109 protein-coding genes, 1 tRNA gene and 3 pseudogenes (1 of these 113 cut by a window edge) are annotated in these 112,633 nt (G+C 70.5%); 68 read left to right on the top strand and 45 right to left on the bottom strand.

Going from position 1 to position 112,633, the window contains the following annotated elements; genetic code table 11:
• Positions 1-389: 389 nt before the first annotated feature.
• Positions 390-1,688: a D-inositol-3-phosphate glycosyltransferase gene (mshA, locus tag QSK31_RS13325; protein ID WP_285683940.1), complete on the top strand. Its 1,299-nt coding sequence runs from the start codon at positions 390-392 to the stop codon at positions 1,686-1,688.
• Positions 1,682-2,173: a YbjN domain-containing protein gene (locus tag QSK31_RS13330; protein WP_285683941.1), complete on the top strand. Its 492-nt coding sequence runs from the start codon at positions 1,682-1,684 to the stop codon at positions 2,171-2,173. The genes mshA and QSK31_RS13330 overlap by 7 nt, the downstream gene beginning before the upstream one ends.
• Here QSK31_RS13330 and QSK31_RS13335 read toward each other — a convergent pair.
• Together QSK31_RS13335 and QSK31_RS13340 are read right to left on the bottom strand one after the other, a co-directional pair.
• Positions 2,170-3,681, bottom strand: a complete 1,512-nt coding sequence (locus QSK31_RS13335; protein WP_285683942.1) for a chemotaxis protein CheW — start codon at positions 3,679-3,681, stop codon at positions 2,170-2,172. The two genes, QSK31_RS13330 and QSK31_RS13335, sit on opposite strands and share 4 nt — an antisense overlap.
• Complete coding sequence (locus QSK31_RS13340; RefSeq protein WP_285683944.1) at positions 3,681-6,473, bottom strand: methyl-accepting chemotaxis protein; 2,793 nt, start codon at positions 6,471-6,473, stop codon at positions 3,681-3,683. The genes QSK31_RS13335 and QSK31_RS13340 overlap by 1 nt, the downstream gene beginning before the upstream one ends.
• 500 nt (positions 6,474-6,973) lie before the next feature.
• On the opposite strand from QSK31_RS13340, the gene QSK31_RS13345 reads away from it, so the two are divergent.
• Complete coding sequence (locus tag QSK31_RS13345; RefSeq protein ID WP_502872943.1) at positions 6,974-7,729, top strand: phosphoglyceromutase; 756 nt, start codon at positions 6,974-6,976, stop codon at positions 7,727-7,729.
• A gap of 52 nt (positions 7,730-7,781) precedes the next feature.
• On the opposite strand, the gene phoU is transcribed toward QSK31_RS13345, so the two are convergent.
• Positions 7,782-8,435, bottom strand: coding sequence for a phosphate signaling complex protein PhoU (phoU, locus tag QSK31_RS13350; RefSeq protein ID WP_285683946.1), 654 nt, complete (start codon positions 8,433-8,435; stop codon positions 7,782-7,784).
• A 176-nt stretch (positions 8,436-8,611) separates the two neighbouring features.
• On the opposite strand from phoU, the gene QSK31_RS13355 reads away from it, so the two are divergent.
• On the top strand, positions 8,612-9,904 hold the full coding sequence (locus QSK31_RS13355; protein ID WP_285683947.1) for a sensor histidine kinase: 1,293 nt from the start codon (positions 8,612-8,614) through the stop codon (positions 9,902-9,904).
• Between the two features lie 29 nt (positions 9,905-9,933).
• The gene (locus QSK31_RS13360; RefSeq protein WP_285683950.1) at positions 9,934-10,617 is read left to right on the top strand and encodes a response regulator; all 684 of its coding nucleotides are present in this window, start codon (positions 9,934-9,936) and stop codon (positions 10,615-10,617) included.
• A 12-nt stretch (positions 10,618-10,629) separates the two neighbouring features.
• Here the strand turns inward: QSK31_RS13360 and QSK31_RS13365 are convergent, their stop codons facing one another.
• Entirely contained in the window at positions 10,630-11,496 is an 867-nt protein-coding gene (locus tag QSK31_RS13365) for a DUF3109 family protein (RefSeq protein WP_285683951.1), read from the bottom strand.
• A 109-nt stretch (positions 11,497-11,605) separates the two neighbouring features.
• Between QSK31_RS13365 and QSK31_RS13370 the strand changes: the two genes are divergently transcribed.
• Positions 11,606-12,421, top strand: a complete 816-nt coding sequence (locus tag QSK31_RS13370; protein ID WP_285683952.1) for a sugar phosphate isomerase/epimerase family protein — start codon at positions 11,606-11,608, stop codon at positions 12,419-12,421.
• Positions 12,422-12,594: 173 nt separating this feature from the next.
• Here the strand turns inward: QSK31_RS13370 and QSK31_RS13375 are convergent, their stop codons facing one another.
• Positions 12,595-13,131, bottom strand: a complete 537-nt coding sequence (locus QSK31_RS13375) for a CGNR zinc finger domain-containing protein (RefSeq protein ID WP_285683953.1) — start codon at positions 13,129-13,131, stop codon at positions 12,595-12,597.
• Between the two features lie 54 nt (positions 13,132-13,185).
• Between QSK31_RS13375 and QSK31_RS13380 the strand changes: the two genes are divergently transcribed.
• From QSK31_RS13380 to QSK31_RS13400, 5 genes are all read left to right on the top strand, one after another.
• Positions 13,186-14,106, top strand: coding sequence for a proline dehydrogenase family protein (locus tag QSK31_RS13380; protein ID WP_285683955.1), 921 nt, complete (start codon positions 13,186-13,188; stop codon positions 14,104-14,106).
• A gap of 199 nt (positions 14,107-14,305) precedes the next feature.
• Entirely contained in the window at positions 14,306-14,515 is a 210-nt protein-coding gene (locus QSK31_RS13385; RefSeq protein WP_285683957.1) for a helix-turn-helix domain-containing protein, read from the top strand.
• An 82-nt stretch (positions 14,516-14,597) separates the two neighbouring features.
• Positions 14,598-14,795: a 30S ribosomal protein bS22 gene (locus QSK31_RS49210; protein ID WP_502872944.1), complete on the top strand. Its 198-nt coding sequence runs from the start codon at positions 14,598-14,600 to the stop codon at positions 14,793-14,795.
• A 78-nt stretch (positions 14,796-14,873) separates the two neighbouring features.
• Entirely contained in the window at positions 14,874-15,950 is a 1,077-nt protein-coding gene (locus tag QSK31_RS13395) for an NAD-dependent epimerase/dehydratase family protein (RefSeq protein WP_285683958.1), read from the top strand.
• A gap of 2 nt (positions 15,951-15,952) precedes the next feature.
• Positions 15,953-16,978, top strand: a complete 1,026-nt coding sequence (locus tag QSK31_RS13400) for a lysophospholipid acyltransferase family protein (protein WP_285683959.1) — start codon at positions 15,953-15,955, stop codon at positions 16,976-16,978.
• A 383-nt stretch (positions 16,979-17,361) separates the two neighbouring features.
• On the opposite strand, the pseudogene QSK31_RS13405 reads toward QSK31_RS13400, so the two are convergent.
• Both QSK31_RS13405 and QSK31_RS13410 read right to left on the bottom strand, forming a co-directional pair.
• Positions 17,362-18,243 (bottom strand): annotated as a pseudogene (locus QSK31_RS13405) (DUF5667 domain-containing protein); the annotation flags it as partial.
• A gap of 166 nt (positions 18,244-18,409) precedes the next feature.
• Positions 18,410-19,369 carry an ECF subfamily RNA polymerase sigma factor, BldN family gene (locus tag QSK31_RS13410; protein ID WP_502872945.1) on the bottom strand — a complete coding sequence of 320 codons (960 nt, stop codon included), beginning with the start codon at positions 19,367-19,369 and terminating at the stop codon, positions 18,410-18,412.
• A 342-nt stretch (positions 19,370-19,711) separates the two neighbouring features.
• Between QSK31_RS13410 and QSK31_RS13415 the strand changes: the two genes are divergently transcribed.
• From QSK31_RS13415 to hemB, 8 genes are all read left to right on the top strand, one after another.
• Complete coding sequence (locus QSK31_RS13415; protein ID WP_285683962.1) at positions 19,712-21,202, top strand: AMP-binding protein; 1,491 nt, start codon at positions 19,712-19,714, stop codon at positions 21,200-21,202.
• Positions 21,199-21,450, top strand: coding sequence for a glutaredoxin family protein (locus QSK31_RS13420; protein WP_285683964.1), 252 nt, complete (start codon positions 21,199-21,201; stop codon positions 21,448-21,450). The genes QSK31_RS13415 and QSK31_RS13420 overlap by 4 nt, the downstream gene beginning before the upstream one ends.
• A gap of 3 nt (positions 21,451-21,453) precedes the next feature.
• On the top strand, positions 21,454-22,101 hold the full coding sequence (locus tag QSK31_RS13425) for an HAD family hydrolase (protein WP_285683966.1): 648 nt from the start codon (positions 21,454-21,456) through the stop codon (positions 22,099-22,101).
• Between the two features lie 240 nt (positions 22,102-22,341).
• Entirely contained in the window at positions 22,342-23,079 is a 738-nt protein-coding gene (locus QSK31_RS13430; RefSeq protein WP_285683967.1) for a redox-sensing transcriptional repressor Rex, read from the top strand.
• Positions 23,076-24,365 carry a glutamyl-tRNA reductase gene (locus tag QSK31_RS13435; RefSeq protein WP_285683969.1) on the top strand — a complete coding sequence of 430 codons (1,290 nt, stop codon included), beginning with the start codon at positions 23,076-23,078 and terminating at the stop codon, positions 24,363-24,365. The genes QSK31_RS13430 and QSK31_RS13435 overlap by 4 nt, the downstream gene beginning before the upstream one ends.
• Entirely contained in the window at positions 24,362-25,291 is a 930-nt protein-coding gene (gene hemC / locus QSK31_RS13440) for a hydroxymethylbilane synthase (protein ID WP_285683971.1), read from the top strand. The genes QSK31_RS13435 and hemC overlap by 4 nt, the downstream gene beginning before the upstream one ends.
• Positions 25,292-25,376: 85 nt before the next feature.
• Complete coding sequence (locus QSK31_RS13445) at positions 25,377-26,963, top strand: bifunctional uroporphyrinogen-III C-methyltransferase/uroporphyrinogen-III synthase (protein WP_285683972.1); 1,587 nt, start codon at positions 25,377-25,379, stop codon at positions 26,961-26,963.
• Positions 26,964-26,982: 19 nt separating this feature from the next.
• Positions 26,983-27,972, top strand: coding sequence for a porphobilinogen synthase (hemB, locus tag QSK31_RS13450; RefSeq protein WP_285683974.1), 990 nt, complete (start codon positions 26,983-26,985; stop codon positions 27,970-27,972).
• Here the strand turns inward: hemB and QSK31_RS13455 are convergent.
• The 4 genes from QSK31_RS13455 to QSK31_RS13470 all read right to left on the bottom strand — a co-directional run bounded on the left by QSK31_RS13455 (position 27,966) and on the right by QSK31_RS13470 (position 32,633).
• A complete protein-coding gene (locus QSK31_RS13455; protein WP_285683976.1) occupies positions 27,966-30,029 on the bottom strand; it encodes a tetratricopeptide repeat protein in 2,064 nt (687 codons plus the stop codon). The genes hemB and QSK31_RS13455 overlap by 7 nt on opposite strands.
• A complete protein-coding gene (locus QSK31_RS13460) occupies positions 30,026-30,379 on the bottom strand; it encodes a hypothetical protein (RefSeq protein WP_285683978.1) in 354 nt (117 codons plus the stop codon). Before QSK31_RS13460 ends, QSK31_RS13455 begins: the two co-directional genes overlap by 4 nt.
• Positions 30,380-30,384: 5 nt before the next feature.
• Positions 30,385-31,341 (bottom strand): GNAT family N-acetyltransferase, encoded by a 957-nt coding sequence (locus tag QSK31_RS13465; RefSeq protein ID WP_502872946.1) that lies wholly within the window; start codon positions 31,339-31,341, stop codon positions 30,385-30,387.
• A gap of 134 nt (positions 31,342-31,475) precedes the next feature.
• The gene (locus QSK31_RS13470; protein ID WP_285683980.1) at positions 31,476-32,633 is read right to left on the bottom strand and encodes a lysozyme family protein; all 1,158 of its coding nucleotides are present in this window, start codon (positions 32,631-32,633) and stop codon (positions 31,476-31,478) included.
• A gap of 417 nt (positions 32,634-33,050) precedes the next feature.
• On the opposite strand from QSK31_RS13470, the gene QSK31_RS13475 reads away from it, so the two are divergent.
• Positions 33,051-33,266 (top strand): FmdB family zinc ribbon protein, encoded by a 216-nt coding sequence (locus tag QSK31_RS13475; protein WP_285683983.1) that lies wholly within the window; start codon positions 33,051-33,053, stop codon positions 33,264-33,266.
• A gap of 890 nt (positions 33,267-34,156) precedes the next feature.
• A complete protein-coding gene (locus QSK31_RS13480) occupies positions 34,157-36,970 on the top strand; it encodes an adenylate/guanylate cyclase domain-containing protein (protein ID WP_502872947.1) in 2,814 nt (937 codons plus the stop codon).
• A gap of 31 nt (positions 36,971-37,001) precedes the next feature.
• On the opposite strand, the gene QSK31_RS13485 is transcribed toward QSK31_RS13480, so the two are convergent.
• Positions 37,002-37,508, bottom strand: coding sequence for a phospholipase (locus QSK31_RS13485; RefSeq protein ID WP_285683985.1), 507 nt, complete (start codon positions 37,506-37,508; stop codon positions 37,002-37,004).
• 214 nt (positions 37,509-37,722) lie between these two features.
• Here QSK31_RS13485 and QSK31_RS13490 point away from each other — a divergent pair, with 214 nt between their 5' ends.
• A complete protein-coding gene (locus tag QSK31_RS13490; protein WP_285683987.1) occupies positions 37,723-38,739 on the top strand; it encodes a potassium channel family protein in 1,017 nt (338 codons plus the stop codon).
• A 3-nt stretch (positions 38,740-38,742) separates the two neighbouring features.
• Here QSK31_RS13490 and QSK31_RS13495 read toward each other — a convergent pair whose 3' ends face one another.
• Together QSK31_RS13495 and QSK31_RS13500 are read right to left on the bottom strand one after the other, a co-directional pair.
• Positions 38,743-39,774 (bottom strand): 2-oxoacid:ferredoxin oxidoreductase subunit beta, encoded by a 1,032-nt coding sequence (locus QSK31_RS13495; protein ID WP_285683988.1) that lies wholly within the window; start codon positions 39,772-39,774, stop codon positions 38,743-38,745.
• Positions 39,767-41,638: a 2-oxoacid:acceptor oxidoreductase subunit alpha gene (locus tag QSK31_RS13500; RefSeq protein ID WP_502872948.1), complete on the bottom strand. Its 1,872-nt coding sequence runs from the start codon at positions 41,636-41,638 to the stop codon at positions 39,767-39,769. Before QSK31_RS13500 ends, QSK31_RS13495 begins: the two co-directional genes overlap by 8 nt.
• A 159-nt stretch (positions 41,639-41,797) precedes the next feature.
• Between QSK31_RS13500 and ndhC the strand changes: the two genes are divergently transcribed.
• The 5 genes from ndhC to QSK31_RS13525 all read left to right on the top strand — a co-directional run bounded on the left by ndhC (position 41,798) and on the right by QSK31_RS13525 (position 44,423).
• The gene (ndhC, locus tag QSK31_RS13505) at positions 41,798-42,175 is read left to right on the top strand and encodes an NADH-quinone oxidoreductase subunit A (RefSeq protein ID WP_285683989.1); all 378 of its coding nucleotides are present in this window, start codon (positions 41,798-41,800) and stop codon (positions 42,173-42,175) included.
• Positions 42,176-42,269: 94 nt separating this feature from the next.
• Positions 42,270-42,782 carry a DivIVA domain-containing protein gene (locus QSK31_RS13510; protein WP_285683991.1) on the top strand — a complete coding sequence of 171 codons (513 nt, stop codon included), beginning with the start codon at positions 42,270-42,272 and terminating at the stop codon, positions 42,780-42,782.
• Between the two features lie 29 nt (positions 42,783-42,811).
• The gene (locus QSK31_RS13515) at positions 42,812-43,252 is read left to right on the top strand and encodes an SRPBCC family protein (protein ID WP_285684455.1); all 441 of its coding nucleotides are present in this window, start codon (positions 42,812-42,814) and stop codon (positions 43,250-43,252) included.
• Between the two features lie 46 nt (positions 43,253-43,298).
• Positions 43,299-43,880 carry a DNA-3-methyladenine glycosylase I gene (locus tag QSK31_RS13520; RefSeq protein WP_285683993.1) on the top strand — a complete coding sequence of 194 codons (582 nt, stop codon included), beginning with the start codon at positions 43,299-43,301 and terminating at the stop codon, positions 43,878-43,880.
• Between the two features lie 24 nt (positions 43,881-43,904).
• Positions 43,905-44,423 (top strand): hypothetical protein, encoded by a 519-nt coding sequence (locus QSK31_RS13525; RefSeq protein WP_285684457.1) that lies wholly within the window; start codon positions 43,905-43,907, stop codon positions 44,421-44,423.
• Between the two features lie 72 nt (positions 44,424-44,495).
• Here the strand turns inward: QSK31_RS13525 and QSK31_RS13530 are convergent, their stop codons facing one another.
• The 3 genes from QSK31_RS13530 to QSK31_RS13540 form a co-directional block, all read right to left on the bottom strand.
• Positions 44,496-45,308 (bottom strand): S1 family peptidase, encoded by an 813-nt coding sequence (locus tag QSK31_RS13530; protein ID WP_285683994.1) that lies wholly within the window; start codon positions 45,306-45,308, stop codon positions 44,496-44,498.
• A gap of 79 nt (positions 45,309-45,387) precedes the next feature.
• Positions 45,388-46,176, bottom strand: a complete 789-nt coding sequence (locus QSK31_RS13535) for an enoyl-CoA hydratase-related protein (RefSeq protein WP_285684459.1) — start codon at positions 46,174-46,176, stop codon at positions 45,388-45,390.
• A gap of 41 nt (positions 46,177-46,217) precedes the next feature.
• On the bottom strand, positions 46,218-47,030 hold the full coding sequence (locus tag QSK31_RS13540; protein WP_285683995.1) for a PaaX family transcriptional regulator: 813 nt from the start codon (positions 47,028-47,030) through the stop codon (positions 46,218-46,220).
• A 259-nt stretch (positions 47,031-47,289) separates the two neighbouring features.
• Here QSK31_RS13540 and QSK31_RS13545 point away from each other — a divergent pair, with 259 nt between their 5' ends.
• Together QSK31_RS13545 and QSK31_RS13550 are read left to right on the top strand one after the other, a co-directional pair.
• Entirely contained in the window at positions 47,290-47,457 is a 168-nt protein-coding gene (locus QSK31_RS13545) for a DUF3117 domain-containing protein (RefSeq protein ID WP_285683996.1), read from the top strand.
• Between the two features lie 69 nt (positions 47,458-47,526).
• Positions 47,527-48,945 (top strand): leucyl aminopeptidase family protein, encoded by a 1,419-nt coding sequence (locus QSK31_RS13550; protein ID WP_285683997.1) that lies wholly within the window; start codon positions 47,527-47,529, stop codon positions 48,943-48,945.
• Here QSK31_RS13550 and QSK31_RS13555 read toward each other — a convergent pair.
• Complete coding sequence (locus tag QSK31_RS13555) at positions 48,922-49,545, bottom strand: O-methyltransferase (RefSeq protein ID WP_285683998.1); 624 nt, start codon at positions 49,543-49,545, stop codon at positions 48,922-48,924. The genes QSK31_RS13550 and QSK31_RS13555 overlap by 24 nt on opposite strands.
• 203 nt (positions 49,546-49,748) lie before the next feature.
• Here QSK31_RS13555 and QSK31_RS13560 point away from each other — a divergent pair, with 203 nt between their 5' ends.
• Both QSK31_RS13560 and QSK31_RS13565 read left to right on the top strand, forming a co-directional pair.
• The gene (locus QSK31_RS13560) at positions 49,749-50,966 is read left to right on the top strand and encodes a S1C family serine protease (protein ID WP_285684000.1); all 1,218 of its coding nucleotides are present in this window, start codon (positions 49,749-49,751) and stop codon (positions 50,964-50,966) included.
• Positions 50,967-51,023: 57 nt separating this feature from the next.
• Positions 51,024-51,416: a twin-arginine translocase TatA/TatE family subunit gene (locus tag QSK31_RS13565; protein ID WP_285684001.1), complete on the top strand. Its 393-nt coding sequence runs from the start codon at positions 51,024-51,026 to the stop codon at positions 51,414-51,416.
• On the opposite strand, the gene QSK31_RS13570 is transcribed toward QSK31_RS13565, so the two are convergent.
• The 5 genes from QSK31_RS13570 to QSK31_RS13590 all read right to left on the bottom strand — a co-directional run bounded on the left by QSK31_RS13570 (position 51,409) and on the right by QSK31_RS13590 (position 55,940).
• On the bottom strand, positions 51,409-52,554 hold the full coding sequence (locus QSK31_RS13570) for an Mrp/NBP35 family ATP-binding protein (RefSeq protein ID WP_285684002.1): 1,146 nt from the start codon (positions 52,552-52,554) through the stop codon (positions 51,409-51,411). The two genes, QSK31_RS13565 and QSK31_RS13570, sit on opposite strands and share 8 nt — an antisense overlap.
• Positions 52,555-52,585: 31 nt before the next feature.
• Positions 52,586-53,131, bottom strand: coding sequence for a DUF1003 domain-containing protein (locus tag QSK31_RS13575; RefSeq protein WP_285684005.1), 546 nt, complete (start codon positions 53,129-53,131; stop codon positions 52,586-52,588).
• A complete protein-coding gene (locus QSK31_RS13580) occupies positions 53,128-54,408 on the bottom strand; it encodes a magnesium transporter MgtE N-terminal domain-containing protein (protein ID WP_285684008.1) in 1,281 nt (426 codons plus the stop codon). The genes QSK31_RS13575 and QSK31_RS13580 overlap by 4 nt, the downstream gene beginning before the upstream one ends.
• Positions 54,409-54,571: 163 nt before the next feature.
• Complete coding sequence (locus tag QSK31_RS13585) at positions 54,572-55,129, bottom strand: hypothetical protein (RefSeq protein ID WP_502872949.1); 558 nt, start codon at positions 55,127-55,129, stop codon at positions 54,572-54,574.
• 91 nt (positions 55,130-55,220) lie between these two features.
• Complete coding sequence (locus QSK31_RS13590) at positions 55,221-55,940, bottom strand: HAD family hydrolase (protein WP_352244417.1); 720 nt, start codon at positions 55,938-55,940, stop codon at positions 55,221-55,223.
• Between the two features lie 101 nt (positions 55,941-56,041).
• Between QSK31_RS13590 and QSK31_RS13595 the strand changes: the two genes are divergently transcribed.
• On the top strand, positions 56,042-56,986 hold the full coding sequence (locus tag QSK31_RS13595) for a DMT family transporter (RefSeq protein ID WP_285684011.1): 945 nt from the start codon (positions 56,042-56,044) through the stop codon (positions 56,984-56,986).
• 225 nt (positions 56,987-57,211) lie between these two features.
• On the opposite strand, the gene QSK31_RS13600 is transcribed toward QSK31_RS13595, so the two are convergent.
• Positions 57,212-57,706, bottom strand: a complete 495-nt coding sequence (locus QSK31_RS13600; RefSeq protein ID WP_285684013.1) for a DUF4190 domain-containing protein — start codon at positions 57,704-57,706, stop codon at positions 57,212-57,214.
• 234 nt (positions 57,707-57,940) lie between these two features.
• Between QSK31_RS13600 and QSK31_RS13605 the strand changes: the two genes are divergently transcribed.
• Positions 57,941-58,744: an SDR family NAD(P)-dependent oxidoreductase gene (locus QSK31_RS13605; protein ID WP_285684461.1), complete on the top strand. Its 804-nt coding sequence runs from the start codon at positions 57,941-57,943 to the stop codon at positions 58,742-58,744.
• A gap of 302 nt (positions 58,745-59,046) precedes the next feature.
• Here QSK31_RS13605 and QSK31_RS13610 read toward each other — a convergent pair whose 3' ends face one another.
• The 4 genes from QSK31_RS13610 to trxA all read right to left on the bottom strand — a co-directional run bounded on the left by QSK31_RS13610 (position 59,047) and on the right by trxA (position 62,465).
• On the bottom strand, positions 59,047-59,496 hold the full coding sequence (locus QSK31_RS13610) for a DUF4190 domain-containing protein (RefSeq protein ID WP_285684014.1): 450 nt from the start codon (positions 59,494-59,496) through the stop codon (positions 59,047-59,049).
• A gap of 98 nt (positions 59,497-59,594) precedes the next feature.
• Positions 59,595-60,002, bottom strand: a complete 408-nt coding sequence (locus QSK31_RS13615) for a CoA-binding protein (RefSeq protein WP_285684017.1) — start codon at positions 60,000-60,002, stop codon at positions 59,595-59,597.
• A gap of 75 nt (positions 60,003-60,077) precedes the next feature.
• Positions 60,078-61,991 (bottom strand): intein-containing Rv2578c family radical SAM protein, encoded by a 1,914-nt coding sequence (locus QSK31_RS13620; RefSeq protein ID WP_285684019.1) that lies wholly within the window; start codon positions 61,989-61,991, stop codon positions 60,078-60,080.
• A gap of 111 nt (positions 61,992-62,102) precedes the next feature.
• Positions 62,103-62,465 (bottom strand): thioredoxin, encoded by a 363-nt coding sequence (trxA, locus tag QSK31_RS13625; RefSeq protein WP_285684020.1) that lies wholly within the window; start codon positions 62,463-62,465, stop codon positions 62,103-62,105.
• A gap of 413 nt (positions 62,466-62,878) precedes the next feature.
• Between trxA and QSK31_RS13630 the strand changes: the two genes are divergently transcribed.
• From QSK31_RS13630 to QSK31_RS13645, 4 genes are all read left to right on the top strand, one after another.
• Positions 62,879-63,508 carry a TrmH family RNA methyltransferase gene (locus QSK31_RS13630; RefSeq protein WP_285684021.1) on the top strand — a complete coding sequence of 210 codons (630 nt, stop codon included), beginning with the start codon at positions 62,879-62,881 and terminating at the stop codon, positions 63,506-63,508.
• Between the two features lie 82 nt (positions 63,509-63,590).
• Positions 63,591-64,256 carry a DUF6758 family protein gene (locus QSK31_RS13635; RefSeq protein WP_352244418.1) on the top strand — a complete coding sequence of 222 codons (666 nt, stop codon included), beginning with the start codon at positions 63,591-63,593 and terminating at the stop codon, positions 64,254-64,256.
• Positions 64,257-64,383: 127 nt separating this feature from the next.
• Entirely contained in the window at positions 64,384-64,542 is a 159-nt protein-coding gene (locus QSK31_RS13640; protein ID WP_189078560.1) for a hypothetical protein, read from the top strand.
• A 9-nt stretch (positions 64,543-64,551) separates the two neighbouring features.
• On the top strand, positions 64,552-65,391 hold the full coding sequence (locus QSK31_RS13645; RefSeq protein WP_285684023.1) for a PH domain-containing protein: 840 nt from the start codon (positions 64,552-64,554) through the stop codon (positions 65,389-65,391).
• A 163-nt stretch (positions 65,392-65,554) separates the two neighbouring features.
• Here the strand turns inward: QSK31_RS13645 and QSK31_RS13650 are convergent, their stop codons facing one another.
• Genes QSK31_RS13650 through QSK31_RS13660 form a run of 3 tightly spaced genes read right to left on the bottom strand, consistent with a single transcriptional unit; the run spans position 65,555 to position 67,141 of the window.
• Entirely contained in the window at positions 65,555-66,610 is a 1,056-nt protein-coding gene (locus QSK31_RS13650; RefSeq protein ID WP_285684025.1) for a LuxR C-terminal-related transcriptional regulator, read from the bottom strand.
• Positions 66,611-66,617: 7 nt separating this feature from the next.
• Positions 66,618-66,908, bottom strand: a complete 291-nt coding sequence (locus QSK31_RS13655) for a hypothetical protein (RefSeq protein WP_285684028.1) — start codon at positions 66,906-66,908, stop codon at positions 66,618-66,620.
• Positions 66,908-67,141 (bottom strand): helix-turn-helix domain-containing protein, encoded by a 234-nt coding sequence (locus QSK31_RS13660; protein ID WP_285684030.1) that lies wholly within the window; start codon positions 67,139-67,141, stop codon positions 66,908-66,910. Before QSK31_RS13660 ends, QSK31_RS13655 begins: the two co-directional genes overlap by 1 nt.
• Before the next feature lie 298 nt (positions 67,142-67,439).
• On the opposite strand from QSK31_RS13660, the gene QSK31_RS13665 reads away from it, so the two are divergent.
• From QSK31_RS13665 to QSK31_RS13675, 3 genes are all read left to right on the top strand, one after another.
• The gene (locus QSK31_RS13665; protein ID WP_285684032.1) at positions 67,440-68,294 is read left to right on the top strand and encodes a PHP domain-containing protein; all 855 of its coding nucleotides are present in this window, start codon (positions 67,440-67,442) and stop codon (positions 68,292-68,294) included.
• 4 nt (positions 68,295-68,298) lie between these two features.
• A complete protein-coding gene (locus QSK31_RS13670; RefSeq protein ID WP_285684034.1) occupies positions 68,299-68,916 on the top strand; it encodes a MarC family protein in 618 nt (205 codons plus the stop codon).
• Between the two features lie 69 nt (positions 68,917-68,985).
• Positions 68,986-69,801, top strand: a complete 816-nt coding sequence (locus tag QSK31_RS13675) for a RecB family exonuclease (RefSeq protein WP_285684464.1) — start codon at positions 68,986-68,988, stop codon at positions 69,799-69,801.
• Between the two features lie 322 nt (positions 69,802-70,123).
• Here the strand turns inward: QSK31_RS13675 and QSK31_RS13680 are convergent, their stop codons facing one another.
• The 4 genes from QSK31_RS13680 to QSK31_RS13695 form a co-directional block, all read right to left on the bottom strand.
• Positions 70,124-71,338, bottom strand: coding sequence for an exonuclease domain-containing protein (locus QSK31_RS13680; RefSeq protein ID WP_285684036.1), 1,215 nt, complete (start codon positions 71,336-71,338; stop codon positions 70,124-70,126).
• A gap of 13 nt (positions 71,339-71,351) precedes the next feature.
• Entirely contained in the window at positions 71,352-72,047 is a 696-nt protein-coding gene (locus tag QSK31_RS13685) for a DUF6218 family protein (RefSeq protein ID WP_285684037.1), read from the bottom strand.
• A gap of 348 nt (positions 72,048-72,395) precedes the next feature.
• Positions 72,396-73,250, bottom strand: coding sequence for an oxygenase MpaB family protein (locus QSK31_RS13690; RefSeq protein WP_285684038.1), 855 nt, complete (start codon positions 73,248-73,250; stop codon positions 72,396-72,398).
• A gap of 29 nt (positions 73,251-73,279) precedes the next feature.
• A complete protein-coding gene (locus QSK31_RS13695; protein WP_285684040.1) occupies positions 73,280-73,702 on the bottom strand; it encodes a Fur family transcriptional regulator in 423 nt (140 codons plus the stop codon).
• Between the two features lie 180 nt (positions 73,703-73,882).
• Between QSK31_RS13695 and QSK31_RS13700 the strand changes: the two genes are divergently transcribed.
• Positions 73,883-74,356, top strand: coding sequence for a DUF2231 domain-containing protein (locus QSK31_RS13700; protein ID WP_285684042.1), 474 nt, complete (start codon positions 73,883-73,885; stop codon positions 74,354-74,356).
• Between the two features lie 139 nt (positions 74,357-74,495).
• Here the strand turns inward: QSK31_RS13700 and QSK31_RS13705 are convergent, their stop codons facing one another.
• Entirely contained in the window at positions 74,496-74,813 is a 318-nt protein-coding gene (locus tag QSK31_RS13705) for a translation initiation factor 2 (RefSeq protein ID WP_285684043.1), read from the bottom strand.
• A gap of 63 nt (positions 74,814-74,876) precedes the next feature.
• On the opposite strand from QSK31_RS13705, the gene QSK31_RS13710 reads away from it, so the two are divergent.
• Positions 74,877-75,056: a hypothetical protein gene (locus tag QSK31_RS13710; protein ID WP_285684044.1), complete on the top strand. Its 180-nt coding sequence runs from the start codon at positions 74,877-74,879 to the stop codon at positions 75,054-75,056.
• Here QSK31_RS13710 and QSK31_RS13715 read toward each other — a convergent pair.
• Both QSK31_RS13715 and QSK31_RS13720 read right to left on the bottom strand, forming a co-directional pair.
• Positions 75,053-75,379 (bottom strand): FmdB family zinc ribbon protein, encoded by a 327-nt coding sequence (locus QSK31_RS13715; RefSeq protein ID WP_285684045.1) that lies wholly within the window; start codon positions 75,377-75,379, stop codon positions 75,053-75,055. The genes QSK31_RS13710 and QSK31_RS13715 overlap by 4 nt on opposite strands.
• Before the next feature lie 65 nt (positions 75,380-75,444).
• Positions 75,445-76,050 carry a 5-formyltetrahydrofolate cyclo-ligase gene (locus tag QSK31_RS13720; RefSeq protein WP_285684046.1) on the bottom strand — a complete coding sequence of 202 codons (606 nt, stop codon included), beginning with the start codon at positions 76,048-76,050 and terminating at the stop codon, positions 75,445-75,447.
• 39 nt (positions 76,051-76,089) lie between these two features.
• On the opposite strand from QSK31_RS13720, the gene QSK31_RS13725 reads away from it, so the two are divergent.
• The 8 genes and pseudogenes from QSK31_RS13725 to QSK31_RS13760 all read left to right on the top strand — a co-directional run.
• Entirely contained in the window at positions 76,090-78,126 is a 2,037-nt protein-coding gene (locus QSK31_RS13725; protein ID WP_502872950.1) for a diguanylate cyclase, read from the top strand.
• A 51-nt stretch (positions 78,127-78,177) separates the two neighbouring features.
• The gene (locus tag QSK31_RS13730; protein ID WP_285684048.1) at positions 78,178-79,083 is read left to right on the top strand and encodes a UTP--glucose-1-phosphate uridylyltransferase; all 906 of its coding nucleotides are present in this window, start codon (positions 78,178-78,180) and stop codon (positions 79,081-79,083) included.
• Entirely contained in the window at positions 79,080-80,390 is a 1,311-nt protein-coding gene (locus QSK31_RS13735) for a molybdopterin molybdotransferase MoeA (RefSeq protein WP_285684049.1), read from the top strand. Before QSK31_RS13730 ends, QSK31_RS13735 begins: the two co-directional genes overlap by 4 nt.
• Positions 80,391-81,029: a GNAT family N-acetyltransferase gene (locus QSK31_RS13740; RefSeq protein WP_285684050.1), complete on the top strand. Its 639-nt coding sequence runs from the start codon at positions 80,391-80,393 to the stop codon at positions 81,027-81,029. It abuts the gene before it with no gap.
• A gap of 105 nt (positions 81,030-81,134) precedes the next feature.
• On the top strand, positions 81,135-81,857 hold the full coding sequence (gene sepX / locus QSK31_RS13745) for a divisome protein SepX/GlpR (protein ID WP_285684051.1): 723 nt from the start codon (positions 81,135-81,137) through the stop codon (positions 81,855-81,857).
• Positions 81,858-81,932: 75 nt separating this feature from the next.
• A tRNA-Ala gene (locus QSK31_RS13750) sits at positions 81,933-82,006 on the top strand.
• 292 nt (positions 82,007-82,298) lie between these two features.
• Positions 82,299-82,988 (top strand): tyrosine-type recombinase/integrase, encoded by a 690-nt coding sequence (locus tag QSK31_RS13755; RefSeq protein ID WP_285684053.1) that lies wholly within the window; start codon positions 82,299-82,301, stop codon positions 82,986-82,988.
• Between the two features lie 70 nt (positions 82,989-83,058).
• Positions 83,059-83,268, top strand: a pseudogene (locus QSK31_RS13760) (IS5/IS1182 family transposase); the annotation flags it as partial.
• A 32-nt stretch (positions 83,269-83,300) separates the two neighbouring features.
• On the opposite strand, the gene QSK31_RS13765 reads toward QSK31_RS13760, so the two are convergent.
• On the bottom strand, positions 83,301-83,522 hold the full coding sequence (locus QSK31_RS13765) for a recombinase family protein (RefSeq protein WP_285684055.1): 222 nt from the start codon (positions 83,520-83,522) through the stop codon (positions 83,301-83,303).
• Positions 83,523-83,667: 145 nt separating this feature from the next.
• On the opposite strand from QSK31_RS13765, the gene QSK31_RS13770 reads away from it, so the two are divergent.
• Positions 83,668-85,077: an FAD-dependent oxidoreductase gene (locus QSK31_RS13770; RefSeq protein ID WP_285684057.1), complete on the top strand. Its 1,410-nt coding sequence runs from the start codon at positions 83,668-83,670 to the stop codon at positions 85,075-85,077.
• A gap of 215 nt (positions 85,078-85,292) precedes the next feature.
• Here QSK31_RS13770 and QSK31_RS13775 read toward each other — a convergent pair whose 3' ends face one another.
• Entirely contained in the window at positions 85,293-85,820 is a 528-nt protein-coding gene (locus QSK31_RS13775) for an MFS transporter (RefSeq protein WP_285684488.1), read from the bottom strand.
• On the opposite strand from QSK31_RS13775, the pseudogene QSK31_RS13780 reads away from it, so the two are divergent.
• The 9 genes and pseudogenes from QSK31_RS13780 to QSK31_RS13820 form a co-directional block, all read left to right on the top strand.
• A pseudogene (locus QSK31_RS13780) lies at positions 85,719-85,940 on the top strand (ArsR/SmtB family transcription factor); the annotation flags it as partial. The gene QSK31_RS13775 and the pseudogene QSK31_RS13780 overlap by 102 nt on opposite strands.
• A gap of 88 nt (positions 85,941-86,028) precedes the next feature.
• Entirely contained in the window at positions 86,029-86,712 is a 684-nt protein-coding gene (locus QSK31_RS13785) for an arsenate reductase/protein-tyrosine-phosphatase family protein (protein ID WP_285684059.1), read from the top strand.
• Positions 86,709-87,365 carry an arsenate reductase ArsC gene (locus QSK31_RS13790; protein ID WP_352244420.1) on the top strand — a complete coding sequence of 219 codons (657 nt, stop codon included), beginning with the start codon at positions 86,709-86,711 and terminating at the stop codon, positions 87,363-87,365. The genes QSK31_RS13785 and QSK31_RS13790 overlap by 4 nt, the downstream gene beginning before the upstream one ends.
• 42 nt (positions 87,366-87,407) lie before the next feature.
• Positions 87,408-88,160: an aquaporin gene (locus tag QSK31_RS13795; RefSeq protein ID WP_285684061.1), complete on the top strand. Its 753-nt coding sequence runs from the start codon at positions 87,408-87,410 to the stop codon at positions 88,158-88,160.
• A gap of 121 nt (positions 88,161-88,281) precedes the next feature.
• Positions 88,282-88,689, top strand: a complete 408-nt coding sequence (locus tag QSK31_RS13800; RefSeq protein ID WP_285684063.1) for an arsenate reductase ArsC — start codon at positions 88,282-88,284, stop codon at positions 88,687-88,689.
• 150 nt (positions 88,690-88,839) lie between these two features.
• On the top strand, positions 88,840-89,859 hold the full coding sequence (locus tag QSK31_RS13805) for an FAD-dependent oxidoreductase (RefSeq protein WP_285684467.1): 1,020 nt from the start codon (positions 88,840-88,842) through the stop codon (positions 89,857-89,859).
• A gap of 656 nt (positions 89,860-90,515) precedes the next feature.
• Positions 90,516-92,150 (top strand): heparinase II/III domain-containing protein, encoded by a 1,635-nt coding sequence (locus tag QSK31_RS13810; RefSeq protein ID WP_285684064.1) that lies wholly within the window; start codon positions 90,516-90,518, stop codon positions 92,148-92,150.
• Between the two features lie 220 nt (positions 92,151-92,370).
• Complete coding sequence (locus QSK31_RS13815; RefSeq protein WP_285684066.1) at positions 92,371-93,966, top strand: heparinase II/III domain-containing protein; 1,596 nt, start codon at positions 92,371-92,373, stop codon at positions 93,964-93,966.
• Positions 93,967-94,207: 241 nt separating this feature from the next.
• Positions 94,208-95,797 carry a Maf family protein gene (locus QSK31_RS13820; protein ID WP_285684068.1) on the top strand — a complete coding sequence of 530 codons (1,590 nt, stop codon included), beginning with the start codon at positions 94,208-94,210 and terminating at the stop codon, positions 95,795-95,797.
• Here QSK31_RS13820 and metG read toward each other — a convergent pair.
• Positions 95,794-97,590 (bottom strand): methionine--tRNA ligase, encoded by a 1,797-nt coding sequence (metG, locus tag QSK31_RS13825; protein ID WP_285684070.1) that lies wholly within the window; start codon positions 97,588-97,590, stop codon positions 95,794-95,796. The genes QSK31_RS13820 and metG overlap by 4 nt on opposite strands.
• Positions 97,591-97,747: 157 nt before the next feature.
• Between metG and QSK31_RS13830 the strand changes: the two genes are divergently transcribed.
• Positions 97,748-99,058 carry a hypothetical protein gene (locus QSK31_RS13830; protein WP_285684072.1) on the top strand — a complete coding sequence of 437 codons (1,311 nt, stop codon included), beginning with the start codon at positions 97,748-97,750 and terminating at the stop codon, positions 99,056-99,058.
• Here QSK31_RS13830 and rsmI read toward each other — a convergent pair.
• The gene (gene rsmI, locus QSK31_RS13835; RefSeq protein WP_502872951.1) at positions 99,052-99,903 is read right to left on the bottom strand and encodes a 16S rRNA (cytidine(1402)-2'-O)-methyltransferase; all 852 of its coding nucleotides are present in this window, start codon (positions 99,901-99,903) and stop codon (positions 99,052-99,054) included. The genes QSK31_RS13830 and rsmI overlap by 7 nt on opposite strands.
• Before the next feature lie 74 nt (positions 99,904-99,977).
• Between rsmI and QSK31_RS13840 the strand changes: the two genes are divergently transcribed.
• The 3 genes from QSK31_RS13840 to QSK31_RS13850 all read left to right on the top strand — a co-directional run bounded on the left by QSK31_RS13840 (position 99,978) and on the right by QSK31_RS13850 (position 105,798).
• Positions 99,978-101,549 (top strand): dolichyl-phosphate-mannose--protein mannosyltransferase, encoded by a 1,572-nt coding sequence (locus QSK31_RS13840; RefSeq protein WP_502872952.1) that lies wholly within the window; start codon positions 99,978-99,980, stop codon positions 101,547-101,549.
• A 1,028-nt stretch (positions 101,550-102,577) separates the two neighbouring features.
• On the top strand, positions 102,578-103,429 hold the full coding sequence (locus tag QSK31_RS13845) for a hypothetical protein (RefSeq protein WP_285684075.1): 852 nt from the start codon (positions 102,578-102,580) through the stop codon (positions 103,427-103,429).
• Between the two features lie 53 nt (positions 103,430-103,482).
• On the top strand, positions 103,483-105,798 hold the full coding sequence (locus tag QSK31_RS13850) for a bifunctional polysaccharide deacetylase/glycosyltransferase family 2 protein (RefSeq protein WP_285684470.1): 2,316 nt from the start codon (positions 103,483-103,485) through the stop codon (positions 105,796-105,798).
• Positions 105,799-105,854: 56 nt separating this feature from the next.
• On the opposite strand, the gene QSK31_RS13855 is transcribed toward QSK31_RS13850, so the two are convergent.
• Both QSK31_RS13855 and QSK31_RS13860 read right to left on the bottom strand, forming a co-directional pair.
• Positions 105,855-107,090: a GAF domain-containing sensor histidine kinase gene (locus QSK31_RS13855; protein ID WP_285684077.1), complete on the bottom strand. Its 1,236-nt coding sequence runs from the start codon at positions 107,088-107,090 to the stop codon at positions 105,855-105,857.
• 49 nt (positions 107,091-107,139) lie between these two features.
• Entirely contained in the window at positions 107,140-108,186 is a 1,047-nt protein-coding gene (locus tag QSK31_RS13860; protein ID WP_285684078.1) for a hypothetical protein, read from the bottom strand.
• A gap of 96 nt (positions 108,187-108,282) precedes the next feature.
• Between QSK31_RS13860 and QSK31_RS13865 the strand changes: the two genes are divergently transcribed.
• On the top strand, positions 108,283-109,140 hold the full coding sequence (locus QSK31_RS13865; protein WP_285684079.1) for a TatD family hydrolase: 858 nt from the start codon (positions 108,283-108,285) through the stop codon (positions 109,138-109,140).
• Positions 109,141-109,260: 120 nt separating this feature from the next.
• Here QSK31_RS13865 and QSK31_RS13870 read toward each other — a convergent pair whose 3' ends face one another.
• Positions 109,261-109,683, bottom strand: coding sequence for a hypothetical protein (locus QSK31_RS13870; protein WP_285684080.1), 423 nt, complete (start codon positions 109,681-109,683; stop codon positions 109,261-109,263).
• 39 nt (positions 109,684-109,722) lie between these two features.
• Between QSK31_RS13870 and rsmA the strand changes: the two genes are divergently transcribed.
• The 3 genes in view from rsmA to QSK31_RS13885 are tightly spaced (at most 40 nt apart) and all read left to right on the top strand, a layout consistent with a single transcriptional unit that may run on beyond the window.
• The gene (rsmA, locus tag QSK31_RS13875; RefSeq protein WP_285684081.1) at positions 109,723-110,607 is read left to right on the top strand and encodes a 16S rRNA (adenine(1518)-N(6)/adenine(1519)-N(6))-dimethyltransferase RsmA; all 885 of its coding nucleotides are present in this window, start codon (positions 109,723-109,725) and stop codon (positions 110,605-110,607) included.
• A gap of 40 nt (positions 110,608-110,647) precedes the next feature.
• Positions 110,648-111,589 carry a 4-(cytidine 5'-diphospho)-2-C-methyl-D-erythritol kinase gene (locus tag QSK31_RS13880; protein ID WP_285684082.1) on the top strand — a complete coding sequence of 314 codons (942 nt, stop codon included), beginning with the start codon at positions 110,648-110,650 and terminating at the stop codon, positions 111,587-111,589.
• A gap of 8 nt (positions 111,590-111,597) precedes the next feature.
• Positions 111,598-112,633, top strand: the 5' portion of a protein-coding gene (locus QSK31_RS13885) for an ABC-F family ATP-binding cassette domain-containing protein (RefSeq protein ID WP_285684083.1). The gene runs 761 nt beyond the window's last position; only the first 1,036 of its 1,797 coding nucleotides appear in the window; its start codon is at positions 111,598-111,600; the stop codon falls past the right edge of the window.

Below are 112,633 nucleotides of genomic sequence, written 5' to 3' on the forward strand. Positions count from 1 at the left end.
TATGCCCTCTTGGCCCTCGCCCTGCGGCGGAGTGGGTTGGCGGCGGCGTGTGCCGCTCGGTGCAATCGGTCATGACGGAGCCTCCCTTTGTCATGCCCTCTTGGCCCTCGCCCTGCGGCGGAGTGGGTTGGCGGCGGCGTGTGCCGCTCGGTGCAATCGGTCATGACGGAGCCTCCCTTTGTCATGCCCTCTTGGCCCTCGCCCTGCGGCGGAGTGGGTCACCGCCGGCGTGTGCCGCTCGGTGCAATCGGTCATGACGTCGGTCACCCTCGCCCGGCCGCCGTTTGGGTTCAGCGTCAGCCGGTGGGGAAGATGATTCTCGGCGCTGGAAGATGAACGACTCTGTATTGGTTGTCCGTAACGATTGCCCCCCATCGAGAGGACTTGACGTGGCTGAGCCGCTGGCCGCCTTGAGCTGGCCGACCCCCCGGCGCATCGCCACACTCTCCGTACACACCTCCCCGCTGGAGCAGCCGGGCACCGGTGACGCCGGTGGGATGAACGTGTACATCGTCGAAACCGCGAAACGGCTCGCCCGCCTCGGCGTCGAGGTCGAGGTGTTCACCCGCGCCACGTCGTCCGAGCTGCCGCCGGTGGTGGAGATGGCGCCCGGTGTGACCGTCCGGCATGTCACCGCCGGCCCGTTCGAGGGCCTCTCGAAGGAAGAGTTGCCGTCCCAGCTGTGCGCGTTCACCAACGGTGTGCTGCGCGCCGAGGCGGCACATCCGCCGGGCCACTACGACCTGATCCACTCCCACTACTGGCTGTCCGGCCAGGTGGGCTGGCTGGCCCGGGAGCGCTGGGGCGTGCCGCACGTGCACACCGCGCACACCCTGGCCAAGGTCAAGAACAGGATGATCGCGGCCGGTGACCGCCCGGAACCGAAGGCGCGGGTGATCGGCGAGGAGCAGGTGGTCGCCGAGTCCGACGCCCTGGTGGCGAACACCCGGTTCGAGGCACAGGACCTGGTCGCCTGCTACGACGCCGACCCGGCGCGGGTTTCCGTGGTGCAGCCCGGCGTCGACCTGGGCCGGTTCCGCCCGGGTCCGGCCGACCGCGCCCGGTTCGGCCTGCCGCCGACCGGTCATGTGGTCTCGTTCGTCGGCCGCATCCAGCCGCTCAAAGGGCCCGGCGTGCTGATCCGGGCCCTTGCCGAGCTGCGCGCCCGTGACCCGGGGCTGCCGATCACGGTGGTGATCTGCGGCGGACCCAGCGGCAGCGGCCTGGACCGGCCCGCCTCGCTGATCGAGCTGGCCGCGTCCCTGGGTGTGTCCGACGCGGTGACCTTCCTCCCGCCGCAGACCGGCGACGCGCTGGCCGCCCTCTACCGCACCTCCGACCTGGTCGCGGTGCCCTCGCACAACGAGTCGTTCGGGCTGGTCGCGCTGGAGGCGCAGGCCTGCGGCACGCCGGTCGTCGCGGCCGCGGTCGGTGGCCTGGTCACCGCGGTGCGCGACGGGATCAGCGGGGTGCTGGTCGACGGGCACGACCCGGAGGACTGGGCCCGTGTGCTGGGCCGGTTGCTGGTCGCTCCCGGCTTCCGGGCCGAGCTGTCCGCCGGGGCCGTCGCGCACGCCACCTGCTTCTCCTGGGACCGGACGGCCGAGGAGCTGCTTCGCGTTTACCGTGAGGCGGTGACCGCGCACCGGGCGCTGATCGCGGCACGCGTGGAGGCGTACGCATGGTGACGGGGTTGATCGAAAAGGTCTGTGCCGACCGCGAGCTGGAGTGCGAGGCGACCGGCGAGAACCGCTGGGTCGTCACGCTGCCGGGCACGCACAAGCTCAAGACCATGTGCAACCTCATCGTCGGTGAGCACGCGCTGCGCATCGAGGCGTTCGTCATGCGCCGGCCCGACGAGAACCGCGAGGAGCTGTGGGCCTGGCTGCTGCGGCGCAACGCCCGGATGTACGGCGTGAGCTTCTCCATCGACGGCGTCGGCGACGTCTACCTGACCGGCCGGGTGTCGCTGGCGTCGCTGGACGAGGACGAGCTGGACCGGCTGTTCGGCGCGGTGCTCACCTACGCCGACGAGTCCTTCGACCCGATGCTGGAGATCGGGTTCGGCGAGTCCATCCGGCGCGAGTGGGCCTGGCGGGTCAAGCGCGGCGAGTCGCTGGCCAACCTGCAGGCCTTCGCCCACCTCTTCGACAAACCCCAGGACGTGTCCTAGGCCGCCAGCTCCGCGGCGACCAGACTCTTGAGATCCACGTACGGCAGCAGCCGGCCCTGACCCTCGGTGCCGATCTTCACCAGCTGGCCGCGCTGGAGCATCGCGCCCGGGTCGCCGGGCTGCGCGGGGCCGACCTCCTCCCAGACGGATTCCTCGATCGCGTGCAGGGCGGGCACCACGAAGCCGACCAGGTCCCCGCCCGGCGTGTCCACCAGCAGCACCCGCGCGGTGCCGGTGTCCACCGGTTCGGCCACGCCGAGCAGCATGCCGAGGGCGAGCAGCGGCACCGACAGCCGGCGGTGGGTGAAGACGCCGAGCAGTTCGCTGCCGCTGTCCAGGCCGATCGCGTGCTCCGGGTACGGCACGATCTCGGTGATCTGCTCCAGCGGCGTGGCCGCCTCCTTGCCGACGTGGTAAGTCAGGAACTTCCGGACCCTCGCCACGATCCGCCGCCCGTCCTTGGTCTCCCGGGTGGCCTCGCCCTCGTCGGCGGGGGCCCCGATCTCCTCGTCGGCCAGGGCGGTGTCGCCGCCGTCCAGCGGCAGGCCGAGGCCCGCGAGCGTGTCCAGTTCGGCGTCCGCGCGCATCACCGCGCCGTTCAGCAGCAGGTGCTGGCGGCCGTCCTCGAGCCGCAGGATGCCGTCCAGGAAGCCGTCCTTGCGCATGCCCACCGGCGGCAGCGGCAGCACGTCGTCGATCGGGACCGCGGCGATGTCCGAGATGTCCGAGACGATGAGCACCACCAGGCCGCGCTCGGTGGCCAGCACAAGCCCACGCATGATGCCGTCGTCCGGCAGCGAGCCCAGTCCCAGCAGGGCGAGCGGGTCGACCGCGGGCACCGCCCGGCCGTGCAGGTGCACCACGCCGCGGCAGGTGGTCCCGTCCAGCGGTGACGGATGCAGGGTGAGCTGGGGGATCACCGAGTGCACGTGGGTCACGTCCATGCTCAGCCCCACCGGCCCGCACTGCAGGAGCAGCACGGTACGCCGGGACGCGTCGATCACCCCGCTCCCGATCGGTGGCCGCAACCCGACGTCCTGGACCACCGGGATGCCCGGGCGGGCGGCGATCGCGGCGGCGTTCAGCAGCGACACCACGGCGCCGTCCTCGGGCCGTTCGAACGTGTGCGAGAACAGCGCCGCGGCATCCCCGGCGACGTGCGTCTCGAGCAGCGCCTCGGCGGTGACCTTGGCGACGCCTTCGATCTCGTCGGCGAGCAGCCCGAAGACCTGGCCCTCCCGGGCGACGATGACGATCACCCGGCCGGCGGCGTCGCTGTCGTGCGCGCCGAACCCGGCGAGCCGGCACAGGTCCAGCACCGGGATCACCACGTGCCGCAGGTTCACCGCCCCGAGCAGGCCGTCGGCCGCGGCGGGCAGCGCGCTGAACCGCGGCGGCCGCATGATCACCTCACGCAGTTCGTCCAGCGGCAGCGCCACCCGGACGTCGCCGGCGTGGAACACCCCGTACAGGGCGTCCGTGCTGCCGGCCGTCGCGATCGTGGTCATCACTCAGCCGCACCACTGCCGAGCAGCTCACGGATGTGGTCCGAGACGGCCCGGGACGCGGACTGCTGCAGCGAGGTCGAGTCGGCGATCCGCTTGATCGACTCGCTGGTCGAGCCGACGCTCTTCAGGATCATCCCGAACGCCTCCTGCGCCCGGTGCGACACCTGCGAGCCCTGGCCCACCCGGGCGGCCGACTCGTGGATCAGTGTGGTGATCTCCCGGGCCGCGTCCGACGAGCGTTCGGCCAGCTTGCGCACCTCGCCCGCCACCACGGAGAAGCCGACGCCGTGCTCGCCGGCCCGGGCCGCCTCGATCGAGGCGTTGAAGGCCAGCAGGTTGGTCTGCCCGGCGATCTCGCCGATCACGTTGACGATCGCGGCGATCTGGTCCGAGGACCGCTCGATCAGGTCGATGGCCTCGATCGCGTTGCGTAGCTCCTCGTAGCCCTCCTGGGCGTTCTGCTGTGTCTCGCCGGCCAGCGTGCTGGCCTGCTGCGCGCTCACCGTGATCTCGTCGATCGAGCCGGTCAGCGCGGTGATCGACTGGCTCATCTCCTTGGTCTTCGCGTTGATCCGCCGTTCCATGCCCACCTGGTCGGTGATGTCGTGGGCGTACTTGACGACCTTGAACGGCTCGCCCCTGGTGTTGAAGATCGGGTTGTACGTGGCCTGGATCCACACGTCCCGCCCGAATTTGCCGATCCGGTGGAACCGCCCCGCGAGGTACTCGCCCTTGCGCAGCCGCAGCCAGAAGTCGCGGTACTCGGGCGAGGTCACGTAGTCGCCGGAGCAGAGCATCGAGTGGTGCTGGCCGACGAGTTCCCGGGCCGAGTAGCCGAGGGTGCGCTGGAAGTTCTCGTTGGCCATCAGGATGTTGCCCTCGAGGTCGAACTCGATGACCGCCTGGGCCCGGTTGATCGCCAGGTCCTTGCCGTGGAACTCGGCGTTGCGCAGCTTGGCCTCGGTGACGTCGACCGCGTACTTGACCACCTTGTACGGCATGCCGTCCAGGTCGAAGATCGGGTTGTAGGTGGCCTGCAGCCAGATCTCCCGCTCGCCCTTGGCCAGCCGCTTGTACTCGCCGGCGTCGAACTCGCCGCGGCCCAGCTTCTCCCAGAACGCGGTGTACTCGGCGCTGTTCGCCATCTCCGGGTCGACGAACATCCGGTGGTGCTGGCCGCGGATCTCCGGCAGCGAGTAGCCCATCGTGTCGACGAAGTTCTGGTTGGCGTCCAGGATCCGGCCGGCCAGGTCGAACTCGACGACCGCCTGGGCCCGGCCGATCGCCGACACCTTGCCCTCGTACTCGGCGTTGCGCAGCTTGCCCTCGGTGATCTCGGTGGCGTACTCGACGACCTTGAACGGCCGGCCCTCCAGGTCGAAGATCGGGTTGTACGAGGCCAGCAGCCAGATGTCCCGGCCGCCCTTGGCGACCCGCCGGTACTCGCCGGCCTCGTACTCGCCGCGGCTCAGCCGCTGCCAGAACGCCGCGTACTCCTGGCCCTTGGCGTGCTCGGCGTCCACGAAGATGCGGTGGTGCTGCCCGCGGACCTCGTCCATCGTGTAGCCCATGGTGGTCAGGAAGTTCTCGTTCGCGTCCTGGATGTGGCCGGCCAGGTCGAACTCGACGACCGCCTGGGACCGGTCGATCGCGGCGACCTTCCCGACGTACTCGGCATTCTTGATCTTGTTGTCGGTGATCTCGGTGGCGTACTTGACGACCTTGAACGGGCGCCCGTCCAGATCGAAGATCGGGTTGTAGGTGGCCTGCAGCCAGATCTCCCGCCCGCCCTTGGCCAGCCGCTTGTACTCGCCGCCCTCGAACTCGCCCCGGGACAGCGCCTGCCAGAAGTTCTTGTACGCCGCCCCGCGCGCCTCCTGCTCCTCCACGAAGAGCCGGTGGTGCTGACCGCGGATCTCGTCGAGGGTGTAGCCCATCGTGTTCAGGAAGTTCTGGTTGGCGTCCAGGATCAGCCCGTTCAGGTCGAACTCGATGACCGCCTGCGCCCGGCTGATCGCCGTGACCTTGCCCTCGTACTCGGCGTTGCGCAGCTTCGTCTCGGTGACGTCCAGCGCGTACTTCACGATCTTGTACGGCTTGTCGTCCAGGTTGAAGATCGGGTTGTAGGTGGCCCGGATCCACACCTCCCGGCCGCCTCGCCCGACCCGCTTGAACTCGCCGCTCTCCACCTCGCCGTTGCGCAGCCGCTCCCAGAACTGGGCGTACTCGGTGCTTTCGGCGTACCGCTCCTCGCACAGGATCCCGTGGTGCTCGCCGACCAGATCGCCGAGCCCGTACCCGGTGAGTTCCAGGAAGTTCTCGTTGGCGCTGAGGATGATGCCGTCCAGGTCGAACTCGATCACCGCCTGGGCGCGGTCGATGGCCGTGACCTTGCCCTTCAGCTCGGTGACCTGCCGGCGGTCCTCGGTGATGTCGTACGCGGAGACCAGCACCAGGTTGCGGTCCGACTCCACCGGGCCGCAGTTGATCCGCAGCCAGCGGTGCCGCTCGGTGCTGTCGACCACCGACGTGACCTGCTCGAGGTATTCACCGGACCGGGCCGCGTCGAGCAGCCGGTCCACCGCGGTGGCCGACGTGTGCCACAGATCGGCCAGCATCCGGCCCTGGATCTCCGACTCGGGCTGTCCGATCAGATCGCAGAACCGGTCGTTCGCCGACACCAGCCCCCCGGTCCGGCCGCTGACCGTAGCGACGAGGCGCTCGTGCAGCAGCAGCTCCAGAGCGGCACGATGCAACTGCCGATCCTCGTCGAAGGGGGTTGGCTGAGACATCAGGGGCTCCGGTGGCTTGTAGCGGTACTCCCCAACCCGTTCGGCAACCGGATGGAAACCCTGAGCGCAGCCCTTTCGCCGTGCTTCCGTTTTCAGGGTTCTGGTGACCGCTTCCTGCCCGCTTCGGTCCGCTCACCGGATTCGCGTCGAGCGGGGGAGGGCGGCTCGGCCGTCCGGTGACCTCGGTCGAATCGGCCGTTCGGCCAGCTGTGACGGTTCAGACAGATGGCAGACAGCCAACTAGCTTGCCCCCTGTTGCGCCGTCCAACTAGCGTAGTCAATGAACACCGGACCGTCAGTTCGGGGAACGGGTCGACCGCTTGCGGTCACCGCGGTTCGGTGTTGGGGACGGGTGGCATCAGCCGTTGGGGGACGGCGCGACCCGAGACCGGCGGTTAGTGCGGGCGACGCCTATGGGGATGGGCGTCGTCCGCCGCCGCCGGCGATTTTTTTTGCCCGGTCCTGGCCCCGTGGACGGCTGTTCACCACGGCGCGGCAGTATGAGACCCATGACTGGGACCTTGGTGCTGCTGCGGCACGGTGAAAGCGAATGGAATGCCAAGAACCTCTTCACCGGGTGGGTCGACGTCGACCTGACCGCCAAGGGTGAGGACGAGGCTCGGCGCGGTGGCGTGCTCATCAAGGAGAGCGGCCTCGAGCTTGACGTGGTGCACACCAGCCTGCTGCGCCGCGCGATCCGGACCTCCGAGATCGGGCTGCACGCGGCCGACCGGCACTGGATCCCGGTGAAGCGGTCCTGGCGCCTCAACGAGCGGCACTACGGCGCACTGCAGGGCAAGGACAAGAAGCAGACCCTTCAGGAGTACGGCGAGGAGCAGTTCATGCTCTGGCGCCGGTCGTACGACACGCCGCCGCCCGCGATCGACATCGACGACGAGTACTCGCAGTACGCCGACCCCCGGTACGCCGCGCTGCCGCCGGAGCTCAAGCCGCGCACCGAGTGCCTGAAGGACGTGCTGGAGCGGGCGCTGCCGTACTGGTACGACCAGATCGTGCCGGATCTGCGCGTCGGCAAGACGGTGCTGGTGGCCGCGCACGGCAACTCGCTGCGGGCCATCGTCAAGCACCTCGACCAGATCTCCGACGAGGCGATCGCGAAGCTGAACATCCCGACCGGGATCCCGCTGCGCTACGACCTGGACGCCGACCTGCGCCCGGTCACCGCCGGCGGTCAGTACCTGGACCCGGCCGCCGCCGCCGAGGCCGCCGCCGCGGTCGCCAGCCAGGGCCGCTGAACCAGAAACGGAGGGGACGCCCCCGTGGCGTCCCCTCCGTTCTCCCCTCCGGTTACTGCTGTTCGGTGATCGGCTCGCCGGTCACCAGGAAAGCCAGCTGCTCGCCGATGTTGACGGCGTGGTCCGCGTACCGCTCGTAGAAACGGCCCAGCAGCGCGCCGTCGATCGCGGTCTCCGCGCCGTACGGCCAGTCGTCGTGGAGCAGGATCTTGAACAGCTCCCGCTCCAGGTCGTCCATCGCGTCGTCGTCCTTCTCCAACTCCTCGGCGGCGCCGGCCTCGGGGCTCGCGAGCAGGCCGGTGATCTTCTCCGCCATCAGGTCGGCCCGCTCGGCCATGCCCTGGAAGACGCCACGCAGCTCGGCCGGAACGGCCGGTGACGGGTGACGGCGCTGTGCGGTCTTCGCCACATGCTCGGCGAGGTCGCCCATCCGCTCCAGGTCGGCGGAGATGTGCAGCGCCGTGATCACGGTCCGCAGGTCGACGGCGACCGGCGCCTGGCGGGCGATGGTGTCGGCCACCTTGGTCTCGACCTGGGCGTAGAGCGCGTCCACCTCGGCGTCGCGCTCCATCACCGCACGGGCGGCTTCGATATCGGCGGTGAGCAGGGCCTTCGTAGCCTTCTTCATCGCGGCGCGCACAGCCTCGGCCATGGTCACCAGCAGCCGGCTGACCTCGGCCAGGTCGGCCCGGAATTCCTCGCGCATCGTCACGTCCTGTTGTCGGTCGGGGCTGTCGTCCAGGCCACGCTAGGTGCGCGGGACGGCAAGCATATGAACGGTGATGAACGACGCCGGGCGCACCGGTGAACTTTCCCCGACGCGCGCCCGGTATGTCCCATTGTGCTATCGGCCCAGGTAAACAATGACCCTACGATCGCAGCGTGGACTGGGTGTCAGGCGTCGGCCTCCTCCTTGCCACCCTCGCTCTCGGCGTGGGGGCGGGGCTGGTCATCGCCCGCAGACGGACATCCGCCCCCGACGTCAAGCCCCCATCGGTGGGAACGGGTAAGAAGGGACGCGCCATCGAACCGGACGGAGAGTCCCCCGGCGGCAAACACGGGCTCAAGGGTCTCGGCCGCAAGAGCCTCGACTCCCTGCGGGTCGGCGTGGTCGTGCTCGACGCCGACGACGAACCGGTCCTGGTCAACCCCGCCGCCCGGGCCATGGGCCTGCTGCGGTCCGGCGGTGCGCCGGGCACGATCGCGGCACATCCCATTCTGCGTACGCTGGCCGGGCAGGTCCGGCGCACCGGCGTGCGCCGCGAGGTCGAGCTGGATCTGCCCCGTGGCCGCGCGGGTGGCCCGCAGGCGCCGCTCGGCCTGCACCTGCGCGCGGTGGCCCTGAACTCCTCGCACGTCGCGGTCGAGGCCGCCGACGTGACCGAGTCGCACCGGCTGGCCCGGGTCCGGCGCGACTTCGTGGCCAACGTCAGCCACGAGCTCAAGACGCCGATCGGCGCGCTCCAGCTGCTCGCCGAGGCGTTACTGGACGCCACCGACATGCCGGAGCCCAAGCCGGACGACATCGAGAACGAGGACCTGATCGCCGCCCGGCGCTTCGCCGAGCGCATCCACCACGAGTCCGCGCGGATGGGCCGGCTGGTCAACGAGCTGCTGGAACTCACCCGGCTGCAGGGCGCCGAGCCGCTGCCCACCCCCGAACCGGTCCCGATGGACTGGGTGATCGCCGAGGTCATCGATCGCACGCGCACCACGTCCAGCGCCAAGAAGATCGAGGTGGTGTACGCGGGACCGCGCGGCGCCGTGGTCTTCGGCAGCGACAGCCAGGTCGCCACCGCGGTCACCAACCTGGTGGAGAACGCCATCGCCTACTCCGGCGAAGACACCACCGTCTCGCTCACGGTTCGTCAGGACGACGACTGGATCGAGATCGATGTGGCGGACCAGGGGATCGGCATCGCGCCGCACGACCTGGACCGCATCTTCGAACGGTTCTACCGCGCCGACCAGGCGCGCTCCCGGGCCACCGGCGGCACCGGGCTCGGCCTGGCCATCGTCAAGCACATCGCCACCAACCATGGTGGCCGGGTGGATGTCTCCAGCACACTGGGTGGTGGCTCGACGTTCACGCTGCGCCTACCGGCGCGACCCCCGGAAGCCCCGTCGCCGTTACCGCCGGCGACTGAGATCGATCCTGGCGCGGAAGAGCGCTAGCTTTCCCGCGCGAACGGAAGGGAACCACATTGGCCCGCGTGCTCGTGGTCGAGGACGAGGAATCGTTCTCCGACGCCTTGTCGTACATGCTGCGCAAGGAGGGGTTCGAGGTTTCGGTCGCACCGACCGGCACCTCGGCGCTCACCCAGTTCGACCGGACCGGCGCCGACATCGTCCTGCTCGACCTGATGCTGCCCGAGATGTCCGGCACCGAGGTCTGCCGTCAGCTCCGGCAGCGCTCCGCCGTACCCATCATCATGGTCACCGCCCGGGACAGTGAGATCGACAAGGTCGTCGGTCTCGAGATCGGTGCGGACGACTACGTCACCAAGCCGTACTCCCCGCGTGAGCTGGTCGCCCGGATAAGGGCGGTGCTGCGCCGCCAGGGCACCGAGTCCGCCGAGGTGACCACGCCGACGCTGGCCGCCGGCCCGGTCCGGATGGACGTCGAGCGGCACGTCGTGACCGTGGACGGCTCGTCGGTGCAGCTTCCGCTCAAGGAGTTCGAGCTGCTCGAGCTGCTGCTGCGCAACGCCGGCCGGGTGCTCACCCGCGGCCAGCTGATCGACCGGGTCTGGGGCGCCGACTACGTGGGCGACACCAAGACCCTGGACGTGCACGTCAAGCGGCTGCGTTCCAAGGTGGAGCCGGAGCCCAGCGCGCCGCGCTACATCGTCACCGTCCGGGGGCTCGGCTACAAGTTCGAGCCCTGACCGGTCCAGGACCTAGAGGATCTTGTCCTTCTTACTGGTGCCGACCGGCGTGATCGGCAGCCGGGCCCTGGCCTTCACGGTGGCCGGGTGCTCGGCGACCAGCCCGGCCGCCAGCCGCGCGTCGCACAGCTCGGCCAGGCGGTTGTAGGCACCCTCGCCGATCAACGCGATCAGCTCCGGGGCGTACGACTTGAACATCGGCTCCGCGCCGACGTGCGCGTCCGGTGACGACGTGCACCACCAGTCCAGGTCGTGGCCGCCGGCGCCCCAGCCGCGGCGGTCGAACTCGGCGAGCGTGGACTGCAGCACCTTGGTCCCGTCCGGGCGCTCCACCCAGTTCTGCTCGCGGCGCACCGGCAGCTGCCAGCAGACATCCGGCTTGTAGGTGAGCGGGTGCACGCCGTCGCGCAGAGCCTGGGCGTGCAGCGCGCAGCCACCACCGCCGGAGAAGTCGGCGTCGTTGAGGAAGACGCAGGGGCCGTCGACCGACTGGGTGGCGGTCCGCCGGGCCGGCTTGCTGCCGTCGACGGTGTCCATCTCGGTGTAGTTCTTGAAGCCCTTGCGGTAGTGCTGCCAGTACTCCGGGGTGAGCCGTGCGGCCGCCGCCTTCGTCCGGTTCTCGTCGTCGGCGTCGGTGAAGAACGCGCCGTGTGAACAGCAGCCGTCCTGGGCGCGGCCGGCGACGATGCCGTGGCAGGCCGACCCGAAGACACAGGTCCAGCGAGACAGCAACCAGGTCAGGTCGGCGCGGACCGAGTGCTGATCGTCGGCCGGGTCGGGGAACTCGATCCACTCGCGGGCGTAGTCGAGGTCGACCTCGTCGGCCCGCGCTGCGGCGGTGGGGTCCAGGGTGATCTGGACGGGAGAACGGCGGCTCACCTGCGACAGCGTACGCGTGCGGGTGATGAGCACCCGGACGCCGCCCGGTTTGGTCTTTATATCCAGGCACGCGTCGAGCCCTCGCGCACGGCGGGTCTACCCTGGAAGGGTGAGTTCCCGCGTCCCTGTCCTCCTGTCCAGCTCGTCGGTCTTCCCCGAGCCGACCGCGGCCGCCTTCGAGATGGCTGCCACGGTGGGCTTCGACGCCCTCGAGGTGATGGTGTGGACCGACGCCGTCAGCCAGGACGCCGACGCCCTGCGCGTCCTCTCCCGGCACTACGACATCCCGGTCCGCTCGGTGCACGCGCCCTGCCTGCTGGTCACCCAGCGGGTGTGGAGCCCCGACCCGTGGGAGCGGCTGAACCGCGCCGCCCAGCTCGCCGAGTCCCTCGAGGCCCCGACCGTCGTCGTGCACCCGCCGTTCAGCTGGCAGCGCGACTATGCGCGGAACTTCGCGCCCGGCGTGGCCAAGATGCAGGCCAAGCACCCCGACATCACGTTCGCGATCGAGAACATGTTCCCGGTGAAGATGGCCGGGCGCTGGTTCACGCCGTACACGCCGGGGTGGGATCCGACGACCACCGGCTTCGACGCGTACACGCTGGACATCTCGCACTGCTCGGCCGCGCGCGTCGACTCGCTGGAGATGCTCGGCAAGATGGGCTCCGCGATGCGCCACCTGCACCTGGGCGACGGCACCGGCGAGGGCCGCGACGAGCATCTCGTGCCCGGGCGAGGCAACCAGCCGTGCGCGCAGGTGCTGCGGTCGCTGGCCGAGGGCGGGTTCACCGGTTCGGTCGCGCTCGAGGTGAACACCCGCAAGGTGTCCAGCCGGGCCGAGCGCGAGGTCGACCTGCGGGAGTCGCTGGAGTTCGCCCGGCGGCACCTGGCGCCGGCGCAGAACCCCGCACACCTCCCCGCCTGACCCTTACGCCGGCGCCCGCCTTACTCGACCCGCGGTTGAGATCGGCGCGCCACGCGCGTTGTAGATCGGCGCGCCATTGCGGTGCCCGTCTCGCTCCTGGGCTCCGCTTACGCCGGCTCGTCTCGCGGTGGGGCTCGGCTCGCGGTGGGGCTCGGCTCGCGGTGGGGCTCGGCTTACGCCGGGGTGAGGCTGGCGGCGCGTTTGCGGGCGCGGTGGGCTGCCACGTGCGAGCGGGTCGCGCAGCGCTCGGAGCAGAACCGGCGGCAGTTGTTCGACGACGTGTCCAGGTAGACGTTGCCGCAGCGCTCGTCGGCGCAGATGCCGAAGCGGGCGCTGCCGTACTCGCACAGCCAGACCGACAGACCCCAGACGGCGCCGGCGAGATATTCCGCACTCACCGACGCGCCGCGGCTGGTCACGTGCATGTGCCAGTCGGAGGCGTCGTGGCCGGAGATGCGCGGCTGGACCGGGAAGGCGGCGAGCAGGGCGTTGAGCTCGTTCACCGCCTCGCCGTCGCGGCCGGACGTGCCGTGCTGGAAGACCTCACGCAGGCGTTTCTGCGCGCGCCGGAAGATGGCGACGTCCTTCTCGGCCGCCTCGTCGCGCATCCACTGGTGCTCGTCGCCGAACATGGCACGCAACCCGCCCAGGTCGTCCAGGCGTGCGTTGACCAGATCAACGGCGGTCCTGGCGTACGCGTCGAAGTCCACCCGACAAAGGTAGCTGCCCCTGCCCAGGACAGCACCGGGCGATACTCTCTGGCCATGCTCCGATCCGTCTTTCTCGCCGCCGCCGGATCGTCCCGGTTGGAGCGGCTGGTCGAGTCCGCGCCCGTCAGCAAGGGCATCGTGCGACGGTTCGTCGCGGGCAGCGAGGTGCGTGACGCACTGAGCACCACCCGGGGGCTGGCCGACGACGGGCTGGCGATCTCCCTGGACTACCTGGGTGAGGACACGCTGACCGCCGAGCAGGCGACGGCGACCAAGGATCAGTACCTCACCCTGCTCGGTCAGTTGCGCGAGGCTGGGCTGACGCCGGCCGCCGAGGTCAGCGTGAAGCTGTCCGCGCTGGGGCAGAAGGTCGACGACCGGATGGCGTACGACCATGCCAGCCAGATCTGTGCCGCGGCGCAGGAGGCGGGCACGACCGTGACCCTCGACATGGAGGACCACACCACCACGGATTCGACCCTGGAGATCCTGGCCGAGCTGCGCAAGGACTTCCCGGCGACCGGGGCGGTGCTGCAGGCGTACCTGCGCCGGACCGAGGGAGACTGCCGCGAGCTCGCCACCGCCGGGTCTCGGGTGCGGCTGTGCAAGGGCGCCTACGCGGAACCGGAGTCGGTCGCCTACCAGTCGACGCTGGACGTGGACAAGTCGTACGTCCGCTGCCTGAACATCCTGATGTCGGGTGAGGGCTACCCGATGGTGGCGACGCACGACCCGCGGCTGATCGCGATCGCCGAGGACCGGGCCCGCTGGTTCGACCGGTCACCGGACGAGTACGAGTTCCAGATGCTCTACGGCTGCCGCCCCGAGGAGCAGGCTCGGCTGGCCGGCGCCGGGCACACCGTCCGCGTCTACGTCCCCTACGGCGACCAGTGGTACGGCTACCTGATGCGCCGTCTCGCCGAGCGTCCGGCGAACCTGGCCTTCTTCGGCCGGGCGCTTACCTCGCGTAAGTAATCATTCCGGGCGAAAAGGGCACACTCTCCGGCGTTGCGTCTTGACTTTCTGAAGCAATTTCACGGAACGCATCGCGTTGGTCACAGAAGCATCGATACCGTACTGATGACACGCGCGTTTGAGCGCTGCGGCACCGGCCTCCACAGGCCTCGCCCGAGCCGCGGTGACCGACGCCTGCGAGAGGATCGGTGCGAGGGAGATGACGGGTCCAGCCCAGTCTGAAGGACTGTCCGAAGTGCGGTTCCTGACCGTGGCCGAGGTGGCCGCGCTCATGCGGGTCTCCAAGATGACGGTCTACCGGCTGGTTCACGGGGGCGACCTGACCGCCGTACGCGTCGGTCGATCGTTCCGTGTTCCGGAGCACGCAGTGCATGAGTACCTCCGCGGAGCGTTCAGCCAGACGGCCTGATCACAGGTCAGACGGGGGCCGTGTTGGTCCCGCTGCTGCGGGGCCGCTACGCTGGAGCGGTTGGTTCCCGGGTGAGATGCGCGTGAGCGCCCCGGCCCGGGACACCGTCCAGTCAGCGCCATTCGGCATGCCACTCGGCGCCGATCCGGCGATTACATGGTTTCGAGAGGCTTTTCGTATGGGCTCCGTGGTCAAGAAGCGCCGCAAGCGTATGGCGAAGAAGAAGCACCGTAAGCTGCTGCGCAAGACCCGCGTCCAGCGTCGCCGTCTCGGCAAGTAGGTGAATGGCCGGACGCTCGTCCGGTCATGCCCTTCTTGCCTGCCCCACCGCCGTCTGATCTGAGAGAGGGCGCCCGTGGTGACGTCTGTTTCCAAGCCCCCACGGGTGGTCGTCGTCACCGGGGTCAGCCGTTTTCTGGGTGCCCGGGTGGCGTCGCGTCTCGCCGCCCACCCGGGCGTCGAACGCGTCATCGGCCTTGATCCGCGTGACCCGCCGACAGCCTTTTCCGGGCTGCTCGGCGACGTCGAGCTGGTCAAGGCCGACGCGCGTGCCGCCTCCGGAGCGATCGCCGACCTGGGCGCCGAGGCGGTGGTCCACCTCTCCGTCGCCAGTGCGCCCGACCCCGACAGCGGGGGTCGCGCGGCGATGAAAGAGCAGAACGTCATCGGCACGATGCAGCTGCTCGCCGCCGCACAGGCTGCGCCGCAGCTGCGCAAACTGGTGGTGCGCTCCTCCACGGCCGCGTACGGCGCCTCTTTCAAGGACCCGGCCGTCTTCACCGAGGAGACCGAGCCCCGTGCCGTGCCGCGCGGCTCGTTCGCCCGGGACATCCTCGACATCGAGGGCTACGTGCGTGGGTTCCGCCGCCGTCGCCCCGAGGTCGGCGCCACCGTGCTCCGCTTCGCACCGTTCATCAGCGCGTCCGCCGAGACCACGCTGACCCGCTACTTCGCCCAGCCGGTGGTGCCCACCGTGTGGGGCCGCGATGCCCGGCTGCAGTTCGTGCACGTGGACGACGCGCTGGAGATCCTGCACCGCGCGGTGGTCGAGGACCATCCGGGCACCTTCAACGTGGCCGGGGCCGGTGTCCTGGTGCTCTCGCAGGCGGTGCGCCGGGCCGGCCGGATCTCGATCGCGTTGCCCGAGGGCGCCTTGTCGTCGCTGGCGTCGGTGGCGCGCAACGTCGGCATCGGGCAGATCGGCCTGGACCAGATCGACTGGTTCGTGCACGGCCGGGTGGTGGACACCAGCCGGCTGACCGCGGAGTTCGGCTTCACGCCGCGGACCACGGCCGAGGCCTTCGAGGACTTCATCGCCGGGCACGCGAACGGCGCGTCGCTGACCGCCGGCCGCCTGGACGCCGCCGAGAGGGCCATCCTCGAAGGTATTCGCGCCGTCCGCGCATCGGCCGCAGCCGCTGGGGGAAGTGACTAGTCGTGAGCCAGGAGGAATACCGCCGCGCGACATTGCCGGGGCATGTCGACTTTGAGCTGCCGGCTGAAGAAGCCGTGCCGCGGAAGATCAACGGCAATCACCCCCTCAATGGGCGTACGCCGCGGACTCCGCAGCCTGAGGAGCCGGAGACCGAGCAGCCGGAAACCGAGCAGCCGGCGGATGTCGTCGACATCTGGGATCAGCGGGTCGCCAAGGGGCTCGCGTTCCTGCGCCGGCGGCTGACCGGGGCGTACGAAGTGGATGATTTCGGCTTCGACCCGGACCTCGCCGACTCGGTGTTCCTGCCGATGCTCAAGCGGCTCTACAAGGACTGGTTCCGCACCGAGGTGCTGGGCATCGAGCACGTCCCGGCCACCGGCGGCGGTCTCCTGGTCGGTAACCACTCGGGCGTGCTCGCGCTGGACGCGGTGATGCTCTCGGTTGCCCTGCGCGACCAGCACCCGGAGGAACGACACCTCCGGCTGCTCGGCGCCGATCTGGTCTTCCGGGTGCCGGTGATGTCCGAGCTGGCCCGCAAGGTCGGCGCCACGGTGGCCTGCAATCCGGACGCCGAGCGGCTGATGCGCAACGACGAGCTGGTCGGCGTCTTCCCGGAGGGCTTCAAGGGCACCGGCAAGCTGTACGCCGACCGGTACAAGCTGCAGCGTTTCGGCCGGGGCGGTTTCGTGTCGGCGGCGCTGCGGACCGGCACGCCGATCATCCCGGTGGGCATCGTCGGCGCCGAGGAGATCTACCCGATGATCGCCGACCTGAAGCCGCTGGCCCGGTTGCTCGGCGTCCCGTACTTCCCGGTCACGCCGTTCTTCCCGGCGCTCGGCCCGCTCGGCCTGGTGCCGCTGCCGAGCAAGTGGATGATCCAGTTCTGCCCGCCGATCCCGACCGCGCATCTCACCGAGTACGCGGACGACCCGATGGTGGTCTACAACCTGGCCGACCAGGTCCGCGAGACGATCCAGGCCACCCTGCACGACCTGCTGGCGAAAAGGCCGGACCCGTTCGGACTGTGAAGTCGTAGCATGAAGGCGAGGGGCGGGCCCGGTAACACCCGGCACCGCCCCTCGCCATGTTCATGCCTGTCCTAGCTGCCGAGGATTCCACCCAGCAGCCCGCCGAGCAGGCCCTTGTCCTCTTCGGAACCGGTCGTCGGCGTCTCGTCCGGCGTCGGTTCCTCGCCGGGCGTCTCGTCGGCCGGCGCGATCTTCGTCCGGTTGTCGCCCTGCTTGTCCGCTGGGGCGGTGCCGGCCGGGGCGGTGGCCGGGTCCGTTGCCGGGTCGGTCTTCTCCGGACGCGCCTCGCCGGCCGGCTGCTCGTCGTCGGCACCGGACGTGCTGGGCTTGGTGCCCGGCTTCTGTCCGTGGCTCGGCGAGTCACCGTTGCTTCCGGAGGAGTCCTTGCCGGCCATGCAGCCGCGCAGGCGCGGCCCCAGCGAGTCGACGCCGGCCGGGTTGACCGCGCCGCAGGAAAGTCCGGCGCGCAACTCCTCGGCGCGGGCCTGCACGTCGTCCAGCAGGGACAGCGAGGTGTTCGCGCGTTCCCTGTCGGCCGACGCCAGCTTGCCCATCAGTGGCGCGAACGTACGGCGCTGACCGGCGACGAAAGTGTCGATCCGGGCCAGCGGCGACTTGTCGGTACGCGCCACGGCCGCCTCGGTGAGCAGCTTGACGCCCTGCCGGGTGTCGGCGTCCATGTCGTTCAGGACCCCGGAGAACCCGGTGGTGCCGCCGGGCAGCGCTGCCGCCTCGGCCAGCCGGGTACGCGCGAAGTCCAGCGACAGCTGACCGCGCGTCACGTCCGAGCCGGCCATCGCCAGCTGTGCCCGTTCGGTCTGGCGCTTGACCCCGTACAGCGCGTCGCCGGGTGCGGCGTTCTCGCTGGCCGCGGAGATCCCGGAGACGGCCATGGCACCGGCGGCGACGCCGATCACGATGGCGCCGCGGGCACGGATCCGGCGCCCGGTGAGGCTCAGGCCACGTCGCGGCTCAGCCGCGTGGCCTCCGGCCGGTTCGGTACCGGTCGGCACCGCGGTGTGACCGATCCCGTCCCGCTCGGCCGTGGCCACGAGCATCGCTCGTAGCCCGGTGCGGAACTCGTTGCCCACCCGTGCTCCCGGGCGGACCGCGGAGAGGGTGGTACCGATGGCGACGAGCTCGGCGAGCTCCTCGTCGGCCGGACCACGGGAGTGGTGCCGACGGCCGCCGCCGGTCTCGTCGAGAAGTTCCGCGAAGCGCTCGGCGCGCCGCCGGTCGAGGAAGTCGAACCTCACCACGGGCACCTCCCTTCGCTCGTGTCTGATCCACCGATCGCGTGACCGACGGATGCGACCGCGGGTCGCACCGGGACAAACGGTCGGGGGAGGTTTAGGGTTACGGCCATCGACGCTCGGTGAAGTGTCGGCTCCGCCACGTGAGAGAGCCCGCGTGCGTGAGGCACGCGCGCCTTCACCACTGGAATCCTTCGGGCAGGAGCCGGGCCAGTGCCCGCACCGCCCGGTACTGCAGCGCCTTGATCGCGCCCTCGTTCTTGCCCATGGTCTGTGCCGTCTCGGCCACCGAGAACCCCTGCAGGAAACGCAGCACGATGCACTCCTGCTGTTCCGGGTTCAGTTGTTTGACCGCGGTGAGCAGGGCGACGTTGGTGATGTGGTCGACCACGGCCGACTCCGGGCTGCCCTCCGGGCCGCGGTCCTCGCGGTCGGCGTCGAGCACGTCGCCAGTGGTCACCTCGAGCCGGTACCGGCCCGACTTGAAGTGGTCGGCGACCAGGTTGCGAGCGATGGTGACCAGCCAGGCGCCGAGGTCGCGGCCCTGCCAGGTGAAGCTGCCGATCCGTTTGAGCGCCCGCAGGAAGGTGTCCGAGGTCAGGTCCTCGGCGAGCTGGCGGTTGCCGACCCGGAAGTAGACGAAGCGGAACACCGTGTCGACGTACCGGTCGTAGATCAGGCCGAAGGCCTCGGACTCGCCGGCCTGGGCGCGCTCGACCAGCCCCCACACCTCGGCGGCCGCGTCGGACGGGTCCGGCCGGGCCGGGTACTTGGGTGGCTCCGACTCGGTCGGCGGGCCGGTGGTGCTCTGAGTCGGCACGACCACCTGGGTGACGTCGCCGTCCAGCGGCCGGGTCTCACCGTCCAGGCTGCGCTGGCCGGGCCCGGGCTGGGCGGGCATCGCCGGGCGGCCGGGCACGGCGACGCGACCACCGCCGACCGGCTTGATGTTGCCGGTGGGTGGCGTGTGCCGGCTGGGCGACTCGTTGATGTGCGGCCGGTTACGGGTCCGCTTGGGTCCGTCGCCTCGGATGGCGTGGACGACGAACGTCTCCACCGAATCCGCCAGCCGGGTCAGCCCCGAGTTGAGCGTGAAGCGTGCCGAGTTGCAGGGGTCGCCGGCATACACATCACTCACTGCGCCTCCGTCCCGCCAGAGCGGCATTCGAGCTGAATCCGTGCTACGTGTGGCACAGCGGGCCTCCTCGGGGTGAGGGATGGTCACTCACAACAAAAGGGGTGGGGCGGACCCGACGTTGCCGGGCCGTCCTCACCCACGGGTGTGGAGTCCGTTGGACAGGGAGTGTCACGGACTCCGGACACACGGAGTCGCACACCGTGTGCGCTGCGCGAAATCACCATGAAGTGGCGCAGACAAGACAACAGGAACTTCTGCCACGATGTAGGACCCACTCCGTACGGAGACGGACAAGTTGTCCGTCGTCCTCCGACCGGGGGTGATGTGCCACACTCGCTGGTCGTGGAGAACAGAGCACGCGACGTCGTCCGCGAGGCCGCCCGGCGCCGCCCCGACGGGATCGCGCTGATCGCCGGGACAACCTCGCTGACCTGGGCTGATGTGGACACACGGGTGGACCGGGCAGCCCGCCGGCTGGCGGCGATGGTCGATGCGCCGGGCGCCCGGGCGGGCATCGTGCTCGGCACGTCCGTCGACTTCGCGGTCACCTACTTCGCCGTGTTGCGTGCCGGGCTCGTCGCCGTGCCGCTCAACCCCGGATACACATCTGACGAGCTGAACTACGCACTGTCCGACGCGGGCGTGTCGCTGGTGGTCACGGACAGGCCGCTTGACGGCGTGTCGTGCGTGTCGCCCGACTTCGGGGAGGGCCCGGAGAGCGACCCACCGGAGGTGGCCGGCGACCAGCTGGCCGTCCTGCTCTACACGTCCGGTACCAGCGGGCGGCCCAAGGGCGCGATGCTCAGCCACGCCGCACTCGCCGCCAACCACGAGCAGCTGGACCGGATCGAGCCGGCCGTCGTGGGCCCGGCCGATGTGGTGCTGCTGACGGTGCCGTTCTTTCACGCGTACGGGCTGAACACCGGTCTGGGCAGCGTCGCCCATCACGCGGCCACCGGCGTTCTGCTGGACAGGTTCGACCCGGCCGAGTCGCTCCGCGTGATCGCCGAGCGCGGCGTGACCGTGACGGTCGGAGTGCCGAGTATGTACGCCGCGTGGTCGCGTACCGAATCTGCCGGATCGTCCCTCACCGCCGTGCGCACCGCGGTCTGTGGCGCCGCGCCGCTCGACCCGGACGTCGCGGCCAGGTTCACCGCCGCCACCGGCAAGACCGTGATCATCGGGTACGGGCTGACCGAGACCGCCCCGGTGCTGACCACCACCGCGGTGAGCGACCGTGGCAAGGCCGGGTCGATCGGGCGCCCGCTGCCCGGCGTGGAACTGCGGCTGCGGACCGCGAACGGTGAGGTGCTCTGGGCGGACGGCACCGCCACCCCGGCCGAGGACCTGGCCGAACTGGACCTCTCGGTCGAGGACTCGGCCGGCTCCGACCCCGCCGAGATCGTGGTGCGCGGCGCCAACCTGTTCGGCGGTTACTGGCCGGACGGGCGGGACGGGCCGGACACCGACGGGTGGTGGGGGACCGGCGACATCGCGTACGCGGACGAGGACGGCGACCTGCACCTGGTCGACCGGATCGGCGAGCTGATCCTGGTGAACGGCTTCAACGTCTACCCGGCGGAGATCGAACGGGTGCTGGACGCCCATCCGGGCGTGGCCGAGGCGGCGGTGGTCGCGGTGGAGCACGCGGAGACCGGGCAGGCGCCGCACGCGTACGTGGTGCCGGCTCTCGACCCGGCACCCACCGTGGCCGAACTGCAGGTCTTCTGCGCGGCGCAGCTCGCGCGCTTCAAGCTCCCGGCCGCGATCGAGATCGTCTCGTCCCTGCCCCACTCGGCGCTGGGCAAGGTTCGGAAGCGGGAGCTCAGGTGACCAACCGCGTGACGCTGATCAGCCGGGACGGGTGCCACCTGTGCGAGGTGGCCGAGCAGGCACTGGACCGGATCGTGCCCGGCGCCTGGGACCGGGTGGACGTCGATTCGTCGCTGGACCTGGAGCGGGACTACGGCGACCGGGTGCCGGTGGTGCTGCTGGACGGCAAGGAGCACGGGTACTGGCGGGTCGAGGAAGAACGGCTGCGTCGCGATATTGCGAAGCCGCCCGGAGCGCCTCGGCTGTAGGTTGTGCGCGTGGCGCGTACGCATCTGGTCTGGGATTGGAACGGCACTCTGCTCGACGATTTCGCGCTGGTGGTCACGGCGACCAACCACGCGTTCGCGGCGGTCGGGGCTCGCGATGTCACTCCGGATGAGCATCGCCGCCGGTTCCGCCGTCCGGTCGCCGAGTTCTACGCCGAGATCCTCGAGCGGGCGGTCGACGAGGACGAGTTCGGCAAGCTGGACCGGATCTTCCACGACGCGTACCGGCTCGGGCTGACCACGATGGCGCTGGCGGCCGACGCCAAGGAGGCGCTGACCAGCTGGCCGGGCAGTCAGTCGCTGCTGTCCATGTGGTTCCACGCCGAGCTCGTCCCGACTCTCGAGACGTACGGCCTGGCCGGTCACTTCACCCGGGTGGACGGGCTGCGCACCGAGGTCGGCGGCGACCTGAAGGCCGGGCACCTGGCCGCTCACCTGCGTGAGATGGATGTCACCGGGGCGCAGACCGTGCTGATCGGCGACTCCCTGGACGACGCGGCCGCGGCTTCGTCGAACGGGGCCGCGGTCGTCCTCTATACCGGCGGATTCACCGATGCCACCCGCCTGCGCACCGCCGGGTGCCCGGTCGCGGACACGCTGGTCGAGGCGGTCGAGATCGCGCGGACGCTCTGATACCGGTCGTCGGCAACGTGACGCGATTGGTCTGAAGGCGGTTGGACCGGTAATACTCGGATGAGCTCGCCATTAGCACGGCGAGTGGATCTTCGTCCAGACCTCCTATCAAGATCGCGATTTGTGCACGCCTTCACAAGCGCCTACTCTGTGGCACTGATGAGCCCCGGTATCACAGCCGGACCTTGCCGTCCACGGTGGGCTCTCTGCAGGCCGGCCATCTCGTCGTCACGGAGTCAGATGAGCGAGCAGCGACACGGAACCACGCACGGCGCCCCCGGCGCGGTCCCCGCCTTTCCGGATCTTCCCGAGGCGACGATCGCCCGGCTGCCGGAATACCTGCGTGCGCTGCACAACCTCGAGGACGGCGCCGAGACCATCTCCAGCGAGGGTCTGGCCGCCGCCGCCGGGGTCAACTCGGCGAAACTTCGCAAGGACCTCTCTCACCTGGGTTCGTACGGCACCCGAGGCGTCGGCTACGACGTGGCGCTGCTGACCGCCCAGATCGAGTACATCCTCGGCCTCGATCAGCGCCGGGCCGTCTGCCTGGTCGGCGTCGGCAACCTCGGCCACGCGCTGGCCGGCTACGACGGCTTCGCCGGCCGCGGCTTCCGCATCGTCGCGCTCTTCGACGCCGCCCCGGGTCGTGTCGGCGAGGTGATAAACGGACTGCTCGTCCGGCACATCGACGAACTTCCTCAGGTCGCCGCCGAGGAGTCGATCGCGATCGGCGTGATCGCCACCCCGGCCTCCGCCGCGCAGGCAGTCGCCGACGATCTGGTCTCCGCGGGGGTGACCAGCATCCTGAACTTCGCGCCGTGCGTGCTGTCGGTGCCCTCCGGGGTCGACGTCCGCAAGGTCGACCTCGCCATCGAGCTGCAGATCCTCTCCTTCCACGAGCACCGCAAGGCGTCGCTGACCGCGCTGCCCGGCGGCCGGGTGAACGGCGCGGTCGGCACCGAGGCGGTGGGCTCGTGAACCTGCTCTGTGTCGGCACCTCCTACCGCACCGCCGACGTCGCCACCCTGGAACGGCTCACGTTCACCCCGGCGCAGCTGACCGAGGTGCTCGCTCACCTGGTCAAGCAGCCCTATGTCGGCGAGGCCGTGGTCGTTTCCACCTGCAACCGGGTCGAGGTGTACGCGGCGGTCAGCGGATTCCACGGCGGCCTGGGCGACATCTGCACCGTGCTCGCCGAGCACTCCGGCATCGGTGCCAGCGAGCTCGCCGCCCACCTCTACGTGCACTACGACGAGGCGGCCGTCCGGCACGCGTTCCGGGTCGCGGCCGGTCTCGACTCGATGGTCGTCGGCGAGGCGCAGATCCTCGGGCAGCTCCGCGACTCGTACCACGTGGCCACCGAGGCGGACACCGCCGGCCGGCTCCTGCACGAGCTGATGCAGCAGACCCTCCGGGTCGGCAAGCGGGCGCACGCCGAGACCGGCATCGACAAGGCCGGGCAGAGTGTGGTCACCGCCGCTCTCGACGTGGCCGCCCAGCAGATCGGCGACCTGACCGGCCGGCCCGCCCTGGTGATCGGCGCCGGCGCGATGGGCGCGCTCTCGGTCGCCACACTGACCAGGGCCGGCGTCGGGCCGCTGCGGATCACCAACCGCGGCGCCGAGCGGGCCGCACGCCTCGCCGAGGCCTACGGCGCGACCGCGATCCCGTACGCCGAGCTGGACGCCGCGCTCGCCGAGGCCGAGATCGTCATCAGTGCCACCGCGTCATCGTCGCCGGTGCTCGACCGGGCCATGCTCGCCGCCGCCGCGCCGCTGGTCGTGCTCGACCTGGCCGTGCCGCGTGACGTCGCCCCCGACGTGACCGGTATCGACGGCGTCACCGTGATCGACATCGAGGGACTGGCCGCCGGCCGGCGTGCCCTGCCCGCGGCCGCCGAGACCGCCGCCGTGGAGCAGATCGTCGTCGCCGAGGTCGAGCACTTCCTGGCCTGGCTGCGCGGCACCGAGATCGCCCCGACGGTCGCCGCACTGCGCACCCGGGCCGACGACGTGGTCACCGCCGAGCTGCGCAAGCTGACCTCGCGACGGCCGGAATTCACCGAGGAGCAACGCGCCGACGTTTCCCGTACGCTGCACCGGGTCGTCCAGCAGCTGTTGCATTCGCCGACCGTCCGGGTCCGGCAACTGGCCGCCGAACCGGGCGGCGATCAGTACGCCGCCCTGCTGCGCGAGCTGTTCGACCTGGACGTTCCCATGGCCACACAGGCAGACGCCGTACCGGAGATCGGGGGTAACGCATGAGGACGCCACTGCGTCTGGGCACCCGCGGCTCCGCGCTGGCCCTGGCACAGTCCCGGATGGTCGCGGACGCGGTCACCGCGAGCACCGGTCACCCGGTCGAGTTGGTGCGCATCGCCACCGCGGGGGACAAGTCGGCGGCGCCGGTCGCCGAGCTGGGCGTCGGGGTCTTCGTGTCCGCACTGCGGGACGCGCTGATCGCCGACGAGATCGACTTCGCCGTGCACTCGTACAAGGACCTGCCCACCGCCGGGCACCCGAGCCTGCACATCGCCGCAGTTCCGGAGCGTGCCGACCCCCGTGACGTGCTGATCGCCCGGGACGGGCTGACCCTCACCGAGCTGCCCGCGGGCTCGGAGATCGGGACGGGCGCGGTGCGCCGAATCGCGCAACTGCACGCTTTGGGCCTACAGTTGCGGATCACTCCGATCCGGGGCAACGTCGACAGCCGGATCGCTCGGGTGCTCGGCCCCTCGGCCGACCTCGACGCGGTCGTCCTGGCCCGGGCCGGAGTGCAGCGCCTCGGCCGCACGGCCGAGGTCACCGAGACGCTGGACCCGATGCTCATGCTGCCCGCCCCGGCCCAGGGCGCGCTGGCGGTGGAGTGCCGGACCGGCGACGCGGACCTGATCGAGCTGCTGGCCGCACTCGATCACGCACCGTCCCGCGCCGCCGTCGTGGCGGAGCGGGCGATGCTCGCCACGCTGGAGGCCGGGTGTTCCGCCCCGGTCGCCGCATACGCCGAACTCGCCGAGGGCGAGGACGGCGACGAGATCTACCTGCGCGGTGCCGTGATCAGCCCGGACGGGGGCCGAGACGTCCGGTTGTCGCGCACTGGAACGCCCGCCGACGCTGCGGAGATCGGCAAGGCGCTCGCCGCCGATCTTCTCGACAATGGCGCCGACACCCTGATGGGGAGCACAGCATGAGCGACTGCACCGAGCGGCACCCAGTCGCACCAAACGACGGCCTCGTGCGCGAGGGCCAGGAGCGCATGCTCAAGGAAGGCACAGCATGACCACCCGCACCGCCCGTAAGCCCGCCGGACGCATCGCGTTCGTCGGCGCCGGACCCGGCGACCCGGAGCTGTTGACGCGCCGGGCGCACGACGCACTGGTCGAGGCCGACCAGGTGGTCTATGACAGTGGCGTCCCCGATTCGCTGCTCGCCGCGATCAAGGCCCAGGCCAAGGCGGACGCGCAGTTCAGCCCGGCCGAGGGCGCGTCCGGTGACGTGGCCAAGGTGTTGATCTCCGCGGCCCGCTCCGGGCTGTCCGCGGTGCACCTCGTGTCCGGCGACCCGTTCGGACACGACTCGGTGGTGCGCGAGGTGCAGGCGGTCGCGCGTACGGCCGTGCACTTCGAGGTCGTCCCGGGCATCGGCCAGGCCGAGGGTGTCGCCACCTACGCCGGTGTGCCGCTGCCGGGCGTACGCATCGCGGCCGACGTCGACGACGTGGCCGCGCTCGACTTCGAGGGCCTGGCCAACGCCACCCGCAAGGGTTCCTTCGCGGTCGCCGTCGACGCCGGTGACCTGGCCGCGGTCCGCGACGGCCTGCTCGCCGCGGGCATCGAGCCCGGCACCGCGGTCGCCGTGACCGGCGACGGCACCGGCGAGACGCAGTACACCACGACGTCCACCGTGGACAGCTTCGTGGCCGCGGCGCTCGGTTTCACCGGCCGGGTGGTGCTCACCGTCGGCAGCGAGGTCGCGCAGCGCGACAAGCTGAGCTGGTGGGAGAACCGCCCGCTGTACGGCTGGAAGGTGCTGGTGCCGCGCACCAAGGAGCAGGCGGGCGCGATGAGCGCGCGGCTGCGGGCGTACGGCGCCATCCCGTGCGAGGTGCCGACCATCGCGGTCGAGCCGCCGCGCACCCCCGCCCAGATGGAGCGCGCGGTCAAGGGCCTGGTCGACGGCCGGTACGCCTGGGTCGTCTTCACCTCGGTGAACGCGGTCCGCGCGGTGTGGGAGAAGTTCGCCGAGCACGGCTTGGACGCCCGCCACTTCGGTGGCGTGAAGATCGCCTGCATCGGCGAGGCGACGGCCGAGGCGGTCCGCGCGTTCGGCATCCAGCCCGAGCTCGTGCCGGGCGGCGACCAGTCCAGCGAGGGTCTGCTGGCCGAGTTCTCGCCGCACGACGAGATCCTCGACCCGGTCGGCCGGGTGCTTCTGCCGCGCGCCGACATCGCCACCGAGACGCTGGCCGCCGGCCTCATCGAGCGTGGCTGGGAGGTGGACGACGTGACCGCGTACCGCACGGTCCGCGCCGCGCCGCCGCCCGCCGATATCCGTGACGCCATCAAGTCCGGTGGCTTCGACGCGGTGCTCTTCACCAGCTCGTCGACGGTCCGCAACCTGGTCGGCATCGCCGGCAAGCCGCACGCCCGCACGGTCGTCGCGGTGATCGGCCCGAAGACGGCCGAGACCGCCACCGAGTTCGGCCTCCGGGTCGACGTGCAGCCGCAGCACGCGTCGGTGCCCGACCTGGTCGAGGCGCTGGCCGAGTACGCGATCGAGCTTCGCGAGAAGCTCGCCGCCATGCCCGCCAAGCAGCGGCGTGGATCGAAGGTGCAGGGGCCGACGGCTCTCCGCTTCCGCTAGTCCCGTTAGGGGTTCCGCCATGTCCTACCCGGACATCCGCCCGCGTCGCCTGCGCCGCAGCGCCGCGATCCGTCGCCTCGTCGAGGAGACGCGGGTGGCGCCGGCCGAGCTGGTGCTGCCGCTGTTCGTCAAGGAGGGCCTCACCGAGCCGAAGGCGATCTCGTCGATGCCCGGCTCGGTGCAGCACTCGCGGGAGAGCCTGCGCAAGGCGGCCCACGACGCGGTCAGCGCCGGGGTGGGCGGCCTGATGATCTACGGCGTGCCCGCCGACGGGAACAAGGACGAGACCGGCAGCGGCGGCCTGGACCCCGACGGCATCCTCAACGTGGCGATCCGCGACGTGATCGCCGAGGTGGGCGACAGCACGGTCGTGATGAGCGATCTGTGCCTGGACGAGTTCACCTCGCACGGCCACTGCGGCGTGCTGGCCGACGACGGCTCTGTCGACAACGACGCGACCCTGGCGCTGTACGCCGAGATGGGCGTCGCGCAGGCCACGGCCGGCGCCCACATGCTCGGCGCCTCCGGCATGATGGACGGCCAGGTCGGCGCCGCCCGCAAGGCGCTCGACGCGGCGGGCTTCAAGGACACCGCCATTCTCGCGTACGCGGCGAAGTACGCCGGCGCCTTCTACGGCCCGTTCCGCGAGGCCGTGGAGAGCAGCCTGCAGGGCGACCGCCGCCAGTACCAGCAGGACCCCGGCAACGCCCGCGAGGCCCTGCGCGAGGTCGACCTGGACATCGCCGAGGGCGCCGACATCGTGATGGTCAAGCCCGCGATGCCCTACCTGGACATCATCACCCGCATCCGCGACCGGGTCGACGTTCCCGTCGCGGCCTACCAGGTGAGCGGCGAGTACGCGATGGTCGAGGCCGCCGCCGCCAACGGCTGGATCGATCGCGAACGGGTGATCCTGGAGTCCCTGACCTCCATCAAACGGGCGGGCGCCCAGATCATCCTCACCTACTGGGCCACCGAGGCCGCCCAGTTCCTCCGCGACCGCTACTGACCCTGGCGCAGCTCGTCGATCCAGCCGCGGGTGACCTCGGCCAGATCCTGCTCGCCGGTCTCCGCGAACGCCTCGGCCGCCGCGGCCCAGTAGTCGTGCGCCTCTCCCGCCCGGCCCGCCCGCACCAGCGCGGTGCCCACGTCGCACAGCGCCACGGCCTCGCGGTGCCGGTCGGCGAACGCGCGGAAGACGTCCCGGGCGCGGAGGTGCGCGGCCAGTGCCTCGTCGACCCGTCCCGCCTCGCGAAACGTGATACCGAGAGCGTTCCACGCCTGCGCCTCGCCGTGTTCGTCGCCGAGTTGGCGGAAGACGTCGCGGGCGCGTTCGTGCGCGGTGATCGACTCGTCGATGCGGCCGAGTTCGCGGAGCGCCCCACCCAGGTTGTTGGAGGCGTGGCCGCCGGTGGGGTGCCCCCCGGTCGCCGACCGGAACTTCTCGTCGGCCTCGGTCAGCGCGACGACCGCTTCTTCGGTCCGGCCCACCGCGCGCAGACCGCCGCCCAGGTTGCTGAGGGAGTTGGCCTCCCTGATGACGTCGCCGGTCTCGCGGAAGGCCGCGCGAGCCCGGCTCAGCATCGCGATCGACTCGTCGAGCCGGCGAACTCGCATCAGAGCGAGGCCGAGCAGGTTCCAGGCGACGCCCTTCTCGTGAAGGTCGTCCCGCCGTTCGCCGAGGTCGCGCGCGATCATGGCGGTGGCGATCGCGTCGGCGTTGTGCCGTCGTACGTCCAGGAAACGTCCCAGTGCCAGCGCGAGCTCCCAGCTGATCTCCGGCAGCCGCTGGTGGTGCGCCGTGACGCACACGCTGACCAGGTTCCTGTGCTCCGCGTCGAGCCACGCGAGGGCGGCATCCCGCTCCGGGAACTCCTCGGTCTCGGGCGATTCGCCCTCCCGCCACAGATATCTGGTCGCCGCCTGGGTGCGGCTCACGTAAAACCGGTAAAGGCGTTCGCGAGCCTCGGGTCCGTCCGGCGACGGAAGGGTGGCGGCGTAGAGGCGGACCAGGTCGTGCATGCGCCACCGACCGGCTACCGGCTCCTCGATCAGGTGCGCCCGGTGCAGGTCGGCCAGCACGTCCTCGCCGACGCCGGCCAGCACGGACGCGGCCGCGGTGGCGATGTCCGGGCCGGGATTGAGCGGCAGCAGCCGGAAGAGGCGTGCCTGATCCTCGGCCAGCTGACGGTAGGACAGGTCGAACGTCGCCCGGACGGCACTCTGCTGACGTGCCAGCGCGTCCAGGCGTACGTCATCCGCCCGGAGCTGCCCGGCCAACTCGTCCGGTGTCAGGCGAGGGCGATCCGCCAGCAGCGCGGCCACGATCCGAAGAGCCAAAGGGAGACCCGCGCACACCTCGGCGAGACTGTCCGCCGGCTCCGACAACCGAGGGTCCGCCGGGCCGCGGCGACCGGCGATCACCTCGCGGATCAGCGCGACGGCCGCGGCGACGTCCAACGTGTCCAGATCGTGCAGGCGGGCGTCGAGGTCCAGGGTGTGCCGCGACGTGATCAGGACCGGCACCCTGGCGTCCGTGGGCAGCAGTGGCCGGACCTGACCCTCGTCGGCCACGTTGTCGATGATCAGCAACAGGCGGCGGTCGTCGCGGACATAGGCGTCCAGCACGCTGCGCCACAACCGTGACCGGTCCTGCTCGGACGCCGGGATGTGCTCCCCCGGCACGCCGACCGCCTGCAACCAGCCGAGAAGGGCATCGCCGGCGGACAGCCGGCGCTCGGGGTCGTAGCCGAACATGTCCACGAACAGCACGCCACCCGAGAACCAGCGCAGCGCCCGATCGGCGACGTGCAGCACCAGCTCCGTCTTGCCGACGCCGCCCATCCCGGCTACCGCCGAGACCAGCAGCGCCCCCGCCTCGCGACCGGGCCGCAGAGCGCTCAACAGCAGCTCCACCTGCTCGTCCCGGCCGGTGAAGACCGTGGTCGGCGGTGGCAACCCGGTAAGCGCCGGGCGTACCTCGGCGGGCAGAACCACCCGCACGTCCCGGCCCATCACGACGGAGCTGAAGAAGACGCCGTCGGTGATCTGGTTGGACGTCGTCACTGGTCCTTCTCATGGACGTCGCGGCCCATGATCACCGGGCCGTGGAAGCGGCCGTTCCCGATCGCGTTGCGCACGTCGCCGGACTGCGGATCGGCCGGGTTGACGTCGCGGGCCATGGTCACCGACTCGTCGAACTCGCCCCTGGAGACGCGGTTGCTGACGTTGCCCGAGGCACGCCGGCCCTTGACCAGGCTGACGACGGCGATGGCCAGGCCGGCGGCGTTGAGGAAGAGACCCAGCACGCCGGCCCACCGGTCGGCATCCTCCAGGCCCACGCGCGCCAGGAGATACACCCCGCCGCCGACGGCCACGAGACCCAGGACGACGCCGCCGGCCCACCAGCTACGCATCGGTCCTACTCGGCGGGGGCGAGCTTCTGGACCAGATCGGCGACGTCGGTGCTGTACTCGAACCAGTCGCGGTCGGACTGGAAACCCAGCTCCGCGTTGACCTTGAGCATCGACTCGTTGTGCTGGGCGTTCCAGGTCTGCACCTCGAGCAGGCCGGGCTCGGCGGCGCGGAGCTCGAAGAGCATCCTGGCCTTGATGGCGCGGTCGATGCCGTAGCCGCGGTGGTCGCGGGCGACGATCGTGTCGTACTGGTCGGCGCGCTCGGGGTGCTGGGCCGGAACCACCACCTCGGTCAGGCCGGCCACCGCGCCGGAGGCCTCGTGGACAGCCAGCACGATGTACGGCTTCAGGCCGCGCCGATGCAGGGTGACCAGGCTGTCCTTGAGCCGCTGCGGGTCGGAGCTGCGCGGCTGCGTCTCCGGATCGTTGTCGTCGGCCTCGAGCTTCGCCTGGGCGTACGCCTCGATCACGTCGTCGGGCGGGCCGCCCGGGTGGTACTCGACCCGGTAGCCCTCGCTGATCCCGTTCGCCATCTTGCCGAGCGTGTCCCAGTCCACCTTGGACAGGTGCAGGACACTGCGCGTCTCGACGTACTCCTTCTCGAAGCCCATCGACTCGTAGAACGCGATCGCGGGAGTGTTGCCGATGGCCTCCACCCCGATCGAGGAGAAGCCCTCCAGGTACGCCCGGCGCACGGCGACCGCCACCAGCTCGCGGCCCAGCCCCCGGCGGCGCAGACGCGGATGCACCAGCACCTCGAGGACGCCGATGTTGCCCAGGAGCAGCAGGTTGACGTGCGCGAAGATGCGGCTCTCGCCCTCGGCGAGACGGTCGTCCTCGGCCACCCAGCTGATCCGGCGCTCGCCCGGCATCGTCTCGGCCAGGTACTCCCTGACCTGCGCCTCACGCCACGGGGGATCATCCGGCAGGTCCTCGGCCAGGACCGCGTTCACCGTCTCCACGAGCGATTGGATCTCACCATCCGCTGCCGCTCGCGGATCCCATTCACGCACCCTCACTCGTACAGCTTGCCGGGTGCGGGCACGTACGGGAAGTGCCGGGGAGGCATTCGTGCCTATCTGCTCACGCTCAGTTGTCAAACGCGACTGCGCTGACCATACTCATTCGCCGCGTCGAAGACCTTCTGTGCGTAGGGGCGCACCGCGTTGTACGTGAGGATCGCGTCCCACCAGGCGTCCGCCTTGGACAGGTCCCGCCCGCCCTTACACAGGTAGAGGGCCGCCGCGAGCGACGCGTCGTCGATGTCGTTGGGGTCGGAGGCGCCGCTGTTGTCCGCGTCCACCTGCATCTCCTGCCAGGTGGCCGGGACGAACTGCAGCGGACCGACCGCCCTGTCGAACGTGCTGTCGCCGTCGAGGCCGCCCTTGTCGGTGTCCGCGATCAGCTGCCGGCCGCCCTTGCCGTCCAGCGGCAGCCCGTAGATCGGCGGCTGCACAGACCCGTCCGCGTTCAGCACGGCGCCGTTCGCGCTGCCGTGCGACGACTCGACCTCAGCGATCGCCGCGAGGGTGGTCCAGCTCAGATGACAGTTCGGGGCGGTACGCGCGGCGACCAGCTCGGCGTACCCGTAGGCCTGCACGGCCACGACCGGGATGCCGACCCGGGTGCCGACGCCCTGCGCCCAGCCCTGCAGCGCGTCCGCCGGCCGGGTCGCGCCGACCGGAGGCGCCAGCGGATTGTTGAAGGCGCCGCCGCTGGGGTCGACCGGCGGCAGCACGGCCCCGCCGGTGGGCGCGACCGGGTCGGCGGCTGCCTGGTCCAGCGGGAAACCCGGGCTGCGGCTGGGCGCGACGCCGCTCTCCAAGGCTTTGGGTACGAGGTAAGCACCAGCGGCGCCGGCCGCCCCGATCAGCAGAGCGGCCGCCACGGCCGGGATCAGCAGCCGCCCCGAAGGCTTCCGCGCCCAGGCCGACGTGGTCCGCGTCGCCGACCGGGCCGCCTTGATCGGGTTGGCCCGCCGCAGCACCCGGGTGACCCGTTTCCCGGAAGCGGCGCCCGTGGTGACGACCACAGGCTTGTCGAGATCAACATCGACCCCGTCCTTCTTACCGCCGTCACCCTCGCCGTCCTTGCCGGCCCCGCCGTCCTTAGCAGTCCCGCCCTCGGCGGCCTTGTCCTTGGCTTCACCCTCGGACTTCTTGTCCGCGGGTTTGTTGTCCTCGGGCTCTTTGTCGGTCTTGCCCTCGGGCGCCTTGCTCGCGCCGGTCTCGCCGCCGGCTGCGTCACTGGACACCGCGTCCGGAGCCGGATCCTCGTCCTTGGACAGACCGGCCTTACTCTCCGCGTCGGCATCCTTGCTCGCCGCAGGCGTGGCCTCGGACGCGGTTGCCCGTCCGGCCCCCTCGGGTGCGGTGGATTCGGGCAGAACCTCGCCGGAGGGGGACGCTGAATCGGGCGATCCTGGGGCCGTGCCGGAATCGGGTGATCCGGGGGCCGCGCTGGAATCGGGTGATCCCGGGGCCGCGCCGGAGCTGCCGAGCGGCCCGCCCAGATGAGGTGCCGGCGGGCGCGCGCCGGGGGCCGCCGAGCCGTCGTTCCCGGGCCCGTCCGATGGGTTTTTGTGCCGCTCCGCCACGCGGTCGACACTACCCGGCGACCGCGAGCCGCATGGGGCCGCATTTTGTCGTATGCGGGGCCTACCCTGACCCTCATGCCGCGTTACGACTACCGCTGCCGGGCCTGCGGTGACACCTTCGAGGTCAGCCGCCCGATGGTCGAGGCCACCGCCCCCGCGTCCTGCCCACAGGGCCATGCCGACACCGTGAAACTTCTGTCCACTGTCGCCGTGACAGGCCGCGGTGGCGGCGCCTCGGCGCCCGCCGCCCCGTCCGGCGGCGGCTGTTGCGGCGGCGCCTGCGGCTGCTGACGACCGCGCCGCGCCGCGATCGACTGCGGCCCGCCAGGCCGCAACCGACTGCGACCGGCTGCGCTGCCATGACGCGATCGGCTGCGACCTGCCATGCCGCGACCAGACGCGATCGGCTGTGCCCGCCAGGGGCGATCGGCTGCGACTTGCCGCGATCGGCTGTGCTCGCCAACGTCACGATCGGCTGCGACCTGCCGCGACTGGCTGCGCCTGCCATGACCTGTCACGCCTCATCCGCCGCAACTTGCCGTAGGCGCGCCGCAACGGCTAGTTGCTGCGGGCGAGCCGATGTCCGTCACAGGTGGGTCGCGGCGGGTTGTCGGCGAGGCGGACAGGTCGTTGACGAGCCGCGACTCGATGTCGCCGGCCTCCTCGAACCGCGATTTGTCGGGGGCGGACGGAGGGTGTGTCGGGCTCGCGATTTGTCGCGGACGAGGCGCGTCGGGCTCGCGTCGGGCGCGGCGGCCAGCGGTCGGCATCCAGCGGTCGGCATCCTTGGGACACCCCTCGGGTGCGGCTTCGTGGTCGGCATTTGGCGACGGGCCGCGGTCTGTCGCTAACGGAGCGTTGACGAGCTGAGTCATTTGTCGTTATTTCGGCCGTGATCGCATTGTGGTCGCACTGTGGACAAAGCTGTTGGCAAATCCGTACCACTCCTGCGGGGCCGTCCGAACGGTCGGTGAGATCGATCCACTCGCCGCGCAACCCGACGTGAACCGCCTCGTTACGTCACGCGTAGTGCTGTGCGTAATCGTCGATGACCTGCGCGCGTCGCTCGTCCAGGGTCGGCTGTGCCGGGAAGATGGTTACCGACCGTTTCTACGATGTGCTAACCCATGACTGTGCGGCAGCATGGAGCATGACTTCCCTAGGGGGCGGAGGTTCTTACCGTGTCGGGTCGGACCGCGCTGCCGAGTGGGCTGGTGACCTTTATGTTCACCGACATCGAGGGCTCGACTCGTCTGGCCAGGATGCTCGGTGAGTCGTATTCAGCCGTGCTCGGCGCACACAGGAGTGTGCTGCGTGCTGCGCTGAGTAACTTCGGCGGCCACGAGTTGTTCACTGAGGGTGACTCCTTCTTTGTCGCCTTCGGAGATGCGTCGGCCGCCATAGCGGCGTGCGTCGCTGCACAGCGTGCACTCGCCGCACATGACTGGCCCACCCCGGACGCGCGCCCGCGGGTGCGGATGGGTCTGCACACCGGCTGGGCGATGCCGGCCAACGGGGAGTACGTGAGTGCCGAGGTGCACCGCGCCGCCCGGGTGGCGGCGGCCGCGCACGGCAGCCAGGTCCTCTGCTCCGAAGCGACGGCCCTGGCCGCGACCACCTGGCCGGCCGGCCTGACCGGCACCAGCCCGAGCGGCGAGGAGCTGGACGGCGAGGGGCTGAGCGGCGAGGGGCTGAGCGGCGAGGGGCTGAGCGGCGAGGGGCTGAGCGGCGAGGGGCTGAGCGGCGAGGGGCTGGACGGCGAGGGGCTGGACGGCGAGCAGCAGGCCGGACCGGGGCAGAGCGGAGCGCGCCTGGGCAGGGCGGGTCGCGTGGCGATGACCGGGGTCGACCTGCTGGATCTGGGGCCGCACAAGCTGCGTGGCTTCGATGACGCCGAGCGGCTGTTCCAGCTGGTCGCGAGTGGGCTGGAGCGGGACTTCCCGCGGCCCCGCACGCCGGGAGCGCCGACGAACAACCTGCCGGCCTCGTTGACGCCGTTCGTGGGGCGCCGGGCTGAGCGGGACGAGGTGACCGCGTTGGTCGCCCGGCACCGGCTGGTCACCGTGGCGGGGCCGGGTGGGATCGGCAAGTCCCGGCTCGCTCTGGCGGCAGCGGATGAGTTGCTGGTCGCGTACCCGGATGGGGTGTGGATCGTGGACGCGGCGAGCGTGCGTGGCGCGACCGGGCTGCCTGGCGCGATCGCCGGCGCCGTGGGTCTGCGCACGGAGCCGGGGCGGCCGCTGCTGGAGACGGTGCTGGAGCACTGCGCGGCGCGGCGGATGTTGCTGCTGGTCGAGACGGTCGAGGCGGCGCCGACGCATGTGGCCGCTACGGTGCGGCGCCTGCTGACCGGGTGCCCGGATGTGAGCGTGCTGGCCACGGGGCGGGAGCCGCTGGGCATTCACGGCGAGGTGGTGTGGCGGGTTCCGCCGATGGCGCCGGCCGACGCGTTCACCCTGCTGAGCTCGCGGACCACGGATGCGCGTGGCGGACGGCCGATCGCCCGGGACGAATCGGGGGACCTGGCCCGGGTGGCGTCGGGACTGGACGGATCCCCGCTGGCCATCGAGCTGGCCGCCGCCCGCCTGCGCCTGCTGTGCGCGGCCGAGCTGGCCGCCCGCCTGGACGATCCGGCCCGGGCGCTGGACGCGACCCGGGAGGCCGAGGTGACCGAGCCGGACGATCGGCATCGAAGCCTGACTGCCAGCCTGGACTGGTCGTACCGGTCGCTGGGGGATCGGGCGTCGGGGCTGCTGCGGCGGCTGGCCGTCTTCGCCGGCGCGGTGGATCTGTCGGCGGTCGAGTGGTTCGGTGACGACGCGCTCGCAGGCCTGACGGAGCTGGCCGACAAGTCCCTGATCGAGGTTCTGCCGGGCTCGCGCTTCCGGCTTTCCAAGACCATCCGGGGGTACGCGGCAGGCAAGCTGGCCGCCGCCGGTGACGAGCGGGCTGCCCGGAACCGGCACACCGCGTGGGCTCTGCATACCCTGGACAGTGTCGCCGTGGACACCGACGGTCAGCCGCGCACCGTGTCGCTGACCGATCTCGCGCCCTACGTGGACGAGTGGCAGGCGGCGTTGCGCTGGTCCGCCGGCCAGGGCAGTGTTCGGGCGGGCCTGCGGCTGGCCGGCGCCCTGGACCCGTGGTGGCGTGAGCACGGCGGCGCCTGGGAGGGGCGAGACCTGCTGTTCCGCCTGTACGCCCGGCTGTCCGGCGAGCACATCGCCCCGGCCGAGCTGGCCTCCGCCTACCTGGTGCACGCCGGCCTGGCCAACGACCGGGACGAACGGCAGCTCTTCCTGTCCCGGGCGGAGGAGATCGCCCGCCGCGTCGACCACCCGGCCCTGCTGGTGCGGTCGCTGGCCGGCCGCCGGATCGGGTTGCGACCGGCCGACGCGGAGCAGGTCTGCCGGGACGTCATCGCGCGCGCCGAACGGACCGGGGTGCCGAGCGCCGCGCTGCCGTCCGTCGTTGCGCTGGCCGAGTTGCTGTGGCACCGGGGCGCCTTGGACGAGGCTGCCGAGCTGCTGGGCGGGGCGCGCCAGGTGGAAGCCGGGCGTCCGGCGGATCGCGGACGGCGTACCGTCGACTGGCTCCTGGGTTTGATCGCCTTGCGTCGCGGTGACCTGGTGGCCGCCCACGATCATCTGGTCGTGGCGCTGCGGTCGCGGTTGCGGCACGGGTTCCGGGGTGGCGCCGCGGACGCCGTCGCCGCGCTGGCGGTGCGCTGCGCGATGGGCGGCGACCACACCACGTCGGCGAGGCTGTTCGGCGGTTCGGAGGGTGTGCGCGGGGTGCGGCGGGCGGCGGTGGCCGGTGGGTTCTGGGTGGAGCAGCAGGCCCAGGTACGCGCCGCGATCGGTGACGCGGCGTTCGACGCGGCCTACGTCGACGGCGCCGGCCAGGGCTTCGACCGGATCGTTGCGGCCGCTCTCGCGGTCGAACACCCGGACCTGGAGTACGGCTCGGCCCGTTTCGCCCCCACCATGCGGTAGTGCGGGGCCGCCGTGGCGACCCCGCACCTTCTTATGACCGCGGCATCAGCTCGCGGGCCCTGTCGATGTCCGACTGCTTGACCGCCGCGAGCGACCCGAACGCGCGAACGGCCTGGTAGTAGATCCAGGCCAGCGCGTTGCACGGCGGCTGCAGGAGCGCGTTGTACGTGTCGCAGGCCCGCTGCATGTCGGCGTAGAACATCGAGTCGACCCGCGGCTTGTTGGCCGGGAACGCGCCGATGGCCTTGTAGTTGCGGTACCCGAAGTCGTGGTGCCAGCAGGACAGCTCGAAGTTGAAGCCGAGCGGGTTGTCGGGGCTGCTCGAGCAGTAGTCGGTGGTCCAGTCGAAGTTGTAGGAGGCCCACGGCGGCCGGTTCAGCCGGGCCGCGTTCCAGGCGTTGTAGCTCGACACGGAGGTCTGTGTCCAGCCGCTGAGCACCTCGGCCTTGCTGGCCGCGGCGTGCGCGGCGGTGCTGGGCGCGAGCAGGGCGAGGGCTGAGGCGAGGACCACGAGCGTTCGGCGGATGTAGCGAGTCATCGTCGACCTTCCAGCAACAACGGGGCCCCTCGTGAGAGCCGGGTAAGCCCCAGTGTTCGATCGGCACCTTGCGACATACAAGACGATCGATTTTGTTTGTTCGAACGATGATGTAACTCCCTGCTGAGTATTTCGTCACTGCACGTCTTGTGCTGTCCTGGTAAATGGGCCCTCGACCAGGCGGCTATCGTGAGCACGTGCACAGGGGCGCCCGATGATCCACTTACCGCTGGTCCGGCAGGGACCGCTGCGGGCGCTCGCTTCCCGATTGGCCTTCGCCATCGGGTTGGTGCTGGTCACGGTGACGATCGTCTACATGGATCGCGATGGCTACCGGGACGTCAACGAGGATGGTCTGACGCTGCTCGACTGCTTTTACTACGCGGTCGTGTCGCTCTCCACCACCGGGTACGGCGACATCACGCCCGCCACCTCACACGCGCGGTTGATCAACGTCCTGGCAATCACGCCGGCCCGCGTCCTCTTCCTGATCATCCTGGTCGGCACAACCCTCGAGGTCCTGACCGAGCAGTACCGCAAGGGCCTGCGCGTGGCGCGCTGGAGGCACAAGTTGAAGGATCACATCATCATCTGCGGCTACGGCACCAAGGGCCGGGCCGCGGTCAGCGCGCTGCTGGAGACCGGGTACAGCAAGCACCAGATCGTGCTGGTCGAGAACCGGCCCGATGCGATCCGTCAGGCGACCGCCAACGGCCTGGCGATCATCGAGGGCAACGCCACCCGCTCGTCGGTGCTGCTCCAGGCGGATGTGAAGAACTGCAAGGCGGTGATCATCGCGACCGACAGCGACGAGGCGTCGGTGCTGATCACGCTCACGGTCCGCCAGCTGACCGCCGGTCAGGTGCGGATCATCGCCTCGGTCCGCGAGCAGGAGAACGCCGCCCTGCTCAAGCAGAGCGGCGCGCACCACGTAATCGTGAGCTCGGCGACGGCCGGCCGGCTGCTCGGCCTGACGACCACCGCGCCGCCGCTGATCGACGTGGTGGAGGACCTGCTCACGCCGGGCCAGGGCATGGCGCTGGCGATGCGTTCGGCCGAGCGCGCCGAGGTGAGCCGGAACCCCCGCGAGCTGGACACCCTGGTGGTCGCGCTGATCCGCCGGGGCAAGGTGATCCCGCTGGGCGGGCCCGACCCGATGGTCATCGAGACCGGCGACATGCTCGTCTACATCCGCGACGAGAACGCCACCGTCGCCGGCATGTCGCTCTAGGTCCTAGACGATCGTCCAGGTGTCGCCGGCGCCGAGCAGGTCGGAGAGCATCTCGTCGGGCGTGCCGGTGACCTGCGCCTTGGCGTCCTGCAGTTGTTTCTGCACGATCTCGTCGTAGGACGGCCGCTCCACCGAGCGGAACACCCCGATCGGCGTGGTGCTCAGGTCGGAGCCGGAGAGCCGGCTCAGCGCGAACGCGTACGCCGGGTCGTCGATCGTCGCGTCGTGCACCAGAGCCTGGCCACCCTCGCGGACCTCGAGCCCGAAGCCGCCCTCGGGGTGGACCACGGAGAACTTGCCCTCCGGCCCGAACGTGATCGGCTGGCCCTGCTCCAGGCGGATCAGGTGGTCGTCGCGGGTGCCCGGGTCCTTGATCAGCTCGAACGCGCCGTCGTTGAAGATGTTGCAGTTCTGGTAGATCTCCACGAACGCCGAACCCTCGTGCTCCGCCGCCGCGCGCAGCACCGACTGCAGGTGCTTGCGGTCCGAGTCGATCGTGCGGGCCACGAACGTCGCCTCCGCGCCCAGGGCGAGCGACAGCGGGTTGAACGGCGAGTCCGCCGAGCCGGCCGGGGTCGACTTGGTGATCTTCCCGATTTCCGAGGTCGGCGAGTACTGCCCCTTGGTCAGCCCGTAGATCCGGTTGTTGAACAGCAGGATCTTCAGGTTGACGTTGCGGCGCAGCGCGTGGATCAGGTGGTTGCCGCCGATCGACAGGGCGTCGCCGTCGCCGGTGACGACCCAGACGGACAGGTCGGGGCGGGACGCGGACAGACCGGTCGCGATCGCCGGTGCACGGCCGTGGATCGAGTGCATCCCGTACGTGTTCATGTAGTACGGGAAGCGCGAGGAGCAGCCGATGCCGGAGACGAAGACGGTGTTCTCCCGCGCGATGTTCAGCTCGGGCATGAACTGCTGAACGGCCGCCAGGATCGCGTAGTCACCGCAGCCCGGGCACCAGCGCACTTCCTGGTCGGACTTGAAGTCCTTGGTCGTGAGCTTGACCGGGGAGATCGGAATTGTCGGGCTAGCCATTCTTGACCACGTCCTCGAGCATGTTCTCCAGCGTCGCGGCCGTGAACGGAAGGCCGCTGACCTGGTTGAAGGGAATCGCGTCGACCAGGTATTTCGCGCGGATCACGTGGGCGAGCTGACCCAGGTTCATCTCCGGGATCACCACCTTGTCGTACGACTTGAGCACCTCGCCGAGGTTGGCCGGCAGCGGGTTCAAATGCCGCAGGTGCGCCTGGGCGATCGGCAGGCCACGCTGGCGCAGCGCCCGGCAGGCGGCGCCGATCGGGCCGTACGTCGAGCCCCAGCCGAGCACGAGCACCCGCGAATCGTCGTCCGGGTCCTCGACCTCGACGTCCGGCACCGGGATCGACTCGATCCGCTCGGCCCGGATCCGCACCATGAACTCGTGGTTCGCCGGGTCGTACGAGATGTCGCCGGTCTTGTCCGCCTTCTCCAGACCGCCGATGCGGTGCTCGAGGCCGGGCGTGCCGGGGATCGCCCACGGGCGGGCCAGCGTCTCCGGGTCGCGCAGGTAGGGCAGGAACCGCCCGCCCTCCGCGTTCGGCTCGGTGGCGAAGTCGACCGACAGGTCGGGCAGGTCGGCGACCTCCGGCAGCAGCCACGGCTCCGAGCCGTTCGCCACGTAGTTGTCGCTGAGCAGGATCACCGGGGTGCGGTAGGTCAGCGCGATGCGCGCCGCCTCCAGCGCCGCGTGGAAGCAGTCCGAGGGCGATTTCGGCGCGATCACGACCAGCGGCGCCTCGCCGTGCCGGCCGTACAGCGCCATGTTGAGGTCGGCCTGCTCGGTCTTGGTCGGCATGCCCGTCGACGGGCCGGCCCGCTGCACGTCGACGATCACCAGCGGCAGCTCCAGCGCGATCGCCAGCGAGATCGTCTCGCCCTTGAGTGCGACGCCCGGCCCGGAGGTGGTGGTCACGCCGATCGCGCCGCCGTACGACGCGCCCAGCGCCGCGCCGATCGCGGCGATCTCGTCCTCGGCCTGCATGGTCGTGATGCCGAACCGCTTGTGCTTGGAGAGCTCGTGCAGGATGTCCGACGCCGGGGTGATCGGGTACGCACCCAGGAACATCGGCAGCTTGGACCGCACCGCGGCGGCCACCAGCCCGAGCGCCAGGGCCGCGTTGCCGGTGATGTTGCGGTAGGTGCCGGGGCGCATCTTCGCCGGCTTCACCTCGTACCGCACCGAGAAGTCCTCGGTCGTCTCGCCGAAGTTCCACCCCGCCTGGAAGGCCGCCTTGTTCGCCGCCACCAGGTCGGGGCGTTTGACGAACTTGCGCTCCAGGAACCGCAGGGTGGACTCGAACGGGCGCGAGTACATCCAGCTCAGCAGGCCCAGCGCGAACATGTTCTTGGCGCGCTCGGCGTCTTTCTTGGCGATGTTGAGCTCGGCGAGCGCGCCGATCGTCATCGAGGTCAGCGCGACCGGGTGGACGACGAAGCCCTCCAGCGACCCGTCCTCGAGCGGGCTGACCGCATAACCCACCTTGGCCAGGTTGCGCTTGGTGAACTCGTCGGTGTTGACGATGATGTCGGCGCCGGACGGCAGGTCGGAGAGGTTGGCCTTGAGCGCGGCCGGGTTCATCGCGACCAGGACGTTCGGCGCGTCGCCCGGGGTCAGGATGTCGTAGTCGGCGAAGTGCACCTGAAAGCTGGAGACACCCGGCAGCGTGCCCGCGGGGGCGCGGATCTCGGCCGGGAAGTTCGGCAACGTGGAGATGTCGTTGCCGAGCTGTGCGGTTTCGGACGTGAATCGGTCACCGGTGAGCTGCATGCCGTCGCCGGAGTCGCCGGCGAACCGGATGACCACGCGGTCCAGCTGTTCAACCAGCTTCGTGGGATGTGCGCTCCCATCGACCTCGGTCACTTTCGTCACCCTCCCGTGCGTCACTTCCAGCCTACGTCGGCAGTCCTTACCACCGTTGGTTCAGCAGTCTGTCCGATCAGAGACCGTTGACCACAGTAGCCAGGCAAGGCTTCCCTGGCCCAATCGCATCCCGGCAGTCGGATGACTACGATTCACCACGTGCAGGGCTACCTCGGTACGTACGCCACGCTCGGCTTGGTCTTCCTCGCCGGTGTGCTGGTTTTCGTGGGCGCGTTCGCCGCCAACCGCCTGTTGAGCCCGTCCTCGCCGGCCGAGCCGTCCGGCAAGCGGATCGCCTACGAAAGTGGCATGGATCCGGTCGGTGGCGACTGGGCACAGGCGCAGATCCGCTATTACGTGTACGCGTACCTGTATGTGCTCTTCGCGGTCGAGGCGGTGTTCCTCTTCCCGTGGGCGGTGATCTTCGACCGGCCCGGGTTCGGGCTGGTCACGGTGGCCGAGATGGGCATCTTCGTGGCGGTTTTGGCACTCGGCATCCTGTACGCGTGGCGTAAGCGCATTCTGACCTGGACGTAGGGTTCAGATCTGACCTGGACGTAGGGTGCCGATCTGACCTGGACGTAGGGTGGCGATTTCGCGCGTCTGCGTCCGTCGTGCCACGATCTGACCCATGGGTCAGCTTCTGCTCTTCCTGGTCGTGGCGCTCGTGGTGGCCGCGATCATCTTCGGCGTGACCGTGATGATCGGCGGTGGAGACTCCGGCCTGACCCCGACCGAACCCGACGGCCGGGCGCTGCCACTGCCCAGCGATCGCCCGCTGGGGGAGGAGGACGTGTCGCACACCCGGTTCGACACGGCGTTCCGCGGTTACCGGATGTCGCAGGTCGACCAGGCCCTGCAGCGGGCCGCGTACGACATCGGTTACAAGGGCGAGCTGATCGGTGTGCTGGAGGCCGAGGTCATCGCCCTGCGTGAGGGCCGTATTGCGGACGCCGACACGCTGCGCAAGGCGCGCGAGGCGGCGATCGCGCCCGCTCAGGCACAGCCGCCCAGCGAGGGCGCGCTCATCGAGATCCCCCGGCCGGACGAGCCGGTCGTGCCGGACGCCCCCGCGAAGGTGGACGCCCCCGCGAGGGTGGACGCCCCCGCGAAGGTGGACGACAAGGCGGAGGAGAAGGCGTGAGCGACCCCTATCAGCCCGGCGCAGGCGAGATGACCGCCACGGTGATCGTGAACGCGCCGGTCGAACGGGTCTTCGCCGCGTTCATCGACTGGCCCAGTCAGTCCGAGTGGATCCCGTTCACCACCGTGCGGGTGGTGGAGGGCGACGGGGGCGAGGGCAGCCTGGTCGAGGCGGTCACCGCGCTCGGGCCCGCCGTGCTGCGCGACGAGCTGCGGGTGGTGCGGGTGGACGCGCCGTACGAGGTCCGGGTGGTGCACGAGGGCAAGGTGTTGCGAGGCCCGGGTTCGATGAGGTGTACGCCGATGACCGGCGGCCGCACCCAGGTCGTCATGCACGAGTGGCTCCACCTGCCCGGTGGCGCCGTCGGCAAGCTCGCCTGGCCGGTGCTGTGGCCGGGGTCCAAGCTGAGCTTCATGGGCGCTCTCAAGCGCTTCGGCCGGATGGTCGAGCAGGGCCGGCTGCCGGCCTGAGTTCGTAGCCCGGGTTTTGTCGTACCCCGCCTCTACGGTTGTCGGCATGACGGAGACGGGCCTGGTGGCCGGCGCGGACGGGCGGCTGCGGTGCTTCTGGGGCGCGAGCACCCCTGACTACACGGCCTACCACGACACCGAGTGGGGCCGGCCGGTCCGCACCGACGACGGGCTGTTCGAGCGGATGACGCTGGAGGCCTTCCAGTCCGGCCTGGCCTGGATCACCATCCTGCGCAAACGCCCCGCGTTCCGGGCGGCGTTCGACGACTTCTCGATCGGCAAGGTGGCGGCGTTCGGCGAGGCCGACGTCGCCCGCCTGATGGCCGACGCGGGCATCGTGCGCAACCGGATGAAGGTGGAGGCCGCTCTGCACAACGCCCGGGTCGCCGCCGACCTGGACGAGGGCCTGGCCGAGCTGCTCTGGTCGTTCGCGCCGCCGCGTCGCCCCCGCCCCGCCTCCCGTGCCGAGGTGCCGGCGCTGACACCCGAGTCCACCGCGTTGGCCAAAGCTCTCAAGAAACGCGGCTTCAAATTCATCGGACCCACCACGGCGTACGCGTTGATGCAGGCCACCGGCATGGTCGACGACCATATCGCGGGGTGTTGCGTCCCACCGGCCGCGCCCTGAGACGAGCGTGGTTCGATGGTGCGCATGGCGCAGTGGGCGGTGATCATTCCGGCGGACCGGTGGGCGACCGAGAGGTTGTATGAGCACGACACGCTGACCGTTGACCTGGCCGGCCCTGCGGCCGGCGACGACGCGGTGCTGATCGCCGCCGACGACGATGACCGTCAGGCCGTCGCCCTGGGCCGGTTCACCGCGCCGGGCGAGATCAGCTACGTCCGGCGGGCCTTCGACGAGCCGGTCCCCGCCGGCGACCTCACACTCACCGACCCGGTCACGGCCCTCGACCACGAGTCTTTCGACCGTGTCGCCACCCGCATCGGCCGGCCGCCGGTCCGCACACCGTGGCTGGTCAGCGTCGCCATGCCGATCGAGGCGGCCACCCCGGCCGAGGCGGTCCGCCAGTTCTGGACCTACGTGGCCGAGCTGGGCCCGGCCGAGCTGCCGACCTTCGTCTGGCCGTCCGGCGACGAGCTGGCCATGCAGGCCTTCGTCCTCGGCGCCGAGGCCAACCAGGACCCGGAAGAAGAGGACGAGGACGACTGACGAGTTCACGGGGCGGAGATGCAGCCGGACCCCGGAGCGGCTGACCGCCCCGGGGTCCGGGAAACGACGTGCTCAGCCGCCCAGTGAGGCCGCGGCCGACGCGATGTTCGAGGCGAAGTAGCTGACCTGGCTGTAGACGCCCGGCTTGTTCGGGCGGGCGCACCCTGCGCCCCAGCTGACGATGCCGACCTGGATCCAGGCGTTGGCGTTGTCGCGGCGGAACATCGGGCCGCCGGAGTCGCCCTGGCAGGTGTCGACGCCGCCCTGGGTGTACCCGGCGCAGATCTCGTCGGAGGCGATGACCGAGCCGTTGTACATCGTGCGGGAGTTGCAGGTCGTGTCGCTGACGAACGGGACCGTCGCCTTCAGCAGGTAGCGCTGCTGGGAGCCGCCCTCGCTCGCGGAACCCCAGCCGGCGATGGTGAACGTGCCGGTGTCGTACGCCGACGTGGTGGCGATCCTCAGCGTTGGCAGGGTGGTGACCGGCGTGTCCAGGCGGATCAGCGCCCAGTCCTTGCCGTTGCCGTTGTAGCCGGGGGCCCGGTACACGTAGTTGGAGCGGACCTGGATGCGGCCCGACGAAGACTGCAGGTCGACCACGCCGAGGGTGGCCGTGATGCTGGTGTTCGCCCCGGTCGCGCCGACGCAGTGCGCGGCGGTCAGGACCAGCCTCGAGCTGTAGAGCGCGCCGCCGCAGCCCATCGACAGCCGCACCATGAACGGGAACTCACCCTGCGTCGCGCGGGTTCCGCCGACGACCTGCGGGCTGACCACGCCGCCACCCGGGTCGGGTGGTGCCGCGGCGGCCGGTGAAGCGATCGCACCCATCGTTGCCGCTGTGACCGCGGCTGCCGCCACGGCCAGAAGATTGCGCCACCTTGCCATCCGGTTCCTCCCCATCAACAAAGGTTGAGGAGAGCTAAACATTCATTCAGGTAAATACCTCCATCTCAGGGGAGTCATATCACCTGCCGGTAAAGATGGGTTTCTGCTTGGCGAGGAAGGAGTGCACCGCGGCCTGGTGGTCGTCGGTCCCGCCGCAGATGGCCTGCGCCTGCGCCTCGGCCGCGAGCGCGTCGGAGAGCGTTCCGGCGTCCCCGATGGACAGCTCGCGCTTGATCGCGCCGTAGGCCACCGTCGGCCCGGCGGCCAGCCGCGCGGCGAGTTCCTGTGCCACCGGCAGCACCTGTTCGTCGTCCAGGACCAGACGGGAGAGCAGACCCATCTTGTACGCGTCCTCGGAGCGCACCGGCTCGGCCAGCAGCAGCAGCTCCAGGGCCCGGGCGTGCCCGACGATCCGCGGCAGCGACCACGACACGCCGGTGTCCCCGGCCAGCCCGACATTCGCGAACGCCATCAGGATCGACGTCGACGGCCCGCCGATCCGGAAGTCGCAGAGCAGGCTGATCCCGGCGCCCGCACCGGCCGCCGCGCCCCGGATCGCGGCCACCACCGGCTTCGGCATGTTCGCCAGGCGCTGCGCGATCGGGTTGTAGTGCTTGCGGACCGTGTCGATCTCGGTGTGGCCCTGCTCCAGCAGACCGGCGTGCTCACGCAGGTCCTGACCGACGCAGAAGGCCCGCCCGGCGCCGGCCAGCACGATCGCGCGGCAGGACCGGTCGGTCTCCAGCTGCGCCAGGGTGTCCCGCAGCGCTTCCTTCAGGTCCACGTCCAGGGAGTTCATCGAGGCCGGACGGTTCAGGGTGAGGGTGACGACGGCGTCGGTGCGGTCTACCAGGAGCGGAGCCTTCAGTCCGGTCAGGGGCGGTGGTGGGGCTGTGGACGGCGAATCGGTCATGACTCAGAGAATCCCACACGCCCGCCCCTGGTTACCGGCCCGAGGCAGCGCTCGACGTACCGGTCCGCGGCGGGGCGCAGGCGGGTGGCGTGCCGGTCGACGAAACCGGCCGCACCGGCGCCCGGCCAGCGCGGCGGCAGCAGGGCCGCGGGCAGCTGCGGGTCGCGGGTGAGGAAGCCGCGCCACTGGTGGACGAGGTCGACGCGGGCCGCGTACGCCTCCTCGTCGCTGCTGCGCACGGTGATCGCGGTGACGATCGGCCGCTGCGCCTCGACGAAGGCGGCGTAGGCGCGACCGATGCCGGGCAGGTCCCAGGCCCGGCGGACGATGTCGGCGGCGCCGCTGGACCCGGCGGGATGTGTGGCGGTGAACCGTTCGTACCGGACTTCGGCCGCGTCGAGCAGCGCCGTCGCCTCGTCGGCCGGGCGCGGGGCGATCCAGGTGTGGTCGCCGAGCCGGCCGTACCCGAGGGCGGTCAGCCGGCTCGCCTCGGCGCGACCGACCGGTGCGTACGGAAGAAGCAGGTCGAACCGGCCATCCCACCCGGACCGGCCGTTCCGGGTGATCCGCGCGGATGTCTCATCGAGTCTGCGCGCCGCCAGCGGGGTCAGCGAATAGCCTGGACCCGACGGCAGTCGCATCGGACGCAGCCAGCCCTGGCGCACCATCCGGGAGACGGCCGTCCGCACCGCGGGCGCCGCGATGCCGAGTGGAGCGAGCAGTTTGACCAGGGCCGAGACGGGTGCGCGACCGCCGCGTGGACGCAGGTAATCGCCGTAGACCTCGAAGAGTGCCGGCCGCGCCCGCATGAGCGCACATTGTGACAGTCGCAAAGGCGATATGCTAGACGCTGTCACATCCGCCCGGGCTGGGTTTGGGTTCGCCGGTGTTCATCAGGGAAAATGTTTGATCGGCACGGTGGGCCAGGGTCGCGGTGGCACGCGACGGGGTCTGCAGGGCCGCCGGTCGGATACGAGATAACGGCGCCGCGTGGGGCTGAGCACGTGGCGTTGAGTAGTGGCTGTGGGGCAACCCACCGACCCTGATGTAGGTCTGAGGGGAGACAAGATGGCGGCGATGAAGCCGCGGACGGGCGACGGTCCGCTGGAGGTCACCAAGGAAGGGCGGGGCATCGTCATGCGCGTCCCGCTGGAGGGCGGTGGCCGTCTCGTCGTTGAGATGACTCCGGACGAGGCCAACGCACTCGGTGACGCGTTGAAGTCGATCGTCGGCTGATATTCACGCGAACCCGCCGATGCGCCTGGCGCATCGGCGGGTTTCACATGTTTTGGGGAGGACGGCGAGTTGTTCGCCATCAGGCTGGTACGCGATCCGGGGCAGCCCACGCGAGTGGTCCTGGTGGATGCCGCGGGAACCCCGCTGGGCGGGGACGACGAGGTGGCGGCCTGGTGCCGGACCACCGACGACCCGGGACGGGCCGGTGCGGTGGAGGTGCTGCCGCGACCGCTGCGTACCCCGGCGAAGGTTTTGATCGTGGGCCTGGGCGACGGTGACTATCGCGCGGCCGGCGCCGGTGCGGTCGCCGCGGTGCCCGGCGACGAGGAGATCCAGATCGTCGTGCCCGACGGGACCACCGAGGCGCAGGTGCGTGACCTGGCCGAGGGGGCGTGGTTCGCGGGCTATCGCTTCCGCGAGGCTCCGGTCGGCCCGCGCACGGCGGCGGTCGATCTGGTGACCACCCATGACGGGTACGCGGCGGCGCTCGACGAGGCGCGTGCGGTGGCCGAGGCGGTCTGGCTGGCCCGCGACCTGACCAACATGCCGTCGTCCACCAAGAACCCGGCCTGGTTCGCCGGTCAGGTGGTCGCGTCGGCGGCGACCCGGCCCGGCCTCGAGGTGATCGTCCGCGAGCCGGAGCAGCTCGCTGAGGAGGGCTTCGGGGCCATCCTGGCGGTCGGCGGAGCGTCGGCCACGCCGCCGAGGCTGGTCGAGGTGCGCTGGGCGCCGCCCGGAGCCGTGCGGCACGTGGTGCTGGTCGGCAAGGGCATCACGTTCGACACCGGCGGGATCTCGATCAAGACCCGCGACGGCATGAAGCTGATGAAGAAGGACATGGGCGGCGCGGCCTCGGTGATCGCGGCCACGCTGGCCGCGGCCGACCTGGATCTTCCGGTACGCGTGACCGCCCTCGTCCCGCTGGCCGAGAACGCGGTGGGCGCCGACGCCTACCGGCCCGGCGACGTGATTACCCACTACGACGGGACGACCAGCGAGTCCACCAACTCGGACGCCGAGGGCCGGCTGGTCCTGGCGGACGCCCTGGGCTATGCGGTCAGCCGCCTCGATCCGGACGTGGTGATCGACCTGGCCACCCTGACCGGCGCCAACGCGGTCGCCCTGGGCAAGGGCATGGCCGCGATGTACACCCACGACGACGACCTGGCGGCGGCGCTGCTGACCGCGGGCGAGGACGCCGGCGAGGGCATGTGGCGGATGCCGCTGCCCGACGACTACGTCGAGTACCTCCGCTCGGACATCGCCGACCGGCACAGCTCGCCCGCCCAGGGCGGCGGATCCGTGGTGGCCGCCCTCTACCTGCGCGAGTTCCTCGGCGACAAGGTGGACAACTGGGCGCACTTCGACATGTCGGCGCCGTCCTGGTCCGACCGCACCGAGGGCGACCTGGTCAAGGGCGCGACCGGCTGGGGCGTGCGCACCCTGGTCCGATACCTCCAGGCGCTAGCGACGGACGGCGACGAGTAGGCCCGCGCCGGTCGGCAGCAGCGCGGTGGTCCACTCCTCCGCCTCGCGCATCGACCGGATCAGCTCCCGGATCGTCACCGTCTCGGCGTCCCGGGCGGAGGGGTCCGAGATCCGGCCGCCGGCCAGCGCCCCGTTGACCACCAGCGTGCCGCCGGGGCGGAGCAGCCGCAGCGCCGCGTCCGCGCACGGGCCGAACTCGGCGGCGTCGGAGTCGACGAAGATCAGGTCGTACACGCCGTCGGCGAGCCGGGGGAGCACGTCCAGGCCCCGGCCGGCGATGATCCTGGTCCGCGACGGGGTGAAGCCCGCCTCCACGAAGATGCGGCGGGCGATGCGCTGATGCTCGCTCTCCACATCGATGGTCGTCAGCACGCCGTCCGGGCGCATGCCCCTGAGCAGCCACGTGCCGCTCACACCCGTACCCGTGCCGATCTCCACCACCGCCTTGGCGCTCCCCGCGGCAGCCAGCAGGCTCAGCACCGAGCCCGCGCCCGGCGAGACGGGGTCCAGGGCGAGCTCCGCGGCGAGTGCGCGAGCGGTCTGCAGGACGACGTCCTCGGCGGCGTACGCCTCAGCGAACGTCCGGCTCTGATCCGGCATATCGGACGAACGCGCGGCGGTGACGATGACGACCCCCTCGGAGCGGGACGTGCGACCCGGAACCGGCGCACGTCGGGTATGAGAGTAGAAGTGATGCCATCGGAGCGCGCACCGGGCCGTCGATGCCTGAACGGTCCGGCCGATCCGTGTCATCCTGGAGCCTGGGGCGCCGGGAGGCTCCCCGGACGAGTGGAGGCATCGACGTGACCGACGGCTCATCACCGTGGTGGAACGGTGACGCCCGGCAGGACCCCTGGCGGGACCCGTACAGCGCGTCGGCCGTGGTGATCCCTCCACCGACCAGCAACGGTCCGCCGCCGGAGGTCATCCCCGATCCGGACGGCCCTCGTCGCGGCTTCGGACTGATCCTGCTGATCTGCCTGATCACCGCGCTGCTGGCCGGTGGCCTGGGCGGCACCCTCGGATACGTCTTCGCGACCCGGTCCGGCGTCGGCGGTGGCAGCACGCTCGGGGCAGCCCCGCAGGACGCTCCAGCGGCCGTCCAGCGCGCTCCCGAGTCGCTGGCCGGGGTCGCCAAGCAGGTCGCACCGAGCGTGGTCACCGTGCGGGTCACCGGGGCGATCGGGTCCGGCTTCGTGGTCTCCGCCGACGGGTACGTGATCACGAACGATCACGTCGTCGAGGGCGGCGGGACGGAAGCGATGTCGGTGGCCTTCTCGGACGGCTCGACGGCTTCGGCGAAGCTGGTCGGCCGCGACCCCGAGTCGGACATCGCGGTCATCAAGGTCGCCAAGTCCGGGCTGCCGCCGATCAAGTTCGGCAACTCCGACGAGATCGCGGTCGGTGACCCGGTGCTCGCCTTCGGCTCGCCGCTGGCCCTGGTCAACACCGTCACCTCGGGCATCGTCAGCGCCCTCGACCGCACCATCCAGGCGGGCGAGCCGGGTGGCACCACGCGCTACTACGCGGCCATCCAGACCGACGCCGCGGTGAACCAGGGCAACTCCGGCGGCCCGCTGGTCGACGCGGCCGGCCAGGTGATCGGCGTGAACTCGGTGATCCGCTCGGTCGGTGGCACCGACACCGAGGCCGGCAACATCGGCCTCGCCTTCGCCATCCCGATCAACCAGGCCCGCCGGGTCGCCGAGGACATCATCGACACCGGCAAGGCCCGCCGCACGGTGATCGGCGCCGAGGTCAACACCGGCAACGGCAGCGGTACGGGCGGCGGCGGCTCGGGCGCCCGGCTGCGCTCGGTGAACTCGCCCGGCCCGGCGGCGGCCGCCGGTCTCAAGGCCGGCGACGTGGTCACCAAGCTCGACGGGCACGTGCTGGAGGACGGCACCGACCTGATCGCCCTGGTCCGCAAGTACGCTCCGGGCGCGACCGTGGCGGTGGAGTTCCGCCGCAGCGGCAAGGCCGAGACGGCTTCAGTGACGTTGGCCGCAGACGCGAAATAGCCGATGCACAGTCTTGGTGCGTAGTCTGGCGGACGGGATCTTTCTGGGGAGGCCCGGGTGTTCGAAAACCTCAACTGGTGGGAGATCGGCGCGCTGCTGATGCTCGCGCTGCTGATCTTCGGCGAGCGTCTGCCGAAGGTGATCGGCGACGGCCTGCGGATGCTGCGTGGCCTGCGGGCGATGGCTCAGAACGCGACCAGCGACCTGAGCCGTGAGCTGGGCACCGACATCCAGCTCCAGGACCTGCACCCGAAGGCGTTCATCCGCAAGCACCTGCTCAGCGAGGACGACGAGGCGGCGATCCGCAAGCCGCTCCAAGGCCTCTTCGAGGACGTCAAGTCCGACCTCAGCGACGTGAAGAACGCCGCCGACATCAACAAGCCCGCTCCGGCACCCGCTGCCACTCCCGCGGTGCCGAAGAAGCGGTCCTTCGACCTCGACGCTACTTGACCACGCTGAGGCTCAGCGGCTTGCCGACCAGGGACTCCCGTCGCACGGCCAGCTTCTGCGCCACGCCGTCCAGTGCCTGCGCGGCCGGCGACTCCGGGGCCTCCAGCACGACCGGGGTGCCGGCGTCGCCCGCCTCCCGCACCCGGGTGTCCAGCGGCACCTGACCCAGCAGCGGCACCGAGGCGCCCATCGTCCGGGTCAGCGAGTCGGCCACCGTCTGGCCGCCGCCCGAGCCGAAGACCTCCATCCGCGAGCCGTCCGGCAGCTCCAGCCACGACATGTTCTCCACCACGCCGACCAGGCGCTGGTGGGTCTGCATCGCGATCGCCCCGGCCCGCTCGGCCACCTCGGCGGCCGCCGTCTGCGGGGTGGTCACCACCAGGATCTCGGCGTTGGGCAGCAGCTGGGCCAGCGAGATCGCCACGTCACCGGTGCCCGGCGGCAGGTCGAGCAGCAGAACATCCAGGTCGCCCCAGTAGACGTCGGCCAGGAACTGCTGCAGCGCGCGGTGCAGCATCGGCCCGCGCCACACCACGGCGGCGTTGCCCGCGGTGAACATGCCGATCGAGATGACCTTCACCCCGTGCGACTCCGGAGGCATGATCATGTCCTCGACCCGGGTGGGCCGGCCCTCCACGCCCAGCATGCGGGGCACCGAGTGGCCGTAGATGTCGGCGTCGACCACGCCCACCGCGAGACCCCGCTTGGCGAGGGCCGCCGCCAGGTTGACCGTGATGCTCGACTTGCCCACGCCGCCCTTGCCGCTGGCCACCGCGTACACCCTGGTCCTGGACCCCGGCTGGGCGAACGGGATGACCGGTTCCGCGGCGGCTGCCCCGCCGCCCCGTAGCTGCACCTGCAGTGCCTTGCGCTGCTCCTCGCTCATCACACCGAAGTCGATGCTCACCGAGGTGATCCCCGGGATCTTCGTCAGGGCGGCCGTGATGTCCGAGGTCAGCTTGTCCCGCAGCGGGCAACCGGCCACGGTGAGCAGCAGCTCGACCTTGACCTGCCCGGCCGCGACGGTGAAACCCTTGACCATGCCGAGCTCGGTGATCGGCCGGTGGATCTCAGGATCGTCGACGGTCGCCAGGGCGGACTGGATCGCATCCTCGACGGTGGGGGCGGGTGCAGACATACGTTCGAGCTTACTTCGCCGCCCATCGGTGTCAGGAGTGGTCCTCCTCCCACTCCTTGCGGTCCTCGTCCCACTCCTTACGGTCCAGCTTCGACCGCCGCATCGCCGCCTCGTCGAGCTCGTCCGCCAGCCGGGTCAGCTCCGAGCGCAGGAAGTCACGGGTGGCCACCTCACCCATCGCGATCCGCAGCGAGGCGATCTCCCGGGCCAGATATTCGGTGTCCGCCTTCTGCTGCGCCGCCCGCCGGCGGTCCTCCTCCATGCCCAGACGGTCCCGGTCGGTCTGCCGGTTCTGGGCGAGCAGGATCAGCGGCGCCGCGTAGGACGCCTGCAAGGACAAGATCAAGGTCAAGAACGTGAAGGTGTACGGGTCGAAGCGAAGGTCGGGCGGCGCCAGCGTGTTCCAGCCGAACCAGGCGGCGATCACCAGCGTCATGTAGACGATGAAGTTGGCGGTTCCCATGGACCGGGCGATGCTCTCCGACCAGCGGCCGAACGCCTCGGCGTCGAACCGTGGCAGGCGTACCCGGCCCGGCTCCACAGGCTGATCCAGCCGGTCCCTGCGCTGCTCGGTCATGACGTCTCAGCCCCCGGGAGAATGCCCTGCTCCTCGTCCTCGGCGTCCCGGTCACGCCAGTCCCGGGGCAGCGAGTGGTCCAGCACGTCATCCACGGTGACCGCGCCGACCAGGCGGTGCGAGTTGTCCACCACGGGCATCGCGACCATGTCGTAGGTGGCCATCCGCCGGGTGATGTCCTTCAGATCGTGGTCGGGGTGCAGCGGGTCGATGTCGTTGATCACCAGGCCGCCCAGCAGGGAAGCGGGCGGCTCCCGGAGCAGGCGCTGGAAGTGGACCATGCCCAGATACTTCCCGCTCGGCGTCGCGCTCGGCGCCCGCGCCACGAACACCTGCGCGGCCACCACCGGCGGCAGCTCCGGTTCGCGGATCCGGGCCAGCGCCTCGGCCACCGTCGAGTCCGGCGTCATGATCACCGGCTCGGAGGTCATCACCGAGCCGGCGGTGCCCGGCGAGTAGTTCATCAGCTGCCGCACCGGCGCCGCCTCGTCCGGCTCCATCAGGTCCAGCAGCAGCGTCTGCTCCGCCTGCGGCAGCTCGGCCAGCAGGTCGGCGGCGTCGTCCGGTTCCATCCGCTCCAGCACGTCGGCGGCGCGCTCGCGGTCCAGCTTGATCAGGATCTCCACCTGGTCGTGCTCGGGCAGCTCCTCGAGCACGTCGGCGAGCGTACGGTCGCTCAGCGCCGCCGCCACCTCGACCCGGCGTGCGTCCGGCAGGTCCTGCAGCGCGTTCGCCATGTCGGCCGGGCGCATCTGCTCCAGCAGGGCCACCAGGTTCGCCGACCCCTGGGTGTCGGTCGGGCCGACCAGGCCGCGGACCCGGTCGTACTCGGCCTGGAACACGTGCCCGCGCCGGGCCAGGCGGCCGGTGTGCTCCCGCACCGCCACCCGGGTGATCAGCCACTCGTTGTTGCGGCTCAACTCCATGCCCAGGTCGACGACGCTGCCCGCGGTGTGCTCCGGCTCGATCGTCACCCGGCGGTCCAGCACGTTTTCGAGCACCAGCAGCTCGTTCGGTCGTTTCTCGAACCGGCGCAGGTTGAGCGTGCCGGTGGACAGCACCACCGACTCGGCGTCCATGTGGGTGACCCGCCCGATCGGCAGGAAGATCCGCCGCCGCAGCGCCATCTCGGCCACCAGTCCGACCACCTGCGGCGGCCGGTTGGTGGTCCGCAGCCGCACCACGGCGTCCCGCACCCGCCCCACCCGGTCACCGTTGGGGTCGAACACGGGCAGCGCGGCGAGCCGCGCCAGATACACCCTCGTCCCCAGAGTCACGGACCCAGCCTAGGTGAGGGCCCGGTCATGTCCACCGTGGCGTACGAGAAGGCCTGCCGTTACGGCGCGCATCCCCTGCCGCTAGCGCCGCCAGCCTCCTGCCGCGCTCCTGCCGCCTCAGCGCTGGCGGTCCCTGCGGCTCAGCGTTGGCGGTCCCTGCGGCTCAGCGCTGGCGGCGCACCCGGTGGAGCCGGAACGGCCGCTTGACCTCGACCCGGGCCGGCGTCTCCCGCGGCGTGGCCGCGCCGGAGGTGTCCGGCAGGTCCGGCGAGGTCGTGGGCGCCTCGTCAACCGGGGTGAGCCGAACGACCGCACAGCCCGAAGCGATCCAGCGCGCGATCAACTCGTCCGCCGTCCCCGAGGCGTTGAGCCGCTTGGTGGCCACCTGCGGAGCGACGGTGTCCCACTCCTCGGTGCCCGGTTGCAGCCGGCTGACGACCGCCTCCCAGACGACGATCAGCCCACCGGTGTCCCCGCGCAGCCGCACGCTCGCCCGCGTCGCCTCGCCGAGCCCCGGCGCTTCCTGCTCACCCGGCCCGCTGACCATGATCAGCGTCCCCTCGAGCGGAACGCACCACAGCCCACGCGCCGCCCCGCCATCCACCGAGACCCAGGCGATGGCGGCCTTCTTCAGCGCCTCATCGAGCACAGCCGACCCCACGCCGCCATCCTCCCACGCCCGCGCTCCGCCCCTCGGGATCGCTGCCCGGCCTCTCCGCATCACGTTCGACCCCGGCCCTCACATGCAGAATGCATCACCGGGAGCCGTGGCTTCCCCGGCTCGACGACGAGGAAGCCACGGCCTGCACGGATCAAACCAACGCCGGCGCGCGGTCGATCAGCCCCAGCAACTCGGTCAACGACCCGACCGACGGCCCATCGAAACCGGTGTCCTGATCAAAGACAAGGTGATCGCGCAGGTCAGGGGCCGACAACCGAACCGCCGTCATCCCCACCGCCGCCGCCCCCGAGAGCTCCCGGCTGCCCCCGTCGCCCACGTAGACGCATTGATCCGCCCGTACCCCCAAGCGGTCGCAGGCCGTCAGGTAGATCCGGGGATCGGGCTTGCAGAAGCCGACCTCGACCGAGAAGACCTTGGCGTCGAGCAGCCCCGCGACCGGCAGACCGGGCAGGAACGCCGGCAGTTCGTGCGTACAGTCGCTGATCACCGCGGTCGAAAGCCCGCGCTGTTTCACCGCCCTCAGGGCGCTCACCGCGTCGGGCCGCAGCCGGGTGTCGGCCTTGAGCGCGTCGACCCTGGCCGGTACCGCCGCCCTGAGCTGGGCTGGCCGCGGGTGGCCGCCGGCCTGCTCGGACACCCATCGTAGGGTGGCTTCGGCCGAGCCGAACGTCCCTCTTGCCCGCGAGTGGAACGTCCGGTCCAGGACGCCGCGGATGACTTCCGGGTCGCAGCCGAGATTCCGGGCGATCTCGGCATGCTGGGGCCCGCGTTGGACGCTGCGGGTCAGCGTGCCGAAAAAGTCGAAGATGACCGCACGAAATGCGGGCACAGTGCACCAGCCTCCAGGCATCGATGTTGATAAGCGGATCGGAGCGTAACGACAGCTTCACTTTCCGCTCAACTGAGGTCCGCAAACTGTGAACCCCGCCCACGCACAAAGCGACGCCGAGGATGAATATGCGTTCAAACCGCGCTTTGCTCACCGGAGCGGCGCTGGCGATCGCGGTCCTCGCCGTCTCGTCGTCGGCGCCCCTGATCGCGTTCGCGGCCGCCCCCGCCCTGGCGATCGCCTTCTGGCGGAACGCCCTCTCCGCCGCCGTGCTCACCCCCGTCACGCTGGGCCCGCGCCGGGCGGAGCTCCGCGGCCTGCTGCGTGGCGGGAACCGCGACGGCCTGTTCTGCGTACTGGCCGGGGTGGCGCTGGCCGCGCACTTCGCCACGTGGATGCCGAGCGTGCAGCTGGGTTCGGTGGCGACGGCGACCGCGCTGGTGGCCACCCAGCCGGTCTGGCAGGGCCTGATCGCCGCCGCGCAGGGCCGCCGCCCGTCGAAGGCGGCGTGGACGGGCATCGGTCTGGCCGTGGCGGGTGCGGCCTGGGCCACCGGCGCCGACATCACGGTCTCCCCGCAGGCGGTCCTGGCCGACGTGCTGGCGCTGATCGGTGGCATGGCCGCGGCCGTCTACACCGCGCTGGGCGAGCGGGTCCGCGCCCGGACCAGCACGACCACCTACACCTGGGCCTGCTACGGCACCTGCGCGGTGGTCCTGCTGATCGTCTGTCTCACCCTCAAAACCCCACTTCACGGGTACGCCGTGACGACCTGGCTGGCGATCCTGGCCGTAGTGGCGGGCGCCCAGCTCCTGGGCCATTCGATGTTCAACTACGCGTTGCACCACACGTCCGCGACAACGGTGAGCGTCCTGATCCTGCTGGAGACCCCGGGCGCCGCCCTGCTCGCCTGGGTCTGGCTCGAGCAGCAGCCACGCCTGGCAACCCTCCCCGGCCTGGCCCTGCTCCTGTCCGGCGTAGCCGTGGTGATCATCGGCTCCCGCCGCCTCACGACCCGCCGTCCCCCAGCCGCCACCCTGACCGAAACCGCCGAGCCGACACCCTGACCTCCGGCCGCTGACCCCGCGCGTCCCGGCCGCTGCCCCCGCCTCCGACTGCCGTCCCGAGGTCCCGGCCACCGAGCCCATGTCCCGGCCGCAGACCAGACGCCGTGCCCGCCGACCCGCCGCGGATCAGGACCATTGCCCGACACCCGTCAGCCGCGAGCAACCGCCACCAGAGCCGTCAAAGGGGCAGCAGCCGGCGCAGCGGTCAGCAGCCGCAGGAAGCGGTCAGTAGGACGAATCCGACTCGGACGCGATCGCGAAGACGATGAAGGCAAGCGCCACCAGCGCCAACGCCGTGGCCACCCAGCCGACGATGATGCCGGCCAGCGCCATCCCGCGCCCGCTGGAGCCGTTGACGCTGATCTTGCGTTGGGCGACGTGCCCCATGATCGCGCCGACGATGCCGAGGAGACCGCCGAGGCCGGAGGCGCACAGGCCGGCCACCGCGACGCACGAGACGACCAGGGCGGCGATCGACAGTCCCTCGGTCGGCGGCTTGAGCATCGGCCCGTAGCCCTGGCCGTACGGGCTGCCGTACCCGTAGTCGTAGGCCTGCGGCGGCGTGTAGGGCGGCGGCTGCTGGTACGGCGCCGCATACGGGTTGTCCGGCTGGTAGCCCTGCGGCGACTGATATGCCTGCGGCGGCTGGTAGGGCTGGACCGGCTCCGGTGGCGGGAACTGACCGCCCGGGCCGAGCGGTGGAGGTGGGGGGTAGGTCATCGCGTTCTCCGTCCGGCCGGTCCTTCGTCAGCCAGGATAGACAGGGCTGTCACCCACCGTTGACCCGCCGGAACTTCGGCGGCTCGGCGACACGGCAAGGTGACCCCCGTGTTTGCCCCGTTCCTGCCGACCGGGCAGGATCGCGCATGGTCGTCGACGCCGCTCGCGCAGCGGCACCCCGTTCGGCGTCCGCGCATCATCACCGCGACCAGTGCCGAGACTCCGGAGGCCGAGATGGCTGTGGACGAGCCCGAGAACGACCCGGCGGAAGCACCCGTGACCCTGCGGCTGGACGGCAAGGTCGCGCTGGTCACCGGCGCGGGCAGCCCGGACGGCATCGGGTACGCGACCGCCCGCCGCCTGCGTGACCTGGGTGCGCGGGTGGCGATCGTGTCGACGACCCGCCGCATCCACGAGCGTGCGTCCGAGCTGAGCGTCACCGGTTTCGTCGCCGATCTGACCGACGAGTCCGAGGTGGGCGCGCTGGCCGACGCGATCTCCGACTCGCTGGGCGACGTCGAGGTGCTGGTGAACAACGCCGGTCTGGCGAGCCGGGCGAGCCCCGAGGTGCTCCGCCCGGTGGCGCAGCTCACCTACGACGAGTGGCGTTCGGAGATCGACCGCAACCTGAGCACCGCGTTCCTGTGCAGCCGTGCCTTCGTGGGTGGCATGGCCGAGCGGGGCTGGGGCCGGATCGTGAACCTGGCCGCGACCGCCGGTCCGGTGAACGCGCTGCCCACCGAGGCGGCCTATGCCGCCGCGAAGTCGGGTGTGGTGGGCCTGACCCGGGCGCTGGCCATGGAGCTGGTCGCCGACGGGGTGAATGTCAACTGCATCGCGCCGGGCACGATCTACACCGCCGCGTCCACGGTGACCGAGATCAAGCAGGGTCTGGGCACGCCGATAGGGCGCCCGGGCACGCCGGACGAGGTCGCGGCGGCGATCGCGTTCCTCTGCTCGCCCGCCGCGTCCTACATCACCGGCCAGATGCTGGTGGTGGACGGCGGCAACAGCGTGCGCGAGGCCCAGTTCCGCTGACGGGCAGGCCCGGCCGCGAGCCCAGCCCCGCCGCGGGCAGGCTGGCGGGTGTGGCCCAGCCCCGCCGCGGGCAGGCTGGCGGGTGTGGCCCAGCCCCGCCGCGGGCAGGCTGGCGGGTGTGGCCCAGCCCCGCCGCGGGCAGGCTGGCGGGTGTTGGCCCAGGACCCGCCGCGGGCAGGCTGCCCAGATTTGCGACAGGCCGCCCGGGTCCGCGGATGTGTCGCTCAGGTCCGCGGACGGCAGGACAACGGTTACCGACCGGCCGGTGCGAACACCAGCCGGTCGGTCAGCCGATCAACCGGTCAGAACTCGCCGGAGCTACCGGCCAGGCCGATCAGGGCGATGGCGTAGATCGCGCAGCCCAGCACCCCGAGCCCGGTGAAGATGTAGCCGAGCCAGAGCCCGGCGGTTGCCAGCCCCTCGCCCTGCTCGCCGGTCTGGCGGATCTGCTTCTTCGACATGTGGCCGAGCACGATCGCGGCGGGCGCGAAGATGAACGCGAACACCAGGGCGAGGATCGCCAGGGTGTTCGTGGTCGCCACCGCGGGTCCGCCGTACGGCGGCGGGTACGACTGCTGCCCGTATTGCTGCTGCTGCCCGTACGCCGGGGGCGGGTACGGCTGCCCGCTGGACGGCGCCCCGCTGGACGGCGTCGAATACGGGTCCTGCGCGTACGACGGCTGCTCGTACTGCCCGTACGGCTGCTGCGGCTGGTACGGATCAGGCGAGCCGCCGGGTGGCGGATAGGTCATGTCGTTCCTCCTCGTTCACCCGGCACCGTACTGGTCGGGCTGGTAGCGGGACACCCCATTCGAGGGGTGTTCGTGCCTTGTAACGCTCTTGGGATGGATCAGGCGGTGCGGCTGAGCCCGGCGACGGCCCGTTCGACGGCCAGACAGCGGTCCTCGACGTAGTCCAGGCCGGCCTCGGTGGCGATCCGCCGAGCCTCGGCCGAGACGATCCCGGACTGCAGCCAGACGGCGGGCGCCTTGATCGCCACCGCCTGCCGGACGATCTCCACCGCGTCCGCCGCCGGGCGGAAGATGTCGACCAGGTCGATCGGCTCACCGATGTCGGCCAGCGTGGGCACCGTCGGTACCCCGAAGATCTCGTCGGCGAACGGGTTGACCGGAATGATCCGCCACCCGTGCCGCATCATCTGCAACGGCACCGTGTGCGAAGGCTTCCACTGCTCGCGCGACGCGCCCACCACCGCGATGACCTTGGCATCCCGCAGGATCTGCTCGGCGCTCCGCATGGCATCGACTCTAGCCACGCCGCGCATCCCCGTGGGGTCAGCTGGGTCACCGACGCCGCGTATCCCCGTGGGGGCTCACAGCAGAGTCAGCTGGGTCACCGACGCCGCGTGTTCCGGTTCCTGGGGCAGGGCACGTGCCTGGAACGGCCCGGACCGGTGCAGGCCGTGCCGCCGGGCGGCCATCCGCACCCGCGCGGTGATCTCGTCCTGCAGGGCCTGCGGAAGGTAGGACCCGCGGCCGTAGAGCTCGCGATAGCGCGGGGCCAGCCGGGGGTGGTTGGTGCGCAGCCAGGCCGCATACCACTCCTTGGCGCCGGGCCGCAGGTGCAGTGGCAGCGGCGTCACGCTGCTCGCCCCGGCCGCCGCGATCGCGGCCACCGTGGCGTCGATCGACTCGTCGGTGTCGGTCAGGCCGGGCAGAATCGGCGCCATCAGCACACTGACCGGGAATCCCGCGTCGGTCAGCGTGCGAACGGCGTCGAGGCGGCGGCGCGGGCTGGGCGTGCCGGACTCGACCGACCGCCACACCTCCTCGTCGAGGAACCCGACCGAGAACGAGAGCCCGACCCGGGTGACCTCGGCGGCCTGCAGGAGGAGCGGCAGGTCGCGCAGGATCAGCGTGCCCTTGGTCAGGATGGAGAACGGGTTGGCGAAGTCGCGCAGCGCCTCGAGGATCGGCGGCATCAGCCGGTAACGACCCTCGGCCCGCTGGTAGACATCCACGTTGGTGCCCATCGCGATGTGCGCGCCGGACCAGCGCGGCGCGCCGAGCTCGCGCCGGACCACCTCGCCCGCGTTCACCTTGACCACGATCCGGCTGTCGAAGTCGTGGCCCGGGTCCAGGTCGAGGTAGCGATGCGTGTTGCGGGCGAAGCAGTTGTGACTGACCACCCCGTCGGCCACGAAGTCGCCGGTGCCGGTGGTGATGTCGAACAGCGGCATGGTGAGCCCGAGCGGCTCGATGTCGACCACGGCGAGCTGCGCCTCGCTGCGCACTCCGATGCCGGACGCGTCGAGCCGGGCGCCGGTCACCCCGGTCATGTGCCGGAAGCGAAGCGCGGCCCACAGGTCGCGCGGCGTCTGGACGGTCGCCGCGCCGGGCGGGCGGCAGGCCGGCATCCGGCTGGCCAGGCCGAGACTCGTCAGGGCGTCGGTGACGTGGCGCAGGAACATCGCGTCGTGGCTGGTGAAGACGACGGCCAGCCGGTCGGTGCGGCCGGTGGAGCCGTAGGCCCCGGCCAGGAAGCCGCGGTGCCAGTCGTCGGTCGGCGCCTCGGGCCAGCGCAGCGCGTCGTGCAGCTGGACCTCGTCGAGGTAACCGTCGGCGCGGACCCAGGCGTCGCCCTCGCGCGCCCGGCCGCCGTCACCGCGGATCAGCCCGCAGAGGAAGCCGGCCTGGTAGTCGGGGGTCTCCTTGGGCGGGTCGGCGAACCGGCCCACCCCTGGCAGCCGGTCGCCCACCGCCAGAGCCGGGCACTCGGCCCGGGCCGGCGAAACGTGCCGCCAGCCGCGGTCGGTGAGGAAGCGGTGCTCGCCGCCGGAGACGATGCGGGTGCCGTCGGCCAGCGTCACGCGGTAGGCGGTCTTGGTCGTGGTCCAGTGGTCGAGCACGGTGGTCGGCACGTATCGCCGATGCGGCCCGGCGCCCATCGTGCCCATCACCGCGTCGCCGGGACGCAGGTCGGCGATCGCCCGGGTGCCGCCGTCGGCCAGCAGCACCGGGGTGTCACCGGCCAGGCAGTAGGAGCACGCGTGCGAGCAGCCGCGGTAGGGGTTGATCGTCCACTCGAACGGCACCCGGGAGGCGCCCGGCACGCGGTTGATCATCGATTTGGCCCGCACCTCGTAGAACGTCATGCCCCGGAAGGCGGGCGTGTCGAAGGTGCGCACGGTGGCGCCGGGCAGCGCCAGCGGCAGGGGTGGAGCCGCCGGCGCCGCCCTGTCCGGGAGCGAGGAGCCGGCATCGGCCGACAGATGGGACCATCGCATGCCGAAGATTCGAACACACGTTCGATCGCCGTGTCCACCCGGATCGTCCGCCGGTGGACGACAAAAAGACGCCGCGGACCCGAAGGTCCACGGCGCCCGGAAAGGAGCGGGTCAGCCGGCCTGGGCGGCCAGCTGCTCGCGCACGTCGTCCATGTCGAGCTTCTCGACCTGCTCGATCAGCGACTCGAGGGCCGACTCCGGCAGCGCGCCCGGCTGTGAGAAGACGATCACGCCGTCGCGGATGGCCATGATGGTCGGGATCGAGCGGATGTCGAACTTCGCCGCCAGGAGCTGCTCCGCCTCGGTGTCCACCTTGCCGAAGGTGATGGCGGTGTGCTTCTCCGATGACCGCTCGTACGTGGGGGCGAAGCGCACACACGGCCCGCACCAGCTTGCCCAGAAGTCGACCAGGACGATGCCGTCCTTCTTCGTGAGCTCGTCGAAGTTGTCTGCGGTCAACGCAACGGTGGCCATGATCTCTCCGTCCACGGGAATGGCTTACCTGACGTGAAACCCCTCGTCACAGTAGTCAATTCCCGGACATCAGGTGGCCGACACGTGTGCTACGGCACCTTTAGAAGGATCGCCGCCACCCTGAAGTTATGACGGAATGTGATGGAACCGCTTCCGGCACGTGGCCGGCTACCTGGCAGTTTGCGACCGGGCGGGATAGCTGTCAGATACACGCTGTCGCAGATCGTGGCCGGTAGCGTGAATGTTGAATTCAATTGGAAACAAAGTTAAATGTGACTTGGGTCACTTTGTAAAACTCTTCACATCGATACGCAGGGTGAGGCAGACTGTAAGTCCAACAGAGCGTGGGCGGCGGGTGCCGGGGAGGGCCCCGCCGCTCATTGCGTCCGGGGTCGGTTTTAGCCTGATCGTTTATGACGGATGAGGCCCCCGAGGTTGGCGTTGGCCCTTGGCTCGGTGAGCGGCCCACCGGTGAACACTTCGATCCTGAGCTTCTCGAGCACGGTGACCGGCGCAATGTCGTCGATCGTTACCGATATTGGACGCGCGAAGCGGTGATCGCGGATCTCGACACCCGCCGGCACGATTTCCACGTCGCGATCGAGAACTGGCAGCACGATTTCAACATCGGCACGGTCGTGCGCAACGCGAACGCCTTCCTCGCTCGCGAGGTCCATATCGTCGGCCTGCGCCGCTGGAACCGCCGCGGCGCCATGGTCACCGACCGCTACCAGCACGTGCGGCACCATCCGGCTATCGAGGACTTCGTGGCCTGGGCCGAGGCGGAACGGCTCCCGATCATCGGCATCGACAACCTGCCGGGGTCGCGCCCGCTCGAGACGGTCACCCTCCCGAGGCGCTGCGCGCTGCTCTTCGGCCAGGAGGGCCCCGGCCTTTCCGGGCCGGCCCGGGCCGCGTGCGCCCAGCTCTTCTCGATCGCCCAGTACGGCTCGACACGCTCGATCAACGCCGGTGTGGCCAGCGGGATAGCCATGCACGCCTGGATCGCGGCGCATGCCGGGCCACCCCCGCGGAATGAGTGAAAGCCCGTGAGCCCGGGTGGGTTCCGCCGATCCGCTTGACGGGGGAGCGGCCGGGCTCCACGGTTAGGGGGTGGGTGTCACGGTGAGTTGCCCCCGATGTGCTGCAGAGGTCCGGCCGCCGGACCTGATGCACAGCGAGTGGCGTTGTGACAGCTGCGGCGACGTCCCTCCGTTCCATGTGGCCAAGCACATCGGCACGGAGATCGTGGAAAGCGTCCTGCGACAACCCCGGCCCACCGTCGACCACATGCCACTCTGGTGCCCCTGGCCGCTACCTCCGGGCTGGATGGTCACCGGTGTCGGCTGGGCCGGCGACGACCGCTCGGGCGTACGAGCGACGGCGCTCGCCTGCAGCGGTCCCGACCCGCTCGGCGGCGGACCCGCCGATGTCGTGCTCATCGCCGAGCAGCCCGGTGTCGGACTGGGTACCCGCTTCGGCGGGATCCCGGGGATCGATCCCGGTTACCTGATCGCGGAGTGTCTCAGCGACATGAGTGGACATGGTGGTCCACACGCGAAGATCAAGGCCGGCGGGCATCGCATCCCGCTCTGGTCGGTGAAAAGCCCCGAGGATAGATCGGCGTACGTGTCCGAGGCGAAGGGCATGTGGCTCTATGCGGTAGCGTGGCCCGCGAGCGCGGGCTACTTCCTGGCCGAGCATGTCGTGCTGCACGACCTGTCCGACGGGATCCCGCCCGAGCTCGTGTATGGAGCGCCGTCCCCGTACCTGATCGGTTCTGGTGCCTGATCGGTTCCTAGTGGACCTTTGAGGCCAATGGATCTTTCTGGGACAACGTTCACACACAGCAGCGTTGCTGATACCGTCAGTACATCGCGGGATGAGCCGTCACCCGCCACGGAGGAGAAGGCCCGCCATGATCAAGAAGGTTCTCACCTGGCTTGGCATTGCTTTCCTTATCTTCTTCATCGCATTCAACCCGAACTCGGCAGCACAAGTGTTCTCGTCGCTCGGTAGCACGATCGGCGATATCGCGCAGGGTTTCGGAACGTTCTTCACGAACCTCGTCGCATAACATCGCCCTATGGGTCCTGGCGAGCCGCGCGAACCACGTGACGAGGGCGCGCGCCGCCCTCAGGAGGACGACGAGACGTTCGGGTACAACGACCCGGCGTTCGACGACCCCGAGTACTCCCGCCGTGCCGGCTACGCCGACGGTCCCGGCTTCAATCCCGACGCGGGCTATTCACCCAGTGCCGGGTACGCGATGGACGACGACACCACCGAGTACCAGCGTCCTCAGTTCACCGAGGAGGAGCTCGAGGGCCTCGGTGGTGGCGGCGGCGGTGTCCCGGGTGGATCCCGGCGGGTGCTCCCGCTCGAGGACGAACCGACCACTCTGGTCTCCCGGTACCTGTTCCCGACCGAGCGCTACCGCGGCGAGTGGAAACGACACTGGATCCACCTCTCCGGGCCGCTGGGCATCGGCGCCGGCGCCACCGTCCTGCTCGGATACCTGGCCGGCTTCCTGACCAAGCAGAACATCGACGGGCTGGTGACCGCCGCGGTGCTGATCTGGCTCGCGGTGATCGGCTGGGTGGCCTGGAAGGTGTTCGACTGGTACTTCGACAGGTTCATCCTGACCAACAAGCGGGTCATGGTCGTCAACGGGATCATCACCCGCAAGGTCGCGATGATGCCGCTGCTGCGGGTCACCGACATGAAGTACGAGCAGAGCGCGCTCGGCCGGATGCTCAACTACGGCACGTTCGTGCTCGAGTCGGCGGGCCAGGACCAGGCGCTCCGCGAGGTCAAGCACCTGCCGAACCCGAACGAGCTCTACCTGCGCGTCGTCGAGGAGATGTACGAGCCGCAGGCGGTTGAGGCGCGACTCGGCAAGGACGCCGAAGGTGACGACGCCTGAGTAAGGTCAAGATCAAGTTTCAGATCAAGATCAGGTCGTAGCTGGGTGGGTGTTGCTGACCGCTGCTCACGCCGAGGGTCGCTTCGCTCCACGTGCGTGAGTGCCTGCGCTCCAAAAGCTGCTAAAGCAGCTCCAAAAGCTGCTAAAGCAGCTCCAAAAGCTGCTAAAGCAGCGAGGGCGGGACGGACACGTCCATCGCGCCCAGCGCCAACCCGAGCTGGAACCGGTTGTCCACGCCGACCCGGTCCATCAGCGCCCGCAGCGCGTTGGTCACCGAGCGCGCGCTGATCCTGAGCTCCCGCGCCGCGGTCACGTCGGTGTGTCCGAGCGCCAGCAGGTCGACCAGGTCCTGCTCGCGCTCGGACAGCAGGATCATGGGTACGCCGGCGACCTCGGGATCGACCGCCGAGCTCCAGCGTGACTCGAAGAGCCGGACCAGCGTCCCGACCACGGCCGGGTGCGTGATCTCGAAGTAGCCACGTTCGAGATCGGTGGGATCGGCCGGGACGAACGCCGTCGTCCGATCGGAGACGAACAGCTTCAGGGGTGTGTCCGGCGTCTCGCGGAACGCGTACCCGGGAAGTCTGTGCTCCTGCTCCACCGACACCGCGTCGCCGTCGCGGGGCGGCTGCCCGAGCACCCGCCGGGGGATGTCGTGGCGGAACTGGCTGGGGTCCAGAGGCGACACCCGGCTGACATCCGCGTGGTCGGACTCGTCGGTGTTGATGACCAGCCGCTCGTGGCGTTCGGCGTCGAAGGCCAGCGCCATCCGCTCGCGGGCCAGCGCACGGACCGGGTGGTAGCGGATCTGCTCACCGATCGGCCCGGCCAGCGCCGGGTCGAGGGGGAGCCCGGCGCCGGACAGCTGCCGGTTGATCACGTGGAAGACGGCCTGATGGCGCCGGAACAGCTGCGCCGAGTCCGACGGGCGCATCCGGCGCATCCGCAGCCGGTGCACGACCTGGTCGGGCGGCCGGCTCACCCAGGACAACGCGCGTCCGGCGCCGGCCACCGGCGTCGCGGCGCCGCACTCGTGCAGTTCGGCCAGGGCGCTCTCCACCCGCGCCCGGGCCAGCCCCAGCTCACCGGCGAGCTCGCCGGTGAGCCGGGCGCCGAAGGTCGCCAGAGTCCGGAACACCAGGTCGGCGTCGCTGGACAGCCCCCACCTCGCCAGTGACGGGATGGCGGCGCCCAGCGGCACGGTTGCCGTGATCGTCATGGCCGGGTCAATCGCGGCTCGGCTGACCGCAGTTCACGCAGTCCCGTGGGCCTTGACCGTCGCCGCCCTTTTGCGGGGCGTCGGCCTCCGGGGGGCGGGACGAGGTGGTCGGCTGCGGAATGGGCGACGGCGTGGACGCCGGGGCGGTGGCGGCCGGCGGGGTGGGCGGCTCGGCGCCCCCGCTGCCGGGTGTCACGTTCGGACCCGCGAAGCTCGGTAAGGCGGCGGCGGTGGCGAGACCGATCGCCGCCACGGCGACCAGCAACGGCACGAGCGGCTTCGGGACTCGGCGGGCCATCAGACGTCCTTCTCGGTTGTCGGGGACGGTACGTGTGCCTTGCGCAGGAACCCCAGCGCGAGACCGAGCTGGAACCGGTTCTCCACGCCGAGGCGGTCCATCAGGCTACGAAGGATATTCGTAACCGACCGAGGGCTGATCCTCAGCTGCTCCGCCGCGCTCACATCCGTGTGTCCCTCGGCGAGCAGCGCGATCAACTCGCGCTCGCGTCCGGTCAGGGTGATCTTCGGCACGTCGGAGCTCCAACAGTGAACAGGTGGCGGTGCCGCGAATGCAACCACAATCGGGTGACAACGTCGATGGACGCTCGACCGGGTTGCGGTATCCCGCACCTGCGCGTTTCCGTATCCCGCAAATCCGCGACCCGGTCACCGGCGGACATTGACCACCCGCGGCGGGGTCAGCAATCTAGGCGGGCGGCCGGTTCCGACATGAGAACGGGGGATGTCGGAGCCGGCTGCCTCTGGGCCTGCCCCGGGGGCCCGCCTCGCTTCGGCCGGTCCCCGGGGGCAGACGCTGTAACGTCTCCGGGTGACCAGAATCGACCTGCACTGCCACTCGACCGCCAGCGACGGGACCCTGACACCTGCCGACCTGGTCCGGGCGGGCGCCGCGGCCGGTTTGAACGTGATGGCCATCACCGATCACGACACCACCGGTGGTTGGGCCGAGGCGGCCGAGGCGCGGCCCGAGGGTCTTTCTCTGGTACGCGGGGCGGAACTGTCCTGCCGCTGGCGAGGCGGCAAGCGCTGGCCGATCGCGCTGCACCTGCTCGCCTACCTGTTCGACCCGGACGAGCCGCGGCTGGCCGCCGACCTGTCTCGGCTGCGCGACGACCGGGAGCAGCGCGCCGAGCAGATCGTCGACCTGCTCCGGGCGGACGGCGTGCCGATCTCCTGGCCCGAGGTGCACGAGTACGCGGCGGGCGGCTCGGTGGGCCGGCCGCACATCGCTCAGGCCCTGATCAGGGCGGGTCTGGTGGCCACCACGACGGAGGCCTTCCAGTCCGGATGGCTGGGCGGTCGTTACTTCGTACCCAAGTCTGATCTTGATGTCTTTGAAGGGGTGCGGGCGGTGCGTGCCGCGGGTGGGGTGCCCGTCTTCGCGCATCCGCGGGCGACCAAGCGCGGGCCGGTGGTGCCGGACAGCCTGGTGGAGGAGCTGGCCGAGGCCGGGCTGTTCGGGCTGGAGGCGGACCACGAGGACCATTCGCCGGCCGAGCGTGCCGAGATGCGCGCGCTCGCCGAGCGGCTCGGGCTGGTGGTGACCGGTTCGTCCGACTTCCACGGCACCCACAAGACGGTCCGGCTGGGTGCGTTCGTGACCTCTCCCGAGGCGTACGAGAAGATCGTCGCCGCCGCGACCGGCGTGTCTGTGCTGGGGTGACCGAGTGAATCTGAAGCTGCTGGGCGAGGTCTTCGTCACCCTGCTGGTCATCGTCGACCCGCCGGGCATGGTGCCGGTGTTCCTCGCGCTCACCGGGGCGCTGCCCGTCAAACAGCGGATCAGGGCCGGAACCCAGGCGGTGCTGCTGGCGCTCGGCGTCATCGTGGTCTTCGCGGTGGCCGGGCAGACGCTGCTCGACTACCTGCACGTCCAGCTCCCCGCGCTGCAGGGCGCCGGTGGCCTGCTGCTCGTGCTGGTCGCGTTGCAACTGCTCACCGGCAAGACGGACGAGCCCGAGGACCAGGCCGGCACCTCCAACGTGGCGCTCGTCCCGCTCGGCACGCCGCTGCTGGCCGGCCCCGGCGCGATCGTCGCCACCATGCTGTTCGTCCGGCGTGCCGACGGCTTCGCGGACTACCTGGTGATCGCGCTCGGCATCGTCGCCGTGATGGCCACGGTCTGGCTGGTCCTGCGGTTCTCCGGGGTGATCGTGCGGCTGCTGCGCCCCGGCGGCATCGAGGTGCTCACCCGCATCGCCGGCCTGCTGCTGGCGGCCATCGCGGTGCAGCTGATCGCGGACGCGGTCGCGGCGTTCGTGAAGCTCTACACGACCGGCGGCTGACTTTCTGTCACACCCGGCTGGCAGGATTGGTTCGTGCCCGTCGTTTCAGAGCAGCTTGGTTTTGCCGGCATGCCCGAGCGTCTCTTCGTCTGCACCCCCAGCAAGCTGGGGGCTTTCGAGGACTGCCCCCGGCGCTACCGCTATTCCTATGTCGACCGGCCCACCCCGCCCAAGGGCCCGCCCTGGGCGCACAACTCGCTGGGCGCGAGCGTGCACACGGCGCTGAAGAACTGGTATGCGGTGCCCGTCGACCGGCGCGGTCCGGGTGCGTTGCCCGCTCTTCTCAAGGGCACTTGGGTACGCGAGGGTTACCGCGACGTCGACCAGGAGCGGGTGGTCTACCGCCGTGCCCTGGGCTGGCTGGAGACCTATGTGTCCGGCCTGGACCCCGACGACGAGCCGCTCGGCGTCGAGCGGGTGGTGGCGACCAAGACCGCGGTGATCGCCTTCAACGGCCGCGCCGACCGCATCGACGGCCGCCGCGGCCCCGACGGCCCCGAGGCGGTGATCGTCGACTACAAGACCGGCCGCTCCGGCCTCGACGCCGACGACGCGCGCGGCTCCCGAGCACTGGCCCTGTACGCATATGCGGCAGAGCGCGTCTTCCGCCGCCCGTGCCGCCGCGTCGAGCTGCACCACCTGCCGACCGGCACGGTCGCCGCCCACGACCACACGCCTGAGTCCCTGTCCCGCCACCTGTCCCGCGCCGAGGACACCGCCCGCGACATCGTGGCCGCGGAAAAGGCCGTGGCCGCGGGCGCCGACCCCGACGAGCAGTTCCCGACCCGCCCCGGCACCCTCTGCTCGTGGTGCGACTTCCGCCGGTCCTGCCCGGTGGGCGCCACCGCCGCCGAGAAACAGCCCTGGACGGCCGTCGACTCGTGACCACCTACGGCTCGTGACCACCTACGGCTCGTGACCACCTACGGCTCGTGACCACCTACGGCTCGTGACCACCTGCGGCTGCGTGCAGAGAACCTGTCCGAGCCCGAGTAACAGCCGGTGATCTCGCTCTACGCCGCGGCGATCACCCTGACCTCACCGCTGCTGCGACAGGGCACAGCCGGCTCTTTGATCGCAGCCCTGGACGCCCGCGGCGGCCTCCTGCTCTCGGCCGCGCTGACGGCGGTTCTCGCCCCTGCAGTGAAATGGTGGATCATCCCCCGGCCGCCTCGTTGACTTCTCTGGGGCGACCGCGACGGCGCTGTTACTGCGATAACGTGCCCAGCATTCGTCGGAACGCGGTCGGGTGAACGATCGGAATGTGATATTCGCGAGCCTTCTTCGCCTTGCCGGATGCTGAGTCCGGATCCGCGGCGACCAGCAGCCGGGTCCTCTTCGTGACTCCGCCGCCGACGCGTAGGCCGGCGGCGACCGCCTTGGCCTGCCAATCCTCTCGGGAAGGATTCATGGAGCCGGTGAACACCACGAGATCGCCTTGTTGAAGACGCCAAGAATCACGATTGGCGCGGTCGGCATTGATGCGTGCGGCTGATTCGAGCGCGCCCCTGACCGACGTCTTGGCGAGGCCCAGGAGTTCCGCAACCATCTCCAGGTCGGATCGCTCAGCCTTGGTGACTATCCCGTCCGACAAGGCGATCGCCGAAAGGTTTGCGAGGTATTGCTCGTGTATTGCCGCCACGTCGACCCGTGCGAGACCGAACTCGTTGGCGACCGCGATGAGGCCGTCGGCCTCCGTGGCGGAGATGTGACGGTCAAGAAGCGCTTGGTCGAGCAATTCCAGGTAGGCATCTGCCCGAGGTTCGTTCAGTCGGGGAAGCCGGTCGACCAATTGGCTCAGGAAGTGTGGCCGACGGTGCCCCGCAGCTGCACGTTGCACCGGAACGGCTGACGACGCAGGAACAGCTGGCCAAGGCAACCTGCTTGCTCGATCGAGTACATCCGGCCACGGCGGTGGACTGCCGGCCGCACGGAGATAGCACGCGAGTAGATCCGCTGCGGCCCTCGCATCGTGAAGGGCTGAGTGCGCCTGGTGCGGTGGAAGCCCGGCCACCCGGAGGCAATCCTGGAGGCTACGACCTGCCGACGACAGGAAGTGAGCCGCCAGCCTCATGGTGCAGAGTCCACCCTGGGCTTCCACAGGCGCGATGATGCCGAGCCGTTTGAACTCGGCGACCAGGAACATGGCGTCGAAGGACAGATTGTGCGCAACCAGGACCTTCCCGCGAAGTAGCTCGACGACCTGACCGGCGAGCTGTTCGAAACTCGGCGCCCGGCGCGCCTCTGCTGCCGAGATTCCATGAATGTGTTGCGGACCGAGGTCCCGGTCGGGGTTGACCAGGCTGCACCACTCACCTTGCCGGCGGCCCAGTTCGTCGAGGTGGACGACGGCGACTTCGATGACCCTGTCCTGCCAGCTTGTCCGCAGGCCCGTCGTTTCGAGATCGATGACCGAGTACATCGCAGATGACCTCCTATGCGGCCGATCGGTTCGTAGCCGCACGGAGTCGTCCGAGCCAGCGGGGAGGCAGGGCCCGGGGCTCTCCGAACGAACGAAGGTACGAACGACTAAACCGGGCCTGTTCGGTGTCGTGCCAAAGACGGACAGCACGCTTGAGCGAGACCGCGATACCTAAGGCGTCTGCGGCGACCGGCGACCCACTGCCGCCGTACCGGGGTGTCAGAGCCCGTTGTGCGCTCGCGAGATCTCCAGGCATGTCCTGACCCCAGGACAGCGGGACGATCTTCGACTTCGTTGTGGTCCGATAGGCGTTCACCGCGGCGGCGTATCGCTCGCGATGCTCGGTGATCTCCTCGAGCAGATCTGGAATCACCACTATCGACCCGGCAAGGTCTCGGACGACGCGGGGTGACAGGTACAAGGCCAGTCGGTCCACGACAGCAGCCGGGCCGTCGCTGTCCCAGCCGACGAGGCAGCGTCCGCACTGGTTAGCGACGACCTTCTGCAGGTCCCCCTTCTGCTGGTCGAGGTCGGTGAAATTGATTACCCAGGCGCCGCCGGAGTCTCCCGTTGGTCCCAGTTGCCAAACAGCAACCGATTTTCGGCCGTGCTGATCCGCGCCAATGGCAAGAACGCAGTGTCCGCGGGCACCCGGCACGTAGTCGACGTGCATGCTCGGCGTGTTATCGGCTTCAAAAGTCGAGGTCATGCGCGTCCTCATTTCCCAGCCGCATCACAATGACCAAACGCTATCGACCGAGCGCGGCAGGCAACTCCACTCGTCGGTGTGTACATAGGACAGTTTGGTCAGGGGCAGCGGGCCGAACTGGCGACATCAAAGGAGTGACCGTTTGTGCCCAGCAGGCGATCATCTTGCGGATGAGCCGTACGTCCTGATGGCGGATCGACCGAACGGTCCAGGTAGGTGCGGGCTGAGGAAGGAATTGGCTGGCGCCTCATTTATAGGGCTTGGGCAGGGAGGGGCCACGGCTCGGAGGGTTTGCGGTCCACCTCATAAATGACAGCCGGAGAGGGAGCGGTCAGGCAGGGGAGATGGTCAGGCGAGGCCGGCGCGTTCGAGGGCGGCTCGGCGCATCGGCGGGATGCGGTACTCGGTCGGCAGGGTCGCCAGGAAGCCCTGCAGGAGCAGGCGCATGCCGCGGGCCGAGAGGCTGGCGGTGACGTCCGTCGTGGACCAGCCCAGCCCGCCGTAGATCTTGCGGGCCCACGGCGGCAGCAGGGCGATCGCGGTGGAGGCGACGCCCAGGTAACCCCAGCGGGCCGGGCCCAGGGTGAGGGCCAGGCGGAAGGCCTGACCGCCCCAGTCGGAGGGGATCGGCGGGACGGTCAGGAACGCCGCGGTCTCGGCGCCCTCCTTGGTCAGGCCGAGCCCGGGCCGTACGGACTCGTAGTAGGCGTCCACCTCGGTCGCGGTGCCGGGGACCGAGCCGGGGTCGAGGCCGATCATCTCGGCCGCCCGGCGCTGCTCGGTGTAGTACTGGTCGACCTCGTCGTCGGTCAGGCTGAGGCCGGCGCGGCGGGCCGTCGTCACGAACGACTCGACCTCGGTCACATGGACCCAGCGGAGCAGGTCGGGCTCGTCGATCCGGAAGACCTCGCCGGTACGCGGGTCGGTGGCCCGCATCCGCGAGTGCACGCGGCGGATTCGGCCGGCGGCCGCCTCCACCTCGGCGGTGGTGCCGTAGAGGACCGTGCCCACGTACTCGGAGGTGCGGTTGAAACGGCCCCACGGGTCGGTGCGGTAGGCGGAGTTCTGGGCGACGCCGGCGACCGCGCGCGGGTGCAGCGCCTGCAGGTAGAGGCTGCGCAGCCCGCCGAGCGTCACGATCGGCTCGCTGTGCACCTTCCACGTCACCGAGTGGGGGCCGAACAGGCCGAAGTCAGAGTCCACCCCTCCAGCGTGCCACAAGTTGAACTCGTTCAGCTTTCTCGGCGGGAGGCGCACGCGGGGCAGAGGCCCCAGAAGGTCACCTCGGCCTCGTCGATCTGGAAGCCGTTCCGGGACGACGGCTCGAGGCAGGGCTTCTCGCCGGCCGCGCAGTCGACGTCCTCGATCACGCCGCAGCCCCGGCAGACGATGTGGTGGTGGTTGTCGCCGACCCGGGCCTCGTAGAGCGCGGGACTGCCGGCCGGTTCGATGCGGCGGGCCAGCCCGGCCCGGGACAGGGCGCCGAGCACGTCGTACACCGCCTGGGTGGAGACCGAGTCGAGCCGCGTACGCACCTGCTGGGTGATGTCGTCGACCTCGAGGTGACCGCCCTCGGTCAGCACATCGAGCACCGCCAGACGCTGGCGGGTGATCCGCAGGCCACGAGAGCGCAACATTTCGGCACCGGTCGACACCACACCATGACAGCACGCGCCGCCCGCCACCTCAACCTCGCGTACGGTGGGCCAAGATCCTTGAAGATTTGACTGTTTCGGTGAACCGGATCGTCCGGTCGGTGGTACGCGCGACCGAGGGGTGTCGGTGACCGTTCCATCAGCCATGCCGGCACCCCCGCCGGAACCGAGGAGGCGTCCGTGTTCGATCAGATCAACGGCCTGCCCGTGCACGCGCTAATCGTGCACGCGGTGGTCATCTTCGTCCCCCTGCTGGCCGTCGGCGCGATCGTGTACGCGCTGGTCGCCCGCCTACGAACAAAGATCGGCTGGGCCGTCGGGCTGCTCGCGATCGTGGCGCCGATCTCCGCGCTGGTCGCCATGCTCTCCGGCAACAAGCTGCACCAACGCCTGCTGGACCAGGGGCTCAAGGGCAAGGGTGCGGAGATCCTCGCCGACCACCAGGGCTTCGGCGTGCTGACCTTCTGGTTCTCTCTGGGGCTGGGCGTGGTCACGCTGGTCATGCTCGCGATGACGCTGCGCAGGTCGGCGTCGCTGCCCAAGGGCGCCGACATCGGGCTGGCGGTGGTGATGGTGGCGCTGGCCGCCGTGACCGCTTACTACTGCTTCCGTACCGGCGACTCGGGCGCCACCGCGGTCTGGGGTGAGTACTGACGCGTGCGTGACGGTCCCGGCCCTGTCGGGCCGGGGCCACACCGTGCGTCGACGGTTTGCGGGGAACGAACGTTCGTTCTCCCGACTGCTTAGCAGCCGCGGGGCCAAGGTGCGTGAGCAGTCGGCCGGGCCGTGACGGTCAGAAGACCAGGCGGCCGCAGACCAGGCACATCAGGATCAGGGCGATCGCGCCGGCGACCAGGCCGATGCCGAAGGTCACCGTGCGGGCCGACCCCTCCGCCTCATCGAGCGCGTCGAGGTTCTGGGCAGGCATGTCCCGGGGCGGCGGCGGGTGCGCCACCGTGGGCGGACGCCAGTGCGGGGAGGGTGGTTCGGTGCGCGGCGGACCGGTGTACGCGGGCCGTGACGGCGCCGCGGGGGTCTCCGGCCGGGCCGCATCGTAGGCGGCGTCGGGCCGGCGCCAATACTCGTCGTCGCCACCGGTGGGGGTGCTCACGTTCACCGACGGTACAGCGGGCGGGGGACGACGACGGACCCGACGCGGCTTACCCTGGATGCCGTGGACATTCTGGACCAGCCGGAGCGCGACGCCGACGGTGAGCGGGTCGTCGACTTCGAGCCCGAGGAAGCGCCGTTGCTCCCGGAGCAGACCCGTGACGACACCGAGCGTGGGTGGGGCGAGACCTCGGCGTCGAATGACGAACGCCTCTACGAGGACCGCCCCCCGCACTGGGGCTAGGACGTAGTAGAAGTCGAGCTGGTCGTCGTCGTCGCGGCCGGCTTGCTCTCCGACTTCGTGCCGCTGGACGAGTCCGAGGACGACGACTTGGTCTCCGCGGACGGCGAGGCCTTGGTCTCCGAGGGCGACTCGGCAGTGGTCGTGCTCTTGCGGGAGTCGTTGCGGTAGAAACCGGACCCCTTGAAGACCACGCCCACCGAGTTGAACACCTTGCGCAGGCGGCCCTGGCAGGTCGGGCACACGGTCAGCGGCTCGTCGGAGAACGACTGCACCACCTCGAGCTGCTCGCCACACTCGGTGCAGGAGTACTGATAGGTCGGCACTGGTCCTCCGGGAGGTTCGGGCTGGCACTCTAGTTCTGCGAGTGCCAATGCTGCGTCATCGGAGTTTATTTCGTCCACCCGAGGGTCTCGATGAGCCCTCCCGAGGGTGTGACGACTGCCCGTACCCGCTGGTCGTGAGGCTCGCCTGGGACGGTGTCGAGCAACTCGCCGTCGTGCAGCAGGGCGACCGTGCGGGCCTGCGGGGCGCGGGCGAGCACCCGGTCGTAGGAGCCGCCGCCCCGGCCCATCCGGACGCCGTCGCGGGACACCGCCAGCGCCGGCACGATGATCAGCGGCACCTCGGCGATCACCTCCGGACCCTGGCGCGGTCCGCCTGGTTCGAGCAGACCCCGGCGGGTACGCATCTTCATGCCGTCGTATTCGGCCCAGTCCAGGTCGCCGTCCGGGAGCAGAACCGGCAACAGGACCCTGCACACCTCGGCCAGCCGGTCGGGCAGGTCACCGCCTCCGGGCTCGCGGCCGACCGGCGCGTACGCCGCACAAACAGTCGGTTGCTGCGCGCGTACCCATGTGATGGTCGTGGCCTGGACCGATGCATCCGCGGAGTGGCGGACGGCCTCGGGCAACGATCTGCGGGCAGTGATCATCTGATCGCGCAGCGCAACCTTCGCGGCTCTTACTCGTTCCGCGTCAAGGGCGAAATCGGACATGCAACACCCCCTTTCGAAAACCGGCAAACGGTGCACACCATGTCAGCATCGCCACAAAGGGACCATTCGTTGGGAGCGCACGTGACGCTACGTGGTCGACTCACTACCGCATTTTTGGCGGTGGTCCTCGGCCCTGTGCTGCTCGGGGCGCTGTTCGTCGGCGTGACCGTGGCCACCGTCAACAGCGATCGTGCCGACGAGCGGCTCGATCATGCCGCGACCACCGTACGCACCGCCATCGGCGCGGTCTGCCGTCAGCTCCAGGCCACCGCCGACGCCGTCGCCGTACTGTCCGCCGGTGATCGTGCCGCGGCCGCCCGTCAGCTGGTCGCACGAGGCCTGGCCAGCGAGATCACCGGGCAGACCGACCCGGGCTGGCGGGACTGCTCCGACCCGTCCGGCGGCGTGGACGCGATCTCCGCCGGCAGTACCGCGGCAGACGGAACCCGCGTGGTCGCCGCGCTCCGGCTGGACGCCGGCTTCGTCGACCGGCTGGCCGCCTCCAGCGGCGCCGACGTGCTGCTGCTCGCCCACGACGGGGCCGACGCGACGGCCGTGCGGAGCGCCCAGGCGCTGGGACCGCGCGGCGCCTCGACCGGCACGGTCCGCCGCCTGCCCACCGGGCCCGGGCAGCCACTCCCGCTCGCGGTCACCGTCACCGAGGACGACCCGCGCGGCCTGTACGCCCTGATGACCATGGGCGTGCTCGCGGTCGCCGCCGGGGCGGTGCTGGTCGCCCGCTGGCTGGCCCGGTCCACCACCCGCCCGCTGGCCGAGCTGGCCCGCGCCGCCGACCGGGTGGCCGGTGGCGAGCTGAACACCCGGGTGCCGCTCACCCGTGACGACGAGCTCGGGCGGCTGGCCGGCGCCTTCAACCGGATGACCCGGGAGCTCCAGGCGTACGTGCAGGCCCTGACCGCCAGCCGGGATCAGCTCCGCGGCCACCTGGCGATCCTCGGCGACACCCTGTCCAGCACCCACGACCTGCACCGGATACTGCAGGTGATCCTGCAGACCGCCCTGTCCGCGACCGGCGCGCGGGCCGGCCTCGTGCTGCTCATCGACCCCAAGGACGGCCGGCTGGTGGCCCGCTGCGCGGAGGGGCTGACCGGCCGGTGGGACGTCCCCGAGCAGGAGCTGCCGCGGCTGCGGGTACCGCTCGGCCAGGGCGTTCTGGGTGCGGTGGCGGCCACCGGCGAACCGCGGCGCGGGGCCTGCGGGCCGGACGGCGGAACCGTCGACGAACCGGCCTGTCTCACGTACGTCGCGGTCCCGATCTGCCCACCGGCGAACCCGGACGAATCGGATCTCCCGCCCGCCCCGCTCGGCGTGCTCGCCCTCTACGACCGGCTCGGCTCGGACGAGTTCGACGACGACGACCTGTTCACCCTGCGTACCTTCGCCGGGCAGGCCGGGGTGGCCGTGCACAACGTGCGGGTGCACGAGGAGGCGCAGCGGCTGTCGCTCACCGACCCGCTCACCGGGCTGTGGAACTACCGGTGCCTGCGGGACTCGCTGCGCCGGGAGATCGAGCGGGCGAACCGGTTCGGGCGGATGCTCACCGTGCTGGTCCTCGACCTCGACCACTTCAAGGACGTCAACGACACCTACGGGCACGCGGCCGGCGACGCGGTGCTCGGTGAATTCGCCCGCCGGCTGCGGGTCGGGCTGCGCGAGGTGGATGCGGCGTTCCGGCAGGGGGGCGAGGAGTTCGTGGTGCTGCTGCCGGAGACCGATGCGTACGGCGGAGCCATCGTCGCCGAGCGCCTGGGCGCGGCGATCCGCGACATACCGGTACCGATCGACGGCCGGCGGGTGGACGCGGCCACCGGCCGGATGGTCGACCGCATCCCGATCAGCGTGTCCATCGGCGTCGCCGTCTACCCGGAGCACGGCGCCGGGGCGCAACAGGTGCTTGACGCGGCGGACGATGCTCTCTATGCGGCCAAGCACGCCGGACGTGACACGTATCGCTTGGCCGAAGTGGTTTCCCAGCCCGTACCGGATGGGAACCTGGGGCAAGCAGGCACCCCTCTCGGCGGGCCGCAGCCTCCGCGGCAGAGCCGCGGCCGATAGTCTCGCGGCATATCCGGGCACGATCCGAACGAAGGTGCGGTGACCCCTCTGATGACGACGAACGCCTCCGGTGCACGCCGGGCGGTCAAGGCCGTGATCCCCGCGGCCGGCCTCGCCACCCGGTTCCTGCCGGCCACCAAGGCCGTGCCCAAGGAGCTGCTGCCGGTGGTGGACCGGCCGGTCCTGCAGTACATCGTCGAGGAGGCGGCCGCGGCCGGCATCACCGACGTCCTGCTGGTCACCGGGCGGGGAAAGACGTCGATGGTCGACCACTTCGACCGGCGCCCCGACGTGGAGGCGCGCCTGGAGGAGAAGGGTGACCTCGAGCGCCTCGCCGAGGTCCGGCGCACCAGCGAGCTCGCCAACATCTACACGTGCCGGCAGGGCGAGCCGCTCGGGCTCGGCCACGCGGTCGGCGTCGCCGCCTCGCACATCGGCGGCGAACCGTTCGCCGTGCTGCTCGGCGACGAGTTCTGCGACGTGGACGAGCCGCTGCTCCCGTCGATGCTCGACCTGCAGGCGCAGACCGGCGGCATCGTGCTCGCCTTCGTCGAGGTCGACCCGTCGGAGACCTCCCGCTACGGCATCGCCTCGATCGAGACCACCGACACCGAGGACGTCGTCAAGGTGACCGGCCTGGTGGAGAAGCCGTCGCCGGCCGAGGCGCCCAGCAACCTGGCCGTGCTCGGCCGCTACGTGCTGCCCGCCACGATCTTCGACGCGATCGCCGACACCAAGCCGGGCAGCGGCGGCGAGATCCAGCTCACCGACGCGATGGCCGCGCTGCTCGCCGACGGCACCCCGGTGCACGGCATCGTCTACCGCGGCCACCGGTACGACACCGGCATGCCGCTGGGCTACCTGCAGGCCGTCGTGCAGCTCGCGGTCAAGCGTCCCGACCTCGGTGAGGAGTTCCGCCGCTGGCTGGGCGAATTCGTCGGGGGCGGGAAGGGATGACCGCCACGGCCGACGCCGAGGCGGCCGCCAACGAGCTGAAGCCTCTCGCGGAATACCTGGGCAGCGTGCTGCGCAGGCTCCGCGCGCTGCCCCCGCTCGACCTCGACCTCACCCAGGCGCACGGCAACGTGCTCTCCGGTGATGTGCTCGCCCCGCACCCGTTCCCGGCCTTCGACCAGGCCGCCATCGACGGCTACGCGGCGCGCTGGGAGGACCTCGCGTCGGCCGGCCGCATAGGGTCACACCCGTCCTTCGGACGGTTCGAGGGCGGACCCCGCCCGGTGCGGCTCAATGTGGTCGGCGACCTCGGCGCGGCGAGCTGGCGACCGGTACGCCTGACGCCCGGCACCTGCTTCTCGGTGGCGGCCGGCTCGCCCCTGCCGATCGGCGCCGACGTCGTGGTGCCGGTGCACTGGACGGACCAGGGCATGGCCGCCGTGGAGATCCTGCACGCGCCCAAGCGCGGCTCCGGCGTCCGGCGGGCCGGCGACGAGGTGCAGGTCGGTCAGTCGCTCGCCGCCGCCGGGTCGTACGTCACGCCGGCCATGGTCGCCGTGTTCGCCGCCGCCGGCATCGGGCACGTGGTGGTCCGGCCCAGCCCGCGGGTCGTCGTGGTGGCCACCGGTGACGAACTCGTCGACGTCGGCCGGCCCAGCCAGCCCGGTCAGGTGGTGGACGCCAACTCGCACGCGCTCACCGCGGCCGCGGTGGAGGCCGGCGCGCTCGCGTACCGGATCGGCATCTGCGACGACGACCCGGAGGGGCTCCGCGGCCTGCTGGAGGACCAGACCCTGCGCGCCGACCTGATCATCACCACCGGCGGCACCGGCACCGGGCCCGGCGACATGCTGCGCCGGGTGCTGTCCCGGCGGGACAACGGCCGTGGTGTCGTCGAGTTCACCGACGTGGCGCTCTCACCCGGCACCGCCCTCGGGTTCGGCACCGTCGGCGGCGAGGAGGTGCCGGTGGTCTGCCTGCCCGGCGAGCCCGGCGCCGCCCTGATCGGCTTCGAGGTGCTCGCCCGGCCGGTCATCCAGCTCCTCGCCGGCGCCGAGCCGGTGTTCCGTCCCAGCGTGAAGGCGCATCTGCTGGAAACGGTGTCGTCGCCCGGCGGACTGCGGGAGTTCCGGCCCGCGCACGTCGCCGAGCGGCGCGGCGGCGGCTATACGGTGCAACCTCTCGCCGGTGGGCCGTACACTCTGTCCGGCCTCGCTGAAGCGAACGGGCTGCTGGTCCTCGGCGAGCGGGTCACCTCGGCCGCCGCCGGGTCGACCGTCGATGTGTTGTTGCTCGACCGGAGGCGATAGATGCTGGGTTCCGCGCCCGGATGGCCTGCCGTCCTGGCGGACGGAGCCGTGACCCTGCGCCCGTACCGCCGCGGCGACGCCCGCGCGTGGTCCGAGGTGCGCATCGCCAACCAGAAATGGCTGGCTCCCTGGGAGTCCTCGCCGCCCGGGCCGTGGGTCGAGATGAACTCCCCGCGCGCCTACATGTACGTCTACCGGGACATGCGGCGGGCCGCCCGCCGGGCCGAGAGCATGCCGTTCGCGGTCTGGTACCGCGACGACGACGGTGACCGGCTGGTCGGGCACCTCAACCTCGGCAACATCGTGCGGCGGGCGTTCAGCTCCGCGTACGCCGGGTACTGGGTGGACTCCCGGGTGGCCGGCCGCGGCGTCATCCCCACCGCGCTGGCCCTGGCGGTCGACCACGCGTTCAGCTCCGGCGGACTGCACCGCATCGAGGTCAACATCCGCCCGGAGAACGTCCCGAGCCGCCGCGTCGTGGAGAAACTCGGCTTCCGCGAGGAGGCCTACCACCCGCGCTACATGCACATCGACGGGCAATGGCGAGACCACCTCGGGTACGCCATGACGAGCGAAGAGGTCGCCGGTGAGGGTGGCCTGCTGGCCCGCTGGCGCAGGCTCCGTACCACGACAAAATGATCAACTCACTGTGACGCGCCCGGCGCGCCGCCGTTATTTCCGCTGGTCCCGGCCTTAATCTCAAAATGATTGAGATTTCACGAAGGTTGACGGGAGGGGTGGAGGGTGCCGACCTCGGTGCTCCTCGCCGTCCTCGCCGCGGCCGGTCTGCTCGCCCTCGCACCGGCACTCGTGCGCCGGTACGACGCCACCGAGCGGCTCGCCGCGGAGCGGGCGCTGTCGACGGCACGGGTGCTCTCCCGTGACCGGCGGCGCCGCAGCGTGCCCGGACGCCGTCCGGTCGCCCTCCCGCGGCAGGTCACGGTCACCATCCCGGCGACGCCGACCCGCCCCCTCAAGCTGGTCACGAAGCGCCCGCCGCGGGTCGTCCCGCCGCGCCGGCACACCCCCGCGGTGGTCCGCCGCCGCCGGGTCTTCGCGGCTCTGCTCCTGCTCAACGTGATCGAGCTGGTCGGCGTCATGGCCGTCGGCCCGGGCTTCTGGATCGGCTGCGCGGTGACCGGCTCGCTGCTCGGCTGGTACCTGATCCACCTGCGCAACCTCGCCCTCGCCGACCGCAGGCGCCGCCGCGTCGAGGCCCGCGAGGCGGCGTGGCTGGCCGCCCGGCAGGCCGAGGTACGCCGCGAGCAGGCCCGCCGAGCCGCGGCCCGGCGCGAGGGTCAGCGGCGGCTGGCCGCCCAGAAGGAGGCGGTCCGCCGCACCGCCATGGGCCTGGACGGCACCGCCGACCTGCCGGCGGTCGCCAGCGGCGGTTCGGTGTCCTACCGGCCGGCGCGCGGCCTCCGAGGCCGCCCCTACGAGGCCGGCGGCCGCTCCTTCACGGCGTGACCCGCCGGGTAGGGGTATCCCATTCGCGACCCCTTCGGCCGACCTGTTAGCCTTGCTGAGGCTCTTCGGGGCCAAGGGGCTGTGGCGCAGTCTGGTAGCGCACCTCGTTCGCATCGAGGGGGTCTGGGGTTCAAATCCCCACAGCTCCACAAATCTAAGGTCCTGACCAGCTAGAACGCCGGTCAGGGCCTTACGTTTATCTATGTGATTTTGAATCACCCCCCGAAACCCCCCACAAACGCCTGCGGCGACGACGTTCGGCGGCGTGGACCTGTCCGCGCTGCGGGGTAGTCGGGCGTTCGGCTGCGCGGGGGCTACGCGGCCCGGGACGGCCGGGGATCGCCGCGTTCGGGGTCGGTCGTTGTCGGGCTGGCGCCGAGCCAGCCAGCCCTCCCGTTGGTGTCCGCCTACCACGTGTTCGAGCAGACCTGGAGCCCACCGATGCCGTTTCTGTTCCAGCGACGCTTCGGCACCGAAGACCGGCCAATGACCCGCAGCTACATCCGAGAGTGCCTCGTCGCCATGTCAGACACCGCCCATATCATCGCCGCCGGCCAGCCTCTGCAATGGCGACCGCACGACTTCAGAAGAATCTCTATCACCGACGCCATCCGATCCGGCCTGCCCCCGCACATCGCCGCCAAGGTTTGCGGTCACACCACGGTCGACACCACGATGGGGTACGCCGCGATCTACCCCGAAGACGTGATCGCCCACCACCGTGCCTTCATCGCCCGCCGCCGCGCCGAGCGGCCCAGCGAGGAATACCGCGACCTCACCGCCACCGAATGGGACCATTTCCTCGCCCAATTCGAACTACGGAAGGTCGCGCCCGGGACCTGCGGCCGCAATCATGGAACGCCTTGCCAGCATGAAAACGCCTGCGTCAGATGCCCACTACTCCGAGTAGACCCGGCACAACTGCCACGGCTGAAGGAGATCCACGCCAACCTCGCTGACCGGCTCGCTGAAGCCAAAGAGCAGGGCTGGACGGGCGAGGTCGCCGCTATCGAGACCACGATGGCTGCCGCGGCCCAGAAGCTCGAAGCCATGCGCACCGCACGCGACACGCCCGTCCTGCTCGGTATACCCGACCTTCGATCCTCGGCCGGACGATCAAGCGGCGTGTGAGTACGCGGCGGAAAGCGAGGCGACTGCCTGGCTTCAGGACCGAGCCGGGCAGTGGTCCACCTTGACTAGAAGGTACCGCAAGCCCCGCGACGGCAGTGAACTGCCGGCATGGAAGCAGGACTACAACACCGGGCACCGCAAAATCCGCGCCCGCGTCGAGCACGCCCTGGCCCGGCTGAAGACCTACAAGATCCTGCGCGACTACCGCCGCGCCGGCCACACCCTCGCGGTCACCGCGTCCGGAATTGCTCATTTACACAACATCGCCCTGGCCGGCTGACCCCCGAGACGGAGAGTGGTCGGTGGTGTCGATCAGGATCGGATCGCTGAGGGTTTGATCCCGACGCCACGTTCACGCAGGTCTTGCACGACGTTGAGGCACTCGCGCAGGTTCCGTCCGAGCCGGTCGAGGTTGGTCGCGACGATCGTGTCCCCGGATTGGGTGTAATGAAGCAGCTCGGCGAAGCCAGCCCGGTCGATGGTGGCGCCGGTCTTCTTGTCGGCGTAGATCCGCTCGGCGGGACTGCCGTGCATGGCGATCGGCGTGGGCGTGGCTGTTCCTGTTCTCCGGCAGCTGGATGCTGCATGAGATGATCACGTAGACCGAGCAGCTGTTCGAGAAGATCCCGGCGCTGTTGCGGGCGTCGGCCGGGATGAGATCTGGCCACAGGAGGAATAAATGGCATCGTCGAAGGCCCGGACCTTCGCACGCATCGGATCGACGGAACCACCCACCGGCGCGCCGCGAAAGCTGGACACGGCGATCGTGCTCGGGGGAAGCGTCGCCGGCCTGATGGCGGCCCGCGTGCTGGCCGACCATGCCCGGACCGTGGTGGTCGTCGAGCGCGACGACCTCACCCAGGGCGGCTCGGTGCGGCGTGGCGTACCGCAGGGCAGTCAGGTGCACGCTCTGCTGCCCGGCGGCAACCGGCAGATGGAGCGGTGGTTTCCGGGCTTCACCACGGAGGCGGTGGCGGCCGGCGCCGTGCGGTCGACCGCCGAACAGCGCGACGCCTACATCGACGGTGTCCGCAAGGTCCGCGGGTCCGAGGTGGACATGCTCACCGCCACCCGGCCGTTATTCGAGGACCAGCTCCGCCGGCGGCTGCTGGCTCTGCCTAACGTCAAGACCATCACCGGGCGTGCCACCGGTCTGGACTTCAGTGACTCGTCGGTCACCGCCGTGCGGTACGAGTCGGACGGTATGCCGGGGGTCCAGCCGGCCAGTTTCGTCGTGGACGCGATGGGTCGATCGAGCCGGTTGAGCGACTGGCTGGAGGCGGGCGGCTGGGACCGGCCGCCGATGACCCGTCAGATCACTGGCATCAACTACGCGACTGCCCTCTTCCGCCGCCCGCCCGGCGAACCGGACCGGATCGCGGCCATCGCGCTGTGCAGCCCGGAGGTCGGCGGCGACCTAGCCGGGGTGACCTTCTCCGCGGTGGAGGACGACCGCTGGATTGTGATGATGGGCGGCTACGGTGACTGCCGGCCCGGCCACGACGCCGAGGACATGATCCGTCGCTGCCGTCACGACTTCCCCGCCGAGTTCGGCCAGGTCGCCGGGAACGACCTGGTCCGCGACGTCGTCACCTACCGGCAGGCGGACAGCCGCCGCCGCGACTTCGCCGCCACCAATCGTTTCCCGGCGCGGCTGGTCGCGGTGGGCGACGCCGTGGCCTCGTTCAACCCGATCTACGGCCAGGGTATGTCGTCGGCCGCGTTGCATTCCTCGTGCCTGGACCTGTTCCTGCGTTCGGAGCACGCCCTGGACGCCCCGGCCCGGCACTTCTTCGACCTGCAGCAGGTGGTTGTCGACGCCGCCTGGGGCATCTCCACCGGCGGCGACCTGGGCCGGCCCTCGGTCGACGCGCCGCGGCCCCGGGGCTATCGGGTCACCAGCTGGCTCACCGGGCAGATCGTCGGCGCCACGATAACCGACCCGTGGGTGGGACGGCTCTTCGACGACGTCACCCACATGGTTCGGCACCCCGACGAGCTCGCCGCTCCGGCCGTCCTGGGCCGCGCGCTGGCCGCCCGCTTTAGCCGGCGTCCTGCACCCACGGCCCCGCTGGCCACCACCGCATAGGATCGACGCCGGCACCTCGGCGCCGGAGTCGTTTCGTTCCGCGTGTCAGCGCAGGCTGCGGAAGCCTGGGTCCGGCAGGTGCCCGAGACGACCGCCGCCGGCAGTTGCTTCGCCGGTGCCCTCGATGGCCATGCCGACCGGTGCCGCCTTGTCGGTGCCGGACACGATCAGCTAATTAGCTTTGTGTTCTCACCGTTGCGCAGGTTTGTGCCTGGTCATGGCTTCGTGGCCTTCTCGACTCCTGGCTTCCGGGCGTGAGCGCCGACGGACGCGACTGCTGCTGCGGCTAATGCGCAGGAGGCGGCTACCGCAGTGAATGCGGGGGCGTAACTGCGGGTGGTGGTGTGCAGGGCGGCTGCGGCGAGCGGTGCTGCGGCTTTGGCAAGCGTCATGGGTACGACGAGGATTCCGGCGAGGGTGGCGTAGCGGCGGGTGTCGTAGCGTTCGGCGAGTAGGACGGGTTTGGCGATGGTGGCGACGCCGAAGCCGATGACGGCGCCGATCGCGCCGCCAGTGCTCGCACCGACGACAGGCAGCAGCAGCGCGGCGACGGCCTGGACGCTGAAAACAGCGGCGGTGACGGTGGTGGTGCGGTACCGGCGTTGCAGTCCGGTGGTGAGTAGACGCCCGGCAACGGATAGTTGCAGTTGATGTCGATGATCGCCTCGGCGGATGGCGGGGAGATCTGCGTGTGCGACCTGACGCCCGCGTTCGAGTTGTCCGGGCCGACCATCTCGCACCACCTGCGCACGCTGCGCGAGGCCGGTCTGGTCAGCGCCGAACGTCGCGGGAGCTGGGTCTACTACAGGGCCGACCCACTCGTGTTGCGCCTGCTCGGCACGCCCGTCGCCGTCGCTGGCTGAGTAGAGGCCGCACCGCGCACATGACCATCAGGTGAACAACCCAGCGTCCTCTTGCCCTCACCAGGCTTACTCAGTGACCATTGAGTCAATGAACACTGAGCAGAAATCACTGAGGGAACGGGCGCGGATCCACGCCGCACTCGGCGACCCGGCACGTCTCGCGATCGTGGACGCGCTGAGCCTCGGCGACGCCTCACCAGGAGAGATCGCCCTGGACCTTGAGATGCCGACGAACCTAGTCGCGCACCACGTCAAGGTCCTGGCCGACGCCGGGCTGCTGGAACGCACCCGCTCGGAGGCCGATAAGCGCCGCACCTACCTGCGGCTACGCCCGGAAACCCTCGCCCTGCTCACCCCGCCCCGGCTGCCCGACACGGCCCGGGTGGTGTTCGTCTGCACGCACAACTCGGCCCGCTCGCAGCTAGCCGCAGCGCTGTGGACCGACCGTACCCACCGGCCCGCCGCCTCGGCCGGGACGCATCCGGCGCAGCGGGTGCACCCCCGCGCCGTCACGGTCGCCCAACGCCACGGCCTGCACCTGGAGGCGACGGGGACCGCGCACATCAGCGATGTGGTCACCGACGACGACCTGATCATCGCGGTCTGCGACAGCGCCCACGAAGACCTCACCGCCTCGGTGCGGCCACGGCTGCACTGGTCAGTGCCCGACCCGGTGCGCACCGACACCGACGCGGCGTTCGAGACCGCCTTTACCGATCTGGCCGGGCGCATTGAGCGCCTCGCGCCCACTCTCATCGGAGACCCGTCATGACCGACACCACCGTGTACTGGCGTCCTGATCTCTCCATCGACCAAACCCTGGCGCTGAAGACCGCGGCGACGCGCCTTGCCGCCGAGTTCGACGGCACCTACGGCCCCGAGACCATCGAACGGTTCCTGCACACCAGCTACGACCAGTTCGCCACCATCGGCAGCATCCCGAACTTCCTGCCGCTTCTCGCCGAACGCTTCGTCCGCCAGCGGTTGCAGGCCCTCGCCCGCGTCGAAGGCCACCAGCGCGACGGCAAACCGGTCGTGTTGTTCCTGTGCACCCACAACGCCGGCCGCTCGCAGATGGCACTCGGCTTCTTCAACCACCTCGCCGGTGACCGCGCGGTCGCCTGGTCCGGTGGCTCCGAGCCCGGCACCGAGGTCAACGCCGCTGCCATCGCGGCCATGCGCGAACGCGACATCGACATCTCCGGCGAGTACCCCAAGCCCTGGACCGATGAAGTCGTCCGCGCCGCCGACGTTGTGATCACCATGGGCTGCGGCGACGCCTGCCCCGTGTTCCCCGGCACCCGGTATGAGAACTGGGACCTCGAAGACCCTGCCGGCCTGGACGTTGCCGACGTGCGGCCGATCCGCGACGAGCTCGAACGCCGCGTCCGGCAACTTCTCGACGACCTGCACGTCCCCGCCTGAGCCCGCCCTCACCTGCCCTTAGCATCTGGAGAGCCCGTACTCATGAACCCTGTTGCGACCTGGCGGCGACTGTTGGCCGAGTTCGTCGGCACCGCGCTGCTGGTCACCGCCGTCGTCGGCTCCGGCGTCATGGCGACCACCCTGTCGCCCGACGACGTCGGCCTGCAGTTGCTCGAAAACTCGGTCGCCACCGCGTTCGCGCTCGGTGCGCTGATCCTGACGTTCGGGCGGGTATCCGGCGCGCACTTCAACCCGGTCGTGTCCGCCGCGGACTGGTTCCTCGGCCGCCGTACCGGGACCGGCATGAGCGCCGCCCACCTCGGCGGGTACGCCATCGCCCAAACGCTCGGGGCGATCGCCGGGTCGATCCTGGCGAACCTGATGTTCGACCTGGCCGCCGTCGACTTCTCCGGCAAAGACCGCTCCGCCGGACACCTGTGGCTCGGCGAGGTCGTCGCCACCACCGGATTGATCTTGCTGATCTTTGCCCTGGCCCGCTCCGGTCGGTCCACGGTCGCCCCGGCAGCGGTAGGCGCCTACATCGGAGGCGCCTACTGGTTCACCTCCTCGACCAGCTTCGCCAACCCGGCCGTCACGATCGGCCGGGCCTTCACCGACACCTTCGCCGGGATCGCACCCGCCTCCGTGCCCAGCTTCATCGGCGCCCAGATCATCGGCCTCGTCGTCGGTGCCGGGCTCCTGCTCGCCCTCTATCCGGGGGTCGGGCAGAGCGCTGACGAGGTCGTCGTCCACCAAGACGCGACCGAACCGGCCGCACCGGCGGCCCGCCGATGACCCACCCATGACCAGCCCTGCCCCACACCGTACGGACCCGTTCCGTGCACTGATCAACACTGCCTACGGCACCGGACAACACCAGGCACTGAACGCCACCAACAACCAGGAGAGACACCCGATGAGTGACAAGCCCAGCGTCCTGTTCGTCTGCGTGCACAACGCCGGCCGCTCCCAAATGGCCGCCGGATGGCTACGCCACCTCGCCGGGGACACCGTCGAGGTCCGCTCGGCTGGCTCCGCCCCGGGCAAGACCATCAACCCGGCCGCCGCCGAGGCCATGGCTGAGGTCGGCATCGACATCACCGACCAAACACCCAAGAAGCTGGAATGGGAAACCGCCGAAAGCAGCGACGTAATCATCACCATGGGCTGCGGCGACGCCTGCCCCATCTTCCCGGGCAAGCGCTACGAGGACTGGAAACTTGAGGACCCGGCTGGTCAGGGCGTCGAGGCTGTGCGCCCGATCCGCGACGAGATCAAGGCCAGGATCGAGAAACTGCTCGCCGAGCTCGTCCCGGCCGCCTGACATGGAGCCCGATGTGGTCCGAAACCTGATCATCATCGGCTCGGGACCGTCCGGTTACACGGCCGCGCTGTATGCGGCTCGGGCGAACCTGAAGCCACGGTCGCCTTCGCCTACGACCGGCTGGTCATCGGCACCGGCGCTGTTCCCGCCCTGCCGCCCATCAACGGCATCGACCACCTCGGCCCCGCCGACGGTGTGCACGTCCTGCACTCGATGGGCGATATGTTCGCCGTGGTGCAATCCCTGGAAGAGCGCCAGGCACGCACCGCGATCATCGTCGGCGCCGGCTACATCGGCCTGGAGATGGCCGAAGCACTCACCACGCGCGGCCTCGCCGTCACCCTGCTGGAACAGCTCGACCAGGTCATGCCCACCATCGACGCCGACCTCGCAGCACCACTGGCCGACCACCTACGCGAGCACGACGTCAACGTCCAGCACGGCACCAAAGTACGAGCCATCACCGCGAACGGCGGCGCACTGACCGTCGACACCGACCGGGGCAACCACCACGGCGACATCGTTCTCATCGTTACCGGCGTACGACCCGACACTGAGCTTGCTGCGACGGCCGGGGCCGAACTCGGCCTCCGAGCGGCCATCGCCGTCGACCGGCACATGCGCACCAACCTGCCCGACGTCTACGCCGCCGGTGACTGCGTGCACACCTACCACCGCCTCCTCGACCGCCACGTCTACCTACCACTGGGCAGCACCGCCCACAAACAAGGCCGCGTCGCCGGCGTCAACGCACTCGGCGGCAACGCCACCTTCGCGGGATCGCTGGGCACTCAGGCCGTCAAGGTCTTCGATCTCGTCACCGCGGGGACCGGCCTGCGTGACCACGCCGCCCGCGACGCGGGCTACGACCCGGTCACCGTCGCCACCACCGACGACCACAAGGCTTACTACCCCGGCGCCACGCCCATCCGCATCCGCGTCACCGCAGACCGCTCCACCGGCCGCCTGCTCGGCGCTCAGATGCTCGGCTCACGTGGCGCGGAAGTCGCCAAACGTATCGACACCTTCGCCACCGCCATCAGCTACGGCGCCACCGTCGCCGACATCGCCGACCTGGACCTGTCTTACACCCCACCACTCGGTAGCCCCTGGGACGCTGTCCAAATCGCCACCGACACCTGGAGACGTACCGTCGGCGCCTCAGCTTGAGGCCAGTTGGGAGATGCGGCAGGCACGGCCTGGTGCGGCGGCGCAGAAATCTTCTGGTGCCCCCGGGGCAGGGAACCAATCTGCGATAGATAGCCACCGCTACCGCCACGCCACCGGACGGCCCCGGGCGTCGGATGCCCCCCGTTTACCCCCCGAAAACCCCTGCAAGTGGTGACCCTCGGTGATAGGCGTTGACAAGCCCCGGCCCAGGTTTGCGCAGGCCAACGGCAACTTCTAACGATCAATGACAAGTCCGGGACCGTGACTTTCGGTAAGAGGGGGTCTGGGGTTCAAATCCCCACAGCTCCACCAACAATCAGTGGCCTTCGTCCGCGGAAAGCGGGGACCGAGGCCACTCTTCATTTCCGCTCCGGTATCGCTTTTTCGCATAGGCGGAAAGTGTTGCTCGAAATCGCGGTCATTCTTCTGACAGCGGCATTGGCATGATCGCAGTGGTGGCGCGGATAGAGGCGTCTGCGCAGCTCAACGGGTGTGTGGTGCATTGCCGTGGGCGCGACTGGACGCAAAGGCGACGATCCATCGACCTGGATGGCACGTTAGGGGGATGATGCACCCCCTCGCCCGGATGTTCCCATGCTGGGATGAAAAGGGTTCGCGTGTCTGGCGCGGGGGTCGCTGCGCTTGCCCTGTTAACCGTGTTCGTCGCTCCGCCGTCGCCCGCGGCGGCCGCTGATGTGCACGTGATCCCACCCGACCCGGTGGCGATCGACGATCTGGGCGCGTTGCTCGAAATCTATGGCGCGTCCGCCACCAAGCCGCGAGCACGGGTCGCGGATCCGACGGCGACAGCCGGTTGCGGCAGCCCCGCTGTCGATCCGGTGCTCGACGACGAACGTATCGTCGTCAAGATCGAGCCCGTCCACTCCTTCACCGTGGGGGCCATCCCGGCCTCGTCGTGGCGCAACCCGCCGTCGGCCGATCCGACCTGGCGGCTCAACTATCTCGGTCTGATGTGGATGAAATCGATCGCCCGGCGGGCGGCGATGGACGGTCAGACCAAGGCGCTGACGGTCATCGTCAATCAGGCGCTGAAGTTCTATCAGCAGAACCCCGACCCGGGTAGCAACAAGTACGGGTGGGACGAGGGCACCGCGCTGCGACGGCTCGAGACCATGAACTGCCTGTATGCGTTGACGAACAACCCCGCGCTGCGGCCGGGCATGTGGGCCGACGCCAAGGTGCAGATGGGCACCCGGTACTACGGGCCGCCGAACTACAAGGTGCACAACCACGGCCTGATGGCCAACCTGCAACTGCTCCGCGCGGGCCAGCAGCTCAACATTCCGGAGTGGCGGAAACTCGCCGCCGACCGGATGGCGAGCGAGGCGCCGAAGTCGTTCTCGGGGGCCGGCACCTCGTTCGAGCAGTCGTCGATGTACCAGGGGGTCAACGCGACCCTGTGGGGCACGGCGGTGACCAAACTGACCGAGGCGGGCAACACCACCGCGGCCGGCAAGGTCAACAAGGTGGTCGGCCCGGCCAGGGTCGTCTACCAGTGGATGACCCAGCCGGACGGGAACATCACCCAGGTCGGCAACTCGTACGAGCAGGCGGGGCAGAAGGGTTCGCTGACCGCCCCGCGGGTGTTCCGGGACATGCAGACCGGCTGGGCGATCGGCCGGTGGTCGTGGACCGACCCGAACGCGGTCTACTACACGATCCGTACCGGTCCGTCGAAGTTCGCGCACGGCCAGCATGACCGGGCCGGCGGCGTGACGTTCTCGGCGAAGGGTGTCCGGGTCCTGGTGGGTCCGGGTGCCTTCTCGTACGACACGACGAACAACTACGCGCTCTACCAGATGGGACCGCAGAGCCAGAACGTGGCGCTGCCGGGCGGCAAGGCCGTGACGAACGCCGGTGGCACGTTCACCGCGTGGAAGGAACAGGCGCCGGCGCACGCCTGGACGGTCTCGGACAAGATGTTCGGGGTGGCACACACCCGGGGCGTCAACATCAACCGGGACACCGTGGCGATGCGGGTCAGCGACAGCTTCCCGTCGTCGGTGTCGGTGTGGCGGCAGTACTGGCACCTCGACCCGAAGTGGACGCTCGTGTCCGGCGGGGCGAACGGCGTCAAGCTGGTGTTCGCGCACCCGTCCGGGCGGCGGCTGACGGTCACCACGAACGGCCGGGTGTCCAACGTCGTGAAGGGCGTCACCCGGCCACCGGCCGGCTGGCACTTCCCGAAGTTCGGGTCGCGGGTGCAGGGTTACGAGGTCGTGATCCGCTCCTACGGCCGGGCGAGCACGACCACGTTCCAGGTCAGCTGAGACACGCACGACGAGCGCGGCCGGCCTTGGTGCCGGCCGCGTTTCGCGTCTGTTGTGGATCTCATCACTGGGAGATATGTACGAAAACCTGAAGACGCGTAGCGATGGATAGTGTTCGATCGCGGGCATGATGAGAACGCTTCGCGTACTGGTTTCGGGGGTTGTCGCGAGCGCACTGCCATTGGTGTTGCTGGCGACGCCGGCCTCCGCGGCAGCTGACGTGCATGTAGTCCCCTCCGACCCGCTGGTGTCCGACGACGCCAAGGCCGTTGTCGAGACCTACCGGGCGGTCGTCCCGTCCGTGCGGAAGAAGAAGCTGGACGACCCGACGGCCAACTATGGTTGTGGCGCCGCCGCGGCCGACCCGGTTCCCGACGGCGAACCGATCGTGGTGAGCCTGCCGCCGGGGCCGAACTTCACCGTCGGCTCGATCCCGGCGTCGTCCTGGCGCAACCCGCCGGAGACCGACGCCACCTGGAAGATGAACTACCTGGGCCTGATGTGGATGAAGGGCCTGGCCCGCCGGGCGGCGATCGACGACCAGCAGCAGTCGCTGCAGGCCCTGGTCGACCAGGCGGTCAAGTACTACCAGCAGAACCCGGACCCGGGCACCGCCGTCGACGGGTGGGACGAGGGCACCGCGCTGCGGCGCCTGGAGTCGATGAACTGTCTCTACGCCCTGACCCAGGCCGAGGTCCTGCGGCCGGGCATGACGTCCGACGCCAACGTGCTGCTCAGCGCGCGCTACTACGGCCCGCCGAACTTCCCGGTGCACAACCACGGCCTGATGGCCAACCTGCAGCTCGTCCGGGCGAGCGTGCTGCTCGGCGTCGCGAACTGGAAGAGCACCGCGATCCGTCGCCTGACCGACGAGGCGCCGCAGGTGTTCTCGTCGCTGGGCGTCTCGTGGGAGCAGTCGTCGTCGTACCAGAACGTCAACGCCCTCGGCTGGAAGCTGGCGGCGGACGTGCTGCGTGAGTCGGGTGAGACCTCCGCGGCCGACAACATCATGGTCACCGTGGCCAAGGCGAAGACCGCCTGGGAGTGGATGACCGAGCCGGACGGCAAGATCGTGCAGATCGGCGACTCTGACGAGGAGCCCGGCGCGACCAGCACGCTGACCACGCCGCGGAACTTCCGGGACGACCAGACCGGCTGGGCGATCGGCCGCTGGTCGTGGACCGACCCGCAGGCCGCCTACTACTCGGTCCGCTACGGCCCGGCCCGGCGCGCGCACGGCCAGCACGACCGCGCGGGCGGCGTGACGTACTCGGTGAAGGGCGTCCGCGTCCTGGTGAACCCGGGACGTTTCTCCAACGACCGGACCGAGAACTACAACCTGTACGGCCTGAGCCCGCAGAGCCACAACGTCGCGCTCCCGGACGACCCGGAGGTCACCAACAACGGTGGCTCGATCACCGCGGCGACGATCACCGGCCCGGCTCACGCGTACGCCGTCTCGGACACCATGTTCGGCATCGCGCACACCCGGGACATCAACGTCAACCGGGACACCGCGACCATGCGGGTGACGGACAACTTCCCGGCCAAGGACCTGTGGCGGCAGTACTGGCACCTGGACCCGGCCTGGACCGTCGTCTCGGCGCCGCTGAACGGCACCCAGCTGGTGTTCTCGCACCCGTCCGGGCGCCGGCTGACGATCACCACCACCGGCCGGACGTCCAGCATCGTCCAGGGCATCACCCGCCCGCCGGCGGGCTGGCACTTCCCGGAGTTCGGGGTTCGGGTCTGGAACAACGAGATCGTGCTGCGCTCGTACGGTCGCGCGAGCGTCACGACCTTCACCGTCAGCTGACCCTTCGATCACAGGGCGGCGCGATCGTCAGGCCGCGCCGCCCTCGGTCGATCTTTCAGTTGTGGGATTCGACCGGAAAGCTGAGGACGCCCAGGGTTTCGTAAGGTTCGATGCCTTGGTGCGAAAATGGGTTCGGGTGGTTTCGGGGGTCGCCGCGACAGCTGTTGCGGCTGGATCAATCTTTCTCACGTCGGCGACGTCGGATGCCGCGGATGCTCATGTCATCCCGTTCGATCCGCTGGTGATCGACGACGCCAAGGCGCTGCAGGATGTGTACGGCCTGGTCGGCGCCTCGCCGCGAGCGCAACGGTCGGCGGCAGCTGCCGCCGACGATGACCCGACGGCGACCGCCGGTTGTGGTCCCGCGGCGACGTCGCCGGTGAACGACGGCGACCCGATCGTGGTCAGCATGCCGCCCGCGCCGGCGTTCACCGTCGGGAAGATCGCCTCCACGTCGTGGCGCAATCCACCGTCGGCCGACCCGACGTGGCGGATGAACTACCTGGGCCTGATGTGGATGAAGTCGCTGGCCAGGCGGGCCGCGATCGACGGGCAGACCGGTGCGCTGGATGCTCTGGTCGACCAGTCGGTGAAGTTCTACCAGCAGAACCCGGACCCGAAGAACATCAGCTACGGCTGGGACGAGGGCACCGCGCTGCGCCGCCTCGAATCGATGAACTGCCTGTACGCGCTGACCCAGGACGCGAAGCTGAAGCCGGGCATGACCGCCGACGTCAACGTGCTGTTCAGCTCGCGCTACTACGGCCCGCCGAACTACAAGGTGCACAACCACGGCCTGATGGCCAACCTCCAACTGGTCCGGGCGAGTGACCAGCTCGGGGTCGCCTCCTGGAAGGCCGCCGCGGTCAAGCGGATGGTGAGCGAGGCGCCGCAGGTGTTCTCCAAGCTCGGCATCGCGCACGAGCAGTCGTCGGAGTACCAGAACGTCAACGCCAACCTGTGGACCTCGGCGGCGAACGCGCTCGAGGCGGCCGGCGAGACGTCCGCGGCGACCAGTATCCGGGCGACCGTGACGAAGGCGCGCACCGCGTACGAGTGGATGACCGAGCCGGACGGCAAGATCGTCCAGATCGGCGACTCCGACCAGGTCGTGGGTGTGAAGGGTTCGCTGACGGCGCCGCGCGTGCTGCGCGACGACCAGACCGGCTGGGTGATCGGCCGCTGGTCGTGGACCGACCCGAACGCCGTCTTCTACACGATCCGGTACGGCCCCTCGCGGTGGGCGCACGGCCAGCACGACCGCGCGGGCGGCGTGACGTTCACCGGTAAGGGCGTTCGTGCCCTGGTCGGCCCGGGCCGGTTCTCCTACGACAAGGCCAACAACTACGCGCTCTACCAGCTCAGCCCGTCGAGCCACAACGTGGCGCTGCCGTCGGGCAAGGCGGTCACGAACGCGGGCGGCACGATGGCCGCAGCCACCGTCCAGACGGCGGCGCACGGCTGGTCGGTCAAGGACACGATGTTCGGGATCGCGCACACCCGGGGTGTCAACGTCAACCGGGACACCACGACCATGAAGGTCAGCGACACCTTCGGCGGAGGCGCCACGCTGTGGTGCCAGTACTGGCACCTCGACCCGGCGTGGAAGCTCACCTCGGGCGGGCCGAACGGCGTGAAGCTGGTCTTCACCCACCCGTCCGGCCGCAAGCTCACGGTGACCACCACCGGCCGGGTGTCCAGCCTCGCGAAAGGCATCACCCGGCCGCCGGCCGGCTGGAACTTCCCGAAGTTCGGATCCCGGGTCCAGAACTACGAGATCGTGATCCGCTCGTACGGGAAGGGCAGCATCACGACCTTCCAGATCAGCTAGCTGGAGAGGCGGGCCAGTTCCTCCTCGATCACCGTGGTGTCGAGCTTCTTGAAGACCGGTTTCGGCGCAGCCAGCGGCGTTCCGGCCTCCAGAGGCACCGACTCCCAGCGGGCGCCGACGGTGTAGTCGCCGGTGAGGATCGGGTAGGAGGGCCCGCCGTCCAGGTCCTCCACCTCGACGATCGACGGCATCGGCTGGTGCGTGCCGGTGCTGCCGAGCAGCTCGTGGACCTTCTGTGCGGAGTGCGGCAGGAACGGGCTGAGCAGCGTGTTCGCGTCGCTGACCACCTGCAGCGCCACGTGCAGGACCGTGCCCATCCGCGGCTTGTCGGCCTCGTCCTTGAGCTTCCACGGCGCCTGGTCGGACAGGTACTTGTTGGCCTCGGCCACCACGCGCATGGCCTCGCCGATCGCTGCCTTCTGCCGGTGCTTGCCGATCAGCTCGCCGACCGTTGTGAAGCCCTCCCGAGCCACCGCGAGAAGCGCCTCGTCCTCCGGGGTGAGGTCGATCGCGGGCGGCACGAAACCGAAGTTCTTGGCCGCCATCGAGATCGAGCGGTTGACCAGGTTGCCCCAGCCGGCGACCAGCTCGTCGTTGTTCCGGCGGACGAACTCGGCCCAGGTGAAGTCGGTGTCGTTGGCCTCCGGCCCGGCCGCCGCGATGAAGTAGCGCAGCGCGTCCGGGTCGTACCGGGACAGGAAATCGCGCACGTAGATGACCACGCGGCGGGACGAGGAGAACTTCTTGCCCTCCATCGTCAGGTACTCCGACGAGACGACCTCGGTGGGCAGGTTGAGCCGGCCCAGGCTGCCCGGCTCGCCGCCGGAGTCGCCCTCGCCGGAGTAGCCGAGCAGGATGGCCGGCCAGATCACCGAGTGGAAGACGATGTTGTCCTTGCCCATGAAGTAGTAGGCCAGCGAGTCCTTGCCCTCGCCGTCCGCCGACCACCACTTGCGCCAGGCCTCGGGGTCGCCGGTGCGGCGGGCCCACTCGACCGACGCCGACAGGTAGCCGATGACCGCGTCGAACCACACGTAGATGCGCTTGTCGTTGCGGTCACGCCAGTCGTCCAGCGGGATCGGCACGCCCCACTCCAGGTCGCGGGTGATCGCCCGGGGCTGGAGGTCGTCGAGCAGGTTGCGGCTGAACTTCAGGACGTTGGGCCGCCAGTTCTCCCGCTGGTCCAGCCAGTTGCCGATCGCCTGGGCGAAGGCGGGCAGGTCGAGGAAGAAGTGCTCGGTCTCGACGAACTCGGGCACCTCGCCGTTGATCTTCGACCGTGGGTTGATCAGCTGCTCGGGGTCGAGCTGGTTGCCGCAGTTGTCGCACTGGTCGCCGCGGGCGCTGTCGTAGCCGCAGATCGGGCAGGTGCCCTCGATGTAACGGTCGGGCAGGGTGCGACCGGTGGACGGCGACTTCGCGCCGAGCGTGGTCTTGCGGATGATGTAGTTGTTGGCCAGCAGCCCGCCGAACAGCTCCTGGGTGACCGCGTAGTGGTTGCGCGTGGTGGTGCGGGTGAACAGGTCGTACGACAGGCCGAGGCCGTGCAGGTCCTCGACGATCACCCGGTTGTAGCGGTCGGCCAGCTCACGGGGGGTCACCCCGTCGGCGTCGGCCTGCACCTGGATGGGCGTGCCGTGCTCGTCGGTGCCGGAGACCATGAGCACGTCGTGGCCGGCCATCCGCATGTACCGGCTGAAAACGTCGGAGGGCACCCCGAAGCCGGAGACATGACCGATGTGACGCGGGCCGTTGGCGTAGGGCCAGGCGACCGCGGCGAGAACGTGACTCATGCTTCCAGCGTAGTGACACGCTCGGTAGGGCTGCGAGCGAGTGGGGCTCAGCCTTCAGTCAGGTCAGGGGCGGTGGTGGGGCGGAGGCTGGGCGATTTAGCCCGACACGCCCGGGTTGGTTCGTGATCGTCATGAAAATGTGGCGTCTACTGGGCGAGTGACCGGAGACGCGCCGCAACCAGGGGAAACGCCCCGCGCTGAGAGCGAGCTGTGGTCCTTTCCCGACCCCAACACCGCGTGGTGGCGGATCGAGGAGGAGCGCGACCGGGCCGACGCGCTCGCCGAGGCGGCGGCCGCCCGGCCACGACACCCGCGGCGGCGGACCGGGCCGAACACCCCGGCCAACGCGGTCCCACCGGCGTACGGCGGCACCGAACCGGCCTTCGCTCCGGAAGCCCTGGACGCGCACGCGGCCGGCGCCCACGACCTCGCCGGAGCTCTGGAGGCGCCACCCGCCGCCCTGGTCGAGGCCGAGCAGGAAGAGCGGATCGAGCAGGTGGAGGCCCTCGCGGCCGCGCGGGCGATCGAGGACGCGACCCCCGAGCCGGAGCCGGTCGAGCGCGATCACGATCGGCGACCCAAAACCCGCTACAACCCACCCAAGACCGAGGAGGGGTACGCCGTGAGCAGCGCCGACGACGCACCGGCGGAACCATCGGCCGCCCCGGACGCCGCACCCGCCGAGATCCCCGGTGACAAGACGGACGGCGTACCCGAAGTCATGGTCCTGCCCGAGCCCAAGGACCGCGGCCCGGTGCCGGAGCAATCACCTCCGCACGTCTCCCGCCTGGGCCGGGTCGCCGAGGACGCTAAGCGCGAGCGCCTGGAGAACCACCCGTTCTGGCTGACCGAGGAGGAGCGCGCCGCGGCCGGCAACGCCTGGCCCGCCCCGGAGATGCGGCAGCGCCTGGCCACCGCCACCGAACCGCCCGAAGGGCTGCGCGGGAAGCCACCGGCGAGGACGCCGCCGACGCCCCGCGGACCGGCGGCCGGACTGCTCGGTCTGGTGACGATGGCGCTGATCGCGGCGTTCTTCTCGTGGGTCAGCGCGGAACCGTTCTGGCTGGCGGTCGGGCACGGCGACCGCGGCGTCGCCACCGTCTCGCGGTGCGTGGGCAGCGGCATCACCCAGCGGTGCCAGGGCTCGTTCACGACCGACGACGGCGGCTTCTCGGTGGAGAAGGTCACGCTGCTCGGGGTGAATGCGACCTCCCGGAACACCGGGGCGATCGCGCCGGCCCGGATGGTCAGCCCGGACAGCCGGCAGGCGTACGTCGGCGACGCCGGCCCGATGCTGCACCTGCGCTGGACCCTCGGCTTCGTGCTGGTGGTGCTCTGCGGTTACGGCATCGCCGGGATGACCGGGGCGCGGCGGCTGGAGTCCGCGCGTTCCCGGCGCAACGCCGTGCTGATCAGCCTGGCCGGACCGGTCCTGCTGCTGCTCGGCTTCCTGGCCGCCGCCTACTGATCGGAGTGGACCAGCGCGTAGACCTCCCGGCGGCGCAGGCCGTGCGCCGTCGCCACGGCCGTGATCGCGTCACGCCGGGAGTCGCCGGCCGCCTCCCGCCCGGCCACCGCGGCGCGCAGGACGTCGTCGGCGGGCCGCTCGGCGGCGGTGACCGGGGCGCCGCCCAGCACCAGGGTGATCTCGCCACGCGGCGGCACGGCGGCGGCCCCGTCGGCCAGCTCGGACAGCGTTCCGCGCCGGATCTCCTCGTACGTCTTGGTCAGCTCCCGGCAGATCGCCGCCGGCCGCTCCGGACCGAACGTGGCGACCAGGTCGGCCAGCGCGTCACCCACCCGGTGCGGCGCCTCGAAGAGGATCAGCGTGCGCGGCTCGGCGGCCAGCTCGCGCAGCCGGGAGCGGCGGGCCGACCCGGAGCGCGGCAGGAAACCCTCGAAGACGAACCGGTCGCTGGGCAGGCCGGACAGGGCCAGCGCGGTGGTCACGGCGCTGGGGCCGGGCGCCGCCGTCACCGGGAAACCGGCGTCCAGGGCGGCGCGGACCAGACGGTAGCCGGGGTCGGAGACGCTCGGCATGCCGCCGTCGGTCACCACCGCGACGGTCTGCCCGGCGCGAAGAGCTTCAACCAGTTCGGGCGTACGCCGCTCCTCATTGCCCTCGAAGTACGACACGATCCGCCCGCCGACCGTGACGCCGAGGTCGCGCGCCAGGCGGGCCAGCCGCCGGGTGTCCTCGGCGGCGACGACGTCCGCGGTCGTCAGGATGTCGCGCAGCCGCTGCGACGCGTCGCCCGTGTTGCCCAGCGGCGCTCCGGCGAGCACCACCCGTCCCGTGCTGTCTTCTGCCACGCCGAGAAGTCCACCACACCGCGCCATGCCGCCTGGACGAGCCGGGCCGCGGGCATTCGGCCTACCATCGCGGGGTGAGTTTGGCCACCGACATCGCGCCCGCCCCCGTCGAGTCCGATCCGGCTCCCGTCGGGAAGCGACGGGTACCCGACGTCGTCCGCCGCCGGTTGTCGACGCTCGACAACTGGCTCAACCCGTACTCCTGGCTGGTCACGCTCGTGATCGTCGGGCTCGCGGCGATCCTGCGGCTGGTGGGCATCAGCAAGCCCAAGGGCTACATCTTCGACGAGATCTACTATCCGACCGACGCCTGGGACATGCTGAAACACGGCGTGGAGTGGGACGAGCGGAACAACGGTCCCGCCTACGTGGTGCATCCGCCGCTGGGCAAGTGGCTGATCGCGCTGGGCGAGAAGGCGTTCGGCAACACCGAGCTGGGCTGGCGTTTCCCGGCCGCGATCGCCGGCACGCTGATGATCCTGATCCTGATCCGGGTCGCGTACCGGATGTTCCGCTCGATCGTGCTGGCCGGGGTGGCCGGCCTGCTGATGACGCTGGACGGCTTCCACCTCGTGCTGTCGCGGACGTCACTGCTGGACATCTTCCTGGGGCTGTTCATCCTGGCCACGTTCGCGGCGCTGGTCATCGACCGGGACGCGCACCGGCGGCGCTGGTTGCGCGCCCTGGAGGACGGGTTCGACGCGGACACCGCGCGGCGGCTGCCACATTTCGTGCCGTGGTGGCTGCTCGTCGCCGGGGTGATGTTCGGGCTGGCCTGCGGCGTGAAGTGGAGCGCCCTGTTCTTCGCGCCGTTCTTCGCGATCCTGGTGGTGGCCTGGCGGATCGGGGCGCGGCGGTCGGCCGGGATCCGGCGGCCGATCAGCGTACGGATCGGCGGCGACCTGGGCTGGCTGGTGCTCAGCTTCACCCTGACCGTGGTCTTCTACCTCGCCACCTGGACCGGCTGGTTCGTCACCAATTCCGGGTACTTCCGGCACTGGCGCGAGGCGAACAACATGAGCGAGCCGCCGATCCTGGGCGCGCTGCTCAACCTGATGCACTACCACCACCAGGCGTACACGTTCCACAGCGGCCTGACCGACCGGCACCCGTACCAGTCCTGGCCGTGGCAGTGGCTGCTGCTGGGCCGGCCGGTCGCCTTCCACTGGAACGGCACCGGCACCGCCTGCGGGGCGAACACCTGCGCCACCGAGATCCTGCTGCTGGGCACGCCGATCCTGTGGTGGTCGTTCCTGCCCGCGATCGGGGCGCTGATCTGGTTCGGGATCGCCCGGCGCGACTGGCGGGCGTACGCGATCGGCGCCGGCCTGATCGGTGGCCTGGTGCCGTGGTTCTACTACGCGATCGCCGACGGTCGGACGATGTTCTCGTTCTACGTGCTGCCGGCGCTGCCGTTCCTGATCCTGGCGGTGACCTACGCGCTGGGTGCCATCATGACGCCGCCGGGCGGGATCGAGGCGGGCGAGAGACGGTCCGACCGGCAGCTGGTCGGGACGGTGATCGCGGCGGCCTATGTGGCGATCGTGGCGCTGTGCTTCGCCTACTTCTACCCGATCTTCGTGGGGCAGACGATTCCGTACGAGGCCTGGCAGGCGCGGATGTGGCTCGGATCCCGCTGGATCTAGGCAGGTCTCGAGCGGATCCGCCTGTGCTGAGCCGGCCTCTCGCGCTGGCCGGGCCCCTCTCGCGCTGGGCGGGCCTTCTCTCGCGCTGGGCGGGCCCCTGCCGCGCTGGGCGGGCCCCTGCCGCGCTGGCCGGGCCCCTCGCGCGCTGGCGGGGTCTCTCGCGCTGGCCGGGCTTCGTTCGCTGAGCGGGCCCTTTGCGCCGAGCCGAGCCTTCGCGTTGGTCGTCCGCGCTGAGTGGGCCGCTCGCGGCGGGCTGCGGGTAGAGCAAGGGCTCGCCAGGCCGCCGGGTGCCCGCTCGGCCTTTCTGCCGCCGCTCGCGGTGGCTGCGGAGCGGGCAGTGGTAGGACCGGGCGGTATCCGGGCCTCGGACACCGCCTTGTGTTACCACTTTCCGCGGCTGGGGTAGCGGAGGGCGGTATTCCGGAGCTGAAGGCGCGCTGGGCTACCACCTGCTGCGCGGGCTACCACTGGCTGCGCGGGTTACCCAGGCTGCGTGGCCTACCACCGGCTGCGTCGGCTACCGCCGGCTGCGGCCGTTAGCGGCGGGTGGGCATAGACATAGAGAAGCGCGCTCCGATCGCCTGCCACGGGGGAAGCGGGCGATAGGAGCGCGCACCACGAAGCTTAGCCATGGGGACCTGTGTCCACAACGGCTCTCCATACTTAATCATCGGGATTTCGGGCCAACTTGGGTCGCGCACGCACGGTCTTCGCGGCACGCTCGGTCCACTCCAGACAATTCGGACATAAGCCGGTAATGTGTCTATTGCCATTTCAAACAATTGCGAGAATTGCTCGGGAATTCGAGTCAGGTAATTGACACCGAATTTGTTTTCGGAATCGCGTAACCTGTCGGCCTAACGCCATTCGGTGCAGCTCAGGCGGATCTCTGCAGCGCCCGATCAGATGGCTGCCATCAGGTCAAACGTGAGCCGTCACCGATTCGGCTGATATCGCGGCAATGAATGGGCGACCCCCGGCTGAGTGACGACGGTCAAGATCTCAAAAGATGTTCCTAAGCTCGCCGGGTGACTTCGCAGGAGCCTGAAAACCCGCATTCCGCCGACTCCGGCAACCCCGACACCGAGGTGCTCATGGTGGCCTCTCCGGCGCCGGTGTTCGTCGACGAGTCCGGTCGCCGGCGCAAGCTGCTCCGCCGTGTCGCCTACGGCTTCGGTGCCGTGTGCATGCTCTACGGCGGTCTGGTGAGCGTGAGCCTGGCCGGTGGCCCGGTCAGTTCCAGTGTGGTGCTGCCGCTGCCCGACCTGGGCGACGACGATGACGACAAGATCCAGGCCGCGCCCAAGCCGCCCGTGCCGAGGCCGATCCCGGCGCCGACGACCCGGTCGCCGCGCCTGCTCACCGAGTCGCTGCGCCGACCGGCCACCCCGTCCACCCGGGACACGCGGCGTGCGGAGGCGCCACGAGCCACCTCGTCCGTCGTCGTACCGGGGCCGAAGCCGCCCGCCCGGGTCAGCCCGTCGCCCAGCAAGTCGCCCGCCCCGGTGGAGTCGGGCACCGTCAGCCCGTCGCCCACCCCCACCGGCTCGTCCTCGGCGAGCCCCAGTACCCCGGTCTCGGGACCGACCACCCAGGCGCCGCCGGTCCCACCCAAGAAGCCCTCCACGGGCGGCTCGGGGGGCGGCGCCGAGGACGTCGGTTCCGGGACCGGTACCAGCGCGCCGCCGCCGGCCCCGCCGGTGCGCACGCCGGACCCCAAGCCGGACCCCAAGCCGGACCCCAAGCCGGACCCCAAGCCGGACCCCAAGCCCGTGACCACCTCGGATCCGAAGCCCGCGACCACCCCGGACCTCATCCCTGAGCGTGTGATCGTGACGCGCACGCCGCCGCCTCTGGTGGACGTAGGGGAGGGCGCGTGACCCGGCACGGTCGTATCCGGGCACGTCGCCGGCTGCTGCCCCGGCCGCGGATCATGCTCGGCACGCTGATGATCGCGCTGTTCGTCGCGGTCCTGGTAGTGCAGGCGTACATCAACTCGGAGTTCAAGGCCGACCACGTCTCGACGGAGGTTGGTGACCAGGCAGGCGTCCCGGCCGGGATCCTGGACGGCGGCCCGGTCATCAACACGACCGGCGGGCAGGTGAGTTCCAATCACCTGCCCGCCAAGACGATCGCGCTGACCTTCGACGACGGCCCCGACCCGGCCTGGACGCCGCAGATCCTCCAGGTGCTCGCGGAGAACGACGCGCACGGCACGTTCTTCGTGGTCGGCTCCGAGGTGGCCCGCCACCCGGACGTCGCTCAGCAGATCGCGGACGGCGGGCACGAGTTCGGTCTGCACACGTTCACCCACCCGAACATGCAGCTGCTCGCCCCCTGGCGCCGCAAGCTCGAGCTCTCCCAGACGCAGATGGCGATCGCCCGGGCGGCGGGAGTGCACACCAACCTGGTGCGCTTCCCGTACTCGTCCAAGTCGCAGGCCATCGACGAGACGAACTGGAAGCTGGTCAAGGAGGCCGGCGAGCAGGGCTACCTGGTCGTGGTCAACGACACCGACAGCAATGACTGGCAGCGGCCCGGGGTGCCGCGGATCATCCTGAACGCCACCCCGAAGGGCGACGAGTCGGCGGTGGTCCTGTTCCACGACGCCGGTGGCGACCGTGCGCAGACCGTGGAGGCGCTGCGCACGTTCATCCCGGCGATGAAGGCGCGCGGGTACCGGTTCACCACGGTCACCGAGGGACTCAACGTCGGGCTGAAGCAGGCCGAGAACGCGCCGCCGCTGCTCGCGTACAACGAGCCGGCCCCGGCGTCCGACCACTGGCGGGGTCAGGCCCTGCTGTGGACGGTCGGGCTGGCCGACGGTCTGGTGTATGCGATCGCCGGCCTCTTCCTGGTCGTCGGGCTGCTGACCATCGGGCGTACCGGCCTGCTCCTGCTGCTCGCCGGCCGGCACGCCCGGCAGCGGCGCGAGGCCGGTTTCCGCTGGGGCCCCGAGGTGACCGAGCCGGTGTCGGTGATCGTGCCCGCCTACAACGAGAAGGAGGGCATCGAGGCCGCGGTCCGGTCGCTGTCCGGCGGCGACTACCCGGCCATCGAGGTGGTGGTCGTCGACGACGGCTCCACCGACGGCACGGCGTCGATCGTGGAGCGGATGCGGTTGCCGAACGTCCGGGTGGTCCGGGTGCCCAACGGCGGCAAGTCGAACGCGTTGAACACCGGCGTCGCCCTGGCCAAGAACGACCTGATCGTCACCGTCGACGGCGACACCATCTTCGAACCGGACTCGATCCGCCGGCTGGTGCAGCCGTTCGCCCGGCCGTCGGTCGGCGCGGTGGCCGGCAACGTCAAGATCGGCAACCGGCGCAGCCTGGTCGCCCTATGGCAGCACATCGAGTACGTGATCGGGTTCAACCTGGACCGCCGGCTGTACGAGGTCCTCAACTGCATGCCCACGGTGCCCGGCGCGATCGGGGCGTTTCGGCGCCGGGCGCTCGCCGAGGCGGGCGGGTTCAGCGACGAGACGCTGGCCGAGGACACCGACATCACGATGGCGCTGTGCCGGGCCGGGTGGCGGGTCGTCTACGAGGAGCGGGCGCGGGCCTGGACCGAGGCGCCGGCCACGCTGGAGCAGCTCTACCGCCAGCGGTACCGGTGGAGCTACGGGACCATGCAGGCGATGTGGAAGCACCGCGGGGCGCTCACCGACCGCGGCGCGTCCGGGCGGTTCGGCCGCCGCGGGCTGCCCTTCCTGGCCCTCTTCGGGGTCGCGTTGCCGATGCTCGCGCCCGTGGTCGACATCATGCTGGTGTACGGCGTGGTGTTCTGGGAGCTCGAGGAGACCGTCCTCGCCTGGACCGGGATGCTGCTGCTCCAGATGGTCACCGCCGCGATCGCGTTCCGGTTCGACCGGGAGGCGATGGGACCGCTCTGGCGCCTGCCGCTTCAGCAGTTCGCGTACCGGCAGCTCATGTATCTGGTCCTGATGCAGTCCGCCACGACGGCGTTGACCGGTGGGCGTCTTGGCTGGCACAAGCTGCGCCGGGCCGGGCTGGTGCGGGGCGGGCCTCAGACCGGCTCGGTCGCCGCACCCGATCTCGACGTCGCGCCGAAGGTCGACTCCTGGCCGCCGACTCTGCACCAGGTGCCGTTCGACCCGCATCCGGCGTCCGGCCGGGCGGCCGCGCGGCCCGCGGTCCCGTCCCAGATGTCCCACGCCAACGGCTATGACCTGCCGTCCGCCGGCTCGCCCCCGGGTGGCGGCTCAGGCCCGGTACGCACCGGGTAGGACCGGCCCCGCACCGCCCGAACTGCAGCCGGGCGGTGCGGGGCCGAGTCTGTCGCTCAGACGCGCATCAGTTCGCGGTCTCCCTCACGCTCCGCGAACGGGAACACCACGTGCAGGGACGTGCCGTCGCCCGGGCGGTCGGAGAGCGCCACCGTGGCGTGGTGGGCGTCCAGGATGCGTTTCGCCACGGCCAGGCCACGGTCCGGTCCGGTCGCCTCCGACGGGTTCGCGATGGCGCCGTAGTAGAGGTGCGGGAACAGGTCCGGGCGCGCGTCGCCGGGCATGTCCATGTCGTCCAGGCGCAGCGTCGGGCCGGACTCGATCTCGGTACCGACCCGCACCCGGCCGCCGGACGGCGTGTACTTCACCGCCGCGAAGAGCAACTGCATGAGCACCTGCTCGAGGCGCACCGGATCGGCGACGATCGGCAACGCCGGGCCGCCGGCCTGGTTGAGGATCCAGATCTGCTTGGTAGCGGCGATCGGGCGGACCGCCTCGACCGCACGCTGGGTGAGGCGGGTGAGGTCGATCTGACGCATGTGCAGGCTTTCGTTGCCGGCTCCGGCTCCGGCCAGGCTCAGCAGGTGGTCGAGCAGGTCGCGCATCCCGCGTACGTGCGCCGCCGACGCGTGCCCGACCAGGTCGGCCAGCTCCGGGTCGTGATGGCCGGTCCGGCCCAGCCCCTCCAGGTATGCGTCCATCAGCCGCAGCGACGGTTTGAGCTCGCCGCCGACCAGCGCGGTCAGTTCGTCCTTGCGGCGTTCCAGCTCCTGCAGCCGGGCGGTGGTGTTGGCCAGCGTCACCGCGTAGCGACGCAGCTCCAGCTGGGCGGTCACCTGCCCGGCCAGCGCCCGCAACGCCTGGAACTGCTCGACCTCGAGGTGCCGCGGCTCCGAGTCGACGACGCACAGCGTGCCCAGCGCGAACCCGTCGGAGGTGATCAGCGGCGCGCCCGCGTAGAACCGGATGCCCTCGCCGGTCCGCACCGCCGGATTGTCCGCGAACCGGGCGTCCCGGTGGGTGTCCGGCACCACCAGCAGATCCTTGCCGAGGATGGCGTGCGCGCAGAAGGACAGCTCGCGCGGGGTCTCGGTGAGGTCGGTGCCGATCCGCGCCTTGAACCACTGCCGGTCCGTGTCGACCAGGGAAACCAGAGACATGGGTACGCCACAGACGTGGGACGCCAGCGCGACGATGTCGTCGAAATCCTTCTCCGCCTCGGTGTCCAGCACGCCGAGCGCGTACAGGGCAGCCAGCCGGTCGGTCTCGTTGCTGGGGTACGGAGCTTCCATACGCAAGGCTTACCACTCAAAAGTAGCAATCCTCGCTTTTCACCCAGATCTATAACCTGGCCGGGGCGGGCGGCAGGTCGTACGCGAGATCCATGATGTGGTGGTCCTGCAGCTCACCCAGCGGAGCCCACGCCTCATAGACGCCCCGCTCGTAACACCGCGCCCCGGTGACCGCCAGGCTCTCCGCGTCCGGCCGGAGCAGCCGCAGCCGGGCCCACCGCTCGTCGCGCTGAAGCACCCAGCAGACCGTGCCCCGCCACAGCGCCTGCTCGGCCCGCCGGCTCAACGTCTGCACCGGATAGCGGGCGGCCCGGGTCAGCGCGCGCACCCGGAACTCCTCCGGCGGATCCGCCACCGCCTGGTACTCGTGCTCGTTGATGCGCCCCACCAGCTGGGCGGTCGGCGCGTCCGTGCAGGGCACGTACTCCCGGTCCGGGGTGATGCCGGGCAGCCCCTCGAGCAGCCGGCGCCACTTCGGCCCCGCCAGCCGCAGCCAGCCGTGCTGCTCCGGCTGGTAGGTGTAGAGCACGACCTCCTCGCCGGCGGACGAATAGCCGAGCAGCTGCGCGTTCGCAGGCAGCGGCAGATCGGCGAAACCGGCGCTGATGTACTCCGGGATCAGGTCGTCGCTGCTCGGGGTGAAACCGGTGCCCAGCACGAGCGCGCCGATCCGCTGGTGGGCCGGGAGCGCGGCGAGGCCCGGCTGAGCGGCGCCACCGGGGATCTCGTAGTCGACCGGGTCGACCGCGCGCCAGCGCAGCGCGTACCCCACCTCGGTGTCCATCGCGCCGTCCGTACGCAGCAGGGCCAGCTCCTCGGGCCGCCGCAGGTGCTCGATGTCGCAGGCGCGGTAACAGAACCCGTACGGCAACCAGCCACCCAGATGGCCCGCGACCTGGGCGGCGGAGAGGACCTTCACCATCCGGGTGCCGCGCCTGACCGCCGCGGTCTCCCGGATGCGATGCAGGGCCGGATCCTCGCGGTGCGAGGCGGACTGACTCATCCGCTGCACATCGGCCCAGCCCAGATCGCGGTGGAGCGGCGCCATCAGGGGTGGCTCCAGGGGCTCCAGGTCGACCTCACGGGTCACGGTCACGGACGCACCGTAATCGCGCAGGGTGGATTCAAGGTGAACGATGGGTTGCCTCAGCCCTGCGTGTATGCAGGATCACGTGTGGCACAGTTGGCCCCGATGAGTACGCGCGAGGAGCGAGCCACGCGCCGCGCCGGGGAATTCCCGCCGCCGCCGGAGCCGCTGGCAGTACCGGTCTTCGACAGCCACACCCACCTGGACATCACCGTCCACGAGACATCCGGCCCCGGGGTCACCGAGCTGATCGACGCGGCCGTCCGAGCCGGAGTGGACCGAGTCGTCCAGGTCGGAGTGGATGTAGCGTCCTCGAAATGGGGCGCCGAACTGGCGGCCCAGGACGAGCGGGTGCTGGCGGCGGTCGCCATCCACCCCAACGACGCGCCGCGGCTCGCCGACCTCGACGAGGCCCTGCGCGAGATCGAGGCACTCGCCGCCCTGCCGCGGGTCCGGGGGATCGGCGAGACCGGGCTCGACACGTTCCGTACGAATGCCGCCGGTCGCCCCGCGCAGGAGACGAGTTTCCGCGCCCACATCGCGATCGCCAAGCGTCATCACCGAGCGTTGATCATCCACGATCGCGACGCGCACGCCGACGTCCTCCGGCTGCTGGACGAGGAAGGCGCCCCGGAGGTCGTCGTCCTGCACTGTTTCTCCGGCGACGAGGCCTTCGCTCGTGAATGCGTGCGCCGCGGCTACTTCCTCAGCTTCGCCGGGACGGTCACCTTCGGTAGCGCCGACAACCTCCGCGCGGCCGCACGTGCCACCCCGCCGGCGCAGATGCTGGTGGAGACCGACGCGCCCTACCTGACGCCCAAGCCGTTCCGCGGCCGACCGAACGCGTCCTATCTCATCCCGCACACGATGCGGGCGCTCGCCGAATACACCGGGCACGACCTGGACGAGCTGTGCGCGGCGGTCTCCGCCAACGGCGAGCGCGTCTTCGGCCCCTGGAAATAGAACCTCCCCGGCCTTTGGTGCGGGCCTTTGCTGCCGGCGCTTTCGCCGGGCGTGGGTCCGAGCGGGTTGCCAGGCGGCCGGGGTGCCCACTCGCCGACGTTATCCACCGTCCCCGGGCTGTCAGGTTTCTTCGACCCAGGCGTTGGCGTTCAGGGCGCGGCCGATCTCCGTGAGCTGGGCCGCGAAGGCCACGGGCGCCGCGTTGAGGGGTCCGCGGGAGACGAAGCGGACCGCCCAGCGCCGGCCCGGCGCCACGTTGTAGATGCGGTGAATCACCCGGGCGCCGCGGGGGTCGGGCTCCACGGTGGTCACGCCCCGGTACCACCACTCGCCCTGCTGGCTGACCGAGCGCTCCTGCCGGTCGACCGCCACGGTGATGCGGCTGCCGTCCTTCGTCACGGTGAACTCGTCGCCGTCGGGTGGCTCGGCGTCGCCGGTCGCGGCCAGCGGGGAACGGCCGCCGGGGCGCACGTCCAGCAGGAGGTCGGTCACCGCGTCCGGCGAGGCCTCCACGACACCGCGCAGCACCAGCAGCTCAGTCATGCGTTCCGTTGTATCAACCGCACCGTAGGCTGTGCGCCCATGGCTGACGCACTGCTCGGGCCGGCGGAGATCCGGGAGCTCGCCGCCCGGCTGGGTGTGGCGCCGACGAAGAAGCTCGGACAGAACTTCGTGCACGACCCGAACACGGTTCGGCGGATCGTGGCGGCCGCGGGGCTGCGTCCCGACGACGTCGTGATCGAGGTCGGTCCGGGGCTGGGCTCGCTGACGCTGGGGCTGGTCGGCGCGGCTGCGCACGTACACGCGGTGGAGATCGACCCGGCCCTGGCCGCCGCCCTGCCGGAGACCGTGCGGTCCGACCGGCTGACCGTGCATCCCAGGGACGCGCTGCGGGTGACGGCGGACGAGTTCGATCCGCCGCCCACGATGCTGGTCGCCAACCTGCCGTACAACGTGGCCGTCCCGGTGGTGCTCAACCTGCTCGCCGGGCTTCCCACGCTGCGCGGTGGGCTGGTGATGGTGCAGAAGGAGGTCGCCGACCGGTTGGTCGCGGGGCCGGGATCCAAGGTGTACGGGATTCCGTCGGTCAAGCTCGCCTGGTACGCCGAGTCGCGCGCCGCGGGGCGCGTACCCCCGGCGGTGTTCTGGCCCGTACCGAACGTGGACTCCGGCCTGGTCGCCTTCACCTGCCGTGACCATCCCGTGGCGGATCGGAAGAAGGTCTTCGCGGTGATCGACGCGGCCTTCGCGCAGCGTCGCAAGACCCTCCGCGCGGCGCTCGCCGGATGGGCCGGCGGACCGGCCCGGGCCGAGGAGACGCTGGTCAAGGCGGGCATCAACCCTCAGGTGAGAGGGGAGTCGCTGTCCGTGCGCGAGTTCGCCGCGATCGCGGCCGCCGCTGATTCCCTGGGGTACGGCGGTAAGCTCAGCGCGTCCCGCGTCCAGCCCGAGGAGGTCGACCAGTGACCCGGTGCCCGAGCGGTGTGCTGCCCGTGAGCAGCACCGCGTGACGGAGGCCTGGGGTCCTGAGGATGGCGGGCGGCATTCCGGTCCGGTCCGGATCCGTGTCCCCGCCAAGATCAACCTGCACCTCGGCGTGGGTGCGTTGCGTCCGGACGGCTTCCACGAGCTGACCACCGTCTATCACGCCATCAGCCTCTTCGACGAGCTGCGCGCGAGCCACGGTGACACGCTCGCGCTGACCATGGAGGGCGAGGGTCAGGGCGAGCTCGCCCTGGACGAGACCAACCTGGTGATCCGGGCCGCCCGTGCCCTGGCCGCGCACGCCCGCGTTCCCGCGTACGCCCGCCTGCATCTCCGCAAGTCGATCCCGCTGGCCGGTGGCCTGGCCGGCGGCAGCGCCGACGCGGCGGCCACGCTGCTGGCCTGCGACGCGCTGTGGGGGACCGGCCTGGCCCGCGAGGAGCTGGCCGAGATCGGTGCGGCGCTCGGATCGGACATCCCGTTCCTGCTGCACGGCGGCACCGCCCTGGGCACCGGGCACGGCGAGGTGATCAGCCCGGTCCTGGCCCGGCCGACCACCTGGCACTGGGTGGTGGCGATCGCCGACGGCGGTCTGCGCACCCCGGATGTCTACCGCGAGCTGGACAGGCTGCGTGACCACGGTCAGGCGCCGGCGGCTCTGGACACCCCGGACGTGCTGATGGCCGCGCTGCGCCAGCGCGACCCGAAGGTGCTGGGCGATGCGCTGGGCAACGATCTCCAGGCGGCGGCGGTGTCGCTGCGCCCCGAGCTGGCCGACGTGCTGCAGGCGGGTTCGAAGGCGGGAGCGGTGACCGGCATCGTCTCCGGTTCCGGCCCGTCGGTGGTGTTCCTGGCCACCGACGCGGCGCGCGCCGAGCACCTGGCTCAGGCGCTGACCTCGGCCGGGGTGTGTCGCGAGGCACGTACCGCGCGTGGGCCGATGCCGGGAGCCCGGATAACCTAGAGCCCATCGTGGCCAATATCGTAAATCTGGACCGGGTCGGCAAGGGTTATGGCGCCGCCGGTCAACTGCTCACCGACGTCTCCCTGGGGCTGGACGACGACGCCCGGCTGGGCATCGTCGGCCTCAACGGCGCCGGCAAGTCCACCCTCCTGCGTCTGCTCGCCAAGACCGAGGATCCCGACTCCGGCCGGGTCACCCACCGCCGTGACCTGCGCGTGGCGACGCTGCCGCAAAACCTGGACCTGGCGCCGGGGCTGACCGTGCGCGACGTGGTGCTCGGTACGGCCTGGCTGCCCGAGGGCATGGGCGCCGAGCACGAGTGGGCCGGCGACTCGGGCGTCCGCACCATCCTCACCGGTCTGGGCATGGCTCACCTGGGGCTGGATTCGCCGGTCGGCCCGATGTCCGGTGGTGAGCGGCGGCGGGTGGCGCTGGCCGCGCTGCTGGTCCGGGACGCCGAGCTGCTGATCCTCGACGAGCCGACCAACCATCTGGACGTGGCCGGTGTCGACTGGCTGGCCAAGCACCTGCTCACCCGGCGCGGGGCGCTCGTGGTCGTCACCCACGACCGCTGGTTCCTGGACGCGGTCTGCACCGCCACCTGGGAGGTGGTGGACGAGTCCGTGCACATGTACGAGGGTGGTTACGCCGCCTGGATCCTGGCCCGCGCCGAACGGCAGCGGGTGGCCGCGGTCACCGAGTCCCGCCGGCAGAATCTGCTCCGCAAGGAGATCGCCTGGCTGCGTCGCGGCCCGCCGGCCCGGACGTCGAAACCGCAGTTCCGGATCGACGCGGCGAACGCGCTGATCGCCGACGTGCCGCCGGTGCGCGACTCGGTCAGCCTGCAGAAACTGGCTACCTCGCGGCTCGGCAAGCAGGTCTACGACCTGGAACGGGTCACGCTGAAGGCCGGTCCGAAGAAGATCCTCGACGACCTCACCTGGCACGTCGGCCCGGGCGACCGGATCGCGCTGCTGGGTGCGAACGGCGCCGGCAAGACCACCATGCTGCGTCTGCTGGCCGGGATCACCGAGCCGGACGGCG

Source organism: Actinoplanes sp. NBRC 103695, assembly GCF_030269485.1.
Classification (GTDB): Bacteria; Actinomycetota; Actinomycetes; order Mycobacteriales; family Micromonosporaceae; genus Actinoplanes.

Bases quoted from the DNA above. Each gene is read 5' to 3' on its own strand.
- QSK31_RS13545 (WP_285683996.1), top strand. From the start codon at position 47,290: ATGGCGGCGATGAAGCCGCGGACGGGCGACGGTCCGCTGGAGGTCACC.
- QSK31_RS13650 (WP_285684025.1), bottom strand. From the start codon at position 66,610: ATGACGATCACGGCAACCGTGCCGCTGGGCGCCGCCATCCCGTCACTG.
- QSK31_RS13555 (WP_285683998.1), bottom strand. From the start codon at position 49,545: ATGCCGGATCAGAGCCGGACGTTCGCTGAGGCGTACGCCGCCGAGGAC.
- phoU (WP_285683946.1), bottom strand. From the start codon at position 8,435: ATGCGCGAGGAATTCCGGGCCGACCTGGCCGAGGTCAGCCGGCTGCTG.
- rsmA (WP_285684081.1), top strand. From the start codon at position 109,723: ATGGCTGACGCACTGCTCGGGCCGGCGGAGATCCGGGAGCTCGCCGCC.
- QSK31_RS13655 (WP_285684028.1), bottom strand. From the start codon at position 66,908: ATGGCCCGCCGAGTCCCGAAGCCGCTCGTGCCGTTGCTGGTCGCCGTG.
- QSK31_RS13615 (WP_285684017.1), bottom strand. From the start codon at position 60,002: ATGCGGAGCGCCGAGCAGATCCTGCGGGATGCCAAGGTCATCGCGGTG.
- QSK31_RS13610 (WP_285684014.1), bottom strand. From the start codon at position 59,496: ATGACCTATCCGCCACCCGGCGGCTCGCCTGATCCGTACCAGCCGCAG.
- QSK31_RS13495 (WP_285683988.1), bottom strand. From the start codon at position 39,774: ATGGCTAGCCCGACAATTCCGATCTCCCCGGTCAAGCTCACGACCAAG.
- hemB (WP_285683974.1), top strand. From the start codon at position 26,983: ATGTCCTACCCGGACATCCGCCCGCGTCGCCTGCGCCGCAGCGCCGCG.
- hemC (WP_285683971.1), top strand. From the start codon at position 24,362: ATGAGGACGCCACTGCGTCTGGGCACCCGCGGCTCCGCGCTGGCCCTG.
- QSK31_RS13800 (WP_285684063.1), top strand. From the start codon at position 88,282: ATGAGTGACAAGCCCAGCGTCCTGTTCGTCTGCGTGCACAACGCCGGC.
- QSK31_RS13510 (WP_285683991.1), top strand. From the start codon at position 42,270: ATGGGTCAGCTTCTGCTCTTCCTGGTCGTGGCGCTCGTGGTGGCCGCG.
- QSK31_RS13475 (WP_285683983.1), top strand. From the start codon at position 33,051: ATGCCGCGTTACGACTACCGCTGCCGGGCCTGCGGTGACACCTTCGAG.
- QSK31_RS13790 (WP_352244420.1), top strand. From the start codon at position 86,709: ATGACCGACACCACCGTGTACTGGCGTCCTGATCTCTCCATCGACCAA.
- QSK31_RS13620 (WP_285684019.1), bottom strand. From the start codon at position 61,991: ATGCGATGGTCCCATCTGTCGGCCGATGCCGGCTCCTCGCTCCCGGAC.
- QSK31_RS13755 (WP_285684053.1), top strand. From the start codon at position 82,299: ATGCCGTTTCTGTTCCAGCGACGCTTCGGCACCGAAGACCGGCCAATG.
- QSK31_RS13490 (WP_285683987.1), top strand. From the start codon at position 37,723: ATGATCCACTTACCGCTGGTCCGGCAGGGACCGCTGCGGGCGCTCGCT.
- QSK31_RS13735 (WP_285684049.1), top strand. From the start codon at position 79,080: ATGACCGCCACGGCCGACGCCGAGGCGGCCGCCAACGAGCTGAAGCCT.
- QSK31_RS13520 (WP_285683993.1), top strand. From the start codon at position 43,299: ATGACGGAGACGGGCCTGGTGGCCGGCGCGGACGGGCGGCTGCGGTGC.
- QSK31_RS13570 (WP_285684002.1), bottom strand. From the start codon at position 52,554: ATGTCTGCACCCGCCCCCACCGTCGAGGATGCGATCCAGTCCGCCCTG.
- QSK31_RS13380 (WP_285683955.1), top strand. From the start codon at position 13,186: ATGCTCCGATCCGTCTTTCTCGCCGCCGCCGGATCGTCCCGGTTGGAG.
- QSK31_RS13430 (WP_285683967.1), top strand. From the start codon at position 22,342: ATGAGCGAGCAGCGACACGGAACCACGCACGGCGCCCCCGGCGCGGTC.
- QSK31_RS13720 (WP_285684046.1), bottom strand. From the start codon at position 76,050: ATGTCCGATTTCGCCCTTGACGCGGAACGAGTAAGAGCCGCGAAGGTT.
- trxA (WP_285684020.1), bottom strand. From the start codon at position 62,465: ATGGCCACCGTTGCGTTGACCGCAGACAACTTCGACGAGCTCACGAAG.
- QSK31_RS13595 (WP_285684011.1), top strand. From the start codon at position 56,042: ATGAATATGCGTTCAAACCGCGCTTTGCTCACCGGAGCGGCGCTGGCG.
- QSK31_RS13530 (WP_285683994.1), bottom strand. From the start codon at position 45,308: ATGGCAAGGTGGCGCAATCTTCTGGCCGTGGCGGCAGCCGCGGTCACA.
- QSK31_RS13855 (WP_285684077.1), bottom strand. From the start codon at position 107,090: ATGGAAGCTCCGTACCCCAGCAACGAGACCGACCGGCTGGCTGCCCTG.
- QSK31_RS13785 (WP_285684059.1), top strand. From the start codon at position 86,029: ATGAACACTGAGCAGAAATCACTGAGGGAACGGGCGCGGATCCACGCC.
- QSK31_RS13740 (WP_285684050.1), top strand. From the start codon at position 80,391: ATGCTGGGTTCCGCGCCCGGATGGCCTGCCGTCCTGGCGGACGGAGCC.
- QSK31_RS13515 (WP_285684455.1), top strand. From the start codon at position 42,812: ATGACCGCCACGGTGATCGTGAACGCGCCGGTCGAACGGGTCTTCGCC.
- QSK31_RS13645 (WP_285684023.1), top strand. From the start codon at position 64,552: ATGGGTCCTGGCGAGCCGCGCGAACCACGTGACGAGGGCGCGCGCCGC.
- QSK31_RS13540 (WP_285683995.1), bottom strand. From the start codon at position 47,030: ATGCGGGCGCGGCCGGCACTCTTCGAGGTCTACGGCGATTACCTGCGT.
- QSK31_RS13485 (WP_285683985.1), bottom strand. From the start codon at position 37,508: ATGACTCGCTACATCCGCCGAACGCTCGTGGTCCTCGCCTCAGCCCTC.
- QSK31_RS13725 (WP_502872950.1), top strand. From the start codon at position 76,090: ATGTCAGCATCGCCACAAAGGGACCATTCGTTGGGAGCGCACGTGACG.
- QSK31_RS13685 (WP_285684037.1), bottom strand. From the start codon at position 72,047: ATGACCTCGACTTTTGAAGCCGATAACACGCCGAGCATGCACGTCGAC.
- QSK31_RS13585 (WP_502872949.1), bottom strand. From the start codon at position 55,129: ATGCGGAGAGGCCGGGCAGCGATCCCGAGGGGCGGAGCGCGGGCGTGG.
- QSK31_RS13795 (WP_285684061.1), top strand. From the start codon at position 87,408: ATGAACCCTGTTGCGACCTGGCGGCGACTGTTGGCCGAGTTCGTCGGC.
- QSK31_RS13575 (WP_285684005.1), bottom strand. From the start codon at position 53,131: ATGACCGAGCAGCGCAGGGACCGGCTGGATCAGCCTGTGGAGCCGGGC.
- QSK31_RS13460 (WP_285683978.1), bottom strand. From the start codon at position 30,379: ATGCGTAGCTGGTGGGCCGGCGGCGTCGTCCTGGGTCTCGTGGCCGTC.
- QSK31_RS13335 (WP_285683942.1), bottom strand. From the start codon at position 3,681: ATGACCACGATCGCGACGGCCGGCAGCACGGACGCCCTGTACGGGGTG.
- QSK31_RS13680 (WP_285684036.1), bottom strand. From the start codon at position 71,338: ATGTACTCGGTCATCGATCTCGAAACGACGGGCCTGCGGACAAGCTGG.
- QSK31_RS13850 (WP_285684470.1), top strand. From the start codon at position 103,483: ATGCTCGGCACGCTGATGATCGCGCTGTTCGTCGCGGTCCTGGTAGTG.
- QSK31_RS13385 (WP_285683957.1), top strand. From the start codon at position 14,306: ATGACGGGTCCAGCCCAGTCTGAAGGACTGTCCGAAGTGCGGTTCCTG.
- QSK31_RS13630 (WP_285684021.1), top strand. From the start codon at position 62,879: ATGACGGATGAGGCCCCCGAGGTTGGCGTTGGCCCTTGGCTCGGTGAG.
- QSK31_RS13870 (WP_285684080.1), bottom strand. From the start codon at position 109,683: ATGACTGAGCTGCTGGTGCTGCGCGGTGTCGTGGAGGCCTCGCCGGAC.
- QSK31_RS13640 (WP_189078560.1), top strand. From the start codon at position 64,384: ATGATCAAGAAGGTTCTCACCTGGCTTGGCATTGCTTTCCTTATCTTC.
- QSK31_RS13345 (WP_502872943.1), top strand. From the start codon at position 6,974: ATGAGACCCATGACTGGGACCTTGGTGCTGCTGCGGCACGGTGAAAGC.
- QSK31_RS13730 (WP_285684048.1), top strand. From the start codon at position 78,178: ATGACGACGAACGCCTCCGGTGCACGCCGGGCGGTCAAGGCCGTGATC.
- QSK31_RS13330 (WP_285683941.1), top strand. From the start codon at position 1,682: ATGGTGACGGGGTTGATCGAAAAGGTCTGTGCCGACCGCGAGCTGGAG.
- QSK31_RS13445 (WP_285683972.1), top strand. From the start codon at position 25,377: ATGACCACCCGCACCGCCCGTAAGCCCGCCGGACGCATCGCGTTCGTC.
- QSK31_RS13340 (WP_285683944.1), bottom strand. From the start codon at position 6,473: ATGTCTCAGCCAACCCCCTTCGACGAGGATCGGCAGTTGCATCGTGCC.
- QSK31_RS13770 (WP_285684057.1), top strand. From the start codon at position 83,668: ATGGCATCGTCGAAGGCCCGGACCTTCGCACGCATCGGATCGACGGAA.
- metG (WP_285684070.1), bottom strand. From the start codon at position 97,590: ATGAGTCACGTTCTCGCCGCGGTCGCCTGGCCCTACGCCAACGGCCCG.
- QSK31_RS13865 (WP_285684079.1), top strand. From the start codon at position 108,283: ATGAGTACGCGCGAGGAGCGAGCCACGCGCCGCGCCGGGGAATTCCCG.
- QSK31_RS13675 (WP_285684464.1), top strand. From the start codon at position 68,986: ATGCCCGAGCGTCTCTTCGTCTGCACCCCCAGCAAGCTGGGGGCTTTC.
- QSK31_RS13590 (WP_352244417.1), bottom strand. From the start codon at position 55,940: ATGCCTGGAGGCTGGTGCACTGTGCCCGCATTTCGTGCGGTCATCTTC.
- QSK31_RS13600 (WP_285684013.1), bottom strand. From the start codon at position 57,706: ATGACCTACCCCCCACCTCCACCGCTCGGCCCGGGCGGTCAGTTCCCG.
- QSK31_RS13765 (WP_285684055.1), bottom strand. From the start codon at position 83,522: ATGCACGGCAGTCCCGCCGAGCGGATCTACGCCGACAAGAAGACCGGC.
- QSK31_RS13605 (WP_285684461.1), top strand. From the start codon at position 57,941: ATGGCTGTGGACGAGCCCGAGAACGACCCGGCGGAAGCACCCGTGACC.
- QSK31_RS13525 (WP_285684457.1), top strand. From the start codon at position 43,905: ATGGCGCAGTGGGCGGTGATCATTCCGGCGGACCGGTGGGCGACCGAG.